The following is a 115,343-nucleotide window of genomic DNA, read 5'->3' as shown; positions in this document are numbered from 1 at the left end:
TGATGGAAACTTTCCAAATGTCACAAACCCGGGCCTACAAAACCGGTGGCACCATCCATATTGTGATTAATAACCAAGTGGGCTTTACCACATCTAAGCGTGAAGATACACGTTCTGCGGAATACTGCACTGAAGTGGCTAAAATGGTGCAAGCACCTATTTTCCACGTGAATGGTGATGATCCCGAAGCCGTTTTGCATGTCACGCAAGTCGCTGTTGATTACCGTCAGCAATTTAAAAAAGACGTAGTGATTGATCTGGTATGTTACCGCCGCCGTGGTCACAACGAAGCAGATGAACCTTCAGGTACTCAGCCTCTGATGTACCAGAAAATTAGTAAACACCCAAGTACGCGTGCTTTGTATGCTAAATATTTGGTTGAATCCCAAATCATTAGTGCAGAAGATGACAAACAGTTAGTCGAAGATTACCGCGAAGCTTTAGTCAATGGTCAACATGTAGCCAACTCTTTGGTTAAAGAGCCAAATAAAGCCTTGTTTGTTGATTGGACACCTTATTTAGGGCACGAATGGACGGCGAAAGGTGAAACAGGTGTCTCCTTAAAGCGTTTGCAGGAGCTGGCACAAAAGCTGTGTGAATTCCCTGAAGGCTTCCAGTTGCAGCGTCAAGTTGCCAAGATCTATGAAGATCGTAAAAAGATGTTGGCCGGTGCTATGCCCATGAACTGGGGTTTTGCAGAAACGCTTGCCTATGCCACCTTATTGGATGAAAAACATCCAATCCGGATTACAGGTCAGGATGTAGGGCGTGGTACCTTCTCGCATCGTCATGCCGTGGCGCATAATTACAAAGATGGTTCTACTTATGTGCCTTTGCAAAACTTGAGTGCAGATCAACCACGCATGACCATTCATGATTCTTTCCTTTCGGAAGAAGCCGTGCTGGCATTTGAATACGGCTATGCAACCACTGATCCTAGTGCGCTAGTGATTTGGGAAGCTCAGTTTGGTGATTTTGCTAATGGTGCACAGGTCGTTGTTGATCAGTTTATCTCTTCAGGCGAAACCAAATGGGGTCGTTTGTGTGGTTTGACGATGTTGTTACCACACGGTTTTGAAGGTCAGGGTCCAGAACACTCTTCAGCGCGTTTAGAGCGTTACCTGCAACTTTGTGCCGAGCATAATATGCAAGTGTGTGTACCAACGACGCCTGCACAAATCTTCCATTTATTGCGTCGTCAGGTGATACGTCCTTTGCGTAAACCTTTAATTGTGATGTCGCCTAAGAGCTTGCTGCGTCATCCTAAAGCAATTTCTACTTTGGAAGAGTTATCACAGGGTAGCTTCCAAACTGTGATCCCAGATACACAAGTAGAAGCCGCCAAGGTTGAGCGTCTCGTGCTCTGTTCAGGTAAGGTCTACTATGATCTAGTAGCCAAACGTGACGAGCTAGGTTTAGATAATCTTGCGATTGTACGTATCGAGCAGCTCTATCCTTTCCCTGAGGATGATTTAGCGGCTACTTTGCAAGACTGTACTCAGTTAAAATCTGTTGTATGGTGCCAAGAAGAGCCACAAAACCAAGGGGCTTGGTACTCAAGCCAGCACCATATGCGTCATGTGTTAAAAGGCTTGAATCCTGAGTTAGAGCGAAACTTGGAGTTTGCAGGTCGCCCTGCTTCAGCAGCACCTGCTTGTGGTTATGCGTCTGTACACGCAGAACAGCAAGCGCGTTTAGTTGATGAAGCTTTAGGCGTTGCAGCTCAGGCATAGCCGCTTAGCTTGAATGCTAGGCCAACGAACCTTAGTGGGACAGCCTACTTGATTGACCTCAAGTAGGTTCCGAACTTACTCAAAAGAATAACGCTGTAAGGACTAAACATGGCTATCGAAATTAAAGCCCCAACCTTCCCAGAGTCTGTCGCAGAAGGTACTGTTGCCGTTTGGCATAAGCAACCTGGTGATGCTGTAGAGCGTGATGAAATCGTTGTAGAAATTGAAACAGATAAAGTCGTTTTAGAAGTCCCTTCAACGGTTGCAGGTGTTTTAAAAGACGTCAAAGTACAAGAAGGCGATACAGTCGAATCTGAGCAACTGCTTGCCGTGATTGAAGAAGGTGCTGTTGCTGCAGCACCTGCCCAAGAAGTAACGGCCGCTGCACCCGCTGCTGAAGAAGTAGAAATGGTGGGTGATAAAAAAGTTGCGCCTGCTGCACGCAAATTAGCTGCAGAAAAAGGTGTAGACCTAAACCAAGTACAAGGCACGGGTAAAGGCGGTTTGATCACTAAAGAAGACGTGATGAAAGCCGGCACAACCGCACCAAAAGCAGCACCGAAAGCAGCACCTGTTGCTCAGGTGGAAGTAGCAGCTGGTGAGCGTGTAGAAAAACGCGTTCCTATGAGCCGTTTACGTCAAACGATAGCCAAGCGCTTGGTGCAAGCACAACAAACGGCAGCTATGTTAACAACTTATAATGAAGTTGACATGAAGCCGGTCATGGAACTGCGCAAGCAGTACAAAGATGTGTTTGAAAAACGTCACGGTGCGCGTCTTGGCTTTATGTCTTTCTTCGTGAAGGCAGCAACTGAAGCGCTCAAGCGTTTCCCAGATGTGAACGCTTCTATCGATGGTACGGATATTGTATACCATGGTTACCAAGACATCGGTGTTGCTGTCTCGACTGAACGTGGCCTAGTTGTGCCTGTCCTGCGTGATACGGACAGCATGAACCTTGCACAAATCGAATCGACAATTGCTGATTTTGGTAAGCGTGGTCGCGAAGGTAAGCTAGGCATTGAAGATATGCAAGGTGGTACCTTCACCATTACCAACGGTGGTGTGTTTGGGTCCTTGATGTCCACACCAATTTTGAACCCACCACAAACCGCTATTTTAGGGATGCACAAGATCCAAGAGCGTCCTATGGCGATCAATGGCCAAGTAGAAATCCGTCCGATGATGTATTTGGCGCTATCTTATGATCACCGCATGATCGATGGTAAAGATGCTGTACAGTTCCTTGTGACGATCAAAGAGCTGCTTGAAGATCCTGCACGTATCGTCCTTGACGTATAAGTCATAGAGGGAGTCTGTCACCTGCGAAACTCATTAGGGTTAATTAGTGACTTAATAGTCAAGCAGGTGTCATTAAAAGCCTTTATACTAGGCATTCTAGTATAAAGGCCAGTTTCAAAAGCTACGTTTTGCAAATATAAAGGTCTTTCTGCCTACTTGGGCAAGCCGAATAAAAAAACGGGAAGAACGGGAATTTGCCATGTCTGATAAATTTGATGTTGTAGTAATTGGCGCAGGTCCTGGTGGTTATGTTGCAGCAATCCGAGCTGCGCAACTAGGTCTAAAAACAGCCTGTGTAGAAAAGTGGTTAAACAAAGACGGCAAGCCGGTCTTCGGAGGCACCTGCCTGAATGTAGGTTGTATTCCTTCTAAAGCTTTGTTAGAAGCCTCACATAAATATGTTGAAGCAAAAGAAGAATTTGCTGATTTAGGCATCCAAGCAGATAACGTGAGCATGGATGTGAAAAAAATGATTGCACGCAAAGATAAAATTGTGGGCAATTTGACCATGGGTATTGCCGCTTTATTTAAAGCCAATGGCGTGACTGCCTTTGAAGGCACAGGCAAGCTGCTGGCGGGTAAAAAAATTGAAGTAACCGATCATAAAGGTGAGGTACAACAGATCGAAGCAGAAAACGTAATTATTGCTTCTGGTTCTGTGCCCGTAAATATTCCGCCTGCCCCTTTAACTGAAGGTTTAATTGTTGATTCCAGTGGCGCACTTGAGTTTGATGAAGTTCCTCAGCGTTTAGGTGTGATCGGCGCAGGCGTTATCGGTCTAGAGTTAGGCTCAGTATGGAAGCGCCTAGGCTCAGATGTCACTGTATTTGAAGCCATGGATAGTTTCCTAGCAAGTGTTGATCAACAAATTGCTAAAGAAGCGAAGAAAACCCTCACTAAGCAAGGGTTGAAAATTGCGTTAGGCGCACGTGTGATGGGGACAGAAATTAACGGTAGCGAAGTGACCGTTAAATACACAGATGCAAGCGGTGAAAAAGAAGCCGTTTTTGACAAACTCATTGTGTGTGTCGGCCGTCGTCCTTATACCGAGAGCCTGCTTGCAAATGATGCAGGTGTTTCCTTAGATGAACGCGGTTTTATCTTTGTTGATGATCAATGCCGCACTTCAGTTCCTGGCGTTTATGCCATTGGTGATGTGGTTCGTGGGCCTATGTTGGCACACAAAGCTTCTGAAGAAGGCATCATGGTGGCAGATATTGTCGCTGGCCATAAAGCTGAAATGAATTATGACTGTATTCCTAATGTTATTTACACCTTCCCAGAAATTGCTTGGGTTGGTAAAACAGAGGAAGAGCTGAAAAACGAAGGCATCGATTATCGCAGCGGTGTATTCCCCTTCTCAGCAAGCGGGCGTGCTATGGCGAACAATGCCACTGAAGGTATGGCGAAAATTTTGGCACATGCTGAAACAGACCGTATCTTGGGTGTGCATATCATCGGGCAAAATGCCGGTGAAATGATTGCGCAAGGGGTAATAGCAATGGAGTTTGGCTCTAGCGCAGAAGACTTAGCTTTAACCTGTTATGCGCACCCAACGTTGTCAGAAGTTGTCCATGAAGCCGCCTTAGCTGTGGATGGACATGCTATTCATATGGCAAATCGTAAAAAGCGTAAATAATAGAAGCTTAGAGTTTCGAAAGAAGTACTTTTGACGTCAGTAAGAACAAGTTACACTTGCTGACGCCAGGGGGTATTGGTCACAAGTCTTTGCTAAGTGACAAATACCAGTTGTTGAGCATGTATATATAACAATGGCCTCACACTTATGAATCTGCACGAATATCAGGCAAAACAGCTGTTTGCTGAGTATGGCCTACCTGTTTCCAAAGGTTTTGCAGTGGATAGCGCTGAAGAAGCGGTTGAAGCATGTAAGAAAATTGGCGGTGACAAATGGGTAGTGAAAGCACAAGTTCACGCCGGCGGCCGTGGTAAGGCTGGTGGTGTTAAGCTTGTAGATACCCCAGAGCAAGCAGGCGAGTTTGCATCTAAATGGTTGGGTCAAAACCTTGTAACCTACCAAACAGATGAGAAAGGCCAACCTGTTTCTAAAATTTTGGTTGAAAATTGCACAGATATCGACCAAGAACTGTATTTAGGTGCAGTGGTTGACCGTAGCACACGCCGTGTTGTCTTTATGGCATCGACGGAAGGTGGCGTAGAGATCGAAAAAGTTGCTGAAGAAACACCAGAAAAAATTCTGAAAGCAGCGATTGATCCGCTTGTTGGTGCGCAACCTTATCAAGCACGTGAAATCGGCTTCAAGCTAGGCCTTAATCCTGAGCAAATCAAGCAATTTACTAAGATTTTCTTAGGCTTAGCACAGTTGTTTGTTGAGAAAGATCTGGCTTTGATCGAAGTGAACCCACTTGTGATCACAACGGAAGGTAACTTGCACTGCCTAGACGCGAAAATCAATGTAGACGGTAATGCTTTATATCGTCACAAAGATGTGCAGGCGATGCGTGATCCTTCTCAAGAAGATGAGCGTGAAGCGCATGCAGCTGAGTGGGAACTTAACTATGTTGCGCTCGATGGTAACATCGGCTGTATGGTAAATGGTGCTGGTTTGGCGATGGGCACCATGGATATTATCAAGCTGCACGGTGGCCAGCCTGCTAACTTCCTTGACGTAGGTGGCGGTGCAACCAAAGAACGCGTTGCTGAAGCTTTCAAAATCATTCTGTCTGATGATGCGGTTCAAGCCGTATTGGTGAATATCTTCGGTGGTATCGTGCGTTGCGATATGATCGCAGAAGGTATTATTGGTGCAGTTGAGCAAGTTGGCGTGAATGTCCCTGTAGTTGTTCGCCTTGAAGGTAACAACGCTGAGTTAGGCGCGAAAAAACTAGCCGACAGCGGCCTGAACATCATCGCAGCGACCAGTCTTACCGATGCTGCGCAGCAGGTAGTTAAAGCAGCGGAGAGTAAATAATGAGTATCCTAATCAATAAAGACACCAAAGTTATTTGCCAAGGCTTCACTGGCGGTCAAGGTACTTTCCATTCTGAGCAAGCCATTGCCTATGGTACGCAAATGGTAGGTGGTGTCACTCCAGGTAAAGGTGGTCAAACACACCTAGGCTTGCCTGTGTTTAACACAGTTGCAGAAGCAGTGGAAGAAACTGGTGCAGATGCTTCTGTAATCTATGTTCCAGCCGCTTTTTGTAAAGATTCTATCTTGGAAGCAGCGAACGCTGGTATCAAGTTGATCGTCTGTATCACTGAAGGCATTCCTACCTTGGACATGCTAGAAGCTAAGGTAAGATGTGACGAATTAGGTGCACGCCTGATTGGTCCTAACTGCCCAGGCGTGATTACACCTGGTGAATGTAAGATTGGTATCATGCCTGGCCATATTCATAAGCCAGGTAAAGTGGGTATCGTTTCTCGCTCTGGTACCCTAACTTATGAAGCTGTGAAGCAAACCACTGATTTTGGTTTTGGCCAATCGACTTGTGTAGGGATTGGTGGTGATCCTATCCCAGGTTCTAACTTCATTGATATCCTCGCGATGTTTGAGAAAGATCCTCAAACAGAAGCGATTGTGATGATCGGTGAAATTGGTGGTACTGCAGAAGAAGAAGCAGCTGCTTTCATCAAAGCCAATGTGACTAAGCCTGTCGTTTCTTACATTGCTGGTGTGACTGCACCTGCCGGTAAGCGCATGGGCCATGCTGGTGCGATTATCTCTGGTGGCAAAGGTACTGCTGATGAGAAATTCGCAGCATTGGAAGATGCAGGCGTACGTACGGTACGTTCTTTGGCAGAAATCGGCACAGCATTAGCAGAAATTACTGGCTGGAAAGCTTAATTCTCTGTTAGCACGCTGAAGAAAGAGCCCCCTAGGAGAAAATATCTAGGGGGTTTTTTTATGGGTTGAAATTTATATAAAAGTCCCCATCTTGCTAATCAAGCTGAGTATTAAGACTCAAATCCTTATTAGTGACCACTAATCAAGAGGCAATTAGCATGAGTGACGCCAGTACCCAAACCTTAGGATTCCAAACCGAAGTTAAGCAGCTGTTACACTTGATGGTGCACTCTTTATACTCAAATAAAGAGATTTTTCTACGGGAGCTCATTTCCAATGCTTCCGATGCTTGTGACAAGCTTCGTTATGCAGCTTTAAGTAATGATGCTTTGTATGAAGGGGATGCCGAGTTACAAGTTAAGATCTTGTTTGATAAAGAAGCACGCCAAGTACGTATTCTAGATAACGGTATTGGCATGTCACGTCAGCAAGTGATTGATCACTTGGGTACCATTGCCAAATCGGGCACAGCTGAGTTTTTGAGCCAACTCACTGGAGATCAGAAACGTGACTCGCACTTGATTGGCCAGTTTGGGGTAGGCTTTTACTCTTCCTTTATCGTGGCCGATAAAGTAGAAGTGTTAACACGTGCTGCTGGTACATCTGCAAGCGAAGGTGTGCACTGGATTTCACAAGGCGATGGTGAGTTTACAATTTCTACTTGTGAACGTACCCCGAAAGGGACCGAAATTATTCTGCATCTGAAAGCAGATGAAGCCGAATTTGCCGATGGGTTCCGTTTGCGTCATCTGGTGCGTAAGTATTCAGATCACATTGCTGTGCCTGTGCTGATGGAAAAGGAACACCTCGGCGAAGAAGAGGACGCACCGCAAACGCCAGAGTTTGAGAGTGTCAACCAAGCGCAGGCCTTGTGGACACGTCCACGTACGGAAGTACAAGAAGAAGAATATCAAGAATTTTATAAGCATGTTTCGCATGACTTTGCTGACCCCTTAACTTGGAGTCATAACAAGGTTGAAGGCAAACTAGAATACACCAGTCTTTTATATATCCCAGGCAAGGCACCTTTTGATTTGTATAACCGCGAAGGGGTGCGTGGCCTAAAATTGTATGTGCAGCGCGTGTTTATCATGGATCAGGCAGAGCACTTTTTGCCTATGTATCTGCGCTTTGTGAAAGGGATTGTGGATTCTAACGACTTGTCCTTGAATGTGTCGCGTGAGATTTTGCAGCAAGATCCTAACATTAGCTCGATGAAAACGGCCTTAACCAAGCGCGTGTTGGATATGCTGGCGAAACTGGCTACGCAAGATGCAGAAAAGTATGCGCAATTCTGGGATGAATTTGGTAATGTGCTTAAAGAAGGCCCGGCGGAAGATTACGCAAATCGCGAAAAAATCGCTAAATTGCTGCGTTTTGCTTCCACGCATGATAATCAAGCGAAAGCACGTCACTCCCTAGAAGATTATATTGGGCGTATGCGTGAAGGTCAGAACAAAATCTACTATCTCAGTGCAGAAAAACACACTACAGCCTTACATAGCCCTCATCTAGAAATCTTCCGTCGCAAAGGTATCGAAGTTTTGTTGCTCAGCGAGCGTGTTGATGAATGGATGATGAGCCATTTAACTGAGTTTGATGGCAAGAAATTTGTTGATATCAGCAAGGGCGATTTAGACTTAGGCGACATTCAAGACGAAGAAGAGAAAAAAGCGCAAGAAGAAACCGAAAAACAGTTTGCACCTTTGGTTGAGCGTGTTAAAGAAGTCTTAAAAGAAGACGTCGATCAAGTACGTACCACGCATCGACTCACAGACTCGCCCGCATGTGTTGTCCTGCCTGAACATGAAATGGGTTTGCAAATGCGCAAAATCATGGAAGCCGCAGGGCAAAAAATGCCAGAGGTCAAGCCTATCTTTGAGCTTAACCCACAACATCCTTTAGTAGCGCGTCTTGATCAAGAGCAAGATGAAGAGCGTTTTGCCGAGTTTGCACATCTGTTGCTTGAACAAGCCCAGTTAGCTGAAGGTGCTAGCCTAGAAGATCCAGCTGCTTTTGTGCAGCGTATGAATAAGCTATTGTTAAGCTTGATGTAATTTGCACGGTTTTGCCGCAAGCTATCGCAGAAAGACCTAGTTTTCACTAGGTCTTTTTTTGGCTTTAGCTTTGTGATTCGCGTGTAAAAATGCGCCCTTGGCAGCGGTGGCAAGTGTCTAAAATCTGTGGACTTTGCATAACGACTTTTTTACCGCATTCAGTGCAAGTAAAATGACCAGGTAAAGCCAATTCTCCAGCATGATAAAGTGATGGGTTATCGCGCGCGTCCAAATCTTGCAATAAGGTTAACTGCTCTAAGCTTGTTTTATCAGCAATTTCCTGCAAGGCATGTAAGGCTTGTTGCTCTAATATTTCTGTATCTAGGGCAATCCACTCCTTGACACCTTGCCCCGTCTCTTGCATAAAACGCCCCATTTGCGTTAAATCACGTTGCGCATAAGCACGCAGCAAAGCAAGCTCATCTTGAGCAAGATGATGAACGCCTTGCGCAAGTACGAGAGCTTTTTCTAATTCATCGTGCAAATTGGCTGCAGCAGTTTCTTCCCACTGAGCAAGCCGAAGTTGCAAGTTCTGCCACAAATGCGCATAGCCCTGAGTCAGGCGCTCATTAAGGGGGGATTTGCTCATGTTGGTTCTCCTTCAATTGGCAGGTGCTCACCTTGGGTAAGGATCTGTGATACCCTTTGTAAAGATGAGTTTAACTTTAATTTCTGCTCACTTGGCTGTATTCAAGTAAGTATTTTAACATCTGACGATACGAGTACCCTTATTATTATGGACACAGAGTACACTGCTTCTTCTGAATACCAACCCAAAGCAATTGAAGCTGCCGCGCAAACTTATTGGGATTCCCAAGAATGCTTTAAAGCAGTAGAAGATACGAGTAAAGAAAAATTTTACTGCTTATCCATGTTTCCTTACCCCAGTGGCAAGTTACATATGGGGCACGTGCGCAACTATACGATAGGTGATGTGATTAGCCGCTATCAGCGTATGCAAGGTAAAAATGTGCTCCAACCTATGGGGTGGGATGCTTTTGGCTTGCCAGCAGAAAACGCAGCGATTAAAAACCAGGTCGCACCGGCAAAATGGACTTACGAAAATATTGCGTATATGCGTCAGCAGTTAAAGGCGCTTGGCTTTGCCTATGACTGGTCACGTGAACTGGCAACGTGTGATGTTTCCTATTATCGATGGGAACAGTGGTTTTTTGGTCAACTGGTTAAAAAAGGTCTGATTTACAAAAAAAATGCCATTGTCAATTGGGATCCAGTGGATCAAACCGTGCTGGCTAATGAGCAAGTCATTGATGGCCGAGGATGGCGTTCTGGTGCCTTGGTTGAGCGTAAAGAAATTCCTCAATGGTTCCTTAAAATTACCGATTACGCAGAAGACTTATTGGCCGATCTTGATAAGGTGGACTGGCCGGAGCAAGTCAAAATCATGCAACGCAACTGGATTGGTAAATCCTACGGGGTGGAACTGAGTTTCGATTTAGAAGGCCGTAGCGAGCAACTGAAAGTTTATACTACGCGTCCTGATACCCTGATGGGCGTGACCTTTGTGAGTATTGCCGCAGGTCATCCCTTAGCCCAAGAAATGGCGCAAAACCACCCTGAACTAGCAGCCTTTATTGAAGAATGCAACCAAGGCGGTACTTCAGAGGCTGAATTAGCCAAACAAGAAAAGCGTGGTATGCCAACCGGCTTGATGGCGATTCATCCAATTACAGGGGAGACTGTACCTGTATGGGTGGCGAACTTTGTGCTGATGGAATATGGTACAGGTGCCGTGATGGCGGTGCCTGCCCATGATCAGCGCGATTGGGAATTTGCGCAAGCGTATCAACTCCCGATTAAGCAAGTGATTGCACCTTTAGATGCACAAACCGAAGTGGATTTACAGCAAGCAGCTTATACAGAAAAAGGCCGCTTGGTGAATTCAGGTCAGTTTGATGGTTTGGCTTTTGATGAAGCTTTTCAAGCGATTGCAGCACACTTAGAAGCTCAAGGCCGTGGAGAAACTAAGGTCAACTTCCGTTTACGCGATTGGGGGGTGTCTCGCCAACGCTATTGGGGAGCACCTATTCCTGTTGAAAATGGCCCTGAAGGTGCTACACGCCCTGTAGCAGATGCAGATTTGCCAGTAGCTTTACCACAAGAGGTAGAATTTGATGCTACTGGTAGTTCACCCTTGAAAAAAATGCCGAGCTTTTATCAGTTAGAAGAAGGCTGGCAACGAGAAACAGACACCTTTGATACTTTTATGGAATCTAGCTGGTATTACGCGCGTTTTTGCTGCGCAGATAATGAAGAAGCCATGCTAGATGAACGCGCAAACTATTGGCTGCCGGTAGATTATTATATTGGTGGTATTGAGCATGCAATCTTGCACCTTCTATATGCACGTTTCTTCCATAAATTGATGCGTGATTTAGGTTTGGTTGATTCTGATGAGCCGTTTAAACGCCTGCTCACACAAGGGATGGTTGTTGCTGATACCTATTATCGCGAACAAGCCAATGGTGCTAAAGACTGGTTTAATCCAGCAGATGTTGAAGTTGAGCGTGATGCTAAAGGGCAAATCGTGCGCGCTATTTGTATTCAAGATCAACAAGAAGTGCAAATTGGCGGCATCGAAAAAATGTCTAAATCGAAAAATAATGGTGTCGATCCACAAGCCATGATCGATAAATATGGTGCGGATACGGTGCGTCTTTTTATGATGTTTGCTGCGCCGCCTGAACAGTCTTTAGAATGGTCTGATGCTGGTGTGGAAGGTGCGCATCGTTTTGTGAAACGCTTATGGCGTTTGGTGCAAGAACATATCAGTGAAGGCGAGCCTGTTGCAATTTCTGCTTGGGAACAAGTGGAGCTGACTGGTGCGCAAAAAGAGCTGCGTTTGAAAACCCATGAAACGATTGCAAAAGTCACTGATGATATTGGGCGTCGTACCACTTTCAATACTGCCATTGCTGCTGTGATGGAACTGTGTAATGCGCTTAATAAATACACAGATGCGAGCGCTCAAGGTTTGGCTGTCGCACGTGAGGCTGTGGAAGCTGTAGTGCGTTTGCTTGCACCTGTGACACCACATATTTGTCATCAATTGTGGCAAGATTTAGGACACACACAAGCCCTAATTGATGCACCTTGGCCACAGGTTGACCAAGCTGCTTTAGTGAAAGCTAGCCTAGAGCTTGTTGTTCAAGTGAATGGTAAATTACGGGCGCATTTAGAAGTGCCGGTTGAAGCAAGCAAAGAAGAAGTAGAAAAACTGGCTTTGGTTGCACCAAATGTTGTGCGTCATTTAGAAGGTAAAAATATCCGTAAAGTGATTGTGGTACCGAAAAAGTTAGTGAATATCGTCGCTAACTAATTGCTTTGAATGCGCCTTTCCTAGACTCTTGAGGGAAGGCGCTGACTCATAAGGAATCTGGGATGCGCAGCGCAGTTTGGCTAATAGTACTTGTGAGCACTTTAAGCTTGCAGGCATGTGGGTTTCATCTAAGAACAGCAGAGCATCTAGATCCTAGCTATGCTTGGCAATTAGAAACTCATCATCTTTCTGATATTAGTATGCGAGCACTCAAGCGTCAGCGTGCTCTACAAGGGCTACCGCTTGCTGGGCAAGCAGGTTTTAAAGTGAATTTAAGCGCGGAAAATTTTCAGCTCCGCCAAGTGTTATATGCACGTAATGGTGGTCGTGATGAGTATGAGGCAAGTTTGAGTCTCACAGTAGCTATTGACACCCCAGAAGGTAAGGTGATTCAAGCACCACGTGTGATGACAGAAATTAGCACCTACTTACGTGCAGAGGAACGTTTGGGGCGTGATCAAGATTTACAAAACTTGCGGACCCAAATGACTGAAAATCTTATTCAACGTATTTTACAGCGTCTTGATTATTTGATGCGCGAACATCCACAAGGAAGCAAAGCGTGAAGCTCGCAGCACACAAACTCGCTGGACACTTAAAAAATGGCCCCAAGGCTCCTTTATATTGGATCAGTGGTGATGAACCTTTATTAGTACAAGAAGCTTGCGATACTATTCGCGCTAGTGCGCGCCAGCAGGGTATAGAGACTCGAGAGGTTTTACATTTAGATGCCCACTTTAGTTGGTCTCAGTTCTGGGAGCAGGTCTCTAACTTATCCTTATTTGTCAGTCGAAAATTAATTGAATTGCGTTTATACCAAGGTAAACTTGCCGCTGAGGGTCTTAAAGAATTAGTCGCTTATTTAGGCTCTCCTTATGCGCAAGATAATTTGTTGGTAATTAGTAGCCCTAAATTAGAAACAGCTCAAATCAAAGTAAAAGCATTTCAGCAAGTGCAAGAACAAAGTGTCTGGGTACCTATTTGGCCATTGGAAGGTCAGGCTTGGCAGCAGCATATGCGTCATCGTGCGCAAACTTTAGGTATGCAATTAACAGAAGAGGCGGTGCATTTTTTACAAACACATACGGAAGGTAATTTATTAGCTGCTGCACAAACACTGACTAAATTACAACTTGCCTACCCACAAGGTGGGGCGCTTGATTTGGAGCAGCTCAGTGAGTATTTACAAGAAGACTCTCGTTTCTCCTTGTTTGCTTTGGTTGATGCTTGTTTGTTGGCACAACAAGCTCGCGCCTTACATATTTTAGCGCAGTTACGCGCCAGTCAGCATGAAGCGCCGCTTGTGGTGTGGGCCTTAGCTCGAGAAATGCGCCAACTGATGCATTTACGCTACCATCTTGATGAAGGGATGACTTTTGCAAGTGCTTGTAAGCAAGTCAAAATCTTTGAGAAACGCCAAGTGCTATATCGTAAAGCAGTGCATCGTTTTACCTTATATCAGCTTGAGCAAATCCATCTGCTAATTCAGCAAGTCGATTTAGCTATTCGCGGTCAGCACTGGGTTCCTCCTTGGGATTTATTAACATGCTGTGTACAGATTATGGCGCGCGCTGATGTGCCTGATGCATAAAAGGCGCTAAATAAGTACATTCTTCGCCATAAAAATGGCATAAGCGTGTTCTTAGTTCTGATAGAAAATTAAGGTCGGGTGCATTTTCGGGTAAACTATGCAAATCTAACCAGCCTAAATTCGTTTCCTCAGTGACATTTACCAGTTGCCAACCACGGCGCGCATGACTGATCAGTAGCCAATCACCTGTTAAGATACCGCGCTGTTTCGTTTCTATCACTAATGGTTTATAAGCATCATCCATTGCTAGGGTGCCATCTGCTTGAATAATAAAGCGATCAATACTAGTTTGTAGCACTTTGGCAACATCTAGATGCAAAGCACGCATTGCTTCGGGTGTAAATCCAGTTTCTAGAAAAATGTCTCTTGCTGTCTGTTCTTGTGCAAATAAATTAATGCCATCTAAAAAATGAGGTGGATTTTGCTGTATTAAATAAGCCAGTGAGGGAAAAATATCAATTAAGGTAGCTCGTGTTTGGGTATTGGCTTGTTGAATTTGGTTGTGTATCCAAGCATTGTCGCCAAAATAACGCCAATTCAGTAAAATTCTTAATTGGTTGATGCTCCCTAAGTCAGAACCATGACCTTGAAACTCATCAGAATATTGGCTCAGTAGCCTAGAATGTTGATTAGGATAGTAAAGTGGTTCACTGAAGGCTTCACCATGATCTGACAAAAAAACTACAATCGTATTTTCTAATAGGCCGAGTTGTTTAAAATGGTTAAGCATATCTTGGACTTGATGCTCTAATACTTGCAAGCTACGCAAATATAAGTCAGTCGTGCTTAAACCACGCGGCGAGGTGCGCCAATGCCAAGGCCAATGCGGTAAGGTAAAATGCATACCAATAAATATAGGTTGTTTAGGTGTATGCATTATTTCTTGTGCGATTTTTGCTTTAATAAGCTGATTAAAATCTAAGGGGTTATAAGTCGCAGCAGCACCACGATTAGCTAAAGTATAAGGTAAGAATTGATGAAAGGTCTGCGGCCACAAGGTGAGTAGGTTCAGAAGCGCATGATCTGCCAATGTGAAAACAACAAAATCAAGTGCATCTATTGGCGCACCCCAAACATGATGAAAGCCACAAGTTTGGCGGATGTGACTAAAACGTTTTTCATCAGAAAAATAAATACTTTTATAGCCCTGCCGATTAAGCCAAGTAGCCATGACACATTCAGGCTCTTGCTGTGGTAGGTTATAACGTGTCCCTGTATTTAAAGGGTAACGACCTTGTAAAACACTAGTCCATGAAGGATACGTGCGTCCAATCAAAGACCAAGCATCTGTAAAGTGTGCACCTGCTTGTGATTGTTGCCAAAAAAAAGGTAAGTACTGTTGAGTAAAGTCTGCTTGCGCGAGTAGATCACCACGTACAGCATCTAGGCCAATAAGGATAATATTGGGTTGTGTAGGATGAGTCTTATAACCCAACTCTAGTTGGGCAAGCTGTTTGCCTTGATAATTTTCATTGAAACTAAAACCCACCGGTAAAAGAAGACACAATAAAAAAGTAAGCGTCGTTTTTGGAGCGGCAGAAAATTTAGCTAATATCTTAATAATGAGTAAAACAACAAAAACAATGATACCTAAAGTGATCGCTTCTTGGTAGCCTTGATGGAGAGATTGGAAGTAGTTGAGGCTGCTGATATCGATAGCGAGTGAATTAGGAAAATTTATCGTATTGAATAAGTGGAGTCCAAATATGGCAAAGAAAATAAAACCAAGATTGTAAGTGATATAGACTAATTTAGATTTTTTAGGTGGGATAAGTAACTTAGAACCACTATGCAGTAATAGACTAAACCAGAGAAGGCTAGCAATATAAATAAGAAGGGTAGGCAAAATGCTAAGAATAAGTTTGGGATGCGTTTGATACGTTGCCAGAAAGCGTGAAATAGTATCTGTCGCACGCAAAGCGACTTTAGTATCGGCCATTTCGTATAAGGGAATTAACTCAAAGAGTTGAAAAGCGAGTACACTTAATAAGCAGATCCCGAAACGTAGCATCTACAATACCCTTTATAATAAGCAATAAAAAACCGACACTAGGTGTCGGTTTGGGAGCTCAGGAAGGTAAATAATTAACGGCAGTTTGCAGGGCGTAATTTGTCCTCTAAAGTACCGCCGTCACACTTCCAAGTTAAACTACCACTACCATTGGTAGGTGTGAGTATTAAAGTTGCATCATCTGTTACTTTGGTATTAAAAGTGACTGTGATTGCACCATTCGTACCAACGCCCACGCTTTTTACTGCATTGCCAACGATTTGGGTTGCAGTTGGTAAACCGGCAGTACCATTATCCGTTGGCCACACACCTTCGGAAGAGAAATATTCAGTGACTGCCATTTTAGCAGAACCAGCGAGTTGCAAACCTTCCACCACATGAGCACGTTTGGTGTAGTCTTGGTAACGTGGAATCGCAATCGCTGCCAAAATACCTATAATGGCGACAACGATCATAAGTTCGATCAAGGTGAAACCCTGTTGTTTGCTTTGCATCTTGGTGCTCCTTAAAAAAAATATCTGTAGCCTAAAAAACTACCAGCTTATGTTAGCCACTTTTACGGTGAAATTAAAAGACGTCAGGGTACGTCTAAAAAGGTATTTCAAATATTGATTTTATCTCTAGTTGCTAGCACATAAAATCTCGGTGGCTTTCAAAGTATCCCTGTACGTACTTTAATTATCGCACACTATCTTACATTCTTTAACATAATGTCAGCAATTTTCAGCCATACGCCTAACTTATTGTTAGCTAAGGGCTTTATAATGTGAATACGCTGAGATCTAAGTGACTCAATTGTCGGGGCAGGTCCTTATGAGTGAATCGAATGCGGCATTGAATGGTTTAGCACGTCGCCTCGTAAATGATCAGGTGCTTACAGAAGCACAGGCGATACAAGCGACTCAGGCTGCGAGGCAAGCTAATCAGTCTTTGTTGCATTATCTTTCAGGCAATAAGGAGATTAATGGTCAGCTATTGGCTTTGGCGGTTGCAGAAGAATTTGGCCTGCCATTTCTGGATCTAAGCGCTTTTGATTTTGAACAGTTACCCAAAGAAATTGTTAATGAAAAGCTGATTCGTCAACACCAAGTTTTGCCCTTACTCAAGCGTGGTAATCGCTTATATGTGGCGGTTTCTAACCCGACTAATCTTTCCGCACTTGATGAAATTCAGTTCCAAACTGGTCTTATGGTGCAGGCAATTATTGTTGCCGAAGATATTTTGCACACCTTGGTCAGCCGCTTTTTGGAGGGTGAAGAGGAAGCTTTAGGAGATTTAGAAAGCGAAGAGTTAGAAAATTTAGAGGTTGATAATCAAGACGAAGGCGGTAATTTAACGGAAAATACCGCAAGTACTGACGATGCCCCTATTGTACGTTTTGTCAATAAGATTTTGTTAGATGCGATTAAACGGGGTGCTTCAGATATTCACTTTGAGCCCTACGAGAAGCACTACCGAATTCGTTTCCGTACCGATGGTATCTTGCATGAAGTGACACGTCCCCCCAGTAACTTACGTGCACGTCTTTCAGCGCGTCTTAAAGTGATGGCACGCTTGAACTTATCTGAACGCCGGATTCCTCAAGATGGTTCTATTAAGCTGAAAGTATCTAAAACTCGTAGTATTGATTTTCGTGTTAATACCTTACCCACTTTATGGGGTGAGAAGATTGTACTTAGGGTTTTGGATCCAGCGGCGGCTAAGCTGGGCGTGGATCAGCTGGGTTTTGATAGCGCACAAAAAAAACTGTTTTTAGAAACTTTGGAACAGCCTCAAGGGATGTTATTGGTTACAGGGCCAACAGGGAGCGGTAAAACCGTGACCTTATATACAGGGCTCAATCTTTTAAATACGTCGGAGCGTAATATTTCTACCGCAGAAGATCCTGTGGAATTGAATGTTGATGGGATTAACCAAGTAAATGTTAATCCTAAAGTCGGTTTGGACTTTGCCACAGCACTGCGAGCTTTTTTACGTCAAGATCCGGATATTGTCATGGTGGGTGAGATCCGTGATCTGGAAACCGCAGAAATCTCTATTAAGGCAGCGCAAACAGGGCACTTGGTCTTATCGACCTTGCATACCAACTCAGCGGCAGAAACCTTAAACCGTTTGATGAATATGGGGATTGCCTCTTTCAATATTGCTACTTCGGTCAGCTTGATTGTCGCGCAACGCTTGGCACGTCGTTTGTGTGAGCATTGTAAAAAACCTGCAGATCATCCTAAACACGCCTTACTAGAGGCAGGTTTTAGTGAAGCGCAATTAGCGAAAGCACAAATTTATCGGCCCATCGGTTGTGAAAAGTGTACTCAAGGGTATAAAGGGCGTGTGGGTATTTATGAGGTTGTTAAAATCACGCCAAAATTAAGCCGAGCCATTATGGAAAGCGCCAATGCGCTCGAGTTAAGTCAATTAGCACGTGCAGAAGGTTTCCCTGATTTGCGTGCTGTGGGTTTAAACAAAGTCTTACAAGGGCTGACCAGCCTTGAGGAAGTGAACCGAGTTACCCTAGACTAGGGGCTTCAATTGACACGCTTAGGGATGGACTATGGCCGCATCAAAAACAGCAAAAGCACCTAAATATCATATCTATTTGTGGGAAGGCCTCAATAGCAAAGGCGAGAAAGTGAAGGGTGAGCTACAAGGCGTACACCCTGCACGTGTACGTGCTGAGTTACGTAAACAAGGGATTAACGCGAAGAAAATTCGTAAAAAGCCTATGGATCTGTTTGGTCCACGTAAAAAACGCATTACTGGGCGCGATATTACTTTATTTGCGCGCCAAATGGCAGTGATGGTCAAAGCAGGTGTACCTTTAGTACAAGGATTAGCTATTGTTGCTGATGGTAGCGATAACCCAAGTATGCGCTCTGTGATTATGGGGATCCGCAGCCAAGTTTCTGAAGGCGTTGGCTTTGCTGCTGCTTTGCGTAAATACCCTGCACAGTTTGACGACTTATTTTGCAACCTGGTGGAAGCAGGTGAGCAATCGGGTGCTTTGGAAACCATGCTAGAACGGGTTGCTGTTTATAAAGAAAAAACCGAATCTATCAAAGGACGTGTGAAAAAAGCCCTGTATTATCCTGTTGCCGTAATTGTTTTAGGGATGGTGGTTTCTGGGGTCTTGTTAGTGAAAGTGGTCCCTCAGTTTGAGGAGTTATTTGCAAGCTTTAATGCTGAACTGCCCTTATTTACACAAATAGTCATTGATTTATCCCGATCTTTACAAGCTTGGTGGCATTTGGTTCTTGCTGTCATTGTTTTCATTGTACTTGGCGGTGTATATGCCATCCGAAATTCTCCTGGAGTGGCTTATAAAGTCGATGGTCTTTTGTTGAAAGTACCGGTATTTGGCGAATTGTTGCATAAATCTGCAGTGGCGCGTTTTGCACGTACGCTAGCGACGACCTTTGCAGCAGGTGTACCCTTGGTAGATTCGTTAGATTCAGCGGCAGGTTCCACAGGGAATCGTGTGTATGCAGCCACTGTCATGCGTGTCAAAGATGATGTGACTACAGGGCAACAACTTAATTTTGCTATGCGTAGTATGCAATTTTTCCCGCCTATGTTGGTGCAAATGGTTGCTATCGGCGAAGAAGCCGGTTCTTTGGATACTATGTTAACGAAAGTCGCCGATTTTTATGAAGAAGATGTCGATAATTTGGTGGACGGCTTGACTTCTTTACTTGAGCCTATGGTCATTGCATTTTTAGGGGTGATCGTAGGTGGTTTAGTGATCGCTATGTACCTTCCTATCTTCGAAATGGGCAGCGTGATTTAATTCTTTGGAATCTTATATGTCGATATTAGACACTGGATTAGCAGCCGAACCTCTGCTCGGATACAGTTTTTTGGGCTTGCTGGGTTTGTTGGTAGGCAGCTTTTTAAATGTCGTGATCCACCGTTTGCCTTTAATGTTACAAGCACAGTGGCGGCAAGAATGCGCAAATTTTTTGCAAATCGAGTCAGTAGCAGCAGAAAAATCAACACGTTTTAACCTTGCTTGGCCTGCTTCTCATTGTCCTCAATGCGCACACCCACTGACGGCTTTAGATAATATCCCTGTTGTTAGTTATCTTTTGCTCAAGGGGCGTTGTCGTTATTGTAACGGGGCGATTAAAGCGAGCTACCCTCTCGTAGAGATAAGCACTTGTATTTTAACTTTGATGCTTGCTTGGCATTTTTTTAGCCAGCCTTTGGCACTGCTGGTCGCTTTTTTATTGTGGAGTTGGGGATTAATTGCCTTGACTTGGATTGATGCACGTCATCAATTATTGCCTGATCATATCACTTTGCCCTTACTTTGGTTGGGGCTGATAGTGAATTACTTCCAAGGTAGCCAATATTTTAATCAGGCTTTTTGGGGCGCGGTAGTGGGCTATATGCTGTTATGGAGCTTGTACTGGGTCTTTAAGCTGCTGACTGGCAAAGAAGGGATGGGGTATGGGGACTTTAAATTATTGGCGATGTTGGGAGCTTGGTTAGGAATCACTTCCTTACCGCCAATTTTATTGTTTGCCTCGGTTACTGGTGCGCTTTACGGTATGATAGCGCGCTTAAGCGGGCGCTTATGCGCTGGGCAGCCCATGCCTTTTGGACCTTTTTTAGCAGTAGGTGGCTTGATTGCCTTATTTGCAGAACAGGCTTTTTGGCAATGGCTAAGTCAATAAAATTGGTTTTAATTGATTAACTCGATGATGAATATGCAAAAATGTATTTGTGAAGTCTTTAAGAGCACACGTAAAGAAGAGACTTACTTGTATGTCAACAAACAAGAAGGTCTAGCACGGGTGCCGTCAGCTTTGTTGGAGCACTTTGGTACCCCTGTATCTGCGATGACACTTTTGATCACAGAAAATAAAATGCTCGCACGTGTACAAGGAAAAGACTTGCTCGCCAAAATCGAGCAGGATGGTTATTACTTGCAGTTGCCACCACCCCGGGAAGTTTATTTACTTGATCTTTATCGCACACCTGTGGAAGGGCGTTACTAATGCCGGCTGGTATGCCTTTAACAACACAGGCGGTGGCTGCGGAGTTTTGGCGGTCTAAATCTTTAGCAGAGATGAATACAGCAGAGTGGGAAGCGCTTTGTGATGGTTGCGGTCGCTGTTGTTTGCACAAATTGGAAGATGAAACGACGCAAGAGATCTTTTATACCGATGTCGCTTGTCGTTATTTAAATCTGCACACTTGCCGATGTCGTGTGTATCCAAAACGTTTACAAAAAGAAGCCTCCTGTATGCAGCTGACTTTGGCACATCAAGAAGCTTTCGCTTGGTTACCACCAAGCTGTGCTTACCGCCTTTTGTATGAAGGACAAGATTTGCCTTGGTGGCATCCTTTAAAAACAGGGCAGCGCGAAAGTGTACATGAAGCAGGCATCAGTGTACGTCATGCGGTGGTTTCTGAAACGGATGTCGCAGAAGACGAATTAGAAGAACACATTATTTATTGGGTAGATACCCCTTAACACAAAAGCATTACAGGTTTGAATCGCCATGGCTGCTGAAGATTATCTGATTTACGCTTGGTGGGCTTATGGACTCAGTGCGCTTATCTTATTGTGGACAAGCTGGCGTCTCACCTTCTCTTGGGTATGGTGGATACGCGATCCTATCCTACTGACTTTAGTCCCCTTACTTGCTGTGCCTTGGACGTTAGCTGAGAATAGTCCGCATTTTGCACCTGCTTTTGTCATTAGTTTACTGGATGCTTTATCCGCAGGGGATCAGGGTTTAGCCGCTGCTTGGCGTGCAGGCCAGCCGCTTGTGCTCGGGATTGCTGCAGCTTGGCTATTACTCATTCCGCTTGCTTGGCGTCAGTTTAAGCAGCCTGTCAAGCCAAAACCACAGCAAGATCGGCAAGAGCCTCATTACAGTGAGCAGCAAAACACACAAGAGAGTCTCTCATCAGCACGTGTTGCAGATGAGCGTAAGATAAAACAAGAAGGGTAATATAGGCTGAAATTATGGTTGCACATGTCATTGTTCTTACGTTGGTAATGTTGTTAGCAGGTGTTTTTGGTGGTCTCATTAATTACTACTTGCTGAATCAAAATAACAAAGATGTCACCACCTTAGCGCGCTGTATTGTGGTGGCAGTTGGTGCAGCCTTTTTAGTCCCTGTTGTTTTAGATTTAGTTGCTAGTGACATTGTGGGACAAAGCCAAGGAGATGCAGGCAAATTGCTTATTTATACAGGCTTATGTTTGATTGCAGCTATAGGTTCGCGTCTGGTGGTGACTAATACAGTCGATCGGACCTTGCGTGCTTCTGAACAAGCCTGTGCCCAAGTCGAAGCGCTTAAACATCAAATTCGTGATTTACAAGACGTGTTACAGCCCTTGCTCGAAACTGAAACTGAGCTTGAAGCAGGTATAGGTACGGAAGATACCAAACTGTTAGAGGAGCTGGATGTGACAGCAACCCAAGTGATGAAAAGTTTGGCTACGGGGCGTTATATTTTTCGTACCCCTTTAAGCCTAGTACGTGAGGCAGGACAAGAAGAGCAAGACGTGTTGCGCTCTTTAAATGTATTGATGGCGCGTGGGCTGGCGGGGAAAATCCATAGTGTATGGGGTGTACGCTGGCATTTGAGCGAACGTGGCCGCCGCCTCGCGGAGTCTTTGGATTAAAGTAGATCAGCAAGCATACTGAATAGGTCAAGGCGTCGCGGCATGGGGAAGAGAAGATGCGCATACAAACAAGTCTCAAAGTAAGATGGATCAGGTCTTGGTTAATCGCAGGTGGGATAGGGATGTTAAGCACTTGCTTGGCTTGGACTTTGCCTGTGCACGCGGCTACGGAAACACCTGATATTCGTGTGGTGATCGATGTTTCCGGTAGTATGAAACAAAATGACCCTAAGAATTTACGGGTGCCTGCATTAAAACTTTTGATTGATTTATTGCCGAGTGAAAGCCGTGCAGGCGTGTGGACTTTCGGTACTTACTCGAACGTATTAGTCCCTCACGGTGTCGTCAATGATGCTTGGCGAGAGATGGCACGGGAGAAAGCCCGTGAAATCGATGCCAATGCACTATATACAGATATTGAAAATGCGATTGAACGTGCCGCTTATGATATTGGGCGCGATCCAGAAGGTTATGATAGACACGTCATTTTCCTGTCTGATGGCATGGTGGATATTTCTGAAGCGAATACAGAAAAAGCACGCGAGCGCGAAAACCAAGTTTCACGCGATAACTTGCTGTATAGCATGGTGCCACGTTTGCAACAGGCTGGTTATTCAGTGCATACCGTTGCCTTGTCAGAAAATGCTGACCATGATTTGCTAAGACGCATGGCCAAGGAAACCGGCGGCTTATATGCTGTGGCACAAAGCGCAGATGAACTGATGAAATTATTTGTGAATGCGATGGATCGTTCTGCACCAGCAGAAGAAGTGCCTTTAGAAGGTAATCGTTTTCTGGTCGATGCAAGCATTAGTGAATTTACTTTATTAGTTTTCCATGGGCCAACACGCCAACGTGTTGCGTTAAAAGCACCGGATGGGCAAAGATATATGGCGTTAGACCATCCAGAAAATGTGCGTTGGTTTGGTTCGGATCGCTATAACCTTGTGACAGTGCAAAGTCCACAACAAGGTGAGTGGTTGTTAGAAACTGAGGCGCATCCGGATAACCGAGTGACTGTCATTTCAGACTTGAAATTAAATGTGAGTGATGTGCCGGCGACCTTATATCGAGGTGTACCTTTACAGCTGCAAGCACACTTTACTGAAGATGGCCAAGTGATCGAGCGCGATGACTTTTTGGAATTGCTCGACGTACGTGCTCAAGTGATTGACGATGAAAGTCGTGTCTTGCGTGAGCAAGCGATGGCGCGTTCAGCCACTGAGAAAGGATATTTTAAGCAAACATTAACTTTGCCAGAGCAGTTAGGTAGCCAAAGGGTTGAAGTGCATGTAGATGGTAAAACCTTCCAACGTACAGTCTCTCGTCCGGTCAATGTACAGGATTTACTGAATACTGCGTTGCAAATGCGCGATGATCAGTATGCGAACACAGGTAAAGTATTATTGACTGCGAATCATCCTGAGTTACGTGCACCTGATACACAGATTCTGGCAGAAGCTGCGGGCATGCAAGTCTTGGCTGAGTTACAAGAAATTGAACAATGGGTCGTACAATTGCCAACGCTTGATCGAAGCCGAGACCAAAAAATTAGCTTCCAAGTGACGACCTTAATGCAAGGAGAAAGCATTCAAACGAGTTTAGCTCCGATTGTGATTCCTGCTGATCCGAACTTAAAAGTTGAAGAACAGCCAGAAACAACACCTGAGCCTCAACCTCAACCCAAACCCGCGCCCGAACCTGTGGTAGAGGAAGAAGCACCGCCACCTGCTTTTGTGCCACCGCCTGTAGCGACGCCTGACCCGAAACCAGAAGTTGAGCCTGAACCTGCTCCAGTAGAGAAAGAAGATGAACCAGATATGTTGTGGGTTTATCTTGGGATAGGGATAGCTAATGTGCTTTTGTTTGCGGGGGCTTTTTTAGGCTATCGCCACTGGAGCAAGAAGCGCGGTTTTGAGGATGAAGATCTCAGTATAGATCAACATGAACAGGTCTAGTGGTCGCTAAAACAACCCAAGGGGGAGTCTGTCAGACTCCCTTTTTTTATGCCATGATTTAAAAATTCGTTTTTAAAAAAGGAAATCGCTTGTTATGTGCGAACTTTTGGGTATGAGTGCGAATGTCCCTACGGATATTTGTTTTAGTTTTGCTGGTCTCATCCAACGCGGTGGTGGTACAGGGCCGCATAGTGATGGTTGGGGAATCGCCTTCTACGAAGGTGATGGTTACCGAGAATTCCGCGATCCGCACCCTTCAATTCATTCACCGATTGCACGCTTGATTTGTGATTATCCGATTAAAAGTCGTGTTGTGATTAGTCATATTCGCCAAGCGAATGTTGGACAAATTTCGTTAGCTAATACCCACCCTTTCACCCGTGAGCTTTGGGGGCAGCATTGGAGTGCGGCACATAATGGCCAACTGGCTAATTATCAGGCACTGGCTTTGGGTACCTATTTACCTGTAGGAAGTACGGATAGTGAATATGTTATTTGCTGGTTATTGAATCAAATTCGTCAGCATTTTCCTGTGCCGCCAGCACAAGCCCATACTTTATGGCAGCAAGTACACACTTGGTGTGAAGAATTACGCCGTTTAGGAGTCTTTAATTTATTGCTGAGTAATGGAGAGTATTTATTTGCTTACTGTTCAACGAAGTTGCATTGGTTAACAAGACGTGCACCTTTTGGTGAGGCTCACTTATGTGATCTAGAAATGCAGGTTGATTTTCAACAGCACACAGGCGATCAAGATATAGTGACTGTGATTGCCACAGAACCACTCACTTCAAATGAAGCATGGCAAAAAATGCAACCGGGTGAGTTAGTCGTATTTCAAGCGGGAGAAAAGGTGTATCAAGCCTTTGGGCGTTTTTAGTCGGCTTCCACGGCGGGAAGCCGGTATAAATCAGCCCAATTTTTTAACCTTGAGCACTCGCTAAATATCTTTGCTTGGCTTGCGTTACCTTCTCAATATAGCGTCTAGACTCTGCACTCGGATGGCGTGTATTGAGCTTTTGGTAAACTTCTTGTGGCGACAGGCTGTTAATCACCTTGACAGCTTGTTGACGATCACTATGGAAGGTTTTCAAGACGTTGCCAGCACCACCGTTATAGGCAGAAATCATGCAGTATTCACGACTGAGAGGATGTTGAATATCTTTTAGATAAGTGGTTTGTAGAATATGTAAATAAGCCGTGCCTGCATCAATATTATTGGCAGGATTAAATAAATAGGAACGTGTTGGCTGATCAGAACGTCCTTTCAAACGTTGAAAAACATCACGTCCTGCGGTTGCAGGTACAATTTGCATTAAACCATAGGCAGGAATCACACTAGTCGCATAGGGGTTGAAACTACTTTCAGTTTCCATGATGGCGTAAATTAAAGGTTCACCGATACGATATTGTTGTGCATATTTGCGTACGAGCGTTTCATACTTATGTCCGCGCACTTGCACATGATTATCGACTAAGGGCAAATCAACACGATAGTAGGTGCGTCCATTGGCTTGGATTTCCTGAAGCTTGTTTTGTACTAGCCATTGGGCAAAACGTTTAGCACGCCATTCCCATTCTACAGGGACGCCTTCGTGATCTCGAATCTGGCCAGCTAAAATGGCGGGGCCTGAATACTGAATATTTTGCGTGTCAAACAGATGAGGGTTGTCTGCATCAAAGGGTGTTAGCAAGGTGGTAACAATCGCAGTTTGTAGACGTTCCAAAGCCCCCGAGTTTTTGAGCGTTTCGACGCGCACACGTCCTGCTTCAAAGTCTAAAGTGCCACGACTTTGATACGCATCTGTGTATTTAACAAGTTGTTTGGTTTGTGTTGCTAAGAGCTGATCACCCCAGCGGCTGCGAGTAAACTGGCGTAAGTTATCTAGCTCTAAACGTAAACGAAAATTTTCTTGCTCTAAAGCTTGAATACGTTGTGGGTAATCGCTTGCTTGTGGATCAACAAAAGCATAGCGATCACGGATTTGAGCACTAATCACTTGAGGTGCACTGGGTATTGGGGTGAGCACCTCTGCTGTGATAGGTAGGTTACTGGTCGTTGGTTGCAACTGGGTTTCAGGGATTTGAGCAGGTGCACTCGGTAGCCTGATAGGCTCGCTAATTGGCGTTGGCGTTGGCGTTGGCGTTGGCGTTGGCGTTGGCGTTGGCGTTGGCGTTGGCGTTGGCGTTGGCGTTGGCGTTGGCGTTGGTGCTTCCATCTGTGTCGGCACACCCTCTTGTACACCGCCTTGGTAATAGCGTACCGGTGCTGTATGTGGTGTGATTGGCCGGCTTTTATCCTCAATGCTAGGATTGGTAGCCGGTGGGGGAGCACTTTGGCAGCCTGCAAGGGTAACCAAAGGTGTCAACAGATAAGGTAACCATTTAGACATTCAGTTTTCTCCTAAAACTTTCTCCTAAAACAAAGTTGCTGGCAACTTTGTCGAATCACTGGGGCCGATCCACGACAGATAATTAAGCGTTTAAAGTCAAGGGAGCTTGCTTTAGGGCATTTTCCTGTCGATGGAGATGGAGCAAAATTTGTGACCAAAAATCTGCCGTTTGTATATTGGCCAAGGTGGCAAAGGCGGCTTCATTACGGTGCAGCACTAACCAGGCTGTGTGTTCAAGGATACGTAAGGTACGTAGGATTTCGATCCAAGCTAATTCATGGAATGGAAACGTGGCTTCTTCTTGATAACCATCAATAAGCTCAGACCAACGTAGCGCTTCTTCTTTCGGATCTTCCGCTTGTGCGAGCATCCACAAATCTTGTACGGGTAAACCCTGAATACTATCATCAAAATCAATAAGATAAGGGCTAGGTGTCCAAAGGAGGTTACCTAGGTGTGCATCGCCTTGAATTGGTTGTAAACGACTAGATTTGACATGAGCAAGTCGACTTTCAATCAGTGAGCGCAAGCTAGTTTCCAAAGCCGTAAGCTGGCTGGTTTGGATTTTTGTTAGCCAAGGGGTCGCTAAAATAATGTGCCAAGCCTGTTGCCATTGTCTGCACCAATCAAAATGTGGGCGGTGCTGGTAAGTTATCTTGCGGCTTTGGGTATGTATACGCGCAAATAAATGACCTAGCTGATATAAAGCATCGAGATACTCGTTGTCATCTTCCCAGACACGGCTTCTGTGCACTTGATAAGGATAAAGTGCAAAATAAAACCCCTGATAATTAAATAAACTCTGCTGATCAAAAGTCAGAGGGGCGTTGACAGGCAAGTTTGCCTGTGCAAGTTGCAAGCAAAGTTGATGTTCTTCCAAAATATGGGCTGCTTGCCAGCTATGAGGGCGGTAAAACTTCACGATAACAGGATCAGCCTCTAGCATTCCAAGGCGTACCACTCGATTCTCATAACTATTTAAAGGTAGTGATGATCCATCAGGTTCCAATCCGATGGATTCCACGGCTTGTAAGATCAAGTGGGGCGATACTTGTGCGAAATCATCTGCATAAGCAAGGGATGCGTCAGGGCGCAGCATGGAAGCACCTCAAAAGTAGGTGATAAAAATGCAAATACTAACATGCTCACCTAAGTGCGGGTATCAGATGAGGAAGTCTTTATGATTTAGGCACGTGCTAAAGCGGTGACATAGCAAACTTTGGCACCTGCGTCTAAGCAAACCTCAGCCAATGCATTTAAAGTAGCGCCGGTAGTCATCACATCATCGACTAATAAAAGTTTTTTGTTGTGTAAGGCTTGTGGTTGCAGGACTTGGAAAGCATCTGCAACATTACATCGGCGTGTTTGCGCATCTAAATATTTTTGCGCTGGTGCGAGGTGAGGGCGTTCCACCCAAGTATTGACGAAAGGACGTGCTAGCATGCCACTGATATGACGGGCACACCACAAAGTAACATGAAAGCCGCGTTTGCGGATACGTTGTGGATGTGCTGGGACAGGGATAATCATATCTAAATCTTGATATAGGCCCATCACCTGTTTAGGTAAAGCGTCTTGCCAGAGCTGGGTAAGTGCTTTACCAGCGCTAAAATTTGTATGGAATTTGAATTGATTGAGCAATAAAGAGGTCAGCCCACCATAAGCCAAAGGTACATAAGTCTGTGTAAAAGCCGGTGGTTCGATGCGGCACGTATCACATAAGTTGCTGTGAGCCGATACAAGCCCGCATTGATGGCATTGAGAGGCATAGTCCAAATAAGGCATCAGCTGCCGGCATTGCGGGCAAAGACTAGAGCGCCCCCAATAACTTTTTTGGCATAGTAAACATTGTAAAGGGTATTGCAAACGCGCTAGGTTAGGTCGATACAAGGTTAACTTCATCCATGAATTAAGTTGACAATAACTGGGCTAATTAAGCTAGACTAGGCGCAGTTAACTTTTATTGTCTATTAGGTTGTCTAAAAGGAGCCTCTCACATGTCAAGCTTGCCTGCATTACGTTACGATTGGACTTTGGACGAAATACAAGCTTTATGGCAGCAAGCCTTTTTAGATTTATTATTGCAAGCGCAGCAAACACATAGACATTACTTTCCCCCAAATCAGGTGCAAGTCTCGACCTTGATGTCAATTAAAACAGGTGCTTGCCCTGAAGATTGTAAGTATTGTCCGCAATCTGGACATTATCAAACGGGTTTACAACGTGAGCAACTGGCAGAAATCCGTAAAGTGGTACAACAGGCGCAAGCCGCTAAAGCCGCAGGTGCCAGCCGTTTTTGTATGGGTGCGGCATGGCGTTCTCCACAGGAAAAAGCCTTCCCAGCCGTGTTGGATATGGTACGTGAAGTAAAAAATCTAGGTTTAGAAACCTGTATGACACTGGGTATGCTGGATGCACAACAAGCCCAAGCTTTAGCAGACGCAGGTTTGGATTACTACAACCATAATCTAGATACCTCACCTGAATATTACGCAGAAATTATTAGTACCCGTACTTATACAGATCGTTTGCAAACATTAGCGCATGTACGTGATGCGGGTATGAAGGTCTGTTGTGGCGGTATTTTAGGAATGGGAGAAGGGATGCAAGATCGCCTCAAGCTATTGCAACAATTAGCCAGCTTGCAGCCACACCCTGAAAGTGTCCCTATGAATATGTTGGTGAAAGTCGAAGGTACGCCTTTAGACCAGGTCGAGGATTTGGATGAACTTGAGTTTATCCGCGCGATTGCTGTTGCACGGATTTTGATGCCAGCATCTTATATTCGTTTATCCGCAGGTCGGGAAAACTTATCCGATACAAGTCAAGCTTTAGCCTTTATGGCCGGCGCAAACTCTATTTTCTATGGTGATAAGTTATTAACAACCAGCAACCCAGAAGCACAAAAAGATCAGCAATTATTTGCACGTTTAGGTTTAGAAATAGAACAAGCCTCCACACCGGTTTCTGAGCAAGTGCGCGCAGCCGCTTTAAATCAAGCACTACAAGAAGCGCAAACCTCAGCCTATTTTTATGATGCAACTCAAAATGAAGCCCGTGCACCCAAACCTTGTGGTCTGCTAGTGTGATCAATAAGCAAGCAAACAAGCTAGAAACCCGGCTTGAAAGAAAATTACAGCAAAGAGTCGCTGCTTCCTTATTGCGGACGCCATCATGTCTTATGAGCCCACAAGGTGCCAGGGTTGAGCGTGTTTACCAAAGCAAAAAAACACAGCAGTATAATTTTTGTAGTAATGATTATTTAGGGCTGGCGGCACATCCAAAAATTCTCGCGGCTTTGCAAGCAGGAGCTGAACGTTGGGGCGTTGGTAGTGGGGCATCGCATTTAGTATGCGGGCATTCGTATGCACATCAAGCTTTAGAAGAGGCGATTGCAGCTTGGTTACAGCGTCCGGCAGTCTTGAGTTTTAGTAGTGGTTTTTCTGCAAATCTAGCTTTATTGCAAACCCTATTAACCTCTGATGATTTAGTGCTTGAAGATAAACTAAATCATGCTTCTTTGTTGGATGGTGCGCGGATTTCTGGTGCTAAAGTCTTGCGCTATCGTCATTTGGATGTGGCACATTTACAGATGCGTCTGCAACAAGCAACACATCAGGCGAAAGCCAGTAACGTCACTTGGGTGGTCACGGACGGTGTTTTTAGCATGGATGGTGATCAAGCAGATTTAGAGGCTTATAGCCAGCTTTGCCAAGTGGCAAATGCGCATCTGATTGTGGATGAGGCACATTCGTTAGGAGTCTTAGGAACACGAGGGCAAGGACTCGCTGCAGATGTAACGAGTGCGCAAACACCCATCATTATGGGGACCTTGGGGAAAGCCTTAGGTACCAGTGGTGCTTTTGTGGCTGCTTCCACACATGTGATTGAATATTTGCGCCAGTTTGCGCGCCCTTACATCTATACTACGGCAAGTTCCCCCGCATTGGCATGGGCGACTTGTGCAAGTGTGCACTTGGTGCAAAGTGAGGAAGGGGCCGAACTCAGGGCACAATTAGTGCGCAATATTCAAGACTTTCGTCAAGGGGTGCAAGCTTTAGGTTTGCCTTTGGCAGCCTCAACAACCAGCATCCAAATTTTACCGATAGCAGACGTCAACACCTGCTTGCGCTGGAGCCAAATCCTTGCACAAGCAGGTGTTTGGGTTGCTGCGATTCGTCCACCGACAGTGGCACAAGCGCGCCTGCGTATCACCCTAAGCGCAGCACATACTCAAGAGCAAATTCACTGGTTATTGCAAGCCCTCGCAAGGTGTCAGCAACTTTATCCTTTATCGATAGGAGATGTCTAACATGCCTCTCTCCCTTGTATTGATGGCCGGCTGGGGTATGCGTGCACAGGTGATGCAGCCTTTAGCACAGGCATTAAAGCAGCAAGGGCCGCAAAGCATACACATCTTGTGTGTTGATGCTCACACCTCTATTCCTCAGCAAGCAGATATATATTTGGGCTGGTCTTTAGGGGCTTTAAGGCTGGCACAAGAGGTAACCTGCCCCTTGATTGTGTTAGGTATGGGGGCGCGTTTTTGTGACTTGGGTGGGGTTACACAAGCCCAGTTACGTGCTTTTCAGCGTCAGTTTCAACGGGCGCCTGTATCCGCTTGGCAAAGTTTTTTGCAATGGCAGGCCCAAGGTGATACCCAAGTTGCTTATCAGCATTTGCTTGCGCATCAGCAAGGGGATGCCTTGGCGTTTCCTGCTGCAAGCTTGGCACAAGGTTTGGAAGCGCTGGCTCATTTAAACATCTCTCGTGCTGAGTTACAGATTCTAGGGGAGACAGATCCTTTAATTTCTACCCCAGATAAAAATCCCCAAGTTCAAATTGCTGGAGCACAGCAATATCAAATACCAGCCTGTGGACATTTATTACCATTAACGGCTGTGCCTCAGATTGCCGCGTATGTGTGGGAGTTTTTTCAGCAAAATGAGTATTTGTAAAGCCCAAGTGAAGCACAATTTTGCTAAAGCCGCCGCTGATTATCAGCAATATGCAGGTTTACAAGCCTATACAGGAGCACAATTGCATCGAAATTTGCCTTCTGTATCACACTTAGCGCAAGGTGTGGTACTGGATTTGGGGTGTGGACCAGGGCATCAAGCCAAGGCTTTGGCTATGCTTTATCCGCAATATCCTTGTATTGGGATGGATGTGGCGCCGGCAATGCTTGAGTACGCACGCAGGCATGAAGCGGCAGAAAATCTCTGTTGGCTGGCGGCGGATGCCGAACATTTGCCCTTTGCCAAGGAGGTTTTGACTCTGATCTATTCCAATTTAATGTTGCAATGGTGCGAAGATTTACAAGCCAGTTTGCAGGGATTGCAGCAAGCAAGTTGTCAAGGTGCAAGCTTACATTTTAGTACGCTGGTGACAGGGACTTGTCCACAAATTAGCCAAGTATGGCAAGCATGCCAACGTGTTCCACAAGTCCGTCAGTTTTTGACTCGCAAGCAAGTGCAAACCCAAACCCAGCAAGCAGGTTGGCACATTCAAGCTTGCCAGCAAGAGGAGGTCATTTTGCACTTTGAAACTTTCACAGAAGTGCTTGCCTCTTTACGTAAAGTCGGTGCGCATACACCACAGCAGCCAACTAAGCATAAGGGGTTGCAAGGGCGCGGCCACTGGCAAGCCTTGCAGGCTGAATATGAAAAGTATCGCGGTGCACAAGGTTTACCTTTAAGCTATCAAGTGCTTTATATTCACGCAGTTAAAACTTAGATAGGGGCTTGTATGTCATCCTTCCCTACACGTCTTTTTGTGACAGGTACAGATACAGAAGTGGGTAAAACTTTTGTCAGTAGTGCCTTATTGATCGCTGCACAACAAGCGCAAGTGCCGGCTTTAGGCTTGAAACCTATAGCTGCGGGTGCAGATTATCATGCACAAGAAGCAGCCTATTACAATCAAGATGCGCTCGACTTGCAAAAATATGCTTCCATAACACTTGATTATGAGCAAGTGAACCCAGTGATGTTAAAGGCAGCAACAGCACCGCATATCGCAGCAGCTGAAGAAGGACGCCGCTTAAATAGCCAAACCTTACTTGCTTGGTGCCGTGGGGCTTTGTGGCAACGGCCAACACCTGAGTTTGCATTAGTAGAAGGTGCTGGTGGTTGGTACGTGCCTTTGAATGCAAGAGAAACCCTAGCAGATTTGGCCAAAGCTTTAAATTTTCCAGTACTGTTAGTCGTTGATATACGCCTAGGTTGTATTAATCATGCTTTATTAACCGCGCAAGCCATTGCGCGTGATGGTTTACCCTTAGTCGCTTGGGTTGCTAATTGTCGTCAGCAAGAAATGCCTTACTTGGCAGAGACGCTAGCAACTTTAGAAGCTTTATTGCCTGCACCTTGCTGGGCAAAATTGCCTCCTTGTTCTGGGGGGGTTGAGCAAGCAGCAGAATTTTTTGAATTTTTATTTAAAAAAACTTGACTAGTAAGGATTATTCTCTATAATGCGCCCCCATAGCCCAGCAGCAGGTAGGCGGGAGTGGTGGAATTGGTAGACACGCTGGATTTAGGTTCCAGTGCTTCACGGCGTGAGAGTTCGAGTCTCTCCTTCCGCACCAAAAGCTAGGGTTAAACAAATTGAGAAAGCCAGAATCTTTAAGATTCTGGCTTTTTTCGTTGTTGTTCGTGTATCGGTTTATACACTTATTAAAGCATAAGGCGCTGTTATCGTAAGCGCATGGAGCACATCTTATGTTATCTCAGCGTCTCCAAAAATATTTACCTTGGGTACCTTGGTTATTTGTCTTGCTATGGAGCACAGGGTTTATTGGTGCTAAATATGCACTGCCTTACAGTCAAGCATTTACATTTCTTAGCTGGCGTATGCTAGGCAACCTTGCAGTGTTTGCTGGCCTAATTTGGTATTTCAACACGCATTGGCCTAAAGATCCTAAATTATGGATACAGCAAGGCATTGCGGGCCTATGTATTCATGGCGCTTATTTGGGTGGTGTATTTTCTGCGATAGAGCTGGGGACCCCCGCAGGTTTAACTGCATTATTAGTAGGATTGCAGCCTTTAGTAACGGCCATATGTATTGCTTTGGCGTACTGGCGTTGGCCGCATCCATTACAAATGCTGGGATTAGTCTTAGGCTTTGTTGGGGTCGCCTTAGTGCTGTCTGGAGGGCAAATACAGGATTTAAATCTGGTACAGTTACAAGGGGATCAGTTTGCTTGGATTTTGCTGGCCTTACTGGGAATTAGTTTGGGTACCTTATATCAAAAGTATTTTTGCCAGCCGCAACCCTTGCTAACGGCCTCTTTTATTCAGTATGCAGCGACTTTAAGTGTATTTTTGCCGTTGGCATACTTTTATGAAGACACACAAGTGATATGGCACCCAGAGTTTATTTTAGCCCTCGCTTGGTCGGTCATTGTTTTGTCTGTAGGCGCTATTTTGTTACTGATGCTGATGATCCAGGCTGGAGAAGCCACAAAGACTGCAAGTTACTTTTATCTAGTGCCACCTTTGACTGCTTTGGAAGCTTGGTATTTATTTGATGAAGCACTGGCACTTGCTGGTGTTTTTGGCATGTTATTAGCCATTTTGGGCGTGTATTTAACTAATAAAGCCACCATAAAATAAGTGAGTAAATTTTTATGCGAATTAATGAACTGCTTGTGTATTTAGATGAATTATTGCAAGTCCACGCGTTTCAAGACTATTGCCCTAATGGTCTACAAGTTGAAGGGACGCGTTCGGTACAGCATTTGGTGACAGGTGTAACCGCCTCGCAAGCCTTGCTTGATGCGGCAATTCAAATCAAGGCAGATGCTATTTTGGTACATCATGGCTATTTTTGGAAAAACGAATCTGCACCTCTCGTCGGTATGAAAGGGCAACGGATTCGTAGCCTAATGCAAGCAGGGGTACACTTGTTAGCCTATCATCTGCCTTTAGATGCACATCCAGAATTAGGCAATAATGCGCAACTCGCACGTTTATTTGATTGGAAAATTACTGGTCCTCTCTATCCACAACAAAGCCACCCCATTGGGTTTCAAGGTGAGCTTGCGCAACCTATGACGGCAGCTGAGTTAAGTCAGCAACTAGCACAAGGATTAAAGCGAAAACCTTTGCATATTCAGGGCCATACACGATCGATTCGTCGTTTAGCTTGGTGTTCAGGCGCTGCGCAAGGGGCTTTGGTCGATGCAGCAGCTTTAGATGTTGATGCTTATATTAGCGGTGAAATCTCTGAGCCAAGTGTGCATCTAGCGCGTGAGTTAGGAATTGATTATTTTGCTGCAGGGCATCATGCAACAGAACGTTATGGTGTGCAGGCGCTAGGAGAGCATCTTGCGCATCAGTTTGGCCTGCAACACACTTTTATTGAGATTGATAATCCAGTTTAAGCTGTTGGTGATTGGGTTTCTTTTTCTTTCAAACCATAATCCTCCGCTAACGTCCCTTTAGCCTGTGCGGGTTTGGGGGCATAGTCGCGTGGGGGCTCAAGCTGTGTGCCAGCGAGGTTTGCCGATGTTTTCATGTGTGAACTAGGCTTGCGCCATATAGCATGTGCAAATACCCCAAGTGCGAAGCCTGCAACAAATAGAAGAAAGCTCATAGTCGTCCCCGCCTTTATTGTTTTCGTTGATAACAGCAGCTTAACCTTTAGGTAGAAAAACTCAAGCCCTAAGCATAGCTTCTAAGTCGGCTGATAGGAAAACCGCTCAGTGATGGTTTACCAACCTTGGGTCTTGCAGCAAGTTCGCCTATACTAGTGCCCCTTTTGCCGCTAGTACCTAGTGCTTGCAAGATTTCTTAATCTCCAAAACCTCTCCAGTTGGGATGTTAAGCTATGACCCCTTTAGAGCGATATCAGCAAGATTTGCAACGCAATGATTTTAGTTATGATGCAGCCCAAGAAAACGCCGTAAAACATTTACAGCGCTTGTATGATGAACTCTTGTCTACGCCACCTGGAGGGAAGGTGGTCACCAAGCGGATCCAGTTGGAGAGTCAACCGAAAAAAGGTTTATTTTCCAAGTTATTAGGTACATCTTCTGGAGCACGCGAGAAAATTGTTAAAAGTGTTGAACCGATTAAAGGTTTATATTTTTGGGGAGGCGTTGGCCGCGGCAAGACGTATCTTGTCGATACTTTCTATGAAAGCTTGCCATTTCCAGAGAAAAGCCGTACCCACTTCCACCGTTTTATGCAGCGAGTACATGCGGAACTGCGCCGTTATGATGGCGAGCGCAACCCACTGAAATTGGTGGCAGATACTTTAGCTAAAGAAGCACGCGTGATCTGCTTTGATGAATTTTTTGTTAAAGACATTACCGATGCAATGATTTTAGCCAACTTGTTGGAGGCTTTATTTGAGCGTGGTGTTGTTCTCGTTACGACCTCGAATATTGTGCCTGATGAGTTGTATAAAGATGGTTTACAGCGTGCACGTTTCTTGCCAGCGATTGATTTGCTCAACCAGCACACCGAAATTGTTAATGTTGACAGTGGGATTGATTATCGCCTGCGTGCTTTGACACAGGCAGAAATTTTTCATACACCCTTGGATGCAGCGGCAGATGTGAGCTTGCAAACAAGCTTTGATGCAATTGCGCTTGCTACAGGGGATGCCGATATTGCTTTAGAAATTAATTATCGGATAATTAACGCAAAACGCTGTCACGATGATGTAGCTTGGTTTGAGTTTGATGAATTATGTGATGGTCCGCGTAGTCAAAATGATTACATTGAATTGTCTAAACTTTTCCACACGGTACTGATTGCGAATGTACCACAAATGGGGCGAGATAAAGATGATCAAGCGCGCCGCTTCATCAATATGATAGATGAGTTTTATGATCGTAATGTGAAAGTCATTATGTCAGCTGCAGCACCGATTACAGATTTATATACGCAAGGTAATCTTAATTTTGAGTTTGAGCGTACGGTGAGCCGTCTGCTAGAAATGCAATCACATGAATATCTTGCCCGTGAACATAAGCCTTAATTGATCTATCGCAGCTGTAAAGTGAAAAAATGTTTTTGAGGCTTAACTTTTGTTGTAAGGAGCGCTATAATCCGCGCTCCTTCGGGAGACCCCGACACTCGTTGCTCACTGCAAAGTAAGCAACCAATAAAAATAGGTATTGGTCAGTACAATTCTTTGTATCCTTGTGTACAAAGCGTCGTGAAGACCCATTAAGGCATATAGTCGAAATGAAAACAACGATCAGTGCAAAACCAGAAACAGTAAGACGCGACTGGTTTGTCGTAGATGCCAGTGATAAAACTTTAGGTCGCTTGGCAACAGAAATCGCGCGCCGTCTACGTGGCAAACATAAGCCAGAATATACACCGCATGTTGATACAGGTGACTACATTGTTGTAGTTAACGCTGAGAAAATCCATGTGACCGGTAACAAAGCGAAAGCAAAAAATTACTATCGTCATACTGGTTACCCAGGCGGTCTGAAAACAACTCGCTTTGATAAGATGATTCAAGAGCATCCTGAGCGTGTTCTGCAAAGCGCAGTGAAAGGTATGTTACCTAAAGGTCCTTTAGGTCGTGCTATGTTCGCTAAGCTGAAAGTCTATGCGGGTGCCGAGCATCCACACACGGCTCAACAACCTCAAGCACTGAATATCTAATTACAAGAGCGAGCGCTATGTCTACTACTCAAAACTACGGTACAGGCCGTCGTAAAACTTCTGCTGCGCGTGTGTTCTTAAAGCCTGGCACAGGTAACATCACTGTTAACGGTCAGCCTTTAGATGAATACTTTGGTCGTGTGACCGCGCGTATGATTGTTCGTCAGCCACTTGAGTTGACTGAAACATCGGGTAAATTTGATCTTTACATCACCGTACGTGGTGGTGGAAACTCAGGTCAAGCGGGTGCAATTCGCCATGGTGTAACACGCGCTCTGATCGAGTATAACGAAGAATATCGCAAGCCGCTGCGTGCAGCAGGCTATGTGACTCGTGATGCACGTATGGTAGAGCGTAAGAAAGTGGGTCTACGCAAAGCGCGTAAGCGTCCTCAGTTCTCCAAGCGTTAATCAAGATTGCGGAACCGCCTACTGCATCCGCACAAAACGCTCAGACCCCAGGTGGGCTGGGCGTTTTTTTTGGTGTGAAACAAGAAGATATCCAACTAAGGCATAACAAGCTTAAGGGTATATTTCCTTGTTTTAAGCAGGCGTTTTTTTTACTATTTAGCCTATTTAGTTTTCCGTGATCAATTGCTAACCGGGGGTTGTCACTTTGTGGGCAGCGGGTTTGTTGATGGGAGAAATCTTGATATGAGTAATGACGGCGTAAACAAAGGTCGGCGCCGTTTCCTTGTCGGTGCTACCTCAGTTGTTGGGGCGGTAGGTGCTGTCGGGGTCGCCGTACCTTTTGTTGCATCTTGGAATCCGAGTGCGAAAGCACGTGCTGCAGGCGCTCCAGTGAAAGCAGACATCTCTAAACTGGCACCAGGCCAGCAGATGACTGTTGAGTGGCGTGGTAAGCCAGTCTGGATCGTATATCGCACACCTGAGATGCTGGAGCGTTTGGAGCAGATCAATGATCTGTTGGCTGATCCAAACTCTGCAGTACCTCAGCAGCCAGACTACATCACAGGTGTAGCGCGTGCGATTAAGCCTGAGTATGCGGTAATGATAGGGATCTGTACCCATTTAGGTTGTTCTCCAACCTATCGCCCTGAAGTTGGTGCGGCGGATTTAGGTGCAGACTGGCCAGGCGGCTTTTTCTGTCCTTGCCACGGATCGCGCTTTGATTTATCTGGGCGTGTTTATAAGAGTGTTCCAGCACCAACCAATCTTGAGATTCCACCTCACAATTATGAAAGTGACAAGGTGATCGTGATTGGTGTCGATAAGGAGACAGCCTAATGGGTAACCCGAATCGAGTAAAAGCTGAAAGCGGCATCATGCGCTGGATTGATGATCGTTTTCCAGCAACTCAGATGTGGCAAGACCACCTGAGCAAATACTATGCACCTAAGAACTTCAATTTTTGGTACTTCTTTGGTTCTTTGGCGCTTTTAGTATTAGTTAACCAGATTCTTACAGGTATTTGGTTAACGATGAGCTATAACCCAAGTGCTGAAGGCGCTTTTGCTTCCGTCGAATACATCATGCGTGATGTAGAGTATGGTTGGTTGATTCGCTATATGCACTCCACAGGGGCATCAGCCTTCTTTGTGGTCGTTTACCTACACATGTTCCGTGGCATGATGTATGGGTCTTATAAAGCGCCTCGCGAGTTGATCTGGATCTTCGGGATGGCAATTTACTTAGCTCTGATGGCAGAAGCTTTCATGGGTTACTTGCTGCCTTGGGGACAAATGTCTTACTGGGGTGCACAGGTTATTATTTCCCTGTTTACTGCAATCCCTGTCATTGGTGGTGATTTAGCTCAGTGGGTTCGTGGCGACTTTTTGATCTCTGGCATCACGCTAAACCGCTTCTTTGCACTGCATGTTATTGCCTTACCCATCGTTTTGCTGGCTCTAGTTGTACTACATATTCTAGCGCTGCACGAAGTTGGCTCTAACAACCCTGACGGCATTGATATCAAAAAGAATAAAGATTCGAACGGCATTCCTTTAGATGGTATTCCTTTCCACCCTTATTATTCGGTAAAAGATATTGTTGGCGTTGCTGTATTCTTGTTCGTTTTCTGTACGATTATCTTCTACTTCCCAGAAATGGGCGGCTACTTCCTTGAGCCACCTAACTTCGAGCCGGCAAATGCACTAAAAACACCTGCACACATTGCACCTGTATGGTATTTCACACCTTTTTATGCCATGTTGCGTGCGGTCACTTTCCCTCTCTTTGGTCTTGATGCCAAATTCTGGGGTGTGGTTGTGATGGGTGCTGCGATTGCGATTTTGTTCGTATTGCCTTGGTTAGATCGTAGTCCTGTACGTTCTATTCGCTATAAAGGTAACTTAAGCAAGATTGCCCTAGTTCTGTTTGCAATTAGTTTTGTGATCTTGGGCGTGTTAGGTGCTCTGCCTTCAACACCAGGACGCACTTTGGTCGCACAAATTGCAACCTTGGTTTACTTCGCGTACTTTGTGCTCATGCCTTTCTACACTAAGATCGAGCAGACTAAACCAGTTCCGGAGAGGGTAACAGGCTAATGAAAAAGCAATTACTTGCATTGTTCATGGCAATAGTGCCTTCATTGGCACTGGCCGCAGGAGGTGGCAACGTTCACCTAGACGAAATGAAACCTGATATTTACGATCAGCCTTCCTTGCAAAGGGGTGCCCATCTGTTCGTAAACTATTGTATGGGATGTCACTCCATGCAGTATCAGCGTTTTTCACGTACTGCTGAAGATATCGGTATTCCACAGGATGTCGTGGAACAAAACTTGATTTTTAGTTCAGCGATCAAATACAACGATCAAATGCGCATTGCAATGAACCCTAAAGATGCAGCTCAGTGGTTTGGTGCGCCTCCCCCTGATCTGACTTTGACTGCGCGTTTACGTGGTACAGATTGGATTTATACTTATTTGCGTAGTTTCTATGTTGATCCTGCGCGTCCTTGGGGAACTAACAATACTGTATTCCCAGACGTAGGTATGCCGCACGTGCTAGAGCCTTTACAAGGTGTACAAACGAAGGTTTGTGAACCCGGTAGCGAGGCTGCAGCTAAAGCAACGGTTGTAGATCCTTTAACTGGAAAAACCTCGGGTGGCAATGAAGGTTGCTTCAAGCTGGTAAAACAAGGCAGTATGAGCCCACAAGAATTTGATAAGGCCATGTATGACCTAACCAATTTCTTAGCTTATGTCGGTGAGCCTTCAAAGTTAGAAAGTAACGAGATAGCGCCAAAAGTGCTAATTTTTATCGTGATCTTCTTCTTTGTATCTTACCTGCTGAAGAAAGAATACTGGCGTGATATACACTAAGCGCTTCACTTAAGTGTAAAATAAGGCGCGTGCCCCTCTAGGGTACGCGCTTTTTTATTAATGATGAATGTGTGTCAGAATAAAACTTCCCGCTGAGGCTCTGTAAAGGATAAGGAATCTAAGAGCCTGGGCAGATTACTTACAGATGTGAATAAGCATCTAGGCTTTTAACAAGAGGGTGTTTCAATGGGCGTAGTGGCCAAGCGTTCTTCCATGACTTTCTACTCAAATGGGGAGGATCATTACAGCCATCGAGTGCGCATAGTGCTGGCTGAAAAAGGCGTAGCTGTGGATATCCTTGATATTAATCCAGCCAACAAACCAGAAGAACTTGCAGAGCTAAATCCTTATAACAGTCTACCAACTCTGGTGGATCGTGAGCTTGTGTTATATGCGTCTAATATTATGATGGAATATTTAGACGAACGTTTTCCGCACCCGCCTTTGTTACCTGTGTATCCTGTTGCTCGTGCTGAAAGTCGTCTTTGGGTGTATCGTATTGATAATGAGTGGAGCCCACTTGTTGATACTATTATGGCAGGCGAAGACGCTAAAGCAATTGATGCTGCACGTAAGCGTTTGAAGGAAGATTTCACTGCAATTGCTCCTATTTTTGCAGAAAAACCCTATTTTATGAGTGACGAGTTTAGTTTAACTGATTGTTGTATGGCGGCTATTTTATGGCGTTTACCACGCTTAGGGATTGAGCTGCCTGAAAAATCGACACGTTATTTACAAGAGTATATGGGACGCCTGTTTGAACGCGACTCTTTCCGCGAAAGCTTGTCTGAAACTGAGCGTGAAATGCGTTAAGTGTCTTAAGCCTTGTGCATGAACCTGTTATAGGTAATAGGGCGCAAGGCTGGTTGGAAAAGTGTTTTAACAGGAGTTAGTCATGTCGCTATCAAGTCGCCCCTATTTGTTGCGCGCTTTGTATGAGTGGTTGGTGGATAATCACCTTACCATCTATGTGATGTTGGATGCTGGGCACCCGCAAGTAAAAGTGCCTCAACAGTATGTGAAGCAAGGGCAAATAGTATTGAACATCTCGCCAGAGGCGGTGCGTGGCCTCACTCTCGATGATGCTTTGAGTTTTAGTGCACGTTTCGGTGGGGTACCTATGCAAATTTATGCCCCAATTGAGGCTGTGTTAGCGATTTATGCGCCTGAAAATCCACAATGGGGATATGTTTTTGGGCATGAGCCTGTCATTCCTAGTCCAGAGGAAGCAAAGACTCAGGAAGAAGCCTCTCTAAGTTTATTATCGAATCAAGAAGCTGAACAAGTGCCTTCAGAGGCAGAGCAAGTGGATACCAAAACTGCATCAACAGAAGATGCTAATCGTCCTGGGCGTGCTCATCTTAAGGTCATTAAATAATTGACCTGTATATTGGCGGGCTGGCTTGAGAATAAATGCCAGCCTGCCAAAGCTAAAGTGGCTAATCAAGATACTCAAATACCTTCACAATTTTTTGTACACCAAGGACACGCCGTGCAGCATCAACCGCAATATCTGCTTCAGTGCGTGTTAACAGCCCCATCATATAAACGACTCCAGCCTCAGTGACTACTTTAATTCGCCTGCTATCAATACGCGAATCTACACCAAGTTGCGTTTTTACTTTAGAAGTTACCCAGGAATCGTTTGCCCGTGCCATAAGGGAGCTTGCGCCGGCAACTTGTAATTCATTGTGCACCAAACGCACTTTACGTACTTTACTTGCAATATCCCCTGCTTTGACCTTCAAAGCTTGAGTAGGGACTTGACCAACCAAAAGCAAAATATTGTTGTAACTAACAGAGACAATATGAGCTTCAGCAAAACGTGCATCCGAAGCAGCGATTTGAGCTTCGGCTTTCGACTCTATCAACTCATCATCAAGCTGAGTGCCTAAAGTTCTGCGGCCATAATCTTCCTGCGGATTTGTGGCACAAGCGCTAAGAAAACTGAAAGTCAGTAAGACAAGCACGAAAGATACAAGACGGCTGGGCATATACTGGGTCTCCTGTTTCAGTAAAGGCGGATGGTTTATTCATTACTTCCAAATAGCTGGTGATCAATTAAATCACAAAGACAATGAATGACTAATAAATGCACTTCTTGAATCCGCGCAGTAATTTTATGGGGTACCCGAATTTCGCAGTCATCTGCAGCAAGTATAGAAGCAATGCTGCCACCGTCACGGCCCGTTAATGCGATTACCTGCATGTCTCTTTCATGGGCTGCTTTGATTGCACGAACCACATTGGCTGAGTTCCCACTGGTGGAAATAGCCAATAAAATATCGCCAGGATGTCCAAGCGCAAGAATCTGCTTAGAAAAGACTTCACTATAATCATAGTCGTTGGCGATCGAGGTTAGGGTCGAAGCGTCTGTGGTCAAGGCTAATGCAGGTAAGCTAGGACGCTCACGTTCAAAACGGTTGAGTAGCTCAGAAGAAAAATGTTGGGCATCCGCTGCTGAGCCGCCATTGCCACAGCTTAAAATTTTTCCATCATTCACTAAAGCCTGCACCATCATTTGACTAGCAAGCTCAATATAGGGGCTAAGTACCTCACTGGCCTGCACTTTAGCATCAATACTAGCGTTGAAATGTTGAATAATACGATCTTGCAAATCCATTAAAGTATCCTAAATTTTGCCTAACTCATAAAAACAAAGGTTAAATGATATTTTGTAACCAAGTGCAGTGCCAAGTACCTTGCGAACGTGCAACACATACTAAATCAATACGAGATTGTGGATAGTTTGCCTGTGAAAAATGTTCAGTTAAAAAGGTATTGGCTGTATTTTGAATACGTTCTAGCTTGGTGTGCGTTATAGATTCTAAGGCAGAAACAAGAGCTTGTGGACGTCGGTAACGTACTTCAACAAACACCAGAATTGGCCCCTGCCACATGATAAGGTCTAACTCCCCACCTGGTTTGCGGTAATTCTTATACCAAAAGGTTAAGCCCTGCTTTTGTAAATAATGCAAGGCTTTTTCCTCCGCTTGCTGACCTATCGATGTGGTGCTTGGGCCTTTATTCTTCATCATCAGCCGTGGAAGTGTCTGTTGGCTGCGCATGACGATCACCACGCATGGGTAAGCCATCAGCAAAGTATGCCCAGAAAAGCTCACGCCGAATGCGTCCCTGCTCAAGACTAAGATGCCCTGTACCACCTAATAAACGGCTATTGGGTAAAGCTTTTAGCATAGGCATACGTGTAGCCAAAAGATAAGCGTCACTGCCCATAGCATATAAGCGACTATAGTGCAGCATTTGCTGTGGCCAAGCGGCACGAATACGCTGGTTGAGTAAATCAGAGCTATCTAAATGCCAAGGAAGATCACAAAATTGAATGCCGTTTAAATCTCTGTCTTGCTCTGGGTTGGGCTCACCTGTATACACATGAGAAGTAGCAAGTACGGGTAAATCGGCCGCAAAGTAATAGGCCAGAGCTGGTTTTACTTGCCGTGCAACTGAGGGTAAACCTAGTAAAAATAACCAGTCGGCATCTTGGCGTGGACGTGGGGTAAACTCTATTTTGCGTCGGATAAGCTGCACGAGTTTATCCTTGCGTGCTTCACTCTGGGGAATATCTAATAAGCGACTGACAGACTCAACAAGAGGTTGGTTAGCGCTGTAGCGTTCTACATGTACCAGTTGGCCGCCAAGCTTGTGCCAACTGGCTTCAAAGCTTGCAAGGACACGCTCACCCCAAGGATCTTGCGGAATCAGGACCAAAGCGCGTTTTAGACCTTGTGACCAAGCTTTATGGGCAACTTGTTGAGCTTCATCTTCCGCAGACAAGCCAAATTCGATTAAATCTGGATTGCGTGTTGTATTTGTGCCGTAATTCAGTGCTAGGGTAGGCAAGGGTAAAGTAGATTTTTGTTGGAGTTGGGTAACCTTAGCTTTGGCAAGTGGGCCCACAACAAAATCTGCGCCCTCAGCACGTGCTCTTTGATATAAAGCGTCTAAATCAGCACCTTCCGTGTTGTAAAATTTGAGCCTAGGTGCAGGTAATCCTTGTTGACTGGCAAATAATTGGTGTGCAATCAGGCCATTTCGCAGTGCTTCTGCAGGTGTGGCTAAGGCGCCGGTCTCTGGCAAAAAGACGGCGATTTGTTGGACAGGGTTTTGTGCCATACGAGTTAGCAAGGCCACATCCTTCGGGAGCTGACTGGATGCTGGATGTTCTGGATAACGCGTTTGCCAGCGTAAAACTTCATCAAACAAATAACTGATTTCTTGACCACTTTGCTGGCGTAAATAAGCCAGCTCAAACCAACCTTTTAATTCACCTTGGGGTTCTTGTTGCGACATAGCGCCTAATTGAATGGCATCCAAACGCATCAAAGATTGCCACAAAGCTTGGTAGGAAAGACGTGCCTCTTGCTCAGGTTGTAAGCGCGCTAGTTGAAAGTAAGCACGTGCAGCACCCTCATGCTCACTTAATGCTTGGTAGGCTTGGGCACGTTGGCGATGAAATTGCATTTGCTCACCAAAGGTGAGGCTAGGCAGTAAGTTAGGCCCCAGACGCTCCAGCCAAGCTAAAGCCTGTTGTGCTTGTCCGAGTGTGAGCGCAGCTTGGGTATGTGCTTGTAGCAAACGCCACTGACCTTGGCGTGTGAGTAGACTTGGCGAGATCACAGGCGCAACTTGTAAAGCCCGTGTATACTCTTGTGCTGCAACTAGGCGTTCTAAAACATCTAGGCGTAATGCAGCCGCCTGAGGCGCTGGCATAGTCTGTGCTTGTCGCAACAAATCATCTACAGAAATACGAGAAGTGGTAAAAGGTAGGCTAGGTCGAGAAGACGAAGGCGAGCTAGCACAGCCAGTTAGCAAACTCGTCAGTAGCACCAGCACGAAAAATACTGGCAAAAATTGCCCTTGGGGCTGGCTGCCAGATAGAGGTTTAGAGGCTGAGCAATCCATAAATCTTGATTCCTGCATATTTAACCTGAGAAGTCTGCACGCTTCCTATAAATAAATCTATAGATCCTAGTAATGAGGAAATATCATGTCTGAGGCTGCATTGTACGTGGTTGCCACCCCAATTGGTAATCTTGAGGAGATGAGTCCTCGTGCGCAAGCGGTATTAAAGGAAGTAGATTTAATTGCAGCGGAAGACACACGCCACTGCAAACAACTGTTAAAACACTTTAGCATTCAAACCCCTAGCCTTTCTTTACATGAGCATAACGAAAGCCAACGCATAGACCAACTATTAAACTTATTGGCAGCAGGAAAAAAAATAGCCTTAGTTTCCGATGCAGGCACGCCTTTAATCTCTGATCCAGGGTATTTGCTAGTGCGTCAAGTACGTTCGGCTGGTTATCCTGTCATTCCTGTAGCTGGGCCCTGTGCTTTAATTAGTGCGCTAAGCGCTTCTGGATTAGCTTCGGATCGTTTTTATTTCGAAGGTTTCTTGCCAGCTAAAACTGTGGCACGGCAAAAACGTCTACAGGCTTTGGCAGACTACAAAGCAACCTTAATTTTTTATGAGGCACCGCACAGAATTTTGGAAACCCTAGCAGATGCACTTAGCGTATTCGGTGGGGAGCGTCAAGCATGTATTGCACGTGAAATCAGCAAAACATACGAAACTTTCTATACAGCTTCTCTCTCTGAAGTACAGGCATGGTTATGTGCTAACCCACAGCAAGTACGTGGGGAGTTTGTTTTTTTAGTAGAAGCATGCAAAGCCAATACTTCGGCAGATACCCCGAGCGAGGAAGCACAGCACCTGCTTGAATTGCTGCTGCAAGAAGGGTTAGCTTTAAAAAGAGCCTGCCATTTAGTGGCCAATGTGTACGCAGTCAAGAAAAATCATTTATATCAATGGAAATTGCAACAATCCTCAGGTTGTGCAGAGTCGTGAAGGGTTTGAATTTGGGATAAGATCAACAAAAGCAAAGGAATCCTAAAAATAGGGCTTTGTTTTTTCTAAAAAAAGGATACAATCAAATTGCAGACTGGAAAAAGGAGTGAATCATGCAATTAAATATCACTGGTCATCATCTTGAGCTGACTGACGCGCTGCACGAGTATGTGAACACTAAGTTCACCCGTTTAGAGCGCCATTATGACCACATTACCAATGTGCAAGTCACTCTAACGGTTGAGAAAGAACGACAAATTGCGGAAGCGACGCTTTCTGTTACTGGCGGTGAGGTTCACGCTCATGCGGAATCTGAAGACATGTATGCAGCAATTGATGGGCTGGTTGATAAACTTGATCGTCAATTGATTAAACATAAAGAAAAAACTCAAGCTCGTCTGCAAGGAGCCGATGCGCGTTAATTGCGGGCATCAGCTTTTATTGGTTATGCATATTACTGATATTATCACCCCTGACCGAGTCCTTGTTGGCTTGGCTGGGGGTAGTAAAAAGCGAGTGCTTGAATTTTTTAGCAAGTTCATCGCACAGAATATGCCAAGCTTAGATAGTGGCGAGGTTTTTGCAAACCTCGTCGCTCGTGAAAGGCTTGGTAGTACTGGGATTGGCCACGGTGTTGCCATTCCACATTGTCGCATTAGTCATTGTCAGCATGCTGTAGGTACTTTTATTAAATTGCGTGAGCGTGTTGATTTTGATTCGATTGATGGGGATCCTGTTGATCTGATTTTTATTTTGCTCGTCCCTGAACATGCTTGTGAGGAGCACTTACATACTTTGGCAATGCTTGCAAAACTGTTTAGTGATGAGGATATGCGTCGTCGCTTACGTCAAACAGATACCAACCCAGCCTTATTCGAACTTTTATCTACCGCAATTCCTGCCGCTATGCTGCCTTCTGAAGATAACCCCTAGTCGTTGAGTGTACCTGGGTATATTGACGGGCAGAGTTTAGGAATACTCTAAAATCATTTTCGATTGAGGTGTATATGAAACTGGTCGTCATTAGTGGGCGCTCAGGCTCAGGTAAAAGTGCTGCTTTGCATTTACTTGAAGACCTAGGTTTTTTTTCTATTGATAACTTACCTGTTGGTCTTTTATCTCCCCTAGTTGAGCAAGCGCTACAACAACAAGATACCCAGCATGCGCGTATTGCTGCAAGTATAGATGCGCGTAACCTGCCGCAAGATTTACACCAGTTCCCAGAGATTTTACGTCATCTGCGCCATCGAGAAATTGATTGCGAAGTCCTCTATTTAGATGCTAGTGAGAAAGTGTTATTTGAGCGTTTTAGCGCAACCCGACGCAAACACCCGCTAACTCGTCAAGATAGCCTATCACTTGCAGAAGCCATTGCTTATGAGCAACAGTTACTAGAGCCTATCGCAAACCTCGCTGATTTACGTTTGGATACAACAGACTTATCTGTGCATCAATTAAGAGACCTTATCTGTCAACGTGTAGAAGGTAAGGCCGGTCATCCTATGTCTATTTTGGTAGAGTCTTTTGGTTTTAAGCATGGGGTACCTTTAGATGCAGATTTGGTATTTGATGCACGTTGCCTACCTAATCCCTATTGGGAAACAAATTTGCGTGATTTAACTGGGTTAGATGTCCCTGTACAAGCTTTCTTAGCAGAAGCAGAAGAAGTGCAGCACATGCAAGCGGACATTTATCAATTACTCAGTCATTGGTTGCCCCGTTATCAGGCAAGTAATCGTAGTTACATGACGATTGCTGTTGGTTGTACGGGAGGACAACATAGATCGGTTTACTTGTGTGAAGCCTTGGTGGGTGCATTGCGGGCAGATTATCCACAAGTACAGATTCGGCACCGAGAATTAAAATTGCCTTGAGATGATAATAAAAACGATAGGTTAGGCATGTTAGATTGTGATATTACCTTGGTGAACAAAAAGGGCTTACATGCACGCGCAGCGACACGCTTAGTTGAAGTGAGTCGTGCCTATCAAAGCCAGCTGACTTTATTTAAAGGGGCGCAAAGTGCTGACACACGTAATATTATGGCGTTACTTATGTTAGCCGCGCCCTGTGGTACTCAGTTAAAGTTACATGCTCAAGGCGAGGATGAAGCAGATGCCTTAGCTGCAGTGGTTGCTTTAATTGAGGATGGTTTTGGTGAAGATGATTAAGTTGGTTTGAGCAGGAGACCCATAAAATGGATTGTATTTTTTGCAAATTAGTTAAAGGCGAGTTGCCAGCTGATATTTTATATCAAGATGATGAAGTCATGGCATTTCGTGATATTGATCCGAAAGCGCCACATCATTTTCTAGTAATCCCTAAACGCCATATTGCGACCTTAAATGATTTGACACCGGAAGATGCTGCCTTGGTGGGGCGCTTGCAAGTGACAGCAGCCCAGTTAGCTAAAGAATATGGTTTTGATGAAAGTGGCTATCGTGTGGTCATGAATTGTAATCAAGATGGTGGTCAAACGGTGTGGCATATTCATATGCATGTTTTGGCAGGGCGCACATTAAGCTGGCCGCCAGGTTGAGATTTTTTATCCCTGATGCGGTTACAAAAAGACGCGCTTTAGGCAGCGTCTTTTTTTTGTCACTTTGATGACACTTGTGGACTAGGATTTTGTGCACATGCGATATATAGTGAACTTAAGTATAGATTGATAGTACAAGGTAAAGAGATCAAAACACGTAAACTATCTGCGTCAGAAAACTGTCATTCTTTAACGTTAGGCTAAGCGCAAGCGCTAAAGCTTTAAGTCCACCGACTTGTTTAATAAGGAAACTTTATGGACCACGTGATCAAACAAATCCTTGCTCCTCATGCACCTGAGCACGAAGATCATCATCACCAGCAGCTGCAATATTTCTTACAGCAAGCCAAAGAAACGGGCAAACCAGCACCGACAGCGGTTGTACATCCTGTAGATACTAACAGTTTGCGAGGTGCGATTGATGCTGCTGAAGAAGGCCTAATTGATCCTGTCATTATCGGTCCTGAACATAAAATTCGTCAGGTTGCTGAAGAAGCAGATATCAACTTGGCGAACTATCGCATCTGTTCAACGGAGCATAGCCATGCTGCTGCTGAAATGGCTGTTGAGCTAGCGCGTAATGGTGAAGTCCATGCGTTGATGAAAGGTAGTTTGGGGACCTCTGAATTGTTAGGCGCTGTGGTGAATAAGCAAAAAGGCTTGTTAACTGAACGTCGCCTTTCGCACGTATTTGTACTAGACGTGCCGAGTTACCATAAATCTTTATTGGTTTCAGATGCAGCGATTAATATTGTGCCTGATCTGATGGTCAAACGCGATATCCTACAGAACGTGATTGATTGTGCGCATGCTCTGGGTGTTGCTATGCCTAAGGTGGCAATCTTGTCAGCAGTCGAAAAAGTAAAAGCAAATATCCAATCAACTTTAGATGCGGCAGCTCTCTGTAAAATGGCGGATCGTGGTCAGATCACAGGGGCAATCGTGGATGGCCCTTTGGCTTTTGATAATGCGATTTCTGCTGAAGCTGCCCAAGCTAAGCATATTAATTCCCCTGTCCCTGGTGACGTGGATATTTTAATGGTACCTAATTTGGAATCAGGGAATATCCTAGCAAAGCAACTACAATATCTAGCGGGCGCTAAATCTGCCGGCATTGTGATGGGGGCGCGCGTGCCTATCATCCTCACTAGCCGTGCAGCGAAGCCGTTGGAGCGTTTATCATCTTGTGCAGTTGCAGTGCTTGTGGCACGTAAGCTAGGACGTTTACTATGAACATGATTTTGATTGTCAATGCAGGTTCTTCCAGCCTGAAATGCTCACTTTTCGATGTAGATCAAGGCGATGTGAAACAACACTATCGTGTAAAAGTGGCTAATCTTGCTGGGCCTGCACGTTTAGAAATTTATGATCATGCGGAAAATATTGATGGCGTATTAGTTGATAAAGAAACATTATCTGCTGAACAGCTCGATGTAGCGCATGGGAATGCGCACGCACAGGCGTTGAAAGTGGTCATCGACTGGATCACGCATAATACACGCTACAAAATTGCATGGGTCGGCCACCGTGTGGTACATGGTGGTACCTTCTTTACAGCACCTGTAGAAGTCAATGCAGATAATCTTGCGCAATTGGAATCCTTGATTCCGTTGGCACCTTTGCATCAACCTTACAACCTAAAGTTGATTGAGCTGTGTCGTGAATTTCTGCCAGATTGTCCGCAAGTGGCCTGCTTTGATACTGCCTTCCATGCAACGATTCCTCATGTTGCCAGTCATTTTGCCTTACCGCGTCAGCTAACTAATGAAGGCGTACGTCGTTATGGTTTCCATGGCTTATCTTATGAATATATCCATGACAAATTATCACGCCTAGATCCAGAGTTAGGCAGCAAGCGCTTGGTTGTCGCGCATTTGGGGGCGGGTTCCTCTATGTGTGCGATTAATGAAGGCCAAAGTGTTGCCTCGACGATGGGCTTTACTGCGGTAGAAGGTTTACCCATGGGTAGCCGTTGTGGTCAGCTAGATCTAGGGGTGATTTTATATTTGATGCGTGAGCACAAAATGAGTGTTGATGACATCGAAAGCTTGTTGTACAAACAAAGCGGTTGGCAAGGGGTCTCTGGGGTTTCTAGTGATATGCTCACTCTGCATCAGTCAGACAACCCGCATGCACAAGAAGCCATTGATATGTTTGTCTACCGCATTGCACGCGAAACTGGCAGTCTAGCAGCTGCTTTAGGTGGCGTGGATGTGTTTGTATTTACTGGCGGCGTTGGTGAAAATGATGCACAAGTACGTGCTCAAGTTGCCCACCAGAACGAATGGTTAGGCATGAAGCTTGATCCAGCACGTAATGAAGGTAACGAATATCTGATTAGTGCAGATGACAGCCGTATTAAGGTGTTTGCGATTCCAACCAACGAAGAAAAAATGATTGCACGTCATACATTACGTACACTCGGTGTGATTGCTTAATCTTGCATTGAGTTAGCATATAAAACAAAGGCTCCCAAGATGGGAGCCTTTTTTATTACTTAGTTAACCAAGCACTTAGTTAACCAAGAAAGAGGATACACTACTTAGTGAGTTTCTTTTGTACTTGTGCACTGACGAGGGCTTCTACACGACGGTTTTCATAACGGCCTTCAGCAGTTTTGTTATCTGCGATAGGACGCTCTTCACCGTAACCAATGGCAGTGACACGCTCAGCTGCGACACCCAAGTCAATTAAACGCTGGCGTACAGAAGCTGCACGGCGCTCAGACAAAGCTTGGTTGTATTTTTTGCTGCCACGATCATCTGTGTGGCCTTCAACAACCACTTTTACTTGTGGGTAGGTTTGCATGAAGTCTGCTAGAGTATTGATGTCTGCATCAAATCCAGGCTTGATAATGGATTTTTCAGTATCAAATTGTACATCTAGACGCACAGACACTTCTTCTAGCTTAACGATTTGGCAGCCTTTTTCGTCAACAACTGCGTTAGCGACTGTGTTTGGACACTCGTCTTGATCGTCATACACCCCATCACCGTCAGAGTCGACTGGCATAGGCGCTTGTGCAGGCTCACCAGCAAAGGCAGAGAGGTAGCCTAGACTCAGGGCTGCAGCACCCTCAGTATCTTTTTCATCCATGTTGTGGAATGCACGTAAATCACCACGGATCTGGAAAGATTCGCCTAGCATTTTCTTGACACCACCACCCATGTTGAATTGAGTATAGGTGTCGTCATCTGCAGCGCCTTCGATATCAACTTTCAGGCCGCCAAAACCTGTGGCAACATAAGGCGTCCAGCCAGACATAGCAGCAAAGTGATATAGTGCATCTAAACGGTACTGAAGTGCGTCAACATCGGCTTTCGTCGTTTCGGTTTCACCCTCAAAGCTACCAACAACTGCCTCAAGACCAAAACGGTTATCAAAAGTATAACCGAAGCTTAATTGACCAAAATCAGCTTCGTCTAAACCACGGACGCTATCAAAATCATAAATACCACCGCCAACACCTACAGTGACCCCAGCAACACCTGCATCATCAGTTGCAAGTGCTAAAGGTGAACCTAAAAGTAATAGGGGAGCCAAAGCCAATGGGCGTAGCTTAGAAACGAAAGTAGGCAGCATAGAAATCTCCTTAATCCATATCACAGAACAGCATCTTTTGTTGTATATCAACAAGCTAGTATTACGCAAGCGCACATTCTTGATAACATTACCACAAAGCCTTGCTTGCTTCGACTAGATTGTTAATTATCAAGGATAGACTTGCGCTAATAAACGGCGCTGTATCAATTTTCTTTAACATTGAGGATATTTATGGCTTCCCAACGTCAATTTACGACTTTTGATAAGGCATTAATGCAGTTTGATACTTTAGTGAAAACCTTGGTCCCACAAGCAGCGACGGCTTATCGCGTTAATCCAGCAGACCAGATACAAGAACAGGATTTGAATGAAGATCAGAAGCGTCATGCTGCCGGTTTGATGCGCATTAATCACACAGGTGAAGTGTGTGCGCAAGCACTGTATCAAGGGCAGGCTTTAACCGCACGTTTGCCTGATACGCGTGAACAGATGGCGCAGGCGGCCCGTGAGGAAATTGACCATCTTGTTTGGTGTGCACAGCGTTTGCAGGAGCTGGGTGATCGTACAAGTTACCTTAATCCAGTCTTTTATGGTTTATCTTTTGGTATAGGTGCCCTTGCGGGTTTTGTGGGGGATAAATACAGCTTGGGCTTTGTCGCTGCAACTGAGCAACAGGTTTGCCTGCATTTAGATGAGCACTTTGCGGCTTTACCGGATCAAGACCATAAAAGTCGTGCTATTTTGCAGCAAATGTATACAGACGAGGCACATCATGCGGATTGGGCATTAAATGCTGGTGGCGTGGAGTTTCCGGCACCTGTGAAAGGGGCTATGACGTTAATGTCTAAAGTGATGACAGCCAGTGTGTATCGTATTTAGAAAAAGAATCGCGACACAAAAGTGCCGCGATTGTCAGCTTTTACGTCATGCTCAAGTGTGCTTGATAGGTACACTTGAGGTGATCTTAAGCTTGCGTTTTGACTTTATCCATATTGCGACAATAGAAAATCTCTAGCATTTCTTTGCGCAGGCGACGTTCAATGTCTGCTGCTTCTTCGAAAGTCAAATCTTGTTTAGTGATACCAAAAAGATAGTTATCTAGATCAAAATCTTTCAATAACATCTTGGTATGAAAGATATTTTCCTGATAAACGTTCACATCCACCATTTGGTATTGGCGTTTGGTATCTTCAGAAAGGTAATCTTGAATGGAAGTAATGTCATGGTCAATAAAGTGTTTACGTCCATTGACATCACGTGTGAAACCACGCACTCGGTAATCCATCATCACAATATCAGAATCAAAGCTGTGAATCAGGTAGTTCAGTGCTTTTAGAGGTGAGATCATACCACACGTTGAAACATCAATATCAAGACGGAAGGTGCTAATACCATTGTCAGGATGAGATTCAGGATAGGTATGTACAGTCACATGGCTTTTATCCAAGTGCGCAACCACAGCATCTGGCAAAGGTCCAGGGCCTACTTCAGTAATCGGGCCTGGGCCTGTAAGTTCATGCTCTGCAATCAGCATGGTCACGCTTGCGCCGTGAGGATCATAATCCTGACGCGCAATATTTAACACATGGGCTCCAATGATATTAGTAACATCTTTGAGAATCTGCGTAAGGCGTTCAGCATTGTATAACTCATCGATGTAGTCGATGTATTCGCTGCGTTGCTGTTCACTCTTTGCATAACAAATATCGTAGATGTTAAAGCTCAGGGAACTGGTGAGGTTGTTAAAACCATGAAGTCGAAGTTTGTCTTGCACGCCCGAGCCCCTTATTATCCAGGCAGTTGCAATCCACCCGACGTAAGTACGTCGGAACCCAATACATTTGTCATCTCTACCTATCAAGTGTCGATAGGCTAAGCAAATGCGCTCAGTCTTGTATCAAGTAAGCGCGCCTATTATGCCGTTATAAGCCCGTTTTTGCATCCTTGTTTTGTGGATTTCTTGTACTCCTTGTCGATCAAGACTTCACGAAAATGCATTATGCCTATCATAAGATGACACTTTATCGATGCAGCTTCTTGTCTATGCGTACAGGGCTTTCTTTTTGTGTAGGCAATCGCTAATCTTAATCTTTGTTTTTTTTTGAACGAGTGATCGCGTGACTTTGAATATTTCTAGCCCAAGTGTGCAACACAATCAAATCGCTACATTTCAACTAGAGCCTGCGAATGTACAACGTTTGGCTGATCTTTGTGGTTTACATGATGAGCACCTGCGTCAAATCGAACAGCGTTTACAAGTGACTATACGCAATCGTGGCCAAGATTTTCAGATCGCAGGTGAAGCGGCGCGGGTGAAAACTGCCTTTAGTTTATTAGAACACTTATACAAAGAAACAGCTCATGCGCAGCTTACTCCTGATATGGTGCACTTATTTTTGCAAGAATCCGGTTTAGAGGCTTTACAAGATGCTGGTTTACAAACAGATGCTCAGCAAGAACAAGTCATTATTCAAACACCCAAGTTAAGTGTACGTCCGCGTGGAGAAAATCAACAAGCCTATGTGCGTATGATACGCGGCCATGATATCAACTTTGGGATTGGACCTGCAGGGACAGGGAAAACGTATTTAGCGGTGGCCTGTGCAGTAGAAGCGCTTAAACGTGATCAGGTGAAACGTATTTTATTGGTGCGTCCTGCAGTAGAAGCAGGAGAAAAGTTAGGGTTTTTGCCTGGGGATCTGGCACAAAAGATAGATCCTTATTTACGCCCTTTGTATGATGCGCTATACGATATGCTTGGGTTTGAGCAGGTGGGTAAGTTAATCGAACGTAGTGTCATTGAAGTTGCGCCCTTAGCTTTTATGCGTGGTCGCACCCTCAATAATGCATTTGTGATTCTCGATGAAAGCCAAAATACAACACCAGAACAAATGAAAATGTTCCTTACTCGGATAGGTTTTGGTTCTACCGCAGTGATTACTGGTGATGTTACCCAAATTGATTTGCCACGCGGCAGTCACTCTGGCCTCATTCAGGTGATGCAAGTTTTAAGTGAGGTACAGGGCATCAGTTTTACGCGTTTTGGAACTCGAGATGTTGTGCGCCATCCTCTCGTGCAGCGTATTGTAGAAGCCTACGAAAGCTTTGAAAAAGACGATGAAGATTAACAACGACCTCTAAAATGAGTGCTTGGCTTTTATGATAGATCTTGATTTACAAATTGCTTACCCAGACGAAGAAAAAGCATCCACACTGGATCAGCAAGTGCAATGGCCTAGCCTAGCAGACTTTCAACTTTGGTGTGATTTAGTGATGCAAGGGCACCCAGCATACCAACATCATGCGTTAAGTATTCGCTTGGTCAATGGGGAAGAAAGTCAGCACCTTAACGCAACTTATCGTGGCAAAGACTACCCAACAAATGTGTTATCTTTTCCATTTGAGTTACCAGAAGACTTGCCGGAAGAAGCCCAAGCGGAATGTAACCTCTTGGGAGATATAGTGATTTGCGTACCTCAAGTAGTGCAAGAAGCGAAAGCACAGGGAAAGTTGCTGCAGCATCATTGGGCACATTTGGTGATACACGCATGCTTGCATTTGCTCGGTTATGACCATATACAAGAAGCGCAAGCTGAGCAAATGGAAGCTTTAGAGGTAAAATTGCTTGCGTCTTTAGGGATCGCCAATCCCTATGACGTTGAAGGGTATGAGGTTTAAAAGCCTGTGTTTTATATGCTAGCTGTGGATGGATAACATATGAGTGATGAGCGATCGAGTTCGACATCAAGTAGATCTTGGATGGAAAAAATTTTCACGGCTTTAAGTGGTGAGCCGCGTACTCGTAATGAGTTGTTAGAGTTCTTACGTGATGCAGAACAGCGCCTCTTGCTTGATGCAGAAGCGATGAGCATTATCGAAGGTGCGCTGCAAATCACTGAAATGCAAGTTCGTGAAATTATGATTCCACGCTCGCAAATGGTGGTCATTCGTGACGGGCAAACTCCCAGAGACTTCCTACCTACGGTGATAGAATCCGCACATTCACGCTTCCCTGTGATTGGAGAAAGTACGGATGAAGTCTTAGGGATTTTATTGGCAAAAGATCTGCTGCCGCTCATTTTGCACCCTGATAACAATAGCCAGTTGCAACTTGGTAAATTAGCGCGCCCAGCACTCTTTGTGCCTGAATCCAAACGTTTGAATACTTTGTTAAAAGAGTTTCGTGACACTCATAATCACATGGCTATTGTCGTGGATGAATACGGTGGTACAGCAGGCTTAGTGACCATTGAGGATATTCTTGAACAAATTGTTGGCGATATCGAAGATGAGCATGATGTTGATGATGAAGAAGGCGATATCAAACCTCTCAACCAAGATTGCTTTGTAGTGAAAGCACTGACACCGATAGATGATTTTAACCAGCATTTTAACACTGAGTTTAGCGATGATGAGTTTGATACTATAGGTGGCATTGTGATGCAAGCGTTTGGCCATTTACCGCGCCGGCATGAGCATATTCGTCTAGGGCAATTAAATTTTACCGTCTTAAGTGCAGATAACCGCCGTATCCGTTTGTTGCAAGTATGTGCTTCGCAAGAGGAAGATACTGCTTCAGCTAACGACGAAGAAAGCTAATCGACTGATGACGTCCTTGCGCGATACCCTGCACACCCTGATTCAGCAAGGTGTTGTATATCAGATCAGTCTTGCCCTATTTGCTGGCTGGCTGCTACCTTTCGCTTTCGCACCTTATGATGCTTGGTGGTGTGCGCCTCTTTCAGTTTATTTATTCCTACGTCGTATCTGTTTGGTCAAGCAGCTTAAATTAGCTGCTTGGTGTGGTTGGTTTTATGGCCTAGGCGCTTTTGGTGCAGGGGTTTCTTGGGTTTTTGTCAGCATCCATGATTATGGGGGTGCTGGCTTAGTCCTCGCCTTAGTGCTGACCAGCCTTTTTGTGATGGGGCTGGCTCTCCTACCTGCATTACAGGCAGTGCTTGCTTGGCGCTATTTGCGTCATTCGCGGGCTTTATATCTTGGTTGGGCAGGGCTTTGGGTACTTTTTGAGTGGCTACGTAGTCATTTATTAACAGGCTTTCCGTGGTTATTGCTGGGTACAAGCCAAGCTGAAACCTTGCTTGGTGCATGGCTACCTGTAGGTGGTGTGTTTCTAGTGAGTTTCTGGCTTGCTTTGAGTGCTTATGTTATGCATGTAATTTTTACTAGGCAATGGGCGAAAAAGCCTGTGTATTTGGGGCTAGTTTTGTTGCCTTGGCTAGGGGCATGGGGCTTACAGCAAGTCACTTGGAGTACCCCTAGTGGTGAACCTCTGGCTGTGAGTTTGATTCAGGCGAATATTCCTCAGTTGGAGAAATGGTTGCCAGAGCAAAGAATGCAAAGCCTCAAGCTTTATTACCAAATGACCGCTAAGGAAACTCAAGCAGAAGTAATCATCTGGCCAGAAACTGCAGTACCTGCCTTGTATCAAAATGCACAAGGTTACTTAAATCAAGTGCAAGAGGGGGCACTTGCTGCGCAAGCAACTTTAATTACCGGCATTCCATTTCGTACTCACCCAGAACAGAATCAGTACCATAATACCTTGATCGTTGTGGGCGAGGGTGCGGGTGTTTATCACAAACAAAAATTAGTCCCTTTTGGTGAGTATGTCCCTCTGGAAGCTTGGTTACGTGGGCTGATCCAATTTTTTGATCTGCCGATGTCGAGCTTTATTGCAGGTCCCAGTGAGCAAGCACCTTTAAGGGTACAAGGCCACCAAGTGGCGCCTTTGATTTGTTATGAAGCTGTCTATCCAGATTTTGCAGCGCAGCAAATTCGTAGTACGGATTGGATTTTGATGGTTTCCAATGATACTTGGTTTGGGGGATCTATCGGGCCTTGGCAGCACTTACAAATTGCTCAGGTGCGAGCGCGTGAACATGCACGCATGCTGGTACGAGCGACCAACAATGGTGTTTCAGTGATTTTAGATCCACAAGGTGGAATTGTGGTCCAAGGTGAGCAATTTGCACAAACTGTAATTCGAGGGCAAGTACAAGCTTATCAGGGAGAGACGCCCTTTAGCCGTTTTGGTTCTTTGCCAACTGGCGTACTTGCGCTATTTGCGTTAGCTTATGCCCTTTTCACACCCAAGACACAAGCGCGCCTGTTTTAGGAAATATTATGTCGGAAGTGATTTATCTTGCTTGTCCACGCTGTGGCAAGCCTAGCGTATTTGCAGCAACCAATCCGCATCGCCCTTTTTGCAGCCGTCAATGTCAGTTAATTGATTTTGGTGCTTGGGCTAACGAAGAGCACAAGCTGGCGGGGGATAGTGAATATCCTGATCAGAGCACGCATTCCACAAAGGAAACTTAAAAATGCCTTATTTATTGCAAGTAGATTTTCCTTACTCAGGTCCTTTTGGTACTGAAATGGTGCAAGCAATGCAAGCGTTAGCAGCAGATATTGCCCAAGAAGAGGATTTACTTTGGAAAATCTGGACCGAAAACGAAAAGATGCAACAAGCCGGTGGGGTCTACTTATTTGCGAATGAAAGCCGCGCCCAAGCTTATCTGGAAAAGCATCAAGCGCGCTTACAAGCTGCCGGTATCACAAAAATACGTGCGCATATTTTTGCGGTGAATACGGAATTATCGCTAATCAATCGCGCGCCTATCACTTAACATTTTAGTTATTAAAAAAACAGCGGATACCTGCAATCCCTTGTGCACCTAGCGCCTGTACCCGTGCCAAATGCTCAGCTCGCATACCACCTAAAGCATAGACGGGGACTTTGGCTTGTTGGCAAAAGTTTTGCAAGGCTTGCCAGCCTAAACCTGTAGTTTCTGGATGCGAATTGGTCGGTAAAATAGGCGAGTAGCAGACCCAATCTGCTTGTAACCTCTGTGCTTGCGCTAGTTGCTCTGGGGAATGCACCGCACAAGAGAGGAAGTAATTTTTTTCGATAGGGCGTTTGTTATATTGAGCTAATTGCCAAGCACATAAATGCACCCCTTGAGCAGGGATCTGCTGCAAAAGATCTGGCGTGGCGTTAAGAATGACGCGGGCTTGGTATTGATGTGCTAACTCAGTGGCGGCATATGCATACTTGAAATAGTCTTGTGCTTTGAGAGAGTGTGCACGAATTTGCACTAAGGGTTGGGGCCCTGCTTGCGTGAGTCCTTGTTCAAGCTGTGCTAACCAAGCAGACAAACCTTGCTGAGGCTCAGGCGTGATCAAGTATTGATCAGGCAAGCGTACCGCTTGTACAATCGCCTGATTGGCAGCAGGAAATGCATAATCTGCCAGTGTATCTAAAGCAACCCAGCGCACTTCTTGGCCTTCGCGTCCATAAGCCTCACCTTGGAAATCTAAGACTTGCCAGACATCAAGTAAAACCTGTTGATTAGCATAATCATGGCGCACTTGAATTAAAGGGCGGGCTTGCCGAATATGAATCCCCACTTCTTCTTCTAACTCACGCACAAGCGCCTGATAACCTGTTTCATAAACTTCGAGCTTGCCGCCAGGGAACTCCCATAGCCCGCCCTGATCTTGATGTGAATGACGACGTGCAATCAGAAGATGCGTATGATCACGAACGATGACTGCTACCGCGACGCGCACACATTTCGACATGATAAAGCCTTAAATTTTCTACTGAGGGAAGCAAGTGCCCAAGTCTTCAACAAGCGCGCTTAAGGTAGCTGTCCTTAGGAACGGTAATCTGCATTAATGCTGACATACTCATGAGAAAGATCAGAAGTCCAGACACTGGCATGCACTGTACCTCGAGCGAGTGCAATGCGAATTTTGATCTCTTCTTGTTGCATGACTTGGCTACCAGCTTCTTCTGTGTAGCTTGCTGCACGTGCACCAGCTTCGACAATACAGACATCATTAAGCCAGATATGAATCTGGTTGACATCTAAATTAAGGACACCTGCACGGCCGACAGCGGCTAAAATACGCCCCCAATTGGCATCACAAGCATATAAAGCCGTTTTCACAAGAGGGGAGTTGGCCACTGTAAACCCCACCTGAAGCGCCTCTTGCTCTGTCGTGGCTTGCTCAACACAAACCTCAACAAATTTGGTAGCACCTTCGCCATCACGTACGATAGCTTGTGCAAGTGCAAGTTGTAAGGTCTCCAAAGCCTGTTGGAAGGCTTGTAATGCAGCTTCGCTTTGTAAGTGGGCACCCTGACCAGAAGCGATTAAAATGCAAGCGTCATTGGTCGAGGTATCACTATCGACTGTGATGCGATTAAAGCTTTTTTGTACTGCGCGTGTATGTAGTTTTTGCAGTATTTGTGCATCGAGTTTGGCATCCGTAGCAATAAATGCCAGCATGGTTGCCATATTAGGCTGAATCATGCCTGCACCTTTGGAAATGCCGCTAAGATGCACATTTTGTCCGTCGATTTGGACGCACAAACTTGCCCCTTTGGGACGTGTATCTGTGGTCATAATACCTTGTGCTGCCTGTACCCACTGGTGTGCATCTAAGTTGGCATAGGCTTGTGGCAAAGCATGGAGGATTTTCTCTACTGGTAAAGGCTCACCAATGACCCCAGTAGAAAACGGAAGCACACTTTCGACTGGCGTTTGTGTTAACTTGGCAACCCCTTGACAAGTCGCCATAGCGTCTTCTAGACCTTGCGTGCCTGTGCCCGCATTGGCATTACCTGTATTGATGAGCAAATACAGTGGTCCTTGCGTATTTGTTTGCCAGTGCTTTTTCGCAATCTGTACTGGTGCAGCACAAAAAGCATTTTGTGTGAAAGTTGCAGCAATCTGGCTACCTGCTGCTGCTTCGATCAGTACAAGATCTTGACGCCCAACACGTTTAATCCCTGCACTTGTGATCCCTAAACGGACACCTTGAATGGGATAAAACTCAGGTAAAGGAAGTTCGCCAACGGCCATAAGAGTCGATCCTCAACAAATCACTTGGGCTGAAAAATAACACACAATAACAAACAAAAACCGCCTATTAATCAAAGAAGATTAATAGGCGAGAAGCTTAGTGTATGCGCATTAAAAAGAAAATGCACGTGTTGCGATTAGCTGAGCTTGCCGCAACATTGCTTATATTTTTTACCTGAACCACAAGGGCAAGGATCATTACGTCCTACCTTAGGGGTTTGACGTACGAAAGGTTGTGCAGGCGCCTCCGCTGAGGATTCCTCTTGGGTTTGTGCGTCCGCTTGAGCGTGTTGATACTGTGAGCTTGCTTGCTCGCGCGCGAGAGCTTCACGACGACGACGTTCGATCTCGTCCACATCTTCGGGCTGTTGTACTTGAATATGGCTGAGGATACGGATGACATCCTTTTTGATATCCATTAGCAACTGCTGGAAGAGCTCGAAAGCTTCGCGTTTATATTCCTGTTTAGGGTTTTTCTGTGCATAACCACGTAGGTGAATCCCTTGACGCAGGTGATCCATGGTGGACAGATGTTCTTTCCAGCGTGTATCTAAGACTTGCAGCATGACTTGTTTTTCAAACTTGCGGAACACCTCAGCACTGACACGGGCTTCTTTTTCTTGGTAGGTATTGACTAAAGATTCAAGAATACGCGCGCGCAAAGGCTCTTCGTACAGAGCTTTGTCTTCGTCGAGCCAAGTTTGAATAGGCAAGACGAGGTTGAATTCTGTTTGTAAGACTTGTTCTAAATTGGCAATTTGCCATTGCTCAGGCAAGCTTTGTGGCGGAACAAACTCATTGATGGTCTGGTGCAAGACTTCTTCGCGAATGGCTTCGATGGTTTCAGCGATATCGTCAGATTCAAGAATCTCATTACGTTGTTGATAAATCATCTGTCGCTGGTCATTTGCTACATCATCATATTCCAACAACTGTTTGCGGATATCAAAGTTGCGCCCTTCAACCTTACGCTGAGCGCGTTCGACGGCATTGGTGACCATGCGATGTTCGATGGCTTCGCCTTTTTCCATCCCCATCGCCTGCATCATATTGCGTACACGATCAGAAGCGAAAATCCGCATTAAATTATCTTCAAGGGAAAGATAAAAACGTGTAGAACCTGGGTCACCTTGACGTCCAGCGCGACCACGCAACTGGTTATCAATTCGGCGCGATTCATGGCGTTCTGTGCCTATAACATGTAGACCACCTGCCGCAAGCACGGCATCATGGCGGGCCTGCCAATCTTGCTTTAAAGCTTCGAAAGTTTCTGCGCTAGCGCCTTGCTGTTTGGCCGCTTCAGCTTCCCAATTACCACCTAATACAATATCTGTACCACGACCTGCCATATTGGTTGCAATAGTCACGGCACTGGGCTGCCCCGCTTGCGCGATAATTTCTGCCTCGCGTTCGTGCTGCTTTGCATTGAGTACATTGTGAGCAATTTTAGCTGCTGTCAGTTGACGACTGACGTATTCAGAAGCTTCGATCGAAGTGGTGCCAACCAGCACAGGGCGTTTTGCGGCTACTTGTGCTTTGATATCTTCAATGATAGCAAGGTATTTTTCTTCAATGGAAAGATAAATCAGATCATTATAATCGAGGCGCTGAACATCCCGATTTGTCGGAATCACCACCACATCAAGGTTATAAATCTGTCTAAATTCATAAGCTTCCGTATCTGCGGTTCCTGTCATACCAGAAAGCTTTTCGTAGATGCGGAAATAGTTCTGGAAAGTTGTCGAAGCAAGTGTTTGGCTTTCTGCTTGGATGGGGACGCCTTCTTTGGCTTCTACTGCCTGATGTAGGCCTTCACTCCAGCGACGTCCTGGCATGGTGCGTCCTGTGTGCTCGTCAACAATGACAATTTGTCCTTCTTGGACAATATAATCAACGTCTTTTTGGAAGAGTACATGTGCTCGCAAACCAGCGTTAATATGGTGTAACAAGCCAAGGTTGGCAGGTGCATACAGGCTTTCGCCTGCATTGAGTAACTCTTCTTGAACCAGTAACTCTTCTACAAGTTGATGGCCATTTTCAGTGAGTTCAACTGAGCGTTGCTTCTCATCAAGGATATAGTGGCCTTCTTCCGTTTCTGCATCCCAAGGACGCAAATGCGGAACTAGCGTGTTAATACGACGGTAGAGTTCAGAGCTATCTTCGGCAGCCCCTGAAATAATTAAAGGTGTTCGTGCTTCATCGATTAAGATAGAGTCAACTTCATCGACGATGGCATAATGCAAAGGGCGTTGTACCTTGTCTTCCACTGAAAACGCCATGTTATCACGCAGATAATCAAACCCATATTCATTGTTAGTGCCATAGGTAATATCTGCTTGATAAGCTTGACGTTTTTCGGCCGGATGCTGGCCCGAATGAATGATACCAACACTTAAGCCCAAAAACTCATACAAGGGGCGCATCCATTCGGCATCACGGCGTGCGAGATAATCATTCACCGTGACAATGTGCACGCCTTTCTCGGGTAACGCATTAAGGTAGGCGGATAAAGTAGCTACTAGCGTTTTACCCTCACCTGTACGCATTTCAGCGATATCGCCTTGGTTAAGCACCATGCCACCGATCAGCTGCACATCAAAGTGCCGCATTTTCATGACCCGTTTACTGGCCTCACGTACCACAGCGAAAGCTTCTGGTAACAGGGATTCTAGCGAGCTGCCTTCTTGTAAGCGTTGGCGAAACTCTTGTGTTTTGGCCTGTAATTCCGTATCAGATAAGGCGCTGATATCTGGTTCGAAAGCATTAATCTTTTTGACTAACTTACGTAAGCGTTTGATTTCGCGGTCATTTTTGCTGCGAAATAGGCGTCTAAACATAGATCCAATCATAAGAGCTCACTAATACAAGAAGCAAAAGGTCAAGGCTGAGCCAAATCCATAGAGGGAGAGGGCTAGCAGTTCGTTCGCAACGTGGTTACGCTAGAGTGCATCCTGTATGGTGCTCAGCATCCTAAAACCAGCATGATAACATGAATTCTAGCGAGCTGCGCCTTTGAGGCTGTACTAGCTCGCCTAGCTTTGATCAGCCCGTTTTATTCATAAAAGGTGCTGGGTTAATCGGTTTGTCTTTGTAACGGACCTCAAAGTGAACATGCGGGCCGGTGGAGCGCCCCGTATTACCCATAGTGGCAATTTTTTGCCCACGTGTAATGCGATCGCCTTTGCTCACATTGATTTTTTTGCAATGTGCATATCGTGTGCTATAACCATTCCCATGATCAATTTCAACGAGGTAACCATAGCCATAGCGGGAGCCTGCCCAAGTGACAACACCACCACCAACAGCGATAATAGGCGTGCCCTCAGGTGCTGCAATATCAACGCCTTCATGCCAGGTTGGACGACCAGTAAAAGGGTCTAGTCGGCGTCCATAAGGTGAAGAAAGCCAACCTTTAAACACAGGACGTCCAAAAATAGAAGTTTCATCCGCTAAGCGACGTGCATCTAAGAGCGCTTCTATCATTTCAAGCTGTTGTTGACGGTCTTCAAGTTGTTGATCTAGCGTATTTAAGGTGTCGTTAAAGGCAGGGAAACTTAAGCTTTCTTCTAAGAATGAAAAGCTCTCTGGTCCACCAACTGCAGGTGCCTGATCAAAATTAAATTCATCATCATCTAAGTCTGCAATATCGGTTAGGCGTTTACCTAAGGCATCCAAACGAATCAAACGGGTTTGTAAACTCGCAAGATGTACACGGAGTGCTTCTAGTTGACGCTCAGCATCCTCTTGTACTTTGGCTACTTTTTGCTTTTGCAATGCGAGCTCTTGGTGCAGTTGTTGCGCAGTTTCTGTCGTTGCAATTTCTTGATTTTTACCTAAATACCAATAAGTAGCCCAGCCACCTAACACACTGGCAATGAGTATGAAAAACAAGAAAATACAGGTGACAAAAAAACCTGAAATTTGAATATTACGCGAAGGTCCATGCGGGCTATCAAATAGCACTATGTTCATATAAACAGGCGCCTCTCATCAAAACTCTAGTGCTTTGTTATCCTATGCAGCTAGATACCTAATTTATGTGGAAGGACGCTTATGACTTTAGCGACTCATTCTAAGAATTTGTGCACTCATCCTTCTCGGGCTCGATCGCATCAGCGTTACCCCAGTTTATACCAGACACTGGCGCAACAAGCACAGCAAGGGACAGCAGAATCTGGGCAAGATGCTGCTTTGAATCAAATGCTGGCACATGCCTATCGATTGCAGGAGATACAGAAGGTTCTACGAAAAATTTTGCCTGCCAACCTTAAGGACGTATGTCAAGTCGCCAATCTAGAAGATAATTGCCTGACTTTGTTCTTGAGTAAAGCCGCTGCTTTACCTTTACTAAGACGTTGTGCATTTAACGTGAGCGCCCAACTAGCACAAGCTGGCTTAATCCAAGCAACAGCACGTTTGCAATTTAAAATACGTCCTAGCATTAAGCCAACACAGGCTAAATTACCACCCCAGCCTAAAAACTTGTCAGTCTGTGCCCAAGCGAGTTTGCATCAGATGCATACGCAAGCGCAAGACCCCGTGTTGAAAGAGGCGCTTGCGCGTATTTTAGAGCGTGCTCAAGCAAGCAAGGGTGAACCAAAAGAAACTGGGGCATAGCGATCTTGACGCTCAAAGGTTTCGATTTCCCAAGCATCTGGTTGGGCAATGAGGGTACGCAAAAGTTGGTTATTTAAGCCATGTCCTGATTTAAAGCCTTCAAACTCACCAATCAGGCTATAACCTAGTAGGTACAAATCACCAATTGCATCAAGAATTTTGTGTTTTACAAACTCGTCTTCATAACGCAAGCCTTCTTCATTGAGGATGCGGTAATCGTCGACGACAATGGCATTGTCCATGCTGCCACCAAGTGCAAGATTATGTGCCCGCAAGTATTCAATATCACGCATGAATCCAAAAGTGCGAGCACGGCTGACTTCTTTTACAAAGGAAGTGCTAGAAAAATCTATACTGGCACTTTGCACTTGTTGGTTAAAAACGGGATGATCAAAATCTATACTAAAGTGAACGCGAAAGCCTTCGTAAGGACGAAATAACGCATACTTATCTTCATCTTGTATACGGATTTCCTTTTTGATTCGCAAAAAACGTTTAGGTGCATTTTGCTCCTCGATACCAGCAGATTGAATTAAAAATACAAAGGGGCCGGCGCTGCCGTCCATAATGGGTACTTCAGGTGCGCTAACTTCGACGTATAAATTATCAATGCCAAGACCAGCGAGTGCAGAAAGCAGGTGTTCCACCGTGCCTATGCGTACATTACCTTGGCTTAAGGTCGTCGACAAGGTAGTGCCTTGCACATTTTCAGCATGCGCACGTATATCAACATGGGGATCTAAATCAGTACGACGGAAGATAATGCCTGTATCTGTGGGCGCAGGACGCAAGGTAAGATAGACTTTTTCACCTGAATGTAAACCAACACCTGTTGCACGGATTGTATTTTTAAGCGTACGTTGCTTGATCATGAATAAAATCTTATGGATAAAGAGGTAAAAAGAACACCAGTGCAAGGTGTTGTGATCGTGACGCAACATAGCAGTCAACACCAGCAGTCCACGCCAAATATTTGAAGTGGCTCAATTACTGCTTAGGCACAACGACTGTGCCCGCATTTAGCAGCTTCCGAACATGCACTTCTGAAGTCACTAAACACGAACACAGCATATCGCACTAGCCCAAAATCTACGCCTAGTCTGCTTGGCGACGTAGAAAAGCAGGGATGTCAAGATAATCCATATCATCACGGCTGGAGGGCGAAATCTTAGTTTTGCCACGTTCAGGTGTATGATTTGGATGTTCATGACGCTGATGCGCTGGTGCCGCAGGGCGCGGTGGTGGCATGGGGCGTTCAGGACGGCCCATCGGTGCTTGCGGTGCTGTGTTGCTTTGCCCTGTTGAATGTGCCGGTGGTGGCATACGCCCTTTATCTGGTGCTGGATGCCCTTGACGTGCTGCAAGAGGAGGCGTTTGATGCGTTGCCTGCGCTTGTGTGCTCGCTTGTGCATTGGTTTGCTGAGCTTTAGGATCAGGTTTTTGACCAATATCCTGAGGTTCTAAACCTGTGGCTACGACAGTAACGCGCAGCTCGTCATCCATACTGTTATCAAGCGAAGTACCTATGATAATGGTCGCATTTTCTGATGCGAACTCTTGGATGGTATTACCTACCTCATAAAATTCACCAAGCGTCATATCATCGCCTGCGGTAATGTTCACCAAGATACCGCGTGCACCTCTAAGATCGACATCTTCCAGCAATGGGCTACGAATTGCTTGCTCTGCGGCCTCGCGTGCACGATGTTCACCACTGCCATGCCCTGACCCCATCATGGCTAAGCCCATCTCGGACATAACCGTCTTAACGTCGGCAAAGTCAACGTTAATCATACCAGGGTTAGTAATCAGCTCAGCAATGCCTTGTACTGCACCTAAGAGCACATCGTTTGCGGCGCCAAAAGCATCTAATAGGCGAAAGTTCTTACCTAAAACCGCTAGTAGCTTTTCGTTAGGAATCGTGATTAAAGAGTCTACATGCTGCGAGAGTTGGCGAATCCCCTCGTCAGCTAGTGTCATACGGCGACGGCCTTCGAAGCTAAAGGGCTTGGTGACAACAGCGACTGTCAAAATGCCCATTTCTTTAGCAACTTCAGCAACAACAGGGGCACCCCCCGTTCCTGTGCCTCCCCCCATACCCGCGGTGATAAACACCATGTCAGCACCCGAAAGTGCCTCAGCGATAAGCTCGCGGTCTTCAATAGCCGCTTGGCGGCCAATTTCTGGGTTGGCACCTGCACCTAACCCTTTGGTGATTTCACTACCTAGTTGTAGCACGCTTTTAGCCGCTACATTTTTTAGTGCCTGCGCATCAGTATTTGCGCAGATAAACTCAACACCCTCGATATGGTTGGCGACCATGTGGTTAACGGCGTTACCGCCACCACCACCGACACCAATCACCTTAATTACGGCTGGGGTGCTGGGTGCATTTTCAACCAGCTCAAACATATACCCATCTCCCAAAGTCAGTGTGCCATGATCACCAACTTTAATTATAGATTCCCCTGGAACCAGCGTTTAACTTTTATCCATGTGCCTGCGCTTTCGTGAGCTTCTTGGCGTCCCCCTTCTTTACCGGAAGCCGTGGTGCCCATACGAGAGACATCCTGTTCTTGCTGTTGTAACCCATAAAGCAACAAGCCAACACCTGTTGAATAAATCGGATTACTGACGACATCGCCTAACCCTGCGATATGTTGAGGATAGGCAAGACGTACTGGCATATGGAAAATTTCCTCGGCCAGCTCGATGACGCCTTCCATTTTAGCTGTGCCTCCGGTAAGGACGATGCCAGCTGCGACCAAATCCTCATAGCCACTATGACGTAATTCACTTTGAATCAAAGTAAATAATTCATCGTAACGAGGTTCTACCACTTCTGCCAAAGCTTGACGTGATAAATCCCGTGGAGGACGGTCACTAATGCTAGGTACTTTGATCATCTCATCAGCACCTGCAAGCTGTGTTAGTGCACAAGCGTATTTAACTTTGATTTCTTCTGCATGCTGTGTAGGTGTACGCAATGCCATTGCAATATCATTGGTGACTTGGTCACCTGCGATAGGGATCACTGCGGTATGCCGGATAGCACCTTCAGTGAAAACTGCAATATCTGTGGTACCGCCGCCAATATCGACTAAGCAAACACCCAGTTCTTTTTCGTCATCAGTGAGTACAGCATAACTTGAGGCTAACTGCTCTAAGATAATATCATCAACCTCTAACCCACAACGACGCACACATTTTTCGATATTTTGTACTGCATTGACCGCACAGCTCACTAGATGCACTTTGGCTTCTAGACGCACGCCAGACATACCCAAAGGTTCGCGAATACCTTCTTGATTATCAATAGCGTATTCTTGCGGCAGAATATGAATAATTTTTTGATCAGCAGGAATGGCTACGGCACGTGCTGCATCTATCACACGTTCTAAGTCAGGCTCAGCCACCTCACGATCTTTGATAGCAACAATACCATGTGAATTCATGCTGTTGACATGGCTGCCTGCAATACCAACATAAACCGAGTGAATCTTACAGCCTGCCATTAATTCTGCTTCATAAACGGCCCTTTGTATCGACTGTACTGTGGATTCAATATTAATCACGACGCCTTTTTTGAGGCCACGTGATGGGTGGCTACCTATCCCTACGATTTCAATAGCACCATCAGGGGTTCGCTGACCAACAATAGCGACGACTTTTGAGGTGCCTATATCCAGCCCGACAACTAGATTGTCGCGTGTCGAATGTGCTGTCATAAGTCGGGCGCTCTCCTCAATAATAAGCTTGATCCTAAATTAGGCCTTTACTTTGCCCTGTGAAGGTTTGTTCTTCATTAATTAATGGGCAAAATCGCAAACCAAACGGCAACAAAGTCTTTTCAGGTATTAAATAAAGCTTCTATATATAAAAAACCTATATATAACTAAGCCTTAGTTGGGCAGGTTAATGCTAAACCTTAGTCAAGGTCTAGAAGAACTCTGTTAAGACCCGTTACTTTGTGCGGATTTCCAAGCCACTGCAAATCCATTGGGATAACGTAAGTCTATGCGTGTTACCTCCTGCCAACGCTGAGCGAACATATGTTGCCAATAATATAGAAACCGCAACAAACGCGCATCAATTCTATCACGCCCAAGCAAAATACTCACAGAGTCATTCAAAACAAAGTGCCAAGCACCACGCTGACTCAGTTCTAAAGCAGAAACCTTAATGAGTTCAGCATGTGTTTGCTGTGCTAAAGCCTCACTTAAATTTTTGTAAAACGCAAACACTTCAGCATATTGATCTGGCGGGCCTGAAAGTTTGGGCAAATCAAGTTGTGGTAAAGGCTGTTGAGGATGAAAAAGTGCACCATTTTGATCCAAAAATCCTTCTTGATTCCAATAAGCAAAGGGTTGACGTTCTTCTAGCTCAACATAGAGTGTCGAAGGCCACTGGCGACGGATACGTACTTGAGCAATCCAAGGATCGGCAAGCAGGGCATCACGCAGGTGGTGCAAGTCAAGACTAATAAAGCCATTTGTAAACAAAGGTTGCATCCGTGCTTGCAGCACGGGCGTAGAGGCATAGGCAAGCTTGCCATGAATCTCCACACGGTTGACAGGCTGATTGAGTAATGCCTGCAACCACCAGCCGATGACTGCAAGCCAAAGACTACTTACAATCAAGGCAAGTAATGTGCGCCCGAACCATCCAAAGATCCACCTTTGTAACACGCTCATGCAGGTTCCACACCTAGGCTACGGCATTTAGCACTAGCTAAAATTTTGGTCACGAGTTGTTGAAAGCTCATCCCTGCGGCTGCAGCTGCTTGAGGGACTAGGCTGTGATCTGTCATCCCCGGGCTGGTGTTGATTTCAAGTAGCCAAAAATGCCCGTTGGCATCTTGCATAAAGTCAACACGGCCCCAGCCTTCACATCCAATCGCGTTAAAAGCTTGTAAAGCCAAGGCTTGAATCTCGCGCTCTTGTTGTGTATCCAGCCCACAGGGGAGAAGATATCTTGTATCTGTAGCGATATACTTGGCATCATAATCATAAAATTGATGTTGGGTTTCTAAACCAATCACAGGTAAAGCCTGATTGTCTAAAATGCCTACAGTAAATTCACGTCCACTGATCCAACGCTCTGCCATCACTTGGCGATCATGATGCGCTGCGATTTTGTAAGCTTCCAACAAAGCTGCGCGCGATTCTACCTTGGTAATGCCAATACTGGAACCCTCATGTACAGGTTTTACAATCAGGGGTAAGCCCAAAGTCTCAATCACTGTATCCCAGCAGGTGGCTTCGTCTAAGGTCAAATAATCTGGTGTTGGTAGATGGTTACCTTGCCAAATTTGCTTACATCTGAGCTTATCCATGCCTAAAGCAGAGGCTAACACACCGCTACCTGTATAAGGCAAGCCTAACCAATCGAGAACACCTTGGATGCAACCATCTTCACCACCGCGTCCATGTAGAGCAATAAAGACTTGTGATACTTGATGGTTTTTTGTAAGTTCAAGTAACTGCTGGATGGCATTGGTACCAATATCGACGCTAATGACTGGATGACCCGCCTGACGTAAACTCGTTGCAACGGCTTGACCACTACGCAAAGAGACACTGCGTTCGGCTGAGGTGCCTCCCATAAGCACGGCGATAGAGTCTAGAGCTTGTGTTGAAGTATGTGGCATAGAAGGTGTTTCCACTAACAAAGGCATCATAGAAGAGTTATAAATCGCTCGGTTGAATGCTGGCCCCAAAGGCACCTTCGGCAAGGCGTGTTGCTAAGCTGCCAATGTCACCTGCACCTTGTAGTAACAAAATATCACCATCTTGCAATAACTTGGGTAAAAGATGAAGCACGTCAGCGGTTTGTTCAATGAAGACAGGTTCAATTTCACCACGTTGCCGAATGGAACCACACAAGCTGCGACCATCTGCATTGGGAATAGGTGCTTCGCCTGCTGGGTAGACTTCAAGTAGTAACAGTAGATCAACCTGAGATAAAACTTTCACAAAGTCTTCATATAAATCCCGAGTACGCGAATATCTATGTGGTTGATAAACCATCACTAAGCGACGTTGTGGCCAACCGGCACGTACCGCATCAATCACAGCCTGCACTTCACGAGGATGATGTCCATAGTCATCAACTAAAGTCACTTGTATAGGGTTGTTGGTTGCACTGGATGTTAAGGTCAAATCACCATGCACTTGAAAGCGTCTACCGACACCAGCAAATTGAGCCAACCCTTGTATGATGGCTTCATCAGCAAGACCTTCGTCGGTTGCCAAGGCCACGGCAGCTAAAGCATTTAAAGCGTTATGACGCCCTGGGAAAGGAAGACGAAGCTGCAAATCCGGTAAATCGGGTCGCAATGCACGAAATTGAATATGGCGGCCTTGCTGCTGGAAATCCACAATACGAAAATCAGCTTCTGGATGAAAGCCATAGGTGAGAATAGGGCGATTAATTTTAGCGAGCAAAGCTTGAATCACAGGATCATCCAAGCAAACCACTGCCAGACCGTAAAAAGGTAAATTATGTAAAAAATCAATAAAAGTTTGCTGCAAACATTGGAAATCGCCGCCATAAGTTGACATATGATCAGCATCAATATTGGTAACGATGGCTACCATTGGCTGCAAATGCAAAAAAGAAGCATCACTTTCATCAGCTTCAGCAACGAGATAACGGCTGGCACCTAAAGCCGCATTGGTGCCTGCATGTGTGAGTTTGCCACCAATGACAAAAGTAGGGTCTTGACCGGCTTGTGCCAAAATAGAAGCAATTAAACTAGTGGTAGTGGTTTTACCATGTGTCCCCGCAACCGCAATTCCATGGCGAAAGCGCATTAACTCTGCCAGCATTTGCGCACGAGGCACCACGGGGATACGTGCTTTTAACGCAGTTTGTACTTCAGGATTTTCTTGATTGACTGCACTTGAAACGACCACAACATCAGCATGGGCACTTTGTGCTGCGGCATGCCCAATAAAAATCGTAGCGCCTTGTGCGCTTAAATGTGCTGTGGTACTGGAGGCTTTTAAATCTGAGCCTGAGATTTGATACCCTTGATTGAGCAAAACCTCAGCAATGCCACACATGCCAGCACCGCCTATTCCGACAAAGTGAATATTGCGAATCCGGCGCATTTCTGGAACCCCGCAAGCGGGTGTTGCTGGAATAGGATGAGCAGACAAGAGAGAATCTCCTTAAATCAGGCGGTGAGTCTTTAAATAAGTCAAAATTTGTTCTGTCGCTTGGGTTGGCATGGTTTGGTAAGCATCTTGTGCATAATTTTCCCCAAGAGGAAGATGCGCATCAAGCCAAGCAGCGATTTTCTCTGGAACTAACTCAGTTTGAGGCAGCAAATAAGCACCACCCGCTTCACTTAGTACACGCGCATTATGTGTTTGATGGTCATCAACGGCATAAGGGTAAGGGACTAGGATAGAAGCAACGCCTGCTGCAGAGAGCTCAGCAAGGGTTAAGGCACCTGCGCGACAAATCACCCAGTCTGCCCAAGCATAAGCAGCTGCCATATCTTCAATAAAATCACTCACCTGTAAGTCTTTTACTTGGGGCAGATCTTGTGCTTGATAAGCTGCGAGAACATTTTGACTCGCACCTTTGCCCGCTTGATGATAAAGATTAATCGGTGTTTTTAAGTGCGCTGCCATCAGCGGTATTTGTGTATTAAACACTTGGGCGCCTAAGCTGCCGCCAACGATTAACACATTGTAGGCGGTTTCCTGTGTACGTCTTTGTGCATACCTTTGTTTAGGTGGGGCTAGACGTGTAATCTCAAAACGCACAGGGTTGCCAACCACACTTTTATTCGACTGGTTGGGAAAGGCTTGATCAAAAGCGCACCAAAGATGCTGGGCAAAGGGAGCTAAGCAACGGTTGGTCAGACCAGCAAGTGCATTTTGCTCATGTAAACATAAGGGAATGCCTAAAGTGCGTGCGGCTAAGCCGCCAGGTCCGCTAGTGAAACCACCAAAACCCAAAACACAGGTTGGCCGGATTTTTTTCAACAAACGTCGTGCTTGCATCACGGCTTGGGTGAGTTTCCAAGGGGCTTTAATCAAGCGCAGTATGCCTGAGCCTCTTAACCCTTGAATATTTAATGTGTGTAGCTGAATTTGCGGATGCTGGGGTAAAATACGTGTTTCCATGCCTGTTTGACTGCCAAGCCAATGGACGTCTACCCCCTCAGCCTGTAAAGCCTGTGCTAAGGCTAATGCAGGAAAAATATGACCGCCAGTACCTCCAGCCATGATACATACCTTGGTCATTGACTTATATCCTCTCACAATGTTGGATCAGCTTAGGGCGAAGTGTGTTGGCGTGTTTCATGATCGACGCGTAATAAAAGAGCTAACATGACGCAACTCATGACTAAACTGCTTCCTCCATAACTCATCAAAGGAAGGGTTAACCCTTTAGTTGGCAACAAACCGGTATTGACACCAATATTAATAAATACTTGGATGGCAAAGATGAGAGAGATGCCATAGCTGGTGTAAGCGGCAAATAACAAGCCGGTCGCTTCTGCGCGTCTACCGATATTGAGTGCACGATAGACTAATAAAATAAATAGAGCCAAGGTAATGCAAGCGCCTAATAAGCCGAGTTCTTCTGCCAAAACAGCGAAAACAAAATCTGTGTGAGCTTCAGGCAGATAAAAGAGTTTTTGTACACTATTCCCTAAACCCAAGCCGTCCCAATGCCCACGTCCAAAAGCAATTAAAGCTTGAGTTAGTTGATAGCCGGTATCAAATTGATGTGCCCAAGGATCAATAAAGGAGGTTAAGCGTTGCATACGATAAGGAGCAACGATCACTAAAAGGACTGCCATGCCTGTTCCAGCAAGTACCACTAAAATCACATGGAACCAACGCATGCCTGCCATAAAAAGCATCCCTGCGGAAGTCCCTGCGATCACGACGGTTGCACCAAAATCAGGCTGTTCTAAGACTAAAACGCACAAGATACCGATGACTAATAAAGGTCGTAATAGTGCGTATTTGGCTTGATAGCGTACGGCTTGTAAATGGCGTACAAGGTAACCAGCAAAAAATACCACTACAAACACTTTGGCAATTTCTGTGGTTTGTACATTGATTGGCCCTAAGCTAATCCAACGCACACTACCGTTGACTTCACGTCCTATCCCAGGAATCAACACCAGAAGCAATAACACTAGGGCACTTAACAATAAGTAGAAGCTATTGGCCTGCCACCAACGTAACGGAATTAATAAAACGATTGCGGCAGCACTCAAGCCAATTAATAAGAAAATCAGGTGGCGCACAGAGAAAAAGAACAAGGAGCCATATCGACTGGTGGCAAGCTCACTAGAGGCTGAACTCACCATAATCCAGCCAAGAAACAGCAAAGCGAGACCGGCTATCACCAAACCATGATCAAAACCTCGGTCTAAAGTGATTTCGCGGTGGAGATAATGGGCGCAGCGATGTAACCAAGAAGGTGATGGCAACTCGTCTTCTTCCTGATCAAAATGTGCTTGCGAGCTTTCTGGCGACTGTGTAGCAGCGCGCTTAGATTGAATTTTATGTAATAGCCTGTTTACGAAGGGCATACCCAAGTCCTTACCGCTTCACTGAAAAGGCGCCCACGTTCACCAAAATGGGCAAACATATCTAAGCTAGCACAGGCAGGTGAGAGTAATACCCAGTCGTTTGGCTGAACTTTTGCCGCTAGATCCTGCACGATAGCATCTAAGTCTGTATAGCTTTGGTGGGTGACTTCAGCCGCTGTAAGTAAATCAGCGAACAAGGGGGCGTCTCTACCTAAAAGAGCACAAGCATGGACGTGCCGGCTAATACTTGCAATCAAGGGGGAAAAATCAGCTTGTTTGCCATCACCGCCTAAAATAAGCCATAAACGCCCCTTACATTCAGGTGCTATGCCTTCAATCGCTGCAAGTGTCGCACCTACATTGGTAGCTTTAGAGTCATTAATCCAACGTACCCCTTGATGCTCTGTGACAAGCTGACATCTGTGATCTAGGCCTTGAAAATGTGTGAGGACTTCCAAGCTAGTTGCTAAAGGCAAGGCGAGGGTTTCTGCCAGTGCTAAAGCGGCCAAAGCATTTAAAGCACCGTGCTGCCCCAATAGGGCGGGTGATAAATCTTGTGTGTGTATTAAAGCTTCACGACCACGCATTAGCCAGGTACCTGTCGCCTCGTGATGCAGGCCGTAGTTTTGTCCTTCAGGTAAATCTAAGCCAAAACTAATGTGTTGTGCACGGTGTGCGTGTAAAGGTGCGCTGTATTTATCACCACGGTTGATAATCGCTGTTTGGCAATGATGATAAATACGTTGTTTAGCAAACACATACTCAATAAGATCTGCGTACCTATCCATGTGATCTTCACTCACATTCAAGATGCTGGCAGCTCGTGCATGTAAGCTAAACGTGGTTTCTAATTGAAAGGAAGACAGCTCCAGAATATAAGCATCACGTGCTTCGTCTAATAGGCTTAATGCGGTGGGACCAAGGTTACCGCCAATCCCCACATTGAGTCCTGCCGCTTGCGCCATGGCACCGACCAAGCTGGTTACTGTACTTTTTGCATTCGAACCGGTAATTGCGATGATAGGCGCTTTCGCAGCACGACAAAAAATTTCGATATCCCCCAAGATCTCAACACCATGCGCGCTGGCATATTCAATGGCAGGATCTTGAATTGGGATGCCTGGGCTAACGATTAAACGTTCTGCACTTGCAAGCAAATCAGCATCCAAAGGACCTAACCAGCAAGGTGCTTCAGGGAAAGCTGCTTGAAACTCTTTAAGGTTATGTGGCTTCAAACGAGTATCTACTAGGCTAAAAGCTTCCCCTTGGGCACTTAAGTAGTCAGCCACTGAACGCCCACTTGCACCCATACCTAAAATCAGGGTTTTGTGTGGGTCCGAAGATGCATCCTTTGCATGTGACGGTTGAGAGTGCTCAATATCCATAGCGCTGCGCTCCTTGTGGTATTGCTGACAAAAAAGAGAGTTAGCGTAATTTAAGGGTGGCAAGTCCTAAAAGGACTAATACCACGGTCATAATCCAAAAACGGACAATGACGCGGGGTTCTGGCCATCCTTGTAACTCAAAGTGATGATGTAAAGGTGCCATACGAAAAATACGGCGCCCTGTGAGCTTAAAAGAAGCCACTTGTAAAATCACAGAAAGGGTTTCCATCACGAAAACACCGCCCATAATAAAAAGGACCAGTTCTTGGCGTACAATCACAGCGATAATACCCAAAGCAGCCCCTAAGGCTAAAGCACCTACATCACCCATAAATACTTGTGCAGGGTAAGTATTAAACCATAGAAACCCTAAACCTGCGCCTGCAAGCGTTGCACAAAAAACAACGAGTTCGCCTGCACCAGCGACATACGGAATATGGAGATAGGAAGCAAACTCACTATGTCCGCTTAAGTAAGCAAAAACACCCAAAGCGCTAGCAACGAGCACTGTGGGCATAATCGCAAGACCATCAAGACCATCGGTGAGATTGACTGCATTGCTTGAACCTACAATAACAAAGTAACTTAGTAGAATAAAAGCAGGACCTAAATTAAATACTAAATCCTTGAAAACAGGAAAAATTAATTGGGTCTCCGCACTAGAGTGCGCGGTCATATACAAAAAGCTGGCGGCGCCTATACCGACAACCGATTGCCAAAAATATTTCCAGCGGGCAGGTAAACCACGCGGATTTTTTTCGACCACCTTACGCCAATCATCAACCCAACCAATCGCACCAAATAATAAGGTGACCGCTAATACCACCCAAACGAAGCGATTGCTTAAATCTGCCCATAAGAGCGTACTGACTGCAATAGATATCAGCATTAATGCACCACCCATTGTGGGAGTGCCTGCCTTACTAAGATGTGATTGGGGCCCATCATCACGTACAGCTTGGCCAATTTGGCGTTCGCTGAGTTTATTGATCATGTAGGGTCCAAAAAACAATGCCAAACCCAGCGCAGTTAACACGCCGAAAATAGCACGTAAAGTCAAATAGTTAACAACATTAAATGTGCTACTGATGTCTGTTAAAAGCCCAGCTAACCATAAGAGCATACGTAGGTCTTCTTGTATCAAAAATTAATCTAGCGCCTCACTGGATGAAGGCCTGAACGAGTTTTTCCATTGCGGCACTACGGGCGCCTTTGACTAACACACGGACTTGCTGGGGGTGCGGGTGCTGTGCCAGAAAGTGTTGTAATGCGTTGAGGAGTTCCTCTTGTGTGTCGGCATGATAAGCACTTTGACGCTTGGGTGCGAGTTTCTGGCAAAAGTTTTCATGCGTATAGCGTGTATTTTGACCTAGGGTATATAAGTGGTGTACGCCAGCTTGCGCGGCATAGGCCCCCAACTCAGCATGTAATTGGGCACTATAATCCCCAAGTTCAGCAAGATCGCCCAGTACAAGCACACAGGTTTTATCGGCTTTTGCATCCTGTAAAATATCAATAGCCGCTTTAACAGCGCCAGGACTTGCATTATAAGTATCATCAATCAAATAAGCTCCTTGCTTGCTGGTGCAAGGATATAAACGCCCTTGGCTAGGTTGCACCTCTTGTAAACCGGCTTGAATTGCTGGAGCAGGTATACGCAATAAATAGGCCAAGCTGGCAGCAGCCAGTGCATTATCAACTTGATGACGCCCTAAGAGATTTAACTGGATGGGTAGACTTGGAGCATGTGGCAACTGCAACTGAAAGCGATAGCAAGCTTGTGGCCCTGCTTGAACTGAGGTGGCGTAAATATCTGCTGACATCTCTTGGGCAAAACTGATGCAAGTGACTCCATCAGGCACTTGAGTGCGCCAATAAGGATAAAAAGCATCCTGCATGTTAAGTACAGCGATGCCACCTTGAGGTAATGCACGAATCAACTCAGCCTTAGCCTCTGCAATCTGATCCAATGAGCCAAAACGCCCAATATGTGCCCCTGTTACATTCGTGATTAAGCCAATATTGGGTTGAGCAATCTGGCATAAATAACTGAGATCACCTGCTTGTGCGGCTCCCATTTCTAATAGGCAGGTATGGGTTTCTGGTTGTAAGCCGTCCAGTAAGGTGAGAGGTAAGCCAACTTCATTGTTAAAATTGCCTTGAGTAATGCAAGCAGGGTGCTGGGCTTGTTGGAGAATCGCTTGCATCAACTGACGCACCCCAGTTTTACCACTATTGCCCGTAATACCAATACAGGTTAGCTCAAGTTGTTGGCGCTGATATTGAGCAATTTGCGCAAGGGCGCTTAAAGCCTTGAGCACTGTGATTTGTGGTATCTCAATATGGGCCTGATATTTTTCCACTACTGCTAAACAGGCACCGGCTTGAGCTGCTTGGCCAAGGTAAGCGTGACTATCTAAGTGCTGGCCCTGATAAGCCACGAAAATATCGCCTGTACGCACTTGTCTTGAATCAAGACACCAGTCTGCTTGTATTAAGCTCTCTGGTGTTAGCGTACTAGAGCGAGGAAGATATAAACGTCCTTGTATTTGTTGGCACAGGACTTGTAAGGCAATAGGTAACATAAACTAAAGGCTCTTATGGATAGCAACTTGCTGATAATAGGCGTAAATTTGTTGCGCATCATCATAAGGGTAACGTACGCCCGAGATTTCTTGATACGTCTCGTGCCCTTTACCAGCAACTAAAACCCAATCTTGTGGATCAGCCTGATCAAGTACGTAAGCTAAAGCTTGAGCGCGTTCATGAATCACGAGGGGTACAGGTTGGCATTGGGCTTGTTGAGCCAAGATATCCGCAATAATAGCTTGAGGATCCTCAAAACGGGGATTGTCATCTGTTACAACCACTTGATCTGCAAAGTTTTGTGCTGCTTGCAACATCAAAGGGCGTTTGCCTTTATCTCGATCTCCGCCACAACCAAAGATACACCAAATGCGTGCACATGCTGGTGCATGCAAGCGTACGGCTTTTAAAGCCTGCTGTAGCGCATCTGGGGTATGTGCATAGTCGATTAAGACTTGTGGAGCTTGCGCAGGTAAGGCAGTCAGCGCCTGCATACGTCCATGGACACCCTGTATCTGGGTCAGGGCTTGCAAGGCGCACTCAATGGATGTGCCTTCCGCAAGCAAAACACACAAACAAGCCAAGGCATTTTCTAAATTAAAGCGCCCGAATAGTTTTAAGTGAAGCGGATAACTTTGCCCTTGGTATAAAACCTGTGCCTGTAAACCTTGGGTGGTGTAGCCAATGGCTTGGGCACAAATATCAGCTTGTGGATGCACTTCTAAACTATATCCCCAAGTGCTTTTTTGCGATCTTTTTTCTTTTGCTTGGTAGGTTTGCCATAACTGATATCCTTGCACATCTGCGAGATTAAAAATCCGATGGCGTAGGCTTGGATAAGCAAACAAACGTGCCTTTGCTTGTGCATAGGCCTGCATTGAAAGGTGATAGTCTAAATGGTCGCGACTGAGATTGGTAAACAAGGCGCTAGTGAAAGCAACCCCTGCCACGCGTGCTTGATCAAGCGCGTGTGAAGAAACTTCCATAGCAACATGCGAAACTTGCTGTTGTTGGCAATGGGCAAAAAAAGCTTGTACCTGTAAAGCATCTGGAGTGGTGTGACTATTGGGTGTGAGTGTGTGCGGCTCACCTTGCCCTAAAGTGCCACATACATAAGCTTTATATCCTAGTGCGTGCCAAGCTTGGGCTAAAAAATGGCTAATGGAAGACTTACCATTAGTGCCTGTAATACCAACACATTCTGTGAGTTTTTGGCTGGGATGTTGTAAAAGTTGACTAATCCAGGGGCCTAGATAGTGTCTCAATTGGGGATGACACAGGTAATTTATCGATTTTGCATGTGCTGAGGTAACGAAAGAGAGATTTTCACACAAAATTAAGGCAGCGCCCTGTTGTACGCTTTGTGCAATAAAATCATGGCCATCAAGGTGATGTCCCTGCAAAGCGATAAACGCACCCCCATCTTGCAAGGTACGTGTATCTAAGCTGAGATGTGAAATGCCTTGCTCAGGTTGAGAAATATGCAGCTTGGTCTCTGTCAGTCCAAGCTCTTGCCAAGCCGCTAGCAGATTGGCAAGTGTACACATTGGGTGAAGATCAAGGCGACTCATGCGGTGATACCATCAGTAAAAAGAGAAAAAAGTTAAGGCTCAAAGGTCGTTGTGAGTGTTTCCGGATCATCAGGCGGTACATTTAATAGCCGTAAACTACTGCCAACGACGCGAGAAAAGACAGGTGCTGCAACTAAGCCACCGTAGTATTCTTGGCCTGCAGGACTATCCACCACGACTACGGCAATTAAACGTGGATCACTCACAGGGGCAATGCCTGCGAAAATAGCACGATAATCATCGGTATAACCCTCCTCACCCACTTTATGGGTGGTGCCTGTTTTACCAGCCACTCGATAACCTGGAATCCGTGCGCGTGTTCCTGTGCCGCCTGAATGGGTCACAGTTTCCATCATTTCCAAGACGCTACGAGAAATTTTTGGAGGCAACACGGGAACGCCTTGAGGTTGTTTTTCCTGCTTAAATAAGGTAACCGGATACTTGTTGCCATGCCCAGATAAGGCTGTATATGCCTGTGCTGCTTGCAAAGGCGTCACTGTAAAGCCGTAGCCATAGGAGAGGGTAGCTAATTGAATAGGTCGCCATTTAGGTGGATGCGGTAATTTCCCCAAGCCTTCTCCAGGAAAACCTGTGCCGACACTTTGACCAAATCCAAGCTCGTACATCAGCTGCCACACGGTATCTGGATCAGATAAAGAAAGGGCCATACGAGCCACCCCAATATTGCTCGATTTGGTAATAATTTTATGGACTGGCATATTACCGTAATTGCGTAAATCACGAATCGTACGGCGATTTAATGTCATATAGCCAGGGGAGGTATTGACGAGCGTTTCTGTTTGATACATCCCTGTGCGCATCGCCGCAGCGACGGTAATAGGTTTGACAATGGAGCCGGGCTCGATTTGATCGGTGAGAGCACGATTGCGCAAACCTTCAGCATCCAGTTGGGCACGATTATTTGGATTATAAGAAGGCTGACTGACTAAAGCTAAAACCTCTCCAGTGCGGGCATCCAGCATCACTAGGCTACCAGACTTAGCCTTATGTTGGCTTACTGCAGCTTTTAATTCTCGATAGGCTAAATATTGTAAACGCAGGTCAATACTTAAAGTGATATTTTTACCAGGTCTGGGTTCACTTAAGGTGTATAAATCACGAACAACCCGACCTTTGCGATCTTTTAAAACACGCTTTTCACCAGGAATCCCCGTGAGCAACCTATTATAGGCAAGCTCTATCCCCTCTTGGCCTTGATCATCGACATCATTAAAACCTACCAGATGGGCTGTGACTTCTCCTGCTGGATAGTAACGTCGGAACTCGTCTTGTGCATATACACCGGGAATTTCCAGCGCCATCACGGCTTTGGCCTCACTGGGAGTAAGCTGGCGGCGCAAATACATAAATTCTTTGCCTTGATACAGTGCCAAACGTTCACTTAATTCTTGGTAAGGGACTTGTAAGCTTTGTGCCAAAGCACGAATAACGCGCTCATCTTGGGGAAGTTGCTGGGGATTGGTCCATAAAGTCACCACTGGGGTACTCACGGCTAAAGGCTCACCGTGGCGGTCAGTAATCATGCCGCGCAGCGCCATAATAGGCTCATTTCTCAGGGTGCGCGCATCTCCTTGAGTCTGTAGAAAATCGCGGCTAAAAATCTGCAAATCGAGTAGACGCCACCCGAGCAAAACGGCAGCTAAAGCAAGAAGGCTCAGCAATAAATACCAACGCCATGGATAAGTGAATTTTTGTGAATTCAGTGCAGCGTCGCGCTTGCTGGAGGCATGCTGAGATGCAGAGGTTGAAGCTTTGATCATGAAACAAAAATCCCCATCGCTTATCAGGGTGCTGGGTCTGCAGCTTGTTCCAGCGGTAACATGCGAATTTCCTTTATTTGTGGCACTTGCATTCCCAGCTGTTGAGCTGCCACTTGTTCAACACGCGCTGGTGATGCCCAAGCACTTTGTTCAAGGAGTAATTGCCCCCATTCTACTTGATAGGCGTCTCTTTGTTGTTGCGCTTTTTGTAAGCCAATATAATGCGTACGGCTTAAATGTGTGACATAAATTACAGCTTGTGCGCTCGCAAGCACGCCAAGAACTAAAACTGTTATTACTAAAGATGACCAAGATGGACGTCGCCACTGTAGCGCCTTGATGCTTTGCCACAAAAAAGGTAATAAATGAAAGCTTACTTCAGGGGAGCGCTGATGGCTGATCGTCTGGTCAGATGTATCTTGGTTAGCTGCTGGTTGATGCTGTGGATGTAATTGTTTTTGTCTGTGAGTTGCAGACATAGGGCGCGCATTTGAGGGTTGATAGGCCATACCTCACATCCTCCCACTGATCAAAGACGTTGAGCAACACGCATCACCGCACTGCGTGCGCGTGGATTGGCAGCCACCTCTTGGGCGCTAGGACGTATTGCTTTACTGAGCAGTTTTAAATCACATTGAAGTTGATCTTGCGTAAGTGGTATGCCTACAGGTAAATGGGTATCCCCACGACTTAGATCACGCATAAACCGTTTGACGATTCTATCTTCTAGTGAGTGAAAGCTAATGACAACCAAACGCCCACCTGGTTTAAGGCAAGTGATGGCCGCTTGTAAAGCCTCTTTAAGGTCATCAAGCTCGCGATTGATGTAAATGCGTATTCCCTGAAACGCTCGAGTTGCAGGGTGTTTACCTTTTTCCCAAGCAGGATTGGCAGCCTTGATAATTTCCGCAAGGGTTTGGGTGCGTGTGATAGGCGCTTGTTGGCGTGCTTCTACAATAGCTTTAGCCATACGACGGGAAAATCTTTCTTCGCCATAATGATATAAAACATCGGCGATTTCAGTCGCACTTGCCCGAGCAATCCATTGTGCAGCGCTTTCACCTACGTCAGGATTCATACGCATATCTAAAGGGCCATCATGAAGAAAACTGAAACCACGTTCGGGATCATCTAGTTGTGGCGAGGAAACCCCGAGATCTAGCAAGATACCATCAAGTTGTGCGTGAGCTTGCCCTGTGATTTGATGCAAATGGGTTTGCATCTGTGCAAAAGAGTCTTGAATTGGGTAGAGGCGTGCATCTTGGCTATGTAATTTTTGTGCTTGCGTAAAGGCTTGAGGGTCCTTATCAAATGCATATAAACGACCTTCAGGATGCAAGCTTTGTAAAATGGCTCGACTGTGGCCACCACGCCCAAAGGTACCATCTAAATAATGGCCTTGTGGTTGATGGACCAAGGCATCAACGGCTTCTTGTAAAAGCACACTAATATGTTGAAAATCTTCCTGGGAGGCTGGTTGAGTCATGCAGTTTGCAGCAGGCTATAGGTGAGTTCTGCTGCCTCCTATAATAGATATGATGTGGATACAATCAAGACGAAATGAAGCAAGAAAATAAAGAAGAGGTGTGAGGCGGAAGTTAGCCGATAAGCCGGGTTCTGTCGTGGACAGTCATTCCTCTAGGATATACGTCACCGTATACCTCCAGCAACCTACCCGAACCCAGTGCGGGCCGCACCTTAGGGTTCCTATTTGGTCTTGCTCCAAGTGGGGTTTACCCTGCCACGTGCTGTTACCAGACGCGCGGTGCGCTCTTACCGCACCTTTTCACCCTTACCTGTACAGTTTGCACTGCCATCGGCGGTATCTTTTCTGCGGCACTTTCCGTAGGCTTACGCCCCCCAGACGTTATCTGGCACCTTGCCCTGTGGAGCCCGGACTTTCCTCTCCCTCAACCTAAAAGGATAAGGCAGCGACTGTCTGGCCAACTTCCGAGCGCCTAGAATACTGGTAATGGGCAAAATACTCAACCTAAGAATGTCAGCTTTATTTAAATAAACGTTTACGCTCACTGGATGCTGGAATATTAAGGGCTTCACGATATTTAGCAATGGTACGTCGAGCCACTTGAATTCCTTCTTGTTGCAAAAGATCGGCAAGTTTACTGTCAGAAAGTGGTTTTTTAGGAGATTCTTGTGCGATGAGTTCGCGAATGCGTGCGCGTATCGCTGTGGAAGAACATTCACCACCACCTTGGGTACTTAAATGGCTGGAAAAGAAGTATTTAAGCTCGAAAATGCCTCTAGGGGTATGAATATATTTATGGGTGGTTGCCCGCGAGATAGTAGATTCATGCATCCCTAAAACCTCAGCAATATCATGTAAAATCAGAGGTTTCATCGCAATTTCCCCTTGTTCAAGGAAAGCTTGCTGATATTGCATCAGAGTACGCCCTACTTTTAATAAAGTATCATAGCGGCTTTGTAAGCTTTTTAATAGCCACTGGGCTTCACGATATTGCTCTTTTAAATATGTGTTGGTATCACTTGTATCAGAACGTTGAATTAAATTAGCATAATAGGGCTGGATCTTTAATTTAGGCGCCGCTTCAGGATTTAATTCCACAACCCATTGGTCATAAGCACGCTTTACAATTAAATCTGGCGTAATATATTCAGTACCTGCTTGCCCTATCTGGCTGCCAGGTCTGGGGTTTTGTGCTTGAATCAGGTAGATCACTGCTTTGAGTTGGGCTTCAGATAAACGTAATCTGCGCATAATTAATTTATAATCATGCTGTGCAAGTGCGGATAGATACTGATCAACTAATTGTAAACTAGCTTCTATGTAAGGGGTGTCTTGTGGTAAAGAAGCAAGCTGAATCAGTAAGCATTCACGCAAGTCGCGTGCTCCGACACCTGTTGGTTCAAAGAGCTGTATTTTGTACAAGATGTTTTCTATGTCTTGTAGTTCAAGGTCGGCATATTGTGGGTGTAGATCTTTAAAACTTTGAATTAAATTTTCTAATGACTCACGCAAATAACCGTCAGAATCTAGGCTTTCAATAAGAAATTCACCAATCAAATATTCTTTACTATCGCGTAAGCTCATGTTGAGCTGCCAGCGTAAGTGGTCTGTTAAAGATTCCTGTGCGCTATTTTCAAACTGTATTTCCTCATCTGACGTACCAGAAGTCATATATGAGGATTCACTATAGATATCATCCCAACTAGTATCAAACGTGAGTTCTGGAGTCTCACGCCACTCTTCAGTGGTGTTTTCTGTCTGTACCTCGTTTGCGGTAGGTGTTTCCTTAGGTTGTTGATCTTGTTGGCTGGGATCCCAAAGTTCTTGTTCTTCTTCTCTTTCTAGCAAAGGATTGGCTTCTAAAGCTGCTTGCACCTCGTTTTGAAGGTCCAGAGTAGACAATTGCAATAAATGAATTGCTTGTTGAAGCTGGGGAGTAATCACCAGCTGAGTGCCTAATTTAAATTCTAAGGTTGGTTTCATTTTAGGTGCTCAATCCTTTAATTGTGAATCAACTTAGGTTATTCCCTGAGTTTATAATCTAAAGTGCTCACCTAAATAGACTTCACGCACTCGTGCATTGCTTAATATCTGTTGCGGGCTGCCAGAGGCAATCATACAACCTTCACTAACAATAAAAGCTTGTTCGCAAATATCAAGGGTTTCGCGTACATTGTGATCTGTAATTAACACGCCAATACCTTTTTCACGTAGCTTGATAATAATATGTTTAATATCATTAACTGAAATAGGATCTACCCCAGCAAAAGGCTCGTCTAACAAAATAAAGCTGGGGTTTGCCGCTAAAGCACGGGCAATCTCCACACGTCGCCTTTCACCACCAGATAAGCTCATCCCTAAAGAATCTTTAATATGCAGGATATTAAATTCTGCTAGTAAATCTAGGGTGCTTTGGTGGCGTTGTGCTTTTGATAATTGTGGGTTGAGTTCTAAAATAGCTAAAATATTCTGATAAACACTTAATTTACGAAATACAGAAGCTTCCTGCGGCAAGTAACCTAAGCCTGCACGTGCACGCCCATGCATGGGTAAATCACTAATATCCCGGTCCTGCAGCCAAATTTTACCACTATCGGCTTTAATTAGGCCGACGATCATATAAAAAGAAGTGGTTTTGCCTGCGCCATTGGGGCCAAGTAAGCCGACAACCTGCCCTTGATGTACACTGAGGGAAATATCTTGCACCACTTGGCGGCCTTTATAAGCTTTGGCTAAGTGCTCGACTTTTAACTGCGTATAGGCGGAGGTATCAGGCATGGAGGCTCTCGAATCTGGCATTATTCTGAAGGTTGAGAGGAAGTCGATGGACGTGCATTAGGATGCAAAATAATGCGGACACGCTGGTCACTCTGATCTGGACTGGTTTTTTGCCCTTGCGCGAGAATATTGCGGTTTTTTAAATCATATTCTATGTATTCACCGGTAAAGGTATCCGCACCTTGTTGCAAACGCGCTTGCCCTTGCAAAATAATTTTTTGCGCCTGTGTATCATATTTTAGAATCTGCGCATAAGCATGCACGCTAGGATCTTGGTGCGTGGGTTGGTATTGAAAGTGCAGCTCTTGATCCTTGGTTGCACTGGCGCGTAAAGAGGCAATACCGCCTTGTGTAGAACGTACAACTTGGACTTGATCGGCTTGAATTTGCAAGCTGCCTTGACGAATGCGGACTTGACCAGAGTAGGTGGCGATTCCTGCTTCTTGTTGCCATTGCAAACGATTGGCTTCTAGTTCAATCGGAGCTTGTTGATCTTCAGGAAGTGCCCAAACGTTAGCGGCTGCTAACGTACATATCAAAGAGAGTAAGAGTTTTTTCGGTATTAACATCTTTGAGTCCTCGAATCGCCTAAGACGTTTTTGCTGAACTGAGTGTTATAGTTTAGGAAGACCGAAAAGGCACCTTATTCTTGGGTTGGTTCAGGCTGCTTAGGTGCTGTTTGGTAATGCGCTCGTACTTGAGCAGGTAGTGTGACATTGCCGGTGTTCAAATCGAGTTGTATACCTTGAGCGTTTAACTCCCATACGTTACCTTGCAGTAGCCTAAGTGCGTGCTCACTGTAAGCGAGGCCCTGCTCAAGATCAAGCTGGAGTGCTTGTAGTTGGATACTCAGCTGACTTTCTGTTTGCGTCAGTAAGATATTCCCCTCTAACCTCAGATCTTGCTGCGCCTCGTTATAATAGGCTTGTTGCGCGAGTAACTGCCATTGCGATCCTTTTTGATCTAAGGTGAGCATTTGGGGTTGTGCAAGGTGTACGTTTTGTGTCTGTGGGTAATGCGTAAGTTTAGGAGTAAAAATCTGGTGTTGTGCTTGTCCTTGTGCATTAAACAAGGTAAGGCGTGCATTTTCCAGATAGTAATCAGGTTCACCCTGTGCATTAGGAAGCGCTGTTTCTGGCGGACTATAGTGGGTTTCTTGCATCAGCCATACCAAAATGCCTAAAGCAATCAAACCCAGCAAGCCTAACCAAGAAGAGCTTGTGTACTTAGACAAGTTTTGGCGCATGGTTTGCCAAGTACGGCGCAACTTTAAACTCGTATGACGTTTGAAAATCACCGGCTAACTTCCCTTATGCAAACAGGCTAAGATCAAAAATGATCACCTATTACACCCCGTAAGTATGGTGGTGTAACACAGCTTGCCAAGTCCCCTGTGCTTGTAGGAGCCAGTCGCAGATTTCCCGTACGGCACCTTGTCCGCCTGTGGCTTGTGTAATGTAATCTGCCTGCTGACATACATAACTGGGTGCATTGGGCACACTTAAGCCTAATCCCGCTTTGCGAATAGCACTAATGTCTGGTAAATCATCACCGCAATAAGCAATTGCAGACCAGTCCAAGGCAAGTTGTTGAGCAAGGTGCTTAAGGACTTCAAGTTTATCTTCGCGTCCTAGATACAAGTGCGCAATACCTAGGGCTTTGGCTCTGTGTTCAACAAGTGCCGAGCTTCTACCACTGATCCAAGCCACTTGAATACCGCTTGCCTGAATTAGTTTAAGCCCTTGGCCATCGAGCGCATTAAAACTTTTGGTTTCATAGACTTGGCCTTGTGCATCTAGATGAAAGTCTAAGCCCGCATTGGTGAGAACACCATCAACATCTAAAGCTAATAAGCGGATAGCGCGTGCGCGTGCCCATAAGGGACTTTCTGCGCTTGGATAAGGGGAAGCTGAGGTCATATCTTGGCTCCAAAATAGAAAAGAAGCAGACGTATTTTATTTAGAAAACACCGGCACTAAGTAAATCATGCATATTGAGCGCCCCAACTAATTGCTGTTGCTGATTAACAACGGGTAAGGCATTAATGCCTTTGCTTTGCATGAGATTTAAAGCTTCAACCGCTAAAGCTTCTGGATGGATAGTGCTTGGTGAGGCACTCATTACTTGGGCGAGTGTGAGTTGGTGCCAGTCTAGATCCTGATCGAGCGTACGCCTGAGATCGCCATCTGTGTAAATGCCTATGAGATGATCTTGGGTATCTAGCACACAAACACAGCCTAGGCCTTGCCGCGAGATTTCGATCAGTGCTTGCTTGAGGGGCCAATGGGGCAAGGCACGTGGGATGCGCTCGCCTTGATGCATGATATCTTTGACTTTCAACAGTAAACGCCGTCCTAAACTGCCACCAGGATGTGAAAAAGCAAAATCTTCTGCACTAAACCCACGGGTTTCTAATAAGGCAATGGCTAAGGCATCACCCATAACTAAAGCAGCCGTCGTGCTCGCAGTCGGCGCTAAATTTAGCGGGCAAGCTTCTTGGGGCACGCTGACATCCAGATGAACATCCGCTTGGCGTGCGAGCGTAGAATCGGCTTGTCCTGTACAAGCAATTACAGGGATTTGTAAGCGTTTTAATAAAGGCAGCAGGAGGGTGATCTCAGCGGTTTCTCCTGAATTAGAAAGGGCCAACACCACATCTTGTGCTGTGACCATGCCCATATCACCATGACTGGCTTCTGCAGGATGAATAAAAAACGCTGGTGTACCTGTACTGGCCAAAGTTGCCGCAATTTTGCGTGCAATATGCCCAGATTTGCCCATGCCCATTAAGATAACGCGTCCTTGGCATTGACTCATCAAGTAACAAGCCTGTGTGAAACCTGTATCAAAGCGTGTGCTTAAAGTTTCTAGTGCTTGTATTTCAATACGTAACGTACGTAAGGCGCTGGCTAAAAGTGCATCGGGATCAACAGACATGAATAAGCTCGAATATCCGATCAGATCAAGGAGAGAAGAAGGCGTGCTTCTTCTCTCGGAAGGGCGTTAGTTCACAACAGGATATAGGGTATCACGGTATAGCCAAGCGAGGTAGGCGATATAGATACCAACGAAGGTAAAACCCTCAAAGCGTGTCAGACGCGTGTGGCGTCGCCATAATAGAAAGATAGCCAAGAGAGCTGTCAGGATGAAAACGCTCAGATAATCACGGCTAAAAGCAGCTGCTTCAAAACTGGTTTGTGCAACTAACCCAGGAATCGGTAACACCGCTAGCAGATTAAAGGTGTTAGAGCCTATGACGTTACCAATCGCGATATCATGATGGCCTTTTAATGCACTGGCGACACTGGCGGCAAGCTCTGGCAAGCTGGTACCTATGGCAACAATGGTTAAGCCAATAATAAGATCACTCACGCCAAGTTCTTGGGCAATAATCACTGCACCCCAAACTAGTAAACGAGAGCTGGCAATCAAAAGGACTAAACCAATAACCAGCCAAATCCATGCTTGACGTGGGGTATAATCCGGAATTTCGTCGTCCTCATTAGCTTCTAAGACATCAGGATTACGAAAGAGCAACCATAAAGTGACACCTAAAGCCGCGAATAATAAGACAGCATCCATGAGTGTCAGAACGCCATCGTAAAGGGTGTAACCTGCAAGTAAGGTTACCGCAAGCAGTAAAGGCACTTCCTTATTCATCAATTGACGATTGATAGGAATTGGGGCGATCAGTGCGGTAATTCCAAGCACAAGGCCAATATTGGCGATGTTGGAGCCTAAGGCATTGCCGATAGCAAGACCACCATTGCCCTCGAAAGCGGCCATGGTAGAAACTAAAATTTCTGGGGCGGAGGTGCCAATGGATACAATGGTCATACCAATAAGTAAGGGCGACATCCCTGCATTGCGTGCAGTAGCGGCAGCGCCACCAATAAAGCGATCTGCGCTCCAAATCAACAGAGGCAAGCCTGCAGCCAAGGCTAGCAGTGCATATAACATGGAATTACTCCTAGAGGATCAAAATAAATCAAGGGGCTAACCAAAAGAAGATGCGTATAACGCATATTTAAGAAATTGTGTAAGCCTACGCCATCTATATTAAAGCCAAAGGACACTAAGCGCCTAGAGGGGAATTTCTTTCCGCTATAAAAAACCGACCTGTGTCCTCCTGTCTCAAAAATCGTAAACCTAAGCAAGTAAATGTATCAAAGTGCAATTTTGGCCTAGACCTTAAGATTTTAGGCATTGTTGACTGAGGTTTAGGTGTTTATTATGCAAGCTCGTTTTTTATCTCTTTTCTGCTGTACTGAGAGCCTCTAGCATGTCAGAACCTTTGGTTGATATTCAACATCTGTCTTTTCATCGTGGTTCACGCGCCATCTTTGATGATATTAGCCTGCAAGTACAGCCAGGACGTATCACAGCGATTATGGGGCCTTCAGGGACAGGTAAAACTACTTTATTGCGTTTAATTGGGGGTCAGCTTTTACCAGACCAAGGATCGGTAAAAGTGGCCGGTCATGAAGTAAGCCAATTAAAGCGTCCTGCCTTGTTTGCTATGCGTAAGCAAATGGGCATGTTGTTTCAAAGTGGCGCCTTGTTTTCTGATTTAAGTGTATTTGAAAATGTCGCTTTCCCGCTGCGTGTACATACGGATCTGCCAGAATCTATGATCCGCGATATTGTATTGCTCAAACTAGAAGCTGTCGGTTTACGTGGCGCACGTGATCTTATGCCTTCTGAGCTTTCCGGCGGTATGGCACGCCGTGTCGCTTTGGCGCGTGCTATTGCCCTAGATCCGCGTTTGATTATGTATGACGAGCCTTTTGCAGGTCAGGATCCTATCTCTATGGGGGTGTTGGTGCAGTTGATTAAGCGTTTAAATGATGCACTAGGCTTGACATCTATTATTGTCTCTCATGATATTGATGAGACTTTATCGATTGCAGACGATGTTTACGTGCTTGCTGGTGGACGTTTGATTGCACACGGATCGCCTGAAGCTTTAAAACAGCATCAGGGGGCGCAAGTGCGTCAGTTCATTCAAGGTTTGCCGGATGGCCCTGTTCCTTTCCATTATCCAGCGCCTAGCCTACTTGATGATATCTATCATCGATAGAGACGCCGGTGCGTTCTTGTTAACCAAAGGAGATCAAACGCGCGTGAATCTTGTACACTGGGGGCGTTCTGGACTGGCTTTTACTCGAGCCTTAGGGCGTTCTGGCTTATTTGTCGTTCAAGGGATTCAGGGTTTTCCTAAATCTTGGGAAGCTTGGCATCTTTTGATACGTCAATTGTATTTTGTTGGTGTGCTCTCACTGATTATTATCCTAGTGTCTGCCTTGTTTATTGGTATGGTCCTTGGCCTACAAGGCTACACCATCCTCGTCGATTATGGCACAGAAGATGCGCTAGGACAGATGGTTGCTTTAACCCTCGTCCGTGAGCTTTCACCTGTTGTGGCGGCTTTATTATTTGCCGGTCGTGCGGGTTCTGCGTTAACGGCAGAAATCGGTTTGATGAAAGCAACAGAACAATTATCGAGTATGGAAATGATCGGCGTTGATCCACTCAAGCGCATTGTGGCACCGCGTTTGTATGCAGGCTTTATTGCCTTACCTATACTGACTTTGATTTTTAGCCTTGTGGGTATTTGGGGTGGCATGTTGGTCGGGGTTGATTGGCTTGGCGTTGATGCTGGGGCTTATTGGGGCAATATGCAAGCCACGGTTGATTTTCGTGAAGATATCATCAACGGTGTGATCAAAAGTTGTGCATTTGCGCTAGCGGTGACTTGGATCGCCGTGTTCCAAGGGTATGATCTGGTCCCAACTTCAGAAGGTATCAGCCGTGCGACGACTAAAACCGTGGTGTATTCCTCTCTTGTCGTACTCGGTTTAGACTTTGTATTAACCGCAGTGATGTTTGGTAGTTTGTAGCTTTTATTCAAGATGCATCTGTGCCCAAACTCCAGCCTAAAGGAAGATGAGCTGCTTGGTATGCTGACCTTAGGCTTTGTGCTCTCCTATTACATAACGAGATCGAAATGGCATTGCAAAATAAAACTCTGGAACTAAGTGTTGGCGCTTTTATGTTGGCAGGTGTGTTTGCGCTGATTTTTTTAGCACTACAAGTCAGCGGGTTGACGCTTAATAATAAATCTGATGATTATTTTACCTTGTATGCCAACTTTTCTAATATCGGTGGACTCAAGCCACGTTCTAAAGTGACGATGGCAGGTGTCACCATTGGACGTGTGACAGCGATTGAACTAGACACCCAATGGTATGAAGCGAAAGTGACTTTGGCAGTCAAACGCGAACTTTTAGGTAAGCTGAGTCAAGATACTTCAGCAGCGATTTTAACTTCCGGTCTTTTGGGTGAAAATTACATCGGCTTGACACCTGGAGCGCAAGAGGAGACTTTGCAAGATGCGGATGTACTGCGTGATACGCAATCGGCTTTAGTGCTCGAAGACTTGGTCAATCAATTTATTATTAATGCAACTAAGGATTAACTCATGCGCTTAATGAACTTCCATAAAGTCAAAATGGTTTTGCTGCTTCTGCTCAGTACTTGCTGGCTGCCAGCTTATGCACAAGAGGCTGCTGAACCTCGTGCTTTGGTTGAAGCTGGCGTACAAGAAATTCTTAGTATCTTGGATGCGCACCAAGCTCAAGCACAAAGTTTAGAGACCTTATATCAACAGATGAGCCAAGGATTAGAGCCTTACGTAGATTTTCGTTATATCAGCGCGCGGGTGATGGGGAAATATTTCCGTGCCGCGACACCCGAACAGCGTACAGCCTTTGCGCAAGTCTTCCAGCAAAGTATCGTGCGGACTTTTACCCAAGGTCTGATAGGGTTTGAATACAAAACCATTAAGTTGTTACCCGCTTTGAATCAAGAACGCCGCTATCCAGATCAAGATATGGTCGATATGCAGGTAGAAACCCAGTCAGGACAAAATTACCCTTTAAGTTTTACACTTCGCAAAGATAAACAAGGCCAATGGCAAATTATTAACCTTGTGGTTAATGGAATTAATTTGGGGCTCACTTTTAATAGTCAATTTGATCAGGCTATGCGCGAGCAAAACCGCGACTTTGATGCAGTGATTGCCGGTTGGAATCCAGCGGTTAACCTTGATCAAGCACAAGATTAACCGATATGGATGCGCCCACCTTGTTATATAAAGACGCGAAAGCTGCCCTTGTTTGTCAACATAAGCACAGCTTAGAGGTGCAGGGGGAGATAGGTTTTGATAACCTAGTGCCCCTTAGCCAGGCTTGGCAGCCTCAAGCACGGCAAAAATATACACTGAACCTAGCGCGCGCGCGTGGTGGCTCACCTGCCATGGCTTTATTGCTTGCTTGGCAACGTGTCTGCCAAAGTGTCAATGCGCAGTTAGAAGTGACAGCCATCAGTGAAGAGCTCATGCGTTTTATCGATATTTCTGATCTGCATGCGGCTTTTCGTATTCAGCCTGAAGCCTACAAAAAAGATGATTTAACCTAAGAGAGGAACCTCCATGACCTCGGATCAAGTGCGTGATTTATTAAGCACACGTTTACCTGCCTGTGATTTTTATGTACAAGGTGAAGGCAGTAAGTTTGCAATCACTGCTGTAGGCGACGTCTTTACTGAGCTTAAAATGCCAGTGAAAAAACAACAATATGTGTATGCTGGTTTGCAAGAAGAAATCGCCTCAGGTGCTATTCATGCTGTAACCATCAAAACCTATACGCCAGAACAATGGCAAAATGCGCAACATCTGCAAGTCGGCTAATTGCAAGCCAAAATTGACCTATGTTTGGGTGTCCATTTGAATAAATAAAGGGTATGCATGGATAAATTGCTGATTACAGGTGGTCGCCCGTTAGATGGTGAAATTTGGATTTCGGGAGCGAAAAACTCAGCTTTACCGATTCTTGCCGCGACCTTGTTAGCCGATGGGCCTGTGACTATTTCTAATCTGCCGCATTTGCATGATGTGACCACCATGATTTCCTTGCTTGGGCGCATGGGTATCGAGGCAACGGTTGATGAAAAAATGCGTCTTGAAGTAGATGCGCGTACCATTCGTGATTGCTGCGCGCCGTATGAATTAGTAAAAACCATGCGCGCTTCTATTTTGGTGCTAGGTCCCCTATTAGCGCATTTTGGGCGTGCTGAAGTGTCTTTGCCAGGTGGCTGCGCTATTGGTAGCCGTCCTGTCGATCTGCATATTCGTGGCTTAGAAGCGATGGGCGCGAACATCCGCGTTGAAGAAGGTTATATTAAAGCAGAAGTAGCTGGCCGTTTGCGCGGTACTCGCTGGGTATTTGATACGGTTACGGTCACAGGGACAGAAAACCTCCTGATGGCGGCAACGCTTGCTGAAGGGCGTACCATCTTAGAAAATGCCGCACGCGAACCTGAAGTGGTTGATTTAGCACACTGCTTAATTCAAATGGGGGCACAGATTCAAGGTCATGGGACAGATACCTTGATTATTGATGGTGTGCCTAGCTTAAAAGGTTGCGAATACAAGGTGGTGGCAGACCGTATTGAAACAGGGACCTATTTGGTCGCAGCCGCAGCCACACAAGGAAAAATTCGCTTGCGGCAAACTTGCCCTGATATTTTGGATGCGGTTTTGCTGAAACTGGAAGAAGCCGGTGCACATCTGAATACAGGGCCTGATTGGATTGAACTGGATATGCAAGGACGACGTCCGCGTGCGGTGAACTTAAAAACCACGCCTTATCCTGGGTTTCCTACAGATATGCAAGCACAATTTGTTGCTATGAATGCAATTGCCGATGGTGTGAGTACGGTCATCGAAACCATTTTCGAAAACCGCTTTATGCATGTCAATGAAATGCAGCGCATGGGTGCAGATATTCGTGTGGAAGGTAATACTGCGATTATTCGTGGGGTTGCAAGCTTGAAAGCAGCACCTGTGATGGCAACGGATTTACGTGCCTCAGCCAGCTTGGTGATTGCTGCTTTAGTTGCTGATGGGGAAACTTGCGTAGACCGCATTTATCACATTGACCGTGGTTATGAATGCATTGAAGAAAAATTGCAGCTTTTAGGTGCTAAAATTCGCCGCATTCCCGTATAAAATATCATCACTAGGTTATCGCATGTCATCAATGTTGACTTTAGCGCTGTCAAAAGGGCGCATTTTAGAGGATACACTCCCATTACTTGCGGATGCTGGGATTGAACCAGCAGAAGATTTACAAAAAAGCCGCAAGCTCATTTTTGCAACCAATTTGCCTTATGTCCGTCTGATTGTCATCCGAGCGACGGATGTGCCGACTTATGTGCAATTAGGAGCGGCAGATATTGGGGTGGCCGGTAAAGATGTTCTTTTAGAACATGGAGGCGCTGGCTTATATGAACCTTTAGACTTGCAGATCGCAACTTGCAAACTTATGACAGCAGGGATTAAAGGACAAACAGCCCCTGCAAGTCGTCGTCGCGTGGCGACTAAGTTTGTGAACTTAGCAAAAAGCTATTATGCGCAGCAAGGTATTCAAGTTGATTTGATTAAGCTGTATGGTGCTATGGAACTGGCACCTTTAATGGGTTTGGCTGACGAGATCGTCGATATTGTCGATACAGGTAATACGCTCAGAGCCAATGGCTTGGAACCCCGCGAATTAATCGCAGATATCAGCACTCGCCTCGTTGTCAATCAAGCCTCTATGAAAATCAAACACCAGCTGATTCATCCGTTAATTGAGCGTTTACAAGCGGGTGTTGCTGCACGTACACAAGCAAAATCTCAGTGAGCCTTAACAAGAGAGATCACTCACCTATGTCTAACTTCGAAATTACACGTTTAGTCAGCACACAAGCCGATTTCAACCGCCAGCTGGATCATTTACTGGCTTGGGAAGGTGTCTCTAATCAAGATGTGCAGCATAGGGTGAGTGAAATTCTACATCGGGTGCGCACACAAGGGGATCGAGCGGTTTTAGAATATACGCAGCAATTTGATCAAGTGCCTGCGACGAGTTTTGCTGAGCTAGAATTACCACAAGCACGCTTGCAAGCTGCTTTGGATACCTTGCCAGCAAACCAGCGTCAAGCTTTAGAAGCCGCTGCGCAACGGGTGCGTGCTTACCATGAACGTCAACAGCAGACCTCTTGGCAATATCAGGAAGTGGATGGCAGCCTTTTAGGTCAGCAAATTACTCCGATGGATCGTGTTGGTGTCTATGTTCCTGGGGGAAAAGCCGCTTATCCTTCCTCCGTCTTAATGAATGTGATTCCCGCTCATGTTGCTGGCGTACAAGAAATTATCATGGTCGTGCCCACACCAAAAGGTGAGTTAAATGAATTGGTATTGGCTGCTGCTTGTTTGGCGGGTGTAACGCGTGTCTTTACCATCGGTGGAGCCCAAGCAGTGGCTGCTTTAGCCTATGGTACTGAAAGTGTGCCAGCTGTGGATAAAATTGTTGGCCCTGGCAACATTTATGTGGCCACCGCGAAACGCATGGTGTTTGGCCATGTAGGCATCGATATGATTGCAGGTCCTTCAGAAATTCTTGTGGTGTGTGATGGGCAAACTCCTGCAGACTGGATTGCAATGGATCTGTTTTCACAGGCAGAACATGATGAGGATGCGCAATCCATTCTGGTCTCTTGGGATGCAGACTTTATTGAACAAGTCAGTGCAAGCATTGAAAAGTTACTGCCGACAATGGAACGGGCAGAGATTATTCGTACTTCTTTACAGCAACGTGGCGCTTTAATTCACGTGGCTGATCAGCAAGAAGCAGTGACAATCATTAATCGTATTGCACCTGAGCACTTAGAGTTATCTGTAGAAGATCCGCAAGCTTGGTTGCCTTCTGTGCGTCATGCGGGGGCAATTTTTATGGGACGCTATACCGCCGAGGCATTGGGAGACTATTGCGCAGGCCCTAACCATGTGTTACCCACCTCAGGTACGGCACGTTTTTCTTCCCCTTTAGGCGTTTATGACTTCCAGAAACGTTCCTCTCTGATTATGTGTTCCGCGCAGGGTGCACATGAGCTAGGGCAGATTGCCTCTGTATTAGCACGTGGCGAGCATCTAAGTGCACATGCCCGCTCTGCTGAATATCGGATAAAAAATCAGTCGTAAAATATGCAGCCCCATTAAAACCGAATACGCAGAGCTCGCCAGGGTTCTGCGTTTTTGTTTGTGCCATGAAAATATGAGAGAAGATGACAATGCAAAAATCAGCTAAAGACTATGCAAATACTTGGGTACGTCCTGAAATTCAGGCTTTAAATGCTTATCCTGTTCCAAATGCGCAAGGGATGTTAAAGCTAGATGCGATGGAAAGCCCGTATGTTTGGCCTGCCGATGAACATATGCAACAAGCGTGGCAACAAGCGCTACAGGCAGTGGCTATCAACCGTTATCCAGCAGCAGATGCCCAAGAACTTAAGCAAAAACTGCGTCAAGCTTTCGCTATTGGAGATCACTGGGAGATCTTGTTAGGGAATGGTTCGGATGAAATTATTCAATTGTTAGCGCTTGCAGTTGCAGGTTCTGGACGTAGTGTATTGGCACCTGAGCCTAGTTTTGTGATGTTTAAAATGATTGCGACCTTTGTAGGAATGGATTATATCGGCGTACCTTTAAATACAGACTTTAGTCTGGATTTGCAAAGCATGTTGACACAAATCCGTACCCACCAGCCGGCATTAATTTTCCTTGCACAACCAAATAACCCAACAGGCAATTTATACGGTGAAGCAGCAATCGCAGAAATTTTACAAACAGCGCAAGGCTTGGTGGTATTGGATGAAGCTTATACTGCTTTCACGGATGCAGATTATTTACCTTGGTTAGAAAAATATCCAAACTTAGTGGTCATGCGCACTTTATCTAAAGTCGGCTTAGCTGGATTGCGTTTAGGCTTTTTAGTGGGGGCACCGGCTTGGATTAATGAAATTGAGAAACTGCGTTTACCTTATAATATTAATACGCTGACACAAGCCAGTGCAGTACTTGCACTGAATTATTTTGATATCTTAAAAGAGCAGTGCCAGCAAATCCGCCAGCAACGTGAAATCTTGTCTCAAGCATTAATTGATTTGCATCCTGAGATAGAAGTCTTCGCAAGCGAAGCTAATTTTATTTTAATTCGTATGGCACAGGCAGGTGTGATTTTCCAAAAATTAAAAGAAAAAGGCGTTCTTATTAAATGTCTCGATGGTGCGCATCCACTTTTACACAATTGTTTGCGTATTAGTGTCAGTACAGCGGAAGAAAATCAAATATTTCTACAGGCTTTTGCATCTGTGCTTGCCCAAGGAGACTAAACACAACAAACAGACACTTGCTAGTGCATTAGGGTGCTAGCAAGTGGGTATTTTTGGCCGTTATGAGTGTCTTATTTCTGTCATTCTTTACTGTTTCAATAGACTAATTGAAGTCTTATCTTAAGCTAGAGAATCAGCAAGTCTTCATCTAGTAACCTCTTGGCACACTGAGCTAAAAAGGAATGTTTAGCGGCAGTGGCCTCTATCTCTCAAGACCTCCTTGTTAACATACAGGGTGCTTCAGGCAGCGCGGTAGGTCAGTATGATTGATCATAACGATATTTTTACCATTATTAAGCGTCAACTTATTTCTACTTTTTTTCAACCTATTGTTGAATCAAGTAGTCAAGAGGTCGTTGCTTTTGAAGCGCTAAGCCGAGGTCCTTCTGACAGCCGCTTACATGCGCCTATGCGTTTATTTGATGAAGCAAGACAAAAACACTGCTTGTTTGCCTTGGAAAATGCTTGCCGACAAAAAGCAATAGAATCTTTTACACGTCAACAATTACAAGGAAAGTTATTTATTAATGTGACCCCAGATACTTTATTACAAGCAGATCATAGATCTGGGCAAACCTTAGATTTATTAAAAAATTATCAAATGACACCTGAGCAAGTGGTCATAGAACTGACTGAGCACACTCCCATGCATGATTTTAGTTTAATGCGTCATGCTGTGCGCCATTATCAAGACATGGGGTTTGCGATTGCTTTGGATGATTTAGGGACTGGTTATTCAAGCTTGCGTTTATGGTCTGAACTTTCACCGAATTATGTCAAAGTAGACCGTCATTTTGTCAACCATATTCATCAAGACAAAGTAAAACGAGATTTTGTGCGTTTTATTGTGGAAATTGCTCGCGCAGTGGGTAGTCAATTAATTGCTGAAGGAATAGAAACTCAGGAAGAGTATATTACTTTACGCGATTTGGGTGTTGATTATATGCAAGGCTATTACTTTGCACGTCCACAACCGACACCGCAAAGACGCCTGACCTTTTGCTTACCTGAACAAGAACAACGAGCTGATATTACCGCTTATGGTGAGCAAGAACTGGCTGCTGTCCTTGTACACGAGGTCACTCCAGTGCATCCACAAATGACGGTAGCTGAGGTAGCAGAAATTTTTCATCAACACCCAGATTGGTATTCCTTACCTGTCATTGCGCATAAGCGCCCCCTTGGTTTAGTGGTGCGTGCACGCTTATTTAATCAATTGACTCGACCTTTTGGGCAGGAATTATTTGGTAAAAAACCTATTTCCCAGTTAATGGAATCTCATCCACTTTGTGTAGAAAAGAACACACGTTTAGAACAGGTAAGCCAGTTAGTGACGAGCCGTGTGCGTGAATATTTGGAAGATGATTTTATTATTACCCATGAGGAGGAGTATTTAGGTGTGGGTCAAGTAATTGATCTTTTGAAAAAAATTACTGACTTACAAGTAAAAAGTGCACAGCATGCCAACCCTTTAACTATGCTGCCAGGTAATGTGCCCATTCAAGCATGTATTGAGCAAAGAATTAAACAAGCGCAATCCTGTGTGGTGGCCTATTTAGATTTAGATAGCTTTAAACCTTTTAATGATGTATATGGTTATGCGAAAGGGGATGAGGTTTTATTGTTAGTGGCGAGTTTGTTGAAAAAATATGCTTGCCCAAATAAAGATTTTGTTGGACATGTTGGTGGAGATGATTTTATTGTTGTGTATTCTAGCCCAGATTGGAAAACACGCCTTGCTGATATGTTAGAAGATTTTAGTCGTCGTATCTGTGGGCTGTATACGCAAGAGCATCAAAAAGCCGGCGGTATTATGACGTGTGACCGTTATGGCCAAGAGCGATTTTTTCCGCTGATTAGTATTTCAGTGGCAGCCATTCAGGCAGATACATTAAGTGTTAATAATGCACATGAGTTATCAAGTCATTTAAGTCATGTCAAACACAAAGCTAAAAGCACACAAGGTAATTGTGTTGTTTTACAAACTCAGCACAAAATGCAAATTATCTTTCCTCCTTCTGAGATGTGTCCGCCTACATACCATCTAGACACAGCAAAAGCGCTAGCAAATTAGAGGAGGAAAAAGATGCAAGCGCGAGAACAGTCGCCTAATTTAATCCAATTAGCTTGGATTTTCTTACGTTTAGGTTGCACCTCTTTTGGGGGACCAGCCGCACATCTTGGGTATTTTCGAGCGGAATTTGTGCAAAAACGTGTTTGGCTTACGGAAGAAGCTTATGCAAATTTGGTTGCCCTATGCCAATTTTTACCCGGTCCGACCAGCAGTCAAGTCGGCTTTGCTTTAGGGTTGCAACAGAAAGGGCTTATCGGTGCGCTTATCGCTTGGGTCGGGTTTACGGCACCTTCAGCTTTACTTATGTATGCGTTAGCCACGGAGATTTTAGCAGATTCGGCTACTTATCAAGGTGTTGTAGCAGGACTACATCTAGTGGCTTTTGCTGTGGTTGCGCAAGCTGTTTGGGCAATGGCACGACAATTTTGTTTAGATAGGCCAAGACGTTGGATGTTATTGGTCACTACTTTGACTTTATGGTTAATACAAATTCATCCATTGATTTTATTAGCTGGTATGGGGCTGTGGGGAATATGGATTTATCAAGAGCATCAAGAGACAAAAAAATCGACACGCTTAGCGCTACACATCCCTAAGCTAGGTGCACAATTGGCGCTGGGTTTATTTTTTTGTTTGTTACTTGCTTTGCCTTGGTTAACGCAGACTTTTGCTGTGCAAGAATTGCAAATATTTAATGCATTTTATTATGCAGGTACTTGGGTATTTGGTGGCGGGCATGTGGTATTACCCATGCTGGAATCACAAGTAGTAGAAACAGGTTGGATAAGTGAGCAAACGTTTTTAACTGGATATGCAGGCGCACAAGCTATGCCAGGTCCTTTATTTAGTTTTGCAGCTTTTGTTGGTACCCATCTACAGGGAATACAGGGCGGATTCATTGCTTTATTTGCGATTTTTCTACCTTCTTTTCTATTATTATATGGCATCTTACCTTATTGGCAGATCTTGCAAAAAAATGCCTTAGTGCAAGCAGCTTTAATGGGAATCAACGTGGGCGTGGTAGGTATTTTGCTTGCTGCCTTGTATGATCCAATTTTTACACACGCAATTAACACTAGCCGCGAACTTGCTTTAGGTGTTATCTTTTTTTTACTGTTACATTTTAATCAGATCTCTCCTTTAAGTTTGGTCATCTTGGGAGCAGGGATTGGTTATCTTGTCTTATGATGGCTCTTAACTCGCTGCCATCAAAGTCATAGAAAAATGTCATCAAATTGCAAGCCTGTATCCCTGACAATAGGGTCCATGCTTAATTTAAGCGGCTTGCAGTGCATCGATTCCCTGGCGCTAAGCTTCTCTACTAAGGGAACTTTATTCGGATTCAGGACTCCTTGTGTAAGTTAAGGAGGGACGCTCGATGTATAACACTAGGGTGATCAAGCCACTACCCCGAGAAAATCATAATCGAAGCGAATAAGAATGAAGGAAGGTTAAAGAGATGATGCATTGTTCTGAATTAAAGCGTTTAGCGAAACGTGGTGAAGACTTCGAAGTTCATGTGCTCACTCATGCAGCAAGCCGTTATTATCAAGTACAAATCCAATATGATGATGAAGCTTTTGTGCTTAGTAGCTTGCGTAATAAGCCTATGGTATTTCGTAGCTTGGATGAGGTGTATCAAGAGTTGCGTCGTCATGGTATTTCACGGGCTTATCTTGTCCAGCATGTTGCAAATGATGAAATGATAGGGCGTATGCCGACTTATCATGCGCCCCATGTCTCCCATATGCCATTAAGCTTTTAAGTGAATCCGCTAGCTAGCTTAGCTCCTAGAGGCTGGCTAGCTTGCTTTTTTGATGGGCTAGATGTACGTATTACACCTCATTTTTTCCCTCCCCAACGACAACTGCCTTGTGTACACCGAGATCCTAGCGACAAGTAAGGGCGTATGCGCGCAAAAATAGCATAAGCAAGATTACATAGCTGGCGCAGTAAAGGCAGCTCACTTAAGGCAATCCAAGTCGTATAACCAAGTTGCCGATACAAATAGCGGCTGGCATCCATGCCTAAATACCAATTACCTTTGGCATCTTGTACGTGCAAAACACGCATCATGGCTTGATATTGGTCTATCCCTAGCGTTTGCTGAACATCCTCAGTGCTAATATCAATGTAGGCAATATGCACAGGAAGATTTTTTTGTTGTAGCCAGTGAATTTCTCGTCGGCATAAAGGGCATTGACCGTCAAAGAACAAGCTTAAATCAGCTTGTGCGCAGAAAACTTCTTGTGGCAGCCTAGGGGTTGGCATCAGGTTTTACCTCTATCAAACTTATACATAATGAAAAGTATATGCTAGATGTACATTTTTTGTATAATCTAGCGAATAGTTTCTATCTGACAAGTCGTAAGCAAGGAATTTCCCTATGAGTGAATCAGTCAAGATGACACCACCGCCTTTTGGTGTGCTTTTGGTCAATTTAGGTACACCTAGTGCACCTACACCAGAAGCTGTGCGTACTTATTTGGCAGAGTTTTTAGCGGATGTAAGAGTGGTGGATATGGCGCGCCCTCTATGGTGGTTAATCCTGCATGGGATCATTTTGCGTGTGCGTCCACGTAAAGTGGCTAAGGCTTACCAAAGTATTTGGACACCAGAAGGGTCTCCTTTATTGGCAATTAGCCGCCAGCAAACGGCCGCTTTAACAGAGGCGTTACAGCAAGCTTATGGGCAAAAGATTCCTGTTGAGCTTGCAATGACCTATGGTGAACCGAGCATGGAAGCGGCAGGGCGTGCTTTACGTCAACAAGGTGTCAGTAACTTATTGATTTTACCTTTATATCCTCAGTTTTCATCTTCGACCACTGGGGCGGTATATGATCGTTTAGCACGGGGTTTACAAAAGTGTCCTCACTTGCCACAGATGCGTTGGGTGCGTGATTATCATCAGCATCCTGCTTACATTGAAGCTTTAGCCGCTTCTGTACGTCAGCATTGGCAAGAACATGGACGCAAACAAAAATTGTTGATGTCTTTTCATGGTATTCCAGAGCGCTATGCAGACAAAGGGGATCCTTATGCTGCGCAATGTCGTAAAACGGCTGAGTTACTTGCGCAGGCGTTACAACTGAGTACGGATGAATATTTATGCAGTTTTCAATCACGTTTTGGACGCGAGGAGTGGGTCAAACCTTACACAGATGCTAGCCTTAAGCAATGGGCACGTGATGGTGTGCACAGTGTGGATGTGATTTGCCCTGCATTTGCAGCCGATTGTTTAGAAACTTTGGAAGAAATTCAGGTAGAAAACCGAGAATTATTTTTAAAGCATGGTGGCCAAGCTTATGCATATATCCCAGCGCTCAATGCACGCCCTGAACATATGGACTTGTTAACCGAGCTAGTACAAACACATACGCAAGGTTGGTAAGTGCTGATTTGATAGGAGGGTGCGAAGATGACACAAATACCGGATGGACGCCAACGTTTAGCCCAAAATCTGGGCTATGCAGGTATCTTGCCTTTCGTGCTGACTTTAGCCATGTTTTGGGGAACCCAGCTCTGGCAAGTATGGAGTTTGCATGCGTTTCTTTTCTATGCTGCCATCATTTTGAGCTTTCTGGGTGGGATTCACTGGGGACTTGCCTTAAGAGATTCGCAAAATCCTTTATCACCGGATACTTTGCAGCGTCTGATTTTAAGTATGGCCCCAAGTCTTTTAGCTTGGCCAGCGTTATTGCTTGATGAAGAACAGGGGCTTTGGGTATTGGCCATTGGTTTTGTATTAACTTGGTGGTATGAGCGTTTGCCTGCAAGCCGTAAACGGGTACCTGCTTGGTATTTACAGTTACGTACCCGTTTAACTTTAGTTGTGCTTGCGTGTCATCTGGGGATGTTGATGCGCTTTTGGATAGTATAACTTCCCTTAATCTATACTAGGCGCAAGCCTGATGATGCTCTCCTATCATGTGATCAATAGTGTCTAATACTTGATCACTACAGGCTTCTACATCACGCATTAGGCTCATTAAATATTCCACATCAACTGGGTATTGGTGGGCCTTGGTTAAGGCATGCTGGATGCCTTCATGAATGCAACGATGTGGTTTTTCTAAACGGGCATAGTGGCTAGTATGTTTGAAATGCTGGAAGCCGTTGCCTTCATAATACCAATGTCCTAGGCGGCATTGTGTGTGATCAATTTTAATGCGCGATTCTAGATCTGTATCCGTTTCCTGCTTGGCCAAAGCGGCATAGCCATTTTGCTTATAAATAATATGATCGACTTTGACTAAAGAGCCGAAAGATTTATCTTTGATAAATTCAACCTGTTCAATCGTTGTATTCGCGGTTTCAGCAAAGGCTACAAAGCGTTGGTGAAACTGTTGAACTTCTACCAGGATTTGTTGAGATTGTTGGCGTGTATTGCGTGATGTTTCTAAAATTTGCCCGACTTGCTGTTGGAAATTGTGCAGCACCTCTTCTATCGTGCCCGCAGCTTGTTTGGTTTTTAACGAAAGATTTTTAACCTCATCTGCAACCACTGCAAATCCACGACCTTGCTCGCCAGCCCGAGCCGCTTCGATAGAGGCATTGAGCGCAAGCAGGTTGGTCTGATCAGCAATGTCTGTAATCAGCTGTAACGAAGTCGTGACTTGATTACTGTTAGCGTGCAGCTCAGTGACAGACTGGTCAACATTGGAAAGCCCAGAACTAATATCTTGCAATGCATGCAAAATATCTTCTGCAGAACGTCGGCTTAAATCGGCATCTTGTGCATTGTTGGCAGAGACTTGCGCGATTTGCGACATATACTCGCTGATAGAAATTAAATCTTGTTGATTGCGTTGTAAGTTAGCTCGTAGATTCTCAGTATTGAGCTCATGTAAGGCAGATGCAAAACGATTTTGCTCAGTGAATTTATGGTTTTCTTGCATTGCCTGAATGGAAACATTGATATTTTTTAAAGAGCGTGCGAATTCACCTGGCAAACCCAAAGACAAGGCATGACGATTAAATTGGCCTTGAGAGACGGCATGAAATGCGGCATTGATCTCTTTAAAGTAAGTTTCTACTAAATCTAAAAAATCATTTAACTGCCAGCTGACTTTACCAATCTCACCTAATTTGGGTGTCTGGGTAATACGTACATGTAAGATGCCTTGGCAGGCAAATTCCAAAGCCTGATGAATATTATCCAGTGTTTTGACTGGGCGATGCGCTTGGTGCCAAGCATAAAAAGCAAAAAGACTGGCTAATATTGGAGGACCAAAAAGCATAGGATCTAAACCAAAACGCACCATAGAAATAAGGGCCGTTGCCCAACTGCAAATACAAAAGATAACGCACACAAGACCAAAGCGTGCAAGCAATAGAGGAGAACCTTTTGAAGTGCTTTGCTTTTTGAACATAAGAAATAAGCTCGTCTTCGATGTTTTAGCTGTCTCAGGCAAGCTCCCCTTGCAAGGCTAAAACGAACTGGGTGTAGTCGCTATATCCTGTATCGACGATCTTTTGTGTTAACCAACGAATGGAAGCATCAGGCGCGTGTGCCTTATCATTTTGCTGTTCTAGCACACACATTTGCTGGTACAGCGGGATAATTAAATTTAAAGCTTGTGGATTAGCTTGTCTACGTACAGAAAAATAGCCTTTTAATTGGCCTTGATTATCAAAGTCCGGAGTAATATTAGCAAAAACCCAATAATAATCATGGGCTGCAGTGCGATTTTTTACAAATGCAAAAAACTCACTTTGTTGTTTGAGTGTTTGCCACATTAAACGAAAAGCACCGCGTGGCATATCTTGATGGCGAATAAGATTATGAGGCCGTCCAAGTAATTCATGTTCTGCAAATCCGCAAATACGCATAAAGGTGCGGTTTGCATAAGTAATGCATCCTTTTGTATCTGTTTTGGAAATGATAAGCTCGTCTTTCGGTAAATAAACCTGATGTTCTCTAGGCTGTGAGCGTCCATGGACAAAATGTGGCATATGATGAAGCCCTAATACTCAAGATGTCAGACCTTTAAGATATTTTGTTAATGAAGCTTAACAGCTTCTAGCAACGAACGCCTAGATATCAAGTGCAAAAGCCACAGCCTATATCATTTGCAGGCAATAAAAGATGATCTTGCTCATGGTATCCTATTGAAAACAGAGCCTCCTTGGTAAGAAACTATCCATTCACTAAGTCACTAGGTACCAAGGGTAAACCAATGAGCAATGTGTGGCTTGGGTGAAACCTACACAAGGTCGTGCCTGCTCCCCAAGGATTAGACTAGGAATTTAAACCTGTGAATCAAGCTTCTTCAATCGCACAAGTACAAATTAGGCGGACACCGCCCGCGCCCCTGTTATTTTTGCCTTTAGGGGGCGCAGGTGAAATTGGTGGAAATCTAGCTTTATATGGATATCAGGATCAATGGCTAGCTATTGATTGTGGTTTAGGTTTTGCTAGAGGTATTCCCGGAGTAGATCAATGGGTGCCTGATATTAGCGGATTGGAGGAAGTGAAGATACGTCCGCAAGCCTTGGTAATCACGCATGGGCATGAGGATCATATAGGAGCAATCCCTTGGTTATGGTCTAAATGGCGTTGTCCTATTTATACCACACCTTTTACTGCGCATCTTATTCGTGACCGTTGGACGCAATTTGCGGATTTGTCTGAGTTAGATTTGCAGCTTATTAAGCCATTGACACAGTATCAGTTGGCAGGTTTCCAAGTCGAATGGGTGCCTGTGACACACTCAATTCCAGAAGCGCATTCTATTTATTTAAAAGTTGCCGAGCATACCTTATTACATACAGGAGATTGGAAGCTAGATGCTGCCCCTGTTGTGGGTGCTTTAACCGCAAGTCAGCGCTTACAAGAAATTGGTGCTGCAGGTTTAGACACTTTGGTCTGTGATTCAACGAACGCGCCAAATGCTGGTTGGAGTCGTTCAGAAGCAGAAGTGCAAACTGGATTAAAACAGGTGATTTCCCAATTAGATCGGCGTGTGGTTGTAACCTGCTTTGCAAGCAACATTGCGCGTATGTACTCCCTTGGTCAAGTGGCACAGGCGACGGGGCGAAAAATTACTTTGCTTGGGCGCACTATGCAAAGACTCTATCAAGCAGCCAAGGCTAATCAGTATTTAGAAGGTATGCCTGCACCGATTCCTGCACGTGATTTAGGGTATTTGCCTGCCCATGAACAGCTTATTGTATGCACAGGTTCCCAAGGGGAGCCAGGCTCGGCTTTGGCCCGTTTAGCTGCAGGGACACATCCTGAACTGGAGCTGGAAGTGGGTGATTATGTGTTGTTTTCTTCTAAAGTCATTCCAGGCAATGAGCTTGCATTAGAAAAAATTTATAATCAGCTACTCAAGCGCGGTATGATCTTAATGACCGAGCGTCAGCACCCGATTCATGCTTCTGGACATCCGGCACAAGAAGAAATCATGCAGCTATTGCAATGGTTACAGCCAAGTACCTTGATTCCTGTACATGGTGAGTATCGACATCAACACAAAAATCAGGAAGTTGCACAAGCTTCTGGTATTACTTATACCTATATTCCCCATAATGGTGACCTGGTAGCCTTAGGCCGAGGTGCGCCACGAAAAGTACGTGAATATAAAGCAGGGCGTTGGTTAATTGATGGTAAGCAATTATTTGCTCAAGATGCTCTGCACTTAAGTGAGCGGCAAAATCTAAGCCAGCAAGGTGGGGTTTATTTGCATTTAGTGATCCAGCATACGCCAAATCCACATGTGCAGGTGTTAGCAATTGACTTTTGGGGATTGGCGGTGACTGCACAATTAGAGCAAGATCTACACCAACACTTAACCCAATCTTTATTAGTTTCTTTATTAGAAAGCGCCCCAAGTGTGTTGGAATGGCATTTACAACGCTTAACCTTTAATTGGTGCAAGCGTTTTCTAGCGAAAACACCACGCATCAAGGTACATATTTTGTCACTGAATTAATTAATACGTTTGTTTGCTAATGACACTTATGTAACAAAATGCTAACATTTTGTAATTAGCTTGCAGGGTACTTTCTAAGGCTGCAAAGCTTAATTTCTTCCTATTCTGGCCGGGGTTGGTTGCTGTGTGTAGCCGCCTGATTTCTGGAGCATCTGGTTTTATTATGAAGCTATCCAGCTTGAAGCAATTTGAACAGTTTTCACAACTGAGTGATGACCAGCTAATCATTTTAAGTAAGCATCTGAAAACCTACACCTGCAAGGCAAAAGGCGATATCGTGTTGCCACTAGGCTCTAACAGCCCGTATGAATTTTTTCTCTTGCAAGGCAGTCTGCAGCTAACGGCTGAAGATGGTATGCACAAGGAGATTAAAGCGGGTTCGGATGATGCGCGTTTGAGTGTTGCGCGTTTACGCCCCAGCTTTTATGAAGTGAGTGCTTTGCAACCGAGCCGTTTGTTAGTCATTCATAATGAAACTTTAAAAGATATTGTGGCTAAAACACGTAATGCGCAAAGTAAGCCAACACAAGCAAGCCATATATTGCTTACCAAGTTGCAGGAAGATTTAACTTCTAACCAGTTTAGGTTGCCAAGCTTACCGAAGGTCGCATTAAAAGTGCGTGAATTAATTAATACAGGTGAAGCGCACGTTGCTGAAGTCGAGCAAGTCCTCAACACGGACCCTTCGATTGTCACCAAGTTGATTCGTACCGCAAATAGCCCGATTTATCGACGTGGACATGCTTGTAATGGATGTCATGATGCTGTCATGCGTTTAGGGCTAGCGACCACAAAACAACTGGTGATGAGTTTTTCATTGAAGCAGTTGTTTAAAGCGCGTCATAAAGAAACGCGCTTGGCGATGCAAGAAAGCTGGCGTAAAAGCGTTCAAGTGGGCACCTTGTGTCAGCTTTTAGCACAAAGAGCGAATATGAATCCAGAAACGGCCTTGCTCGTTGGATTGTTACACAACATTGGTGAGCTGCCTGTACTTATGTACTTAGATCAGCTAGAAGAAATTCCGGCGGACATGGCTATCTTGCTTAAGGATTTGAATATCCCTATGGCGGTTGAAGTCTTACAACATTGGGAGTTTGAACCCCTAGTGATTGATGCCATTGCACAAGGTTGTCAGTGGTTTGCTAGTGATGTACAAGCTGCAGTTGATTATCGAGATGTGCTGATTGTTGCAAAGTTACATAGTGTGATTGGTTCCAATGAGCAATTCCAATATCCACGTATGGATGAAGTGCCCGCTTTTCGTAAACTGGCACTAGAAGGTTCTATGACGCCTGAGCTCAGCCTTCAGTTGATTCAAGAGTCGCAAGAACAGCTTGATGAAATGTTCCATATGTTAGGTATTTAAAAAAATAGCTTGACGACTTTTTTTTATCTGCTATTATAGCGCTCGTGTTTAGGAGGGATGGCAGAGCGGTTGAATGCACCGGTCTTGAAAACCGGCAAGGGTTAATAGCCCTTCCAGGGTTCGAATCCCTGTCCCTCCGCCACCAAACAAAGAAAAAGCCCTGATAGAAATCAGGGCTTTTTTTGTGCCCTTAAAAAATGCACCAGAAAATCTGTAACCATAAGCTATGATTTACCAATAAAAAGATAAGCTTATCAGACCGTACTCGTCGCCTTTAGTTTGACCGACGAACTCCCGGCCCCTAAAAATATTGGTAAACGCCAAACGCCATTTATGATAAGTCACCGCAACACCCGCTTGTGCATCCCAAATCCAAGTTTTACGTTTAACAGCATGACTGGATCGCCAAGTATTACCATCAAGTAACAAATTACGTGCAACAAAGCGTGTATGCATGCCAGCAAAGAAATACCAATGGAGTGTTTGGCTCGGTTTAAAGTATATGGATCCCAACATTCCAGGGCGAATACTCGGTGGGCCAAAATCTGTACGAACGCCCTGCCCCCAACGAACTAAAAGCCCAGCACCTGCATAAGTATGTAAGTTCCCTAAAGCTAAATCGAAACTAGGAGAGATTTCTAGATCATTATATTGGCCAAGGGAATGGAAGTTTTGCCATTTGCGTTCGTAAAATAAATTAGCAGTCGGTTCATTATGTAGTTGATGATGCCAGCCACGAGGACGACGTGTATTAATAATGCGGTGCACTAATTTTTGGGTTTGATCAGCTAAAGAAGCCGGTCCCACCATGCCCAACTCAATGGCCATACGTTCAGCAATGCGCCCTTGTTTGCTGGCATCTGGATGCAGATTATTCAAGCTAGCCCCCCAATAGAGATAGCCTGCATAAGGGCGATCTTGGGTGAGAAGCTCAGGTGTTTCAATATCCGCTGGGGTGTAAATATTCTGTCCTAAAGTGAACTCTAAGGAGTACTCGGCTTGCTCCTGCCACCAAGGCAAACTTTCTGCTAATTCACTGATCCAAGGGGTATTTTCATCTAATAGCATCCAGCCAATCTGGGTGCCATGTGTGTAATGCCGGTCTGAGCCCTTCCCCCACATGTCATTTTCTAATTGAAGATTCCACAAAATTTCATCGGTTTGTAAGTCTTGGGCCTCCTGCGCAAAGCTGGTATGAGTACCTAGCAAAAGTAGGCAATAAAAAAGGATTGGCTTGCTATTGTGCATGGATAAGGAACCTAATTGATCAGGAAAACACTAAGGCTAACATACTTGCCAGAAATCAAGTATTTGGTAAAAAAACTAACTTTGGTTGCGTTTAGGTTAGGTCTTCAAACACATGCTTGCTTCATTCTGTTGAAAAGTAACCATTTCTTGGCCTGTATTTGCTACTTTTTGGATGTCATAAAAACGTTATCTAAATCTTTTAAAGTACTTCTTGTAAAAAAACTACAAAAAATGTTATTCTTTAGTCTATAAAGATGGGTAAGATAAGTTCTGGGTTGGTGAAATAAACGTCCTTGCTGAGAATAAACTAACCTAGACCAAGGTGTTAGCCTAAATACCCCCTTGGCTAACAAATCCTTTTTTCTAATGAAAATGTGCAAAGGTGATCCCTATGCTAGTTAGTGCAGACCAATTTGATGCTCTTATTCGCCAAGGCGATATGTATTCACGTCAGCAAGCAACCCAAACGCAAGCAACAGCAGAATTTTGGCATCAGGTCATGCGACATTATCCAGAACATGCATTTTGGATGGTACAAAACCCGAGCCTGCCTAGCCGCCTACTCGAGGCTATTTTGCAGAATGCACCGAGTTTGCCTGTAGTCCATATGGCAGCACGCAAAGCGATATTGAGTGAGGCCAGTGCGTTGCAATTAGCACAACACCCAGAAGCAGCGGTGCGCTTGTCTTTAGCAAAAAATCCTCAGATTAGCGCGCAAGTCTTAGCTATCCTTGCACAAGATATAGATCCTAGCGTGCGCCAAATTGCGCAGGCCCAAGAAGAAAAATTAGCGCCTTATCATACAGATGCACAACATCATCATCCTGCTTGTGCTGATTGGCAATGGGCGATGGGTTTTTAGTAACTCGTAAACATTTGATTGATCAAAAAGTTATCGTGTGAGAGTGCAATGACCTTGTGTCATCCGATATTGGCAGCCTTTAAGGCTGCCTTTTTTTATGGCTGTTGTTGTGTGAACTTATGCACAAAATCTGTGGATAAGTCTGTGTATAAGTTGCTCTAGCCCTTGTCTTTCAAGGTACAGGTTAGATTGGTTAAAATTTGTACATTTATGATTTTTCGTATATTGAAGGTGTGCTTGTGGACCTAGCTTTCCCTTGGGTGAAGCTGCCAAAAAGATGAAGAAATATGCTAAGCTGCATCCTCGATTGCCTCAGCGAAAAATCACGCTGTTGGTTTGGTTTCTGTCATAAAATTTAGGTATAAAAACTCATATGGCCACGATTCAGCCGCCGCTATATAAAGTCATTTTTTATAACAAAGATGAAGTGTATGAAGTGTATGCACGCCAAATTTATCAAAGTGATATGTATGGTTTTTTGGAACTTGAAGAGTTTGTGTTTGGTGAGCGCAGTCAGCTAGTCGTTGATCCTTCAGAAGAACGCTTGAAAAATGAATTTAAAGGCGTTAAACGCAGTTATATTCCTTTTACGGCCATTGTGCGCATCGACGAAGTGGAACACGAAGGGCAAGCAAAAGCGACGGAAGTCAAAAATGCTAAAGTCATGCCGTTACGCACTTTGCCACCTTTGCCAAGAGAAGATTAACGTAAAATCAACTGTAGATAGGTTTTACCTATTGTATTGAAACAAGAATACAATCGGCATGTACAGATTTGGACTAGACAGTCTAAACATTGGCTTGGTATTTTATGCATAAAAAGCGCACCTAAAGCGCACCCCTTTATTTTATTAGATCGAGAGGCATGCGCTTCGCCTGTCTCTTTCTCCACAGGAGCAATCGCGTGGATCGAAGAGCATTACTCAAAGCTTTGTCAGTTAGTGGCTTTATGGTGCTAGGCAGTGGCTCTGTGATGCGTCAATTGATGCAAATGCAGGAAAATAAGCTGTGGTCGCCAACAGCCGCTTTGCAAGGACAGTTATCCGGTCGTTTTTTGGCTACAGGTTTAGAAGACTTTGGCCAACCTGATGCAGTTGATTTGCAATCCCCTCTTTCTTCCTCGGTTACTTTTGATTTAGCACAGCAAACGTCAGTAGAGCCCAAAGAGCTCACCCCTGAAGCGCAAACAAGTGCAGCCAAACCGACAACAAACAGTGCAGAAGTTGCGCAAGTGGACTTGCCGAGTTTGCCCAAAGTAACCAATACAGCAGAATTAGAACAAAGAATTGCCAAAGACCCAGAAGTCCATGCCTATTTGCAAAAAATACGCAACTTCGAAGCCGTTTATGATGATGATAACTTTCTGGCTGCAGAACGCATGCCTTTGTTACGAGATACGCTAAAACGTTTAGAGCGTGTCCAACGTACGGTAGGACATGGCAATTTCAACCTTTTATCCTTTGATCAAGCATTAAAATATGGACGTAATTTCTCTCAAGTAGGGGAGTTTAGTCGTGAGGAGCAAGCCTTTTTAGAAGAGTTGTTCTTTGCAAATGCACAAAATTATGGTTTTTTTGGTGACAAGGTTACAACCGGCTTAACAGAGCGTATCCCTGAAAGTGACGTCGACAAAATGCCAGGTACAGGCCATTACTTGTACAAAGGCAAGCCACAAAGTTTGTATGCGACCTTGCGTCGTGATGTGGGAGATTCTTTGATTCTCACTTCAGGCGTACGCAGCGTCGTAAAACAAATGCATTTATTTTTAAGTAAAGCTGTCCAATCTGAAGGTAATCTATCGAAAGCATCGCGTTCTTTAGCACCTCCTGGATATTCTTATCACGGCATTGGTGATTTTGATGTTGGGCGTGTTGGCTTTGGCTATCGTAATTTTACAGCAGATTTTGCACAAACTGACGAATATAAACGTCTACAAGATTTAGGTTATATTTCTATTCGTTATACGAGTAATAATCGATTTGGGGTTCGCTATGAGCCTTGGCATATTCAAGTAGTATAATTTTGCTGCACACAATACTTGCTGGTGCAATGCGCAATTCAACAGTAGAGCCCAAAAAAAGCCCCATGAAGGGGCTTTTTTATTACAAGCAAACGGCTAAGGATTAACCACTAATTGCGTGATAACCACCATCAATATAAAAAGTGGTTGCTGAAATGGAGCGTGCAGCATCGCT

At 45.0% G+C, this 115,343-nt stretch carries 113 protein-coding genes, 2 tRNA genes, 1 other RNA gene and 1 pseudogene (2 of these 117 only partly in view); 71 read left to right on the top strand and 46 right to left on the bottom strand.

Going from position 1 to position 115,343, the window contains the following annotated elements; translation table 11 throughout:
• The 6 genes from BMX05_RS01850 to htpG form a co-directional block, all read left to right on the top strand.
• Positions 1-1,733 carry the 3' portion of a 2-oxoglutarate dehydrogenase E1 component gene (locus BMX05_RS01850; protein WP_093308241.1) on the top strand. The gene continues 1,114 nt to the left of window position 1, outside the view, so the window shows 1,733 of its 2,847 coding nt (coding positions 1,115-2,847); its start codon lies off the left edge, out of view; it ends in the stop codon at positions 1,731-1,733.
• Between the two features lie 108 nt (positions 1,734-1,841).
• A complete protein-coding gene (gene odhB / locus BMX05_RS01845; RefSeq protein WP_093308240.1) occupies positions 1,842-3,035 on the top strand; it encodes a 2-oxoglutarate dehydrogenase complex dihydrolipoyllysine-residue succinyltransferase in 1,194 nt (397 codons plus the stop codon).
• A gap of 199 nt (positions 3,036-3,234) precedes the next feature.
• Positions 3,235-4,674 (top strand): dihydrolipoyl dehydrogenase, encoded by a 1,440-nt coding sequence (lpdA, locus tag BMX05_RS01840; protein WP_093308239.1) that lies wholly within the window; start codon positions 3,235-3,237, stop codon positions 4,672-4,674.
• Positions 4,675-4,821: 147 nt separating this feature from the next.
• The gene (gene sucC, locus BMX05_RS01835) at positions 4,822-5,988 is read left to right on the top strand and encodes an ADP-forming succinate--CoA ligase subunit beta (RefSeq protein WP_093308238.1); all 1,167 of its coding nucleotides are present in this window, start codon (positions 4,822-4,824) and stop codon (positions 5,986-5,988) included.
• Complete coding sequence (sucD, locus tag BMX05_RS01830) at positions 5,988-6,866, top strand: succinate--CoA ligase subunit alpha (RefSeq protein WP_093308237.1); 879 nt, start codon at positions 5,988-5,990, stop codon at positions 6,864-6,866. The genes sucC and sucD overlap by 1 nt, the downstream gene beginning before the upstream one ends.
• Positions 6,867-7,024: 158 nt before the next feature.
• Positions 7,025-8,923, top strand: coding sequence for a molecular chaperone HtpG (gene htpG, locus BMX05_RS01825; protein ID WP_093308236.1), 1,899 nt, complete (start codon positions 7,025-7,027; stop codon positions 8,921-8,923).
• 64 nt (positions 8,924-8,987) lie between these two features.
• Here the strand turns inward: htpG and BMX05_RS01820 are convergent, their stop codons facing one another.
• Positions 8,988-9,512, bottom strand: a complete 525-nt coding sequence (locus BMX05_RS01820) for a zinc ribbon-containing protein (protein ID WP_093308235.1) — start codon at positions 9,510-9,512, stop codon at positions 8,988-8,990.
• A 147-nt stretch (positions 9,513-9,659) separates the two neighbouring features.
• On the opposite strand from BMX05_RS01820, the gene leuS reads away from it, so the two are divergent.
• From leuS to holA, 3 genes are all read left to right on the top strand, one after another.
• The gene (leuS, locus tag BMX05_RS01815; RefSeq protein WP_093308234.1) at positions 9,660-12,263 is read left to right on the top strand and encodes a leucine--tRNA ligase; all 2,604 of its coding nucleotides are present in this window, start codon (positions 9,660-9,662) and stop codon (positions 12,261-12,263) included.
• Between the two features lie 62 nt (positions 12,264-12,325).
• Complete coding sequence (locus BMX05_RS01810) at positions 12,326-12,829, top strand: LPS-assembly lipoprotein LptE (RefSeq protein ID WP_093308233.1); 504 nt, start codon at positions 12,326-12,328, stop codon at positions 12,827-12,829.
• Complete coding sequence (gene holA / locus BMX05_RS01805; protein WP_093308232.1) at positions 12,826-13,854, top strand: DNA polymerase III subunit delta; 1,029 nt, start codon at positions 12,826-12,828, stop codon at positions 13,852-13,854. Before BMX05_RS01810 ends, holA begins: the two co-directional genes overlap by 4 nt.
• Here the strand turns inward: holA and BMX05_RS01800 are convergent.
• Positions 13,823-15,865, bottom strand: coding sequence for a sulfatase-like hydrolase/transferase (locus BMX05_RS01800; protein ID WP_093308231.1), 2,043 nt, complete (start codon positions 15,863-15,865; stop codon positions 13,823-13,825). The two genes, holA and BMX05_RS01800, sit on opposite strands and share 32 nt — an antisense overlap.
• 74 nt (positions 15,866-15,939) lie before the next feature.
• Positions 15,940-16,359 (bottom strand): pilin, encoded by a 420-nt coding sequence (locus tag BMX05_RS12840; protein ID WP_093308230.1) that lies wholly within the window; start codon positions 16,357-16,359, stop codon positions 15,940-15,942.
• A gap of 319 nt (positions 16,360-16,678) precedes the next feature.
• Here BMX05_RS12840 and pilB point away from each other — a divergent pair, with 319 nt between their 5' ends.
• The 9 genes from pilB (at position 16,679) to BMX05_RS01750 (ending at position 25,343) form a co-directional block, all read left to right on the top strand.
• Positions 16,679-18,385 (top strand): type IV-A pilus assembly ATPase PilB, encoded by a 1,707-nt coding sequence (gene pilB / locus BMX05_RS01790; protein WP_093308229.1) that lies wholly within the window; start codon positions 16,679-16,681, stop codon positions 18,383-18,385.
• 31 nt (positions 18,386-18,416) lie between these two features.
• Entirely contained in the window at positions 18,417-19,649 is a 1,233-nt protein-coding gene (locus tag BMX05_RS01785; protein WP_093308228.1) for a type II secretion system F family protein, read from the top strand.
• A gap of 16 nt (positions 19,650-19,665) precedes the next feature.
• Positions 19,666-20,538, top strand: coding sequence for a prepilin peptidase (locus tag BMX05_RS01780; RefSeq protein WP_143051924.1), 873 nt, complete (start codon positions 19,666-19,668; stop codon positions 20,536-20,538).
• 33 nt (positions 20,539-20,571) lie between these two features.
• Positions 20,572-20,862, top strand: coding sequence for a YcgL domain-containing protein (locus BMX05_RS01775; protein WP_093308359.1), 291 nt, complete (start codon positions 20,572-20,574; stop codon positions 20,860-20,862).
• Positions 20,862-21,341 (top strand): YcgN family cysteine cluster protein, encoded by a 480-nt coding sequence (locus BMX05_RS01770; RefSeq protein WP_245710369.1) that lies wholly within the window; start codon positions 20,862-20,864, stop codon positions 21,339-21,341. Before BMX05_RS01775 ends, BMX05_RS01770 begins: the two co-directional genes overlap by 1 nt.
• 28 nt (positions 21,342-21,369) lie before the next feature.
• Positions 21,370-21,825 carry a hypothetical protein gene (locus BMX05_RS01765; RefSeq protein ID WP_093308227.1) on the top strand — a complete coding sequence of 152 codons (456 nt, stop codon included), beginning with the start codon at positions 21,370-21,372 and terminating at the stop codon, positions 21,823-21,825.
• A gap of 14 nt (positions 21,826-21,839) precedes the next feature.
• Entirely contained in the window at positions 21,840-22,505 is a 666-nt protein-coding gene (locus tag BMX05_RS01760; RefSeq protein WP_093308226.1) for a YEATS-associated helix-containing protein, read from the top strand.
• Positions 22,506-22,627: 122 nt separating this feature from the next.
• Positions 22,628-24,463, top strand: coding sequence for a VWA domain-containing protein (locus tag BMX05_RS01755; RefSeq protein ID WP_177166743.1), 1,836 nt, complete (start codon positions 22,628-22,630; stop codon positions 24,461-24,463).
• Between the two features lie 94 nt (positions 24,464-24,557).
• Positions 24,558-25,343 (top strand): class II glutamine amidotransferase, encoded by a 786-nt coding sequence (locus BMX05_RS01750; protein WP_093308224.1) that lies wholly within the window; start codon positions 24,558-24,560, stop codon positions 25,341-25,343.
• Between the two features lie 43 nt (positions 25,344-25,386).
• Here the strand turns inward: BMX05_RS01750 and mltC are convergent, their stop codons facing one another.
• From mltC to BMX05_RS01735, 3 genes are all read right to left on the bottom strand, one after another.
• Positions 25,387-26,856 (bottom strand): membrane-bound lytic murein transglycosylase MltC, encoded by a 1,470-nt coding sequence (mltC, locus tag BMX05_RS01745; protein WP_093308223.1) that lies wholly within the window; start codon positions 26,854-26,856, stop codon positions 25,387-25,389.
• Positions 26,857-26,938: 82 nt separating this feature from the next.
• Entirely contained in the window at positions 26,939-27,955 is a 1,017-nt protein-coding gene (locus BMX05_RS01740) for a serine/threonine protein kinase (RefSeq protein ID WP_093308222.1), read from the bottom strand.
• 86 nt (positions 27,956-28,041) lie between these two features.
• On the bottom strand, positions 28,042-28,746 hold the full coding sequence (locus BMX05_RS01735) for a ComF family protein (protein WP_093308221.1): 705 nt from the start codon (positions 28,744-28,746) through the stop codon (positions 28,042-28,044).
• Between the two features lie 107 nt (positions 28,747-28,853).
• On the opposite strand from BMX05_RS01735, the gene bioB reads away from it, so the two are divergent.
• The 8 genes from bioB (at position 28,854) to BMX05_RS01695 (ending at position 35,242) form a co-directional block, all read left to right on the top strand.
• On the top strand, positions 28,854-29,945 hold the full coding sequence (bioB, locus tag BMX05_RS01730; RefSeq protein WP_093308220.1) for a biotin synthase BioB: 1,092 nt from the start codon (positions 28,854-28,856) through the stop codon (positions 29,943-29,945).
• 92 nt (positions 29,946-30,037) lie between these two features.
• Positions 30,038-31,168, top strand: a complete 1,131-nt coding sequence (locus tag BMX05_RS01725; RefSeq protein ID WP_093308357.1) for an aminotransferase class I/II-fold pyridoxal phosphate-dependent enzyme — start codon at positions 30,038-30,040, stop codon at positions 31,166-31,168.
• A 1-nt stretch (position 31,169) separates the two neighbouring features.
• Positions 31,170-31,814, top strand: coding sequence for a hypothetical protein (locus tag BMX05_RS01720; protein ID WP_093308219.1), 645 nt, complete (start codon positions 31,170-31,172; stop codon positions 31,812-31,814).
• Complete coding sequence (gene bioC, locus BMX05_RS01715) at positions 31,801-32,592, top strand: malonyl-ACP O-methyltransferase BioC (RefSeq protein ID WP_177166742.1); 792 nt, start codon at positions 31,801-31,803, stop codon at positions 32,590-32,592. Before BMX05_RS01720 ends, bioC begins: the two co-directional genes overlap by 14 nt.
• A 12-nt stretch (positions 32,593-32,604) precedes the next feature.
• Positions 32,605-33,306, top strand: coding sequence for a dethiobiotin synthase (gene bioD, locus BMX05_RS01710; protein WP_093308217.1), 702 nt, complete (start codon positions 32,605-32,607; stop codon positions 33,304-33,306).
• Positions 33,307-33,357: 51 nt separating this feature from the next.
• Positions 33,358-33,442 (top strand) — tRNA-Leu (locus tag BMX05_RS01705).
• A 133-nt stretch (positions 33,443-33,575) separates the two neighbouring features.
• Positions 33,576-34,472, top strand: a complete 897-nt coding sequence (locus BMX05_RS01700; protein ID WP_093308216.1) for a DMT family transporter — start codon at positions 33,576-33,578, stop codon at positions 34,470-34,472.
• Positions 34,473-34,486: 14 nt separating this feature from the next.
• Positions 34,487-35,242, top strand: a complete 756-nt coding sequence (locus BMX05_RS01695) for a Nif3-like dinuclear metal center hexameric protein (protein ID WP_093308215.1) — start codon at positions 34,487-34,489, stop codon at positions 35,240-35,242.
• Here BMX05_RS01695 and BMX05_RS12535 read toward each other — a convergent pair.
• Positions 35,239-35,454: a Z-ring associated ZapG family protein gene (locus BMX05_RS12535; protein ID WP_093308214.1), complete on the bottom strand. Its 216-nt coding sequence runs from the start codon at positions 35,452-35,454 to the stop codon at positions 35,239-35,241. The genes BMX05_RS01695 and BMX05_RS12535 overlap by 4 nt on opposite strands.
• 234 nt (positions 35,455-35,688) lie before the next feature.
• On the opposite strand from BMX05_RS12535, the gene zapE reads away from it, so the two are divergent.
• The 8 genes from zapE (at position 35,689) to BMX05_RS01650 (ending at position 42,150) form a co-directional block, all read left to right on the top strand.
• Positions 35,689-36,846, top strand: a complete 1,158-nt coding sequence (gene zapE / locus BMX05_RS01685) for a cell division protein ZapE (protein ID WP_093308213.1) — start codon at positions 35,689-35,691, stop codon at positions 36,844-36,846.
• A gap of 209 nt (positions 36,847-37,055) precedes the next feature.
• Entirely contained in the window at positions 37,056-37,487 is a 432-nt protein-coding gene (gene rplM, locus BMX05_RS01680) for a 50S ribosomal protein L13 (protein WP_093308212.1), read from the top strand.
• Between the two features lie 17 nt (positions 37,488-37,504).
• Entirely contained in the window at positions 37,505-37,897 is a 393-nt protein-coding gene (rpsI, locus tag BMX05_RS01675; protein WP_093308211.1) for a 30S ribosomal protein S9, read from the top strand.
• A gap of 243 nt (positions 37,898-38,140) precedes the next feature.
• Positions 38,141-38,734: a ubiquinol-cytochrome c reductase iron-sulfur subunit gene (gene petA, locus BMX05_RS01670; RefSeq protein ID WP_093308210.1), complete on the top strand. Its 594-nt coding sequence runs from the start codon at positions 38,141-38,143 to the stop codon at positions 38,732-38,734.
• Positions 38,734-39,993, top strand: coding sequence for a cytochrome b (locus tag BMX05_RS01665; RefSeq protein ID WP_093308209.1), 1,260 nt, complete (start codon positions 38,734-38,736; stop codon positions 39,991-39,993). The genes petA and BMX05_RS01665 overlap by 1 nt, the downstream gene beginning before the upstream one ends.
• Positions 39,993-40,772: a cytochrome c1 gene (locus BMX05_RS01660; RefSeq protein ID WP_093308208.1), complete on the top strand. Its 780-nt coding sequence runs from the start codon at positions 39,993-39,995 to the stop codon at positions 40,770-40,772. The genes BMX05_RS01665 and BMX05_RS01660 overlap by 1 nt, the downstream gene beginning before the upstream one ends.
• Positions 40,773-40,958: 186 nt before the next feature.
• Positions 40,959-41,585: a stringent starvation protein SspA gene (sspA, locus tag BMX05_RS01655; RefSeq protein WP_093308207.1), complete on the top strand. Its 627-nt coding sequence runs from the start codon at positions 40,959-40,961 to the stop codon at positions 41,583-41,585.
• An 82-nt stretch (positions 41,586-41,667) separates the two neighbouring features.
• Positions 41,668-42,150, top strand: coding sequence for a ClpXP protease specificity-enhancing factor (locus BMX05_RS01650; RefSeq protein WP_093308206.1), 483 nt, complete (start codon positions 41,668-41,670; stop codon positions 42,148-42,150).
• A 61-nt stretch (positions 42,151-42,211) separates the two neighbouring features.
• Here BMX05_RS01650 and BMX05_RS01645 read toward each other — a convergent pair whose 3' ends face one another.
• Genes BMX05_RS01645 through BMX05_RS01630 form a run of 4 tightly spaced genes read right to left on the bottom strand, consistent with a single transcriptional unit; the run spans position 42,212 to position 45,695 of the window.
• On the bottom strand, positions 42,212-42,766 hold the full coding sequence (locus BMX05_RS01645) for a BON domain-containing protein (RefSeq protein WP_093308205.1): 555 nt from the start codon (positions 42,764-42,766) through the stop codon (positions 42,212-42,214).
• A gap of 35 nt (positions 42,767-42,801) precedes the next feature.
• Positions 42,802-43,395 (bottom strand): phosphoheptose isomerase, encoded by a 594-nt coding sequence (locus BMX05_RS01640; protein ID WP_093308204.1) that lies wholly within the window; start codon positions 43,393-43,395, stop codon positions 42,802-42,804.
• Between the two features lie 40 nt (positions 43,396-43,435).
• On the bottom strand, positions 43,436-43,840 hold the full coding sequence (locus tag BMX05_RS01635) for a YraN family protein (RefSeq protein WP_177166741.1): 405 nt from the start codon (positions 43,838-43,840) through the stop codon (positions 43,436-43,438).
• Positions 43,797-45,695: a penicillin-binding protein activator gene (locus tag BMX05_RS01630; protein ID WP_177166740.1), complete on the bottom strand. Its 1,899-nt coding sequence runs from the start codon at positions 45,693-45,695 to the stop codon at positions 43,797-43,799. The genes BMX05_RS01635 and BMX05_RS01630 overlap by 44 nt, the downstream gene beginning before the upstream one ends.
• A gap of 85 nt (positions 45,696-45,780) precedes the next feature.
• On the opposite strand from BMX05_RS01630, the gene rsmI reads away from it, so the two are divergent.
• The 8 genes from rsmI (at position 45,781) to BMX05_RS01590 (ending at position 51,618) form a co-directional block, all read left to right on the top strand.
• Positions 45,781-46,641, top strand: a complete 861-nt coding sequence (gene rsmI / locus BMX05_RS01625) for a 16S rRNA (cytidine(1402)-2'-O)-methyltransferase (RefSeq protein WP_093308201.1) — start codon at positions 45,781-45,783, stop codon at positions 46,639-46,641.
• A gap of 113 nt (positions 46,642-46,754) precedes the next feature.
• Complete coding sequence (gene hpf / locus BMX05_RS01620) at positions 46,755-47,063, top strand: ribosome hibernation promoting factor (protein ID WP_093308200.1); 309 nt, start codon at positions 46,755-46,757, stop codon at positions 47,061-47,063.
• Positions 47,053-47,574: a PTS IIA-like nitrogen regulatory protein PtsN gene (ptsN, locus tag BMX05_RS01615; protein WP_317622216.1), complete on the top strand. Its 522-nt coding sequence runs from the start codon at positions 47,053-47,055 to the stop codon at positions 47,572-47,574. The genes hpf and ptsN overlap by 11 nt, the downstream gene beginning before the upstream one ends.
• Before the next feature lie 74 nt (positions 47,575-47,648).
• Positions 47,649-48,515: an RNase adapter RapZ gene (rapZ, locus tag BMX05_RS01610; protein WP_093308199.1), complete on the top strand. Its 867-nt coding sequence runs from the start codon at positions 47,649-47,651 to the stop codon at positions 48,513-48,515.
• A gap of 27 nt (positions 48,516-48,542) precedes the next feature.
• The gene (locus BMX05_RS01605) at positions 48,543-48,812 is read left to right on the top strand and encodes an HPr family phosphocarrier protein (RefSeq protein WP_093308198.1); all 270 of its coding nucleotides are present in this window, start codon (positions 48,543-48,545) and stop codon (positions 48,810-48,812) included.
• Positions 48,813-48,838: 26 nt separating this feature from the next.
• Complete coding sequence (locus BMX05_RS01600) at positions 48,839-49,180, top strand: histidine triad nucleotide-binding protein (RefSeq protein WP_093308197.1); 342 nt, start codon at positions 48,839-48,841, stop codon at positions 49,178-49,180.
• 255 nt (positions 49,181-49,435) lie between these two features.
• Entirely contained in the window at positions 49,436-50,413 is a 978-nt protein-coding gene (locus BMX05_RS01595; RefSeq protein ID WP_093308196.1) for a bifunctional enoyl-CoA hydratase/phosphate acetyltransferase, read from the top strand.
• Entirely contained in the window at positions 50,410-51,618 is a 1,209-nt protein-coding gene (locus tag BMX05_RS01590) for an acetate/propionate family kinase (RefSeq protein WP_093308195.1), read from the top strand. The genes BMX05_RS01595 and BMX05_RS01590 overlap by 4 nt, the downstream gene beginning before the upstream one ends.
• Positions 51,619-51,718: 100 nt before the next feature.
• Here BMX05_RS01590 and BMX05_RS01585 read toward each other — a convergent pair whose 3' ends face one another.
• The gene (locus BMX05_RS01585) at positions 51,719-52,762 is read right to left on the bottom strand and encodes an OmpA family protein (protein ID WP_093308194.1); all 1,044 of its coding nucleotides are present in this window, start codon (positions 52,760-52,762) and stop codon (positions 51,719-51,721) included.
• Positions 52,763-52,954: 192 nt separating this feature from the next.
• On the opposite strand from BMX05_RS01585, the gene coq7 reads away from it, so the two are divergent.
• Positions 52,955-53,602 (top strand): 2-polyprenyl-3-methyl-6-methoxy-1,4-benzoquinone monooxygenase, encoded by a 648-nt coding sequence (gene coq7 / locus BMX05_RS01580; RefSeq protein ID WP_093308193.1) that lies wholly within the window; start codon positions 52,955-52,957, stop codon positions 53,600-53,602.
• Between the two features lie 85 nt (positions 53,603-53,687).
• Here the strand turns inward: coq7 and speD are convergent, their stop codons facing one another.
• Positions 53,688-54,497, bottom strand: a complete 810-nt coding sequence (gene speD / locus BMX05_RS01575) for an adenosylmethionine decarboxylase (RefSeq protein WP_093308192.1) — start codon at positions 54,495-54,497, stop codon at positions 53,688-53,690.
• A gap of 355 nt (positions 54,498-54,852) precedes the next feature.
• Between speD and BMX05_RS01570 the strand changes: the two genes are divergently transcribed.
• Genes BMX05_RS01570 through BMX05_RS01545 form a run of 6 tightly spaced genes read left to right on the top strand, consistent with a single transcriptional unit; the run spans position 54,853 to position 59,370 of the window.
• A complete protein-coding gene (locus BMX05_RS01570) occupies positions 54,853-55,851 on the top strand; it encodes a PhoH family protein (RefSeq protein WP_093308355.1) in 999 nt (332 codons plus the stop codon).
• Positions 55,852-55,882: 31 nt separating this feature from the next.
• Positions 55,883-56,401 (top strand): rRNA maturation RNase YbeY, encoded by a 519-nt coding sequence (ybeY, locus tag BMX05_RS01565; RefSeq protein WP_093308191.1) that lies wholly within the window; start codon positions 55,883-55,885, stop codon positions 56,399-56,401.
• A gap of 39 nt (positions 56,402-56,440) precedes the next feature.
• Complete coding sequence (locus BMX05_RS01560; RefSeq protein WP_093308190.1) at positions 56,441-57,322, top strand: HlyC/CorC family transporter; 882 nt, start codon at positions 56,441-56,443, stop codon at positions 57,320-57,322.
• 7 nt (positions 57,323-57,329) lie between these two features.
• On the top strand, positions 57,330-58,859 hold the full coding sequence (gene lnt / locus BMX05_RS01555; protein WP_093308189.1) for an apolipoprotein N-acyltransferase: 1,530 nt from the start codon (positions 57,330-57,332) through the stop codon (positions 58,857-58,859).
• 8 nt (positions 58,860-58,867) lie between these two features.
• Positions 58,868-59,062, top strand: coding sequence for a DNA gyrase inhibitor YacG (gene yacG / locus BMX05_RS01550; protein WP_093308188.1), 195 nt, complete (start codon positions 58,868-58,870; stop codon positions 59,060-59,062).
• Positions 59,063-59,064: 2 nt separating this feature from the next.
• Positions 59,065-59,370 (top strand): monooxygenase, encoded by a 306-nt coding sequence (locus tag BMX05_RS01545; protein WP_093308187.1) that lies wholly within the window; start codon positions 59,065-59,067, stop codon positions 59,368-59,370.
• 4 nt (positions 59,371-59,374) lie between these two features.
• Here the strand turns inward: BMX05_RS01545 and BMX05_RS01540 are convergent, their stop codons facing one another.
• The 4 genes from BMX05_RS01540 to BMX05_RS01525 all read right to left on the bottom strand — a co-directional run bounded on the left by BMX05_RS01540 (position 59,375) and on the right by BMX05_RS01525 (position 65,586).
• Positions 59,375-60,325, bottom strand: a complete 951-nt coding sequence (locus tag BMX05_RS01540) for a Nudix family hydrolase (RefSeq protein WP_093308186.1) — start codon at positions 60,323-60,325, stop codon at positions 59,375-59,377.
• A gap of 74 nt (positions 60,326-60,399) precedes the next feature.
• Positions 60,400-61,614, bottom strand: coding sequence for a bifunctional glutamate N-acetyltransferase/amino-acid acetyltransferase ArgJ (gene argJ / locus BMX05_RS01535; RefSeq protein WP_093308185.1), 1,215 nt, complete (start codon positions 61,612-61,614; stop codon positions 60,400-60,402).
• Between the two features lie 137 nt (positions 61,615-61,751).
• Entirely contained in the window at positions 61,752-64,463 is a 2,712-nt protein-coding gene (secA, locus tag BMX05_RS01530; RefSeq protein WP_093308184.1) for a preprotein translocase subunit SecA, read from the bottom strand.
• Between the two features lie 193 nt (positions 64,464-64,656).
• The gene (locus BMX05_RS01525) at positions 64,657-65,586 is read right to left on the bottom strand and encodes a M23 family metallopeptidase (protein ID WP_093308183.1); all 930 of its coding nucleotides are present in this window, start codon (positions 65,584-65,586) and stop codon (positions 64,657-64,659) included.
• Positions 65,587-65,667: 81 nt separating this feature from the next.
• Here BMX05_RS01525 and BMX05_RS01520 point away from each other — a divergent pair, with 81 nt between their 5' ends.
• Positions 65,668-66,231: a DciA family protein gene (locus BMX05_RS01520; RefSeq protein ID WP_093308182.1), complete on the top strand. Its 564-nt coding sequence runs from the start codon at positions 65,668-65,670 to the stop codon at positions 66,229-66,231.
• On the opposite strand, the gene lpxC is transcribed toward BMX05_RS01520, so the two are convergent.
• The 23 genes from lpxC to BMX05_RS01405 form a co-directional block, all read right to left on the bottom strand.
• Positions 66,192-67,103 carry a UDP-3-O-acyl-N-acetylglucosamine deacetylase gene (gene lpxC / locus BMX05_RS01515; protein ID WP_093308181.1) on the bottom strand — a complete coding sequence of 304 codons (912 nt, stop codon included), beginning with the start codon at positions 67,101-67,103 and terminating at the stop codon, positions 66,192-66,194. The genes BMX05_RS01520 and lpxC overlap by 40 nt on opposite strands.
• A gap of 223 nt (positions 67,104-67,326) precedes the next feature.
• Positions 67,327-68,643, bottom strand: coding sequence for a cell division protein FtsZ (gene ftsZ / locus BMX05_RS01510; RefSeq protein WP_093308180.1), 1,317 nt, complete (start codon positions 68,641-68,643; stop codon positions 67,327-67,329).
• 44 nt (positions 68,644-68,687) lie between these two features.
• Entirely contained in the window at positions 68,688-69,959 is a 1,272-nt protein-coding gene (gene ftsA, locus BMX05_RS01505) for a cell division protein FtsA (RefSeq protein ID WP_093308179.1), read from the bottom strand.
• A gap of 225 nt (positions 69,960-70,184) precedes the next feature.
• Positions 70,185-70,925, bottom strand: coding sequence for a cell division protein FtsQ/DivIB (locus BMX05_RS01500; RefSeq protein WP_093308178.1), 741 nt, complete (start codon positions 70,923-70,925; stop codon positions 70,185-70,187).
• Positions 70,922-71,881, bottom strand: a complete 960-nt coding sequence (locus BMX05_RS01495) for a D-alanine--D-alanine ligase (protein WP_177166739.1) — start codon at positions 71,879-71,881, stop codon at positions 70,922-70,924. The genes BMX05_RS01500 and BMX05_RS01495 overlap by 4 nt, the downstream gene beginning before the upstream one ends.
• Before the next feature lie 37 nt (positions 71,882-71,918).
• Positions 71,919-73,346, bottom strand: coding sequence for a UDP-N-acetylmuramate--L-alanine ligase (murC, locus tag BMX05_RS01490; protein ID WP_093308353.1), 1,428 nt, complete (start codon positions 73,344-73,346; stop codon positions 71,919-71,921).
• A 60-nt stretch (positions 73,347-73,406) separates the two neighbouring features.
• Positions 73,407-74,492: an undecaprenyldiphospho-muramoylpentapeptide beta-N-acetylglucosaminyltransferase gene (gene murG / locus BMX05_RS01485; RefSeq protein ID WP_093308177.1), complete on the bottom strand. Its 1,086-nt coding sequence runs from the start codon at positions 74,490-74,492 to the stop codon at positions 73,407-73,409.
• Between the two features lie 32 nt (positions 74,493-74,524).
• Positions 74,525-75,799 (bottom strand): putative lipid II flippase FtsW, encoded by a 1,275-nt coding sequence (gene ftsW, locus BMX05_RS01480; RefSeq protein WP_093308176.1) that lies wholly within the window; start codon positions 75,797-75,799, stop codon positions 74,525-74,527.
• A complete protein-coding gene (gene murD, locus BMX05_RS01475) occupies positions 75,787-77,184 on the bottom strand; it encodes a UDP-N-acetylmuramoyl-L-alanine--D-glutamate ligase (protein WP_093308175.1) in 1,398 nt (465 codons plus the stop codon). The genes ftsW and murD overlap by 13 nt, the downstream gene beginning before the upstream one ends.
• A 40-nt stretch (positions 77,185-77,224) precedes the next feature.
• The gene (gene mraY, locus BMX05_RS01470) at positions 77,225-78,307 is read right to left on the bottom strand and encodes a phospho-N-acetylmuramoyl-pentapeptide-transferase (protein WP_093308174.1); all 1,083 of its coding nucleotides are present in this window, start codon (positions 78,305-78,307) and stop codon (positions 77,225-77,227) included.
• 37 nt (positions 78,308-78,344) lie between these two features.
• Positions 78,345-79,769, bottom strand: a complete 1,425-nt coding sequence (locus BMX05_RS01465) for a UDP-N-acetylmuramoyl-tripeptide--D-alanyl-D-alanine ligase (RefSeq protein ID WP_093308173.1) — start codon at positions 79,767-79,769, stop codon at positions 78,345-78,347.
• A 3-nt stretch (positions 79,770-79,772) separates the two neighbouring features.
• Positions 79,773-81,341 (bottom strand): UDP-N-acetylmuramoyl-L-alanyl-D-glutamate--2,6-diaminopimelate ligase, encoded by a 1,569-nt coding sequence (locus BMX05_RS01460; RefSeq protein WP_093308172.1) that lies wholly within the window; start codon positions 81,339-81,341, stop codon positions 79,773-79,775.
• A gap of 32 nt (positions 81,342-81,373) precedes the next feature.
• Entirely contained in the window at positions 81,374-83,122 is a 1,749-nt protein-coding gene (locus BMX05_RS01455; RefSeq protein ID WP_093308171.1) for a peptidoglycan D,D-transpeptidase FtsI family protein, read from the bottom strand.
• A 23-nt stretch (positions 83,123-83,145) separates the two neighbouring features.
• Positions 83,146-83,631, bottom strand: a complete 486-nt coding sequence (gene ftsL / locus BMX05_RS01450; RefSeq protein ID WP_218138958.1) for a cell division protein FtsL — start codon at positions 83,629-83,631, stop codon at positions 83,146-83,148.
• A gap of 20 nt (positions 83,632-83,651) precedes the next feature.
• Entirely contained in the window at positions 83,652-84,608 is a 957-nt protein-coding gene (gene rsmH / locus BMX05_RS01445; protein ID WP_093308170.1) for a 16S rRNA (cytosine(1402)-N(4))-methyltransferase RsmH, read from the bottom strand.
• A gap of 104 nt (positions 84,609-84,712) precedes the next feature.
• An RNA gene (rnpB, locus tag BMX05_RS01440) (RNase P RNA component class A) lies at positions 84,713-85,073 on the bottom strand.
• A 54-nt stretch (positions 85,074-85,127) separates the two neighbouring features.
• The gene (locus BMX05_RS01435) at positions 85,128-86,591 is read right to left on the bottom strand and encodes an RNA polymerase factor sigma-54 (RefSeq protein ID WP_093308169.1); all 1,464 of its coding nucleotides are present in this window, start codon (positions 86,589-86,591) and stop codon (positions 85,128-85,130) included.
• A 51-nt stretch (positions 86,592-86,642) separates the two neighbouring features.
• Positions 86,643-87,386, bottom strand: a complete 744-nt coding sequence (gene lptB / locus BMX05_RS01430) for an LPS export ABC transporter ATP-binding protein (protein ID WP_093308168.1) — start codon at positions 87,384-87,386, stop codon at positions 86,643-86,645.
• Positions 87,387-87,406: 20 nt separating this feature from the next.
• The gene (gene lptA / locus BMX05_RS01425) at positions 87,407-87,955 is read right to left on the bottom strand and encodes a lipopolysaccharide transport periplasmic protein LptA (protein ID WP_093308167.1); all 549 of its coding nucleotides are present in this window, start codon (positions 87,953-87,955) and stop codon (positions 87,407-87,409) included.
• 74 nt (positions 87,956-88,029) lie between these two features.
• Positions 88,030-88,683: an LPS export ABC transporter periplasmic protein LptC gene (lptC, locus tag BMX05_RS01420; protein WP_093308166.1), complete on the bottom strand. Its 654-nt coding sequence runs from the start codon at positions 88,681-88,683 to the stop codon at positions 88,030-88,032.
• Positions 88,684-88,732: 49 nt separating this feature from the next.
• A complete protein-coding gene (locus BMX05_RS01415; protein ID WP_093308165.1) occupies positions 88,733-89,305 on the bottom strand; it encodes a KdsC family phosphatase in 573 nt (190 codons plus the stop codon).
• Between the two features lie 40 nt (positions 89,306-89,345).
• Positions 89,346-90,323, bottom strand: a complete 978-nt coding sequence (locus BMX05_RS01410; RefSeq protein ID WP_093308164.1) for a KpsF/GutQ family sugar-phosphate isomerase — start codon at positions 90,321-90,323, stop codon at positions 89,346-89,348.
• 66 nt (positions 90,324-90,389) lie between these two features.
• On the bottom strand, positions 90,390-91,346 hold the full coding sequence (locus tag BMX05_RS01405; protein ID WP_093308163.1) for a calcium/sodium antiporter: 957 nt from the start codon (positions 91,344-91,346) through the stop codon (positions 90,390-90,392).
• A gap of 322 nt (positions 91,347-91,668) precedes the next feature.
• Between BMX05_RS01405 and BMX05_RS01400 the strand changes: the two genes are divergently transcribed.
• From BMX05_RS01400 to BMX05_RS01340, 13 genes are all read left to right on the top strand, one after another.
• Positions 91,669-92,466: an ABC transporter ATP-binding protein gene (locus BMX05_RS01400; protein WP_093308162.1), complete on the top strand. Its 798-nt coding sequence runs from the start codon at positions 91,669-91,671 to the stop codon at positions 92,464-92,466.
• 43 nt (positions 92,467-92,509) lie between these two features.
• A complete protein-coding gene (mlaE, locus tag BMX05_RS01395) occupies positions 92,510-93,286 on the top strand; it encodes a lipid asymmetry maintenance ABC transporter permease subunit MlaE (protein WP_245710366.1) in 777 nt (258 codons plus the stop codon).
• 107 nt (positions 93,287-93,393) lie between these two features.
• On the top strand, positions 93,394-93,864 hold the full coding sequence (gene mlaD, locus BMX05_RS01390; RefSeq protein WP_093308160.1) for an outer membrane lipid asymmetry maintenance protein MlaD: 471 nt from the start codon (positions 93,394-93,396) through the stop codon (positions 93,862-93,864).
• Between the two features lie 3 nt (positions 93,865-93,867).
• Positions 93,868-94,512, top strand: a complete 645-nt coding sequence (locus BMX05_RS01385) for an MlaC/ttg2D family ABC transporter substrate-binding protein (protein ID WP_093308159.1) — start codon at positions 93,868-93,870, stop codon at positions 94,510-94,512.
• 5 nt (positions 94,513-94,517) lie between these two features.
• Positions 94,518-94,865, top strand: a complete 348-nt coding sequence (locus BMX05_RS01380) for an STAS domain-containing protein (protein ID WP_093308158.1) — start codon at positions 94,518-94,520, stop codon at positions 94,863-94,865.
• A gap of 13 nt (positions 94,866-94,878) precedes the next feature.
• Complete coding sequence (locus BMX05_RS01375; protein ID WP_093308157.1) at positions 94,879-95,136, top strand: BolA family protein; 258 nt, start codon at positions 94,879-94,881, stop codon at positions 95,134-95,136.
• A gap of 57 nt (positions 95,137-95,193) precedes the next feature.
• Positions 95,194-96,456 (top strand): UDP-N-acetylglucosamine 1-carboxyvinyltransferase, encoded by a 1,263-nt coding sequence (murA, locus tag BMX05_RS01370; RefSeq protein ID WP_093308156.1) that lies wholly within the window; start codon positions 95,194-95,196, stop codon positions 96,454-96,456.
• A gap of 22 nt (positions 96,457-96,478) precedes the next feature.
• Entirely contained in the window at positions 96,479-97,132 is a 654-nt protein-coding gene (gene hisG, locus BMX05_RS01365; protein ID WP_093308155.1) for an ATP phosphoribosyltransferase, read from the top strand.
• 26 nt (positions 97,133-97,158) lie between these two features.
• On the top strand, positions 97,159-98,472 hold the full coding sequence (gene hisD / locus BMX05_RS01360) for a histidinol dehydrogenase (protein ID WP_093308154.1): 1,314 nt from the start codon (positions 97,159-97,161) through the stop codon (positions 98,470-98,472).
• An 83-nt stretch (positions 98,473-98,555) separates the two neighbouring features.
• On the top strand, positions 98,556-99,662 hold the full coding sequence (hisC, locus tag BMX05_RS01355; RefSeq protein WP_245710364.1) for a histidinol-phosphate transaminase: 1,107 nt from the start codon (positions 98,556-98,558) through the stop codon (positions 99,660-99,662).
• 262 nt (positions 99,663-99,924) lie between these two features.
• On the top strand, positions 99,925-101,736 hold the full coding sequence (locus BMX05_RS01350; RefSeq protein ID WP_093308152.1) for a GGDEF domain-containing protein: 1,812 nt from the start codon (positions 99,925-99,927) through the stop codon (positions 101,734-101,736).
• A gap of 12 nt (positions 101,737-101,748) precedes the next feature.
• Positions 101,749-102,924, top strand: a complete 1,176-nt coding sequence (gene chrA, locus BMX05_RS01345; RefSeq protein ID WP_093308151.1) for a chromate efflux transporter — start codon at positions 101,749-101,751, stop codon at positions 102,922-102,924.
• A gap of 271 nt (positions 102,925-103,195) precedes the next feature.
• Positions 103,196-103,501, top strand: a complete 306-nt coding sequence (locus BMX05_RS01340) for a DUF6482 family protein (RefSeq protein WP_245710362.1) — start codon at positions 103,196-103,198, stop codon at positions 103,499-103,501.
• A gap of 77 nt (positions 103,502-103,578) precedes the next feature.
• Here the strand turns inward: BMX05_RS01340 and BMX05_RS01335 are convergent, their stop codons facing one another.
• Positions 103,579-104,007 carry a thiol-disulfide oxidoreductase DCC family protein gene (locus BMX05_RS01335; protein ID WP_093308150.1) on the bottom strand — a complete coding sequence of 143 codons (429 nt, stop codon included), beginning with the start codon at positions 104,005-104,007 and terminating at the stop codon, positions 103,579-103,581.
• Positions 104,008-104,122: 115 nt separating this feature from the next.
• On the opposite strand from BMX05_RS01335, the gene hemH reads away from it, so the two are divergent.
• Together hemH and BMX05_RS01325 are read left to right on the top strand one after the other, a co-directional pair.
• Positions 104,123-105,127 (top strand): ferrochelatase, encoded by a 1,005-nt coding sequence (gene hemH / locus BMX05_RS01330; protein ID WP_245710360.1) that lies wholly within the window; start codon positions 104,123-104,125, stop codon positions 105,125-105,127.
• Between the two features lie 27 nt (positions 105,128-105,154).
• Entirely contained in the window at positions 105,155-105,616 is a 462-nt protein-coding gene (locus BMX05_RS01325) for a DUF3429 domain-containing protein (protein ID WP_093308149.1), read from the top strand.
• A 16-nt stretch (positions 105,617-105,632) separates the two neighbouring features.
• Here the strand turns inward: BMX05_RS01325 and BMX05_RS13010 are convergent, their stop codons facing one another.
• The 3 genes and pseudogenes from BMX05_RS13010 to BMX05_RS01315 form a co-directional block, all read right to left on the bottom strand.
• On the bottom strand, positions 105,633-105,971 hold the full coding sequence (locus BMX05_RS13010; RefSeq protein ID WP_449680498.1) for a CZB domain-containing protein: 339 nt from the start codon (positions 105,969-105,971) through the stop codon (positions 105,633-105,635).
• A gap of 111 nt (positions 105,972-106,082) precedes the next feature.
• Positions 106,083-106,508, bottom strand: a pseudogene (locus BMX05_RS13005) (methyl-accepting chemotaxis protein); the annotation flags it as partial.
• A 634-nt stretch (positions 106,509-107,142) separates the two neighbouring features.
• Complete coding sequence (locus tag BMX05_RS01315; RefSeq protein ID WP_093308147.1) at positions 107,143-107,691, bottom strand: PAS domain-containing protein; 549 nt, start codon at positions 107,689-107,691, stop codon at positions 107,143-107,145.
• A gap of 302 nt (positions 107,692-107,993) precedes the next feature.
• Between BMX05_RS01315 and BMX05_RS01310 the strand changes: the two genes are divergently transcribed.
• From BMX05_RS01310 to BMX05_RS01300, 3 genes are all read left to right on the top strand, one after another.
• A complete protein-coding gene (locus BMX05_RS01310; protein ID WP_093308146.1) occupies positions 107,994-109,673 on the top strand; it encodes a ribonuclease J in 1,680 nt (559 codons plus the stop codon).
• A 163-nt stretch (positions 109,674-109,836) separates the two neighbouring features.
• Positions 109,837-111,039 (top strand): HDOD domain-containing protein, encoded by a 1,203-nt coding sequence (locus BMX05_RS01305; RefSeq protein ID WP_093308145.1) that lies wholly within the window; start codon positions 109,837-109,839, stop codon positions 111,037-111,039.
• Positions 111,040-111,090: 51 nt separating this feature from the next.
• Positions 111,091-111,181: transfer RNA gene (locus BMX05_RS01300), tRNA-Ser, on the top strand.
• An 89-nt stretch (positions 111,182-111,270) separates the two neighbouring features.
• Here the strand turns inward: BMX05_RS01300 and BMX05_RS01295 are convergent.
• Positions 111,271-112,287 (bottom strand): lipid A deacylase LpxR family protein, encoded by a 1,017-nt coding sequence (locus tag BMX05_RS01295; RefSeq protein WP_093308144.1) that lies wholly within the window; start codon positions 112,285-112,287, stop codon positions 111,271-111,273.
• A gap of 391 nt (positions 112,288-112,678) precedes the next feature.
• Between BMX05_RS01295 and BMX05_RS01290 the strand changes: the two genes are divergently transcribed.
• The 3 genes from BMX05_RS01290 (at position 112,679) to BMX05_RS01280 (ending at position 115,168) form a co-directional block, all read left to right on the top strand.
• Positions 112,679-113,149, top strand: coding sequence for a hypothetical protein (locus BMX05_RS01290; RefSeq protein WP_093308143.1), 471 nt, complete (start codon positions 112,679-112,681; stop codon positions 113,147-113,149).
• 373 nt (positions 113,150-113,522) lie between these two features.
• Positions 113,523-113,855, top strand: coding sequence for a DUF1820 family protein (locus BMX05_RS01285; protein WP_093308142.1), 333 nt, complete (start codon positions 113,523-113,525; stop codon positions 113,853-113,855).
• 197 nt (positions 113,856-114,052) lie between these two features.
• Complete coding sequence (locus tag BMX05_RS01280; protein ID WP_177166737.1) at positions 114,053-115,168, top strand: M15 family metallopeptidase; 1,116 nt, start codon at positions 114,053-114,055, stop codon at positions 115,166-115,168.
• Positions 115,169-115,271: 103 nt separating this feature from the next.
• On the opposite strand, the gene fabI is transcribed toward BMX05_RS01280, so the two are convergent.
• Positions 115,272-115,343: the 3' portion of an enoyl-ACP reductase FabI gene (fabI, locus tag BMX05_RS01275; RefSeq protein ID WP_093308140.1), read on the bottom strand. 702 nt of this gene lie beyond the right edge of the window; 72 of the gene's 774 nt are visible here — the last part of the coding sequence; its start codon lies off the right edge, out of view; it ends in the stop codon at positions 115,272-115,274.

It is taken from the genome of Allopseudospirillum japonicum, from assembly GCF_900108915.1.
GTDB classification, from domain to species: Bacteria; Pseudomonadota; Gammaproteobacteria; order Pseudomonadales; family Halomonadaceae; genus Pseudospirillum; species Pseudospirillum japonicum.
Note: the sequence above shows the minus strand (reverse complement) of the source record. Positions and strands in the feature narration are given on the sequence as shown.

Bases quoted from the DNA above. Each gene is read 5' to 3' on its own strand.
- odhB (WP_093308240.1), top strand. From the start codon at position 1,842: ATGGCTATCGAAATTAAAGCCCCAACCTTCCCAGAGTCTGTCGCAGAA.
- lpdA (WP_093308239.1), top strand. From the start codon at position 3,235: ATGTCTGATAAATTTGATGTTGTAGTAATTGGCGCAGGTCCTGGTGGT.
- sucC (WP_093308238.1), top strand. From the start codon at position 4,822: ATGAATCTGCACGAATATCAGGCAAAACAGCTGTTTGCTGAGTATGGC.
- sucD (WP_093308237.1), top strand. From the start codon at position 5,988: ATGAGTATCCTAATCAATAAAGACACCAAAGTTATTTGCCAAGGCTTC.
- htpG (WP_093308236.1), top strand. From the start codon at position 7,025: ATGAGTGACGCCAGTACCCAAACCTTAGGATTCCAAACCGAAGTTAAG.
- BMX05_RS01820 (WP_093308235.1), bottom strand. From the start codon at position 9,512: ATGAGCAAATCCCCCCTTAATGAGCGCCTGACTCAGGGCTATGCGCAT.
- leuS (WP_093308234.1), top strand. From the start codon at position 9,660: ATGGACACAGAGTACACTGCTTCTTCTGAATACCAACCCAAAGCAATT.
- BMX05_RS01810 (WP_093308233.1), top strand. From the start codon at position 12,326: ATGCGCAGCGCAGTTTGGCTAATAGTACTTGTGAGCACTTTAAGCTTG.
- BMX05_RS01800 (WP_093308231.1), bottom strand. From the start codon at position 15,865: ATGCTACGTTTCGGGATCTGCTTATTAAGTGTACTCGCTTTTCAACTC.
- BMX05_RS12840 (WP_093308230.1), bottom strand. From the start codon at position 16,359: ATGCAAAGCAAACAACAGGGTTTCACCTTGATCGAACTTATGATCGTT.
- pilB (WP_093308229.1), top strand. From the start codon at position 16,679: ATGAGTGAATCGAATGCGGCATTGAATGGTTTAGCACGTCGCCTCGTA.
- BMX05_RS01785 (WP_093308228.1), top strand. From the start codon at position 18,417: ATGGCCGCATCAAAAACAGCAAAAGCACCTAAATATCATATCTATTTG.
- BMX05_RS01780 (WP_143051924.1), top strand. From the start codon at position 19,666: ATGTCGATATTAGACACTGGATTAGCAGCCGAACCTCTGCTCGGATAC.
- BMX05_RS01775 (WP_093308359.1), top strand. From the start codon at position 20,572: ATGCAAAAATGTATTTGTGAAGTCTTTAAGAGCACACGTAAAGAAGAG.
- BMX05_RS01770 (WP_245710369.1), top strand. From the start codon at position 20,862: ATGCCGGCTGGTATGCCTTTAACAACACAGGCGGTGGCTGCGGAGTTT.
- BMX05_RS01765 (WP_093308227.1), top strand. From the start codon at position 21,370: ATGGCTGCTGAAGATTATCTGATTTACGCTTGGTGGGCTTATGGACTC.
- BMX05_RS01760 (WP_093308226.1), top strand. From the start codon at position 21,840: ATGGTTGCACATGTCATTGTTCTTACGTTGGTAATGTTGTTAGCAGGT.
- BMX05_RS01755 (WP_177166743.1), top strand. From the start codon at position 22,628: ATGTTAAGCACTTGCTTGGCTTGGACTTTGCCTGTGCACGCGGCTACG.
- BMX05_RS01750 (WP_093308224.1), top strand. From the start codon at position 24,558: ATGTGCGAACTTTTGGGTATGAGTGCGAATGTCCCTACGGATATTTGT.
- mltC (WP_093308223.1), bottom strand. From the start codon at position 26,856: ATGTCTAAATGGTTACCTTATCTGTTGACACCTTTGGTTACCCTTGCA.
- BMX05_RS01740 (WP_093308222.1), bottom strand. From the start codon at position 27,955: ATGCTGCGCCCTGACGCATCCCTTGCTTATGCAGATGATTTCGCACAA.
- bioB (WP_093308220.1), top strand. From the start codon at position 28,854: ATGTCAAGCTTGCCTGCATTACGTTACGATTGGACTTTGGACGAAATA.
- BMX05_RS01725 (WP_093308357.1), top strand. From the start codon at position 30,038: ATGAGCCCACAAGGTGCCAGGGTTGAGCGTGTTTACCAAAGCAAAAAA.
- BMX05_RS01720 (WP_093308219.1), top strand. From the start codon at position 31,170: ATGCCTCTCTCCCTTGTATTGATGGCCGGCTGGGGTATGCGTGCACAG.
- bioC (WP_177166742.1), top strand. From the start codon at position 31,801: ATGAGTATTTGTAAAGCCCAAGTGAAGCACAATTTTGCTAAAGCCGCC.
- bioD (WP_093308217.1), top strand. From the start codon at position 32,605: ATGTCATCCTTCCCTACACGTCTTTTTGTGACAGGTACAGATACAGAA.
- BMX05_RS01700 (WP_093308216.1), top strand. From the start codon at position 33,576: ATGTTATCTCAGCGTCTCCAAAAATATTTACCTTGGGTACCTTGGTTA.
- BMX05_RS01695 (WP_093308215.1), top strand. From the start codon at position 34,487: ATGCGAATTAATGAACTGCTTGTGTATTTAGATGAATTATTGCAAGTC.
- BMX05_RS12535 (WP_093308214.1), bottom strand. From the start codon at position 35,454: ATGAGCTTTCTTCTATTTGTTGCAGGCTTCGCACTTGGGGTATTTGCA.
- zapE (WP_093308213.1), top strand. From the start codon at position 35,689: ATGACCCCTTTAGAGCGATATCAGCAAGATTTGCAACGCAATGATTTT.
- rplM (WP_093308212.1), top strand. From the start codon at position 37,056: ATGAAAACAACGATCAGTGCAAAACCAGAAACAGTAAGACGCGACTGG.
- rpsI (WP_093308211.1), top strand. From the start codon at position 37,505: ATGTCTACTACTCAAAACTACGGTACAGGCCGTCGTAAAACTTCTGCT.
- petA (WP_093308210.1), top strand. From the start codon at position 38,141: ATGAGTAATGACGGCGTAAACAAAGGTCGGCGCCGTTTCCTTGTCGGT.
- BMX05_RS01665 (WP_093308209.1), top strand. From the start codon at position 38,734: ATGGGTAACCCGAATCGAGTAAAAGCTGAAAGCGGCATCATGCGCTGG.
- BMX05_RS01660 (WP_093308208.1), top strand. From the start codon at position 39,993: ATGAAAAAGCAATTACTTGCATTGTTCATGGCAATAGTGCCTTCATTG.
- sspA (WP_093308207.1), top strand. From the start codon at position 40,959: ATGGGCGTAGTGGCCAAGCGTTCTTCCATGACTTTCTACTCAAATGGG.
- BMX05_RS01650 (WP_093308206.1), top strand. From the start codon at position 41,668: ATGTCGCTATCAAGTCGCCCCTATTTGTTGCGCGCTTTGTATGAGTGG.
- BMX05_RS01645 (WP_093308205.1), bottom strand. From the start codon at position 42,766: ATGCCCAGCCGTCTTGTATCTTTCGTGCTTGTCTTACTGACTTTCAGT.
- BMX05_RS01640 (WP_093308204.1), bottom strand. From the start codon at position 43,395: ATGGATTTGCAAGATCGTATTATTCAACATTTCAACGCTAGTATTGAT.
- BMX05_RS01635 (WP_177166741.1), bottom strand. From the start codon at position 43,840: ATGCGCAGCCAACAGACACTTCCACGGCTGATGATGAAGAATAAAGGC.
- BMX05_RS01630 (WP_177166740.1), bottom strand. From the start codon at position 45,695: ATGGATTGCTCAGCCTCTAAACCTCTATCTGGCAGCCAGCCCCAAGGG.
- rsmI (WP_093308201.1), top strand. From the start codon at position 45,781: ATGTCTGAGGCTGCATTGTACGTGGTTGCCACCCCAATTGGTAATCTT.
- hpf (WP_093308200.1), top strand. From the start codon at position 46,755: ATGCAATTAAATATCACTGGTCATCATCTTGAGCTGACTGACGCGCTG.
- ptsN (WP_317622216.1), top strand. From the start codon at position 47,053: ATGCGCGTTAATTGCGGGCATCAGCTTTTATTGGTTATGCATATTACT.
- rapZ (WP_093308199.1), top strand. From the start codon at position 47,649: ATGAAACTGGTCGTCATTAGTGGGCGCTCAGGCTCAGGTAAAAGTGCT.
- BMX05_RS01605 (WP_093308198.1), top strand. From the start codon at position 48,543: ATGTTAGATTGTGATATTACCTTGGTGAACAAAAAGGGCTTACATGCA.
- BMX05_RS01600 (WP_093308197.1), top strand. From the start codon at position 48,839: ATGGATTGTATTTTTTGCAAATTAGTTAAAGGCGAGTTGCCAGCTGAT.
- BMX05_RS01595 (WP_093308196.1), top strand. From the start codon at position 49,436: ATGGACCACGTGATCAAACAAATCCTTGCTCCTCATGCACCTGAGCAC.
- BMX05_RS01590 (WP_093308195.1), top strand. From the start codon at position 50,410: ATGAACATGATTTTGATTGTCAATGCAGGTTCTTCCAGCCTGAAATGC.
- BMX05_RS01585 (WP_093308194.1), bottom strand. From the start codon at position 52,762: ATGCTGCCTACTTTCGTTTCTAAGCTACGCCCATTGGCTTTGGCTCCC.
- coq7 (WP_093308193.1), top strand. From the start codon at position 52,955: ATGGCTTCCCAACGTCAATTTACGACTTTTGATAAGGCATTAATGCAG.
- ybeY (WP_093308191.1), top strand. From the start codon at position 55,883: ATGATAGATCTTGATTTACAAATTGCTTACCCAGACGAAGAAAAAGCA.
- BMX05_RS01560 (WP_093308190.1), top strand. From the start codon at position 56,441: ATGAGTGATGAGCGATCGAGTTCGACATCAAGTAGATCTTGGATGGAA.
- lnt (WP_093308189.1), top strand. From the start codon at position 57,330: ATGACGTCCTTGCGCGATACCCTGCACACCCTGATTCAGCAAGGTGTT.
- yacG (WP_093308188.1), top strand. From the start codon at position 58,868: ATGTCGGAAGTGATTTATCTTGCTTGTCCACGCTGTGGCAAGCCTAGC.
- BMX05_RS01545 (WP_093308187.1), top strand. From the start codon at position 59,065: ATGCCTTATTTATTGCAAGTAGATTTTCCTTACTCAGGTCCTTTTGGT.
- BMX05_RS01540 (WP_093308186.1), bottom strand. From the start codon at position 60,325: ATGTCGAAATGTGTGCGCGTCGCGGTAGCAGTCATCGTTCGTGATCAT.
- argJ (WP_093308185.1), bottom strand. From the start codon at position 61,614: ATGGCCGTTGGCGAACTTCCTTTACCTGAGTTTTATCCCATTCAAGGT.
- secA (WP_093308184.1), bottom strand. From the start codon at position 64,463: ATGATTGGATCTATGTTTAGACGCCTATTTCGCAGCAAAAATGACCGC.
- BMX05_RS01525 (WP_093308183.1), bottom strand. From the start codon at position 65,586: ATGAACATAGTGCTATTTGATAGCCCGCATGGACCTTCGCGTAATATT.
- BMX05_RS01520 (WP_093308182.1), top strand. From the start codon at position 65,668: ATGACTTTAGCGACTCATTCTAAGAATTTGTGCACTCATCCTTCTCGG.
- lpxC (WP_093308181.1), bottom strand. From the start codon at position 67,103: ATGATCAAGCAACGTACGCTTAAAAATACAATCCGTGCAACAGGTGTT.
- ftsZ (WP_093308180.1), bottom strand. From the start codon at position 68,643: ATGTTTGAGCTGGTTGAAAATGCACCCAGCACCCCAGCCGTAATTAAG.
- ftsA (WP_093308179.1), bottom strand. From the start codon at position 69,959: ATGACAGCACATTCGACACGCGACAATCTAGTTGTCGGGCTGGATATA.
- BMX05_RS01500 (WP_093308178.1), bottom strand. From the start codon at position 70,925: ATGAGCGTGTTACAAAGGTGGATCTTTGGATGGTTCGGGCGCACATTA.
- BMX05_RS01495 (WP_177166739.1), bottom strand. From the start codon at position 71,881: ATGCCACATACTTCAACACAAGCTCTAGACTCTATCGCCGTGCTTATG.
- murC (WP_093308353.1), bottom strand. From the start codon at position 73,346: ATGCGCCGGATTCGCAATATTCACTTTGTCGGAATAGGCGGTGCTGGC.
- murG (WP_093308177.1), bottom strand. From the start codon at position 74,492: ATGACCAAGGTATGTATCATGGCTGGAGGTACTGGCGGTCATATTTTT.
- ftsW (WP_093308176.1), bottom strand. From the start codon at position 75,799: ATGCCCTTCGTAAACAGGCTATTACATAAAATTCAATCTAAGCGCGCT.
- murD (WP_093308175.1), bottom strand. From the start codon at position 77,184: ATGGATATTGAGCACTCTCAACCGTCACATGCAAAGGATGCATCTTCG.
- mraY (WP_093308174.1), bottom strand. From the start codon at position 78,307: ATGCTCTTATGGTTAGCTGGGCTTTTAACAGACATCAGTAGCACATTT.
- BMX05_RS01465 (WP_093308173.1), bottom strand. From the start codon at position 79,769: ATGTTACCTATTGCCTTACAAGTCCTGTGCCAACAAATACAAGGACGT.
- BMX05_RS01460 (WP_093308172.1), bottom strand. From the start codon at position 81,341: ATGAGTCGCCTTGATCTTCACCCAATGTGTACACTTGCCAATCTGCTA.
- BMX05_RS01455 (WP_093308171.1), bottom strand. From the start codon at position 83,122: ATGATCAAAGCTTCAACCTCTGCATCTCAGCATGCCTCCAGCAAGCGC.
- ftsL (WP_218138958.1), bottom strand. From the start codon at position 83,631: ATGGCCTATCAACCCTCAAATGCGCGCCCTATGTCTGCAACTCACAGA.
- rsmH (WP_093308170.1), bottom strand. From the start codon at position 84,608: ATGACTCAACCAGCCTCCCAGGAAGATTTTCAACATATTAGTGTGCTT.
- BMX05_RS01435 (WP_093308169.1), bottom strand. From the start codon at position 86,591: ATGAAACCAACCTTAGAATTTAAATTAGGCACTCAGCTGGTGATTACT.
- lptB (WP_093308168.1), bottom strand. From the start codon at position 87,386: ATGCCTGATACCTCCGCCTATACGCAGTTAAAAGTCGAGCACTTAGCC.
- lptA (WP_093308167.1), bottom strand. From the start codon at position 87,955: ATGTTAATACCGAAAAAACTCTTACTCTCTTTGATATGTACGTTAGCA.
- BMX05_RS01415 (WP_093308165.1), bottom strand. From the start codon at position 89,305: ATGACCTCAGCTTCCCCTTATCCAAGCGCAGAAAGTCCCTTATGGGCA.
- BMX05_RS01410 (WP_093308164.1), bottom strand. From the start codon at position 90,323: ATGTCTGTTGATCCCGATGCACTTTTAGCCAGCGCCTTACGTACGTTA.
- BMX05_RS01405 (WP_093308163.1), bottom strand. From the start codon at position 91,346: ATGTTATATGCACTGCTAGCCTTGGCTGCAGGCTTGCCTCTGTTGATT.
- BMX05_RS01400 (WP_093308162.1), top strand. From the start codon at position 91,669: ATGTCAGAACCTTTGGTTGATATTCAACATCTGTCTTTTCATCGTGGT.
- mlaD (WP_093308160.1), top strand. From the start codon at position 93,394: ATGGCATTGCAAAATAAAACTCTGGAACTAAGTGTTGGCGCTTTTATG.
- BMX05_RS01385 (WP_093308159.1), top strand. From the start codon at position 93,868: ATGCGCTTAATGAACTTCCATAAAGTCAAAATGGTTTTGCTGCTTCTG.
- BMX05_RS01380 (WP_093308158.1), top strand. From the start codon at position 94,518: ATGGATGCGCCCACCTTGTTATATAAAGACGCGAAAGCTGCCCTTGTT.
- BMX05_RS01375 (WP_093308157.1), top strand. From the start codon at position 94,879: ATGACCTCGGATCAAGTGCGTGATTTATTAAGCACACGTTTACCTGCC.
- murA (WP_093308156.1), top strand. From the start codon at position 95,194: ATGGATAAATTGCTGATTACAGGTGGTCGCCCGTTAGATGGTGAAATT.
- hisG (WP_093308155.1), top strand. From the start codon at position 96,479: ATGTCATCAATGTTGACTTTAGCGCTGTCAAAAGGGCGCATTTTAGAG.
- hisD (WP_093308154.1), top strand. From the start codon at position 97,159: ATGTCTAACTTCGAAATTACACGTTTAGTCAGCACACAAGCCGATTTC.
- hisC (WP_245710364.1), top strand. From the start codon at position 98,556: ATGACAATGCAAAAATCAGCTAAAGACTATGCAAATACTTGGGTACGT.
- BMX05_RS01350 (WP_093308152.1), top strand. From the start codon at position 99,925: ATGATTGATCATAACGATATTTTTACCATTATTAAGCGTCAACTTATT.
- chrA (WP_093308151.1), top strand. From the start codon at position 101,749: ATGCAAGCGCGAGAACAGTCGCCTAATTTAATCCAATTAGCTTGGATT.
- BMX05_RS01340 (WP_245710362.1), top strand. From the start codon at position 103,196: ATGATGCATTGTTCTGAATTAAAGCGTTTAGCGAAACGTGGTGAAGAC.
- BMX05_RS01335 (WP_093308150.1), bottom strand. From the start codon at position 104,007: ATGCCAACCCCTAGGCTGCCACAAGAAGTTTTCTGCGCACAAGCTGAT.
- hemH (WP_245710360.1), top strand. From the start codon at position 104,123: ATGAGTGAATCAGTCAAGATGACACCACCGCCTTTTGGTGTGCTTTTG.
- BMX05_RS01325 (WP_093308149.1), top strand. From the start codon at position 105,155: ATGACACAAATACCGGATGGACGCCAACGTTTAGCCCAAAATCTGGGC.
- BMX05_RS01315 (WP_093308147.1), bottom strand. From the start codon at position 107,691: ATGCCACATTTTGTCCATGGACGCTCACAGCCTAGAGAACATCAGGTT.
- BMX05_RS01305 (WP_093308145.1), top strand. From the start codon at position 109,837: ATGAAGCTATCCAGCTTGAAGCAATTTGAACAGTTTTCACAACTGAGT.
- BMX05_RS01295 (WP_093308144.1), bottom strand. From the start codon at position 112,287: ATGCACAATAGCAAGCCAATCCTTTTTTATTGCCTACTTTTGCTAGGT.
- BMX05_RS01290 (WP_093308143.1), top strand. From the start codon at position 112,679: ATGCTAGTTAGTGCAGACCAATTTGATGCTCTTATTCGCCAAGGCGAT.
- BMX05_RS01285 (WP_093308142.1), top strand. From the start codon at position 113,523: ATGGCCACGATTCAGCCGCCGCTATATAAAGTCATTTTTTATAACAAA.